Here is a 114,101-nt window from a genome sequence, read left to right on the forward strand (position 1 = left end):
CATCGTCAGGATCGTCGACCTCATGGCCGCCAAGGTGGACGAGCGCCTCAAGGACCGCGACATGGGCCTCGAGCTCCGTCCGGACGCCAAGAAGCTGCTCGCCAAGCGCGGCTACGACCCGGTGCTGGGCGCCCGCCCGCTGCGCCGGACGATCCAGCGCGAGATCGAGGACCAGCTGTCGGAGAAGATCCTCTTCGGCGAGCTGCGCCCCGGCCACATCGTGGTCGTGGACGTGGAGGGCGACGGAGAGAGCGCGAAGTTCACCTTCGCCGGCGAGGAGAAGGCAGCCCTGCCGGACGTGCCTCCGGTCGAGGCCGCGGACTCCGGGCCGAACCTGAGCAAGGAGTAGCGCCCCGAGCGACCAGGGCCCCCGTCACCGCTTCGGCGGCGACGGGGGCCCTGCCGTTGCTCGGCGTCGATGGCCTGCCTCGTTCGGCCGCCCATGTCCAGGCGGCTGGTCAGTGGACGATCACCGAGGCCTGGTGCAGTGGCGCCGAGCGGGGCCCCCGGTCCGCGGCCGCCCCCGGGTCCGGATACAGATGAAGCTCCCGCAGTCCCGGGCAGGCGGTGGCCGTCCGTGAGTGGTCCTCGGCCCCGGTGCCGCCGACGACGGCCAGGTAGTCGATGGTCGGCAGGCACACCCGGTGCAGCAGGTCCAGCATCGACGCATCGAGGAGGAGGATGGTCAGCCGGGGCGGCACGGCCAGAGGCGCCAGTGACTCGATCGCTGGGCAGCCGTCGAGCTGGAGGAGCTTGAGCCGCGAGGCCGCCCCGAGGAAGCCGAGATCGCGCAGCCGGTCGTTGTCCTCGATCCTCAGCATCTCCACGGCGCCGAGGTCGAGTGCGTCCCGCAGCTCCTCCTCGCCGTGGCGGCCGACGACCTGGAGCCGGGCGTCCTTGCCCAGCTCCCGCAGGATCCGCAGCTGCGCGCAGGAGCGCGCGGTGAAGTACAGCGCCCGGTGGTCGAGGTGCGCGATGACCTCGCGGGCGTAGTGGGCGGTGTCGAAGTGGCGCCAGGCGCCGGCGAGCTGCCGCAGGACGCTGAGCGACGGGTGCTGCCGGAATCGGGCGAGCACCGGGACGGCGGCGCCGGTTCCGATCCTGGACGCGGTGACGACGACGGCCAAGGCCTCCTCCTCGGTGAGGCCGTCCGGTGACAGATGTTCCGCGTTGTGCAGCAGCTCCAGCACCACGGGCCCCACGGCGGCCAGGGTCTCCGCCTCGGCGCTGTCGTGCGGCGGGATGAGCCTGGCCGCCCGTTCCTCCACCATCGCGCGGATCCGGGGATCGAGCTCCGTCGCGTGCTCCAGGCAGGCCATGGCCAGCAGATGCAGCCGGTCGCGGCGGGACTTCACCTTGTCGCCCCGGGTCACCAGCTTGCGCAGGATCCTGGCCCGCTCGTCGGGCCGGGCGTGGGCGACGGCCATGCGGATCACGTCCTCCCACTGGTCGTCGTGGGCGTTGCGGACCATGAGGTCGAAGTCCCTCGCCTCCACGGCGGCCTTGGCGCCCAGGAAGTCCTGGAAGGTGCGGTGGACGAAGTCGACCGTGTCGGCCGTGGGGCGGCGCAGGAGGCCGCTGCGCACCAGCAGATGGCGCAGAATCCGCTGGGCGTCGCCCTGCGCGGCGACGGCGGGCATGGTGGGCAGCGCCGCCTCGACCAGTTCCCGGGCCAGGCCGTGCTCCAGCTCCACCTGGCCATTGCGGATCAGCCAGTAGGCCAGGCGCTGGAGGAGCTGGATCTGGGCCTCCTCGCTCAGCCAGATCCCGTCCGGCGCGCCCACGTCCCTCTCCTCGTCGCGCCGGGTCAGGAGCATGGACAGGGCGGCGTCGTAGAGGTCCTTGCGGCCGCGCGGCAGGTTGGCCCGGCGGTCGCGGTGCAGGGCGCAGATCAGCCCGCACATGAGCGGATTGGTGGCCAGGCGGGACAGGTCCTGCTTGGTGTCGAGCACATCCAGCAGCCGGCGCTCGAATTCGTCGAGCCGCCGCCGTTCCTCGTCGTCGTCACCGCACGTGGCGCGAGCCGCGGTGTGCCAGCGGCGGACGAAGGTGCCGACTTCCGGCCGGGTCATGGGACTGAGCGTCAGCTCGGTGAAGTCCTCGTCGTCCAGCCAGCCGTCGGTGATCGCGGAGGGGCGGGAGGTCACCAGCCAGAGGTTGTCCGGGTAGGCGATCAGCAGGTCGCGCAGCCAGCCCCTCGTCCGTTCCCGCTCCCGCTCGGGGATCTCGTCGATGCCGTCCACGAGCAGGAGTGCCCGTCCGGCGCCCAGGACCGCGTCCGCCCAGCCGTCGGGCTGCGCGGCGTGGAGGGGGTTGCCGGCGGCGGCCAGGAACTCCGCGGGCGAGGGCAGCTCTCCCCGCCGCAGGACGGTCCGCAGCGGCAGGACGAACGGGATCCTGCCGATCAGGTGCCGCATACAGCTCTCGGGGTCCTGCTGGGCCGTGGAGACCGCCAGCCACTGCACCAGCGTGGTCTTCCCGGAACCGGCGACGCCCCGCAGGAGCACCCTGCTGCGCCCGGCCAGCACCTCGTCCGCGCGATGCGAGGCGCGGGCGGGTGTGCGGGTCGGCGTGGGGAACGGGCCCGGCGCCTGCGCGCTCCTCCACCAGTCGTCGGCGCAGCTGGCCTCCAGGCTCAGATAGGCCGAGTCCAGGGGCCAGGTCGCACGGCGGCTGAGGTCCAGCCCGAAGATCGTGAGGCTGCCGTACTTGGCGGCGACGTAACTGCCGTAGCGGTGCTCGAACTCGGCGGCGGGGTCCGGGGCGGCGGCCACGTCGGACAGCGACGGCGGAACTCCGGTGTACCTGCGGTACGCGGCGCGGAAGTTCGCGCGCTCGAGGAGCGTGACCGCGGGTACGGCCGTCAGGCGCCCGTGCTGCCATCCGGCCGGATCGTGGACGACCACCCCGATCAGACGGCCCTCGGCGAACAGCGCAGCCCCGGACATCCCCGCCCACGGCGAGCCGTCGCCCCGCGCGGCGCCGGGCGGGGTGTGGGCGCTGTCCACGGCATAGCGGCCCCGGACCATCCCCGAGCCGGGTTTCAAGGTGCCCAGGAAGTGCTCGCTGTCGAGGTGCTGGGCGTCGTCGCGCTGGACGTCGGGGAAGCCGATGGCCTGGCAGCCGTGCAGTGGCGAGACCCCGGTGACCACCGCCAGGCCGACCGGCTGCAGCGCCCTGGCGGTGTCGGCGGTCACCAGGTCGTCCTCGGCGAGCAGGAGCGCCGCGTCGCACTCCTGGTCCACCCACACCACCCGGCAGGGAACCAGGCCGCGCCCTCCCGGCACGATGGCCCGCGCCTCGGGCCGCGGGGGCCTGTGCGGCGGGTGCGGGGGCCTGGGCGGCGTCTGCGCGGGCCCGTGCGGCGACGAGAACGGGTGGGCGGCGGTCAGGACGAGCCTGGGGCTCAGGAGGTAGCCACTGCCCTGACGGTGGCCGAAGACGGCGGCGACGCGCTCCTTCTCCGGTCCCGAGGCCCCCGCGCCCCGGCTTGCCTCCGCTCCCACGGCTCCCACTGCCCTACTCGCCCGCCGTGCCGAAGGCGGAGACATCGCCGAGGTCGTCGTTCCCGACCTCCCACCCGCGTCCGGTGCGGGCGTCCTTGGGCTTGAGGGTGAAGGCGACCTTGTGGGTGTGCGCGGAGCCGCTTCCGCGGTCGGCGTCGGCGGTGAACACCCAGGCCTTCACCCCGCCCTTGACGCGCTTGTCGCGGCGCAGTTCCACGGCGAACTCCATCTGGATCTCCCCGACCTCGAACCGCAGCCGCTTGCCGGCCCCGTCGGCGGCAGCCTCCATGAGCTCGTCCCGTACCGCCTGGACGGCCTTGGCGAGCTCGATCCCACCGAGGCCGTTGCCGTTGCCGTTGCCGTTGCCGTTGCCGCTGTTGCTGTTGCTGTTGCCGTTGTTGTCGTTGCCGTTGTTCATGGGGTCCCCCGGAGTGGTTGGCGGTGGAATGGTGCGCTAGGAGATGTGAACCGTTCCCGGGGGGAACAGTTCCTGTCCGATGACCTGGACGTCCTCGGTGGTCCCCGGTAGGTAGATGTGGATGCTCTTCGGCTGTGTGGCACCTCGCAGCGGGGAAAGGTCCACTGGAACACCCGTGTCGACGTTCGCGTCCAGGCCCAGCTGCTCAAGGGCGGGAAATCGCTGGACGATCCCCGCCAGATCCGGGTACTCGGCGGAGACCTCGACGTTGAGCTTCCTGACGTTCCGCAGGGGGATTCCGCCCGGTGACCAGTCCATGTCCTCAATGCGAAGCGTGAGAATTCTCAGCATGGGCAGCATCGCCAACCTGTTCAACAGCTCCGGCGGGCACCTCATGTCCTCGACAGTCAGGTGTTCCAGGCAGACCCATTCATGGATGTCGTCGAGTACCGCCGGGTCGCGGGAGACCAGCCTCAGCTTCGAGACCGCGCGGTTCGGCCGGGGGCGAGTGGAGGGGTCGGCCAGGGTGAGCTCTTTGAGCCCGGGAATCTCGGCGATCACCGAGAGGTCGAGCGCGGGGGCCGCTGCGCGGATATCGAGTTCGTGCAGCGCCGTGTCCTTCAGCGGGGTGAGATCTTCCAATGCCTGGCATTGGTAGAGGTAGAGGTCCTCGATCTCCCGGAGCGAGCGCAGGAATCCAATGTCGTCCAGGGCACGGTTCGCGATGATCCACAGGCTCTTGGCAGCGAGACCGGACAGTGCCTCGGACAGCGTCGCAGAAGGGAAGTCCCCGTAGAGCACGATGCGGCCGGAGGGCTGTAGGTCCTGAAGCTCGGCCAGTTGGTCGGCGTCGGTCACGCTCAATGACACCTGCGTGAGATCCAGCCGGGTGAGGATCGCTCTGGCGAAGGCCGCTGCCGGGAACTCGCGCCAGGTCTCAACGACCACGGACGCGACTTCGGGACGGGCTCCCATGGCCAGACGCTTGATGACTTCCATCGCCTCCGCGCCTCCGACCGCGGCGGCAGCGAAAGCGACGGCCCGGGCGGATGCGGAGTCCAGACTGCCCGGCTCCGGTAGAAGTTTCAGCATCTCCTCGCCGATCAGCGCGAACTGGGACACCTCATAGGCGCCGGGAGGCATCAGCTCGGCTATGCGGGCTTTCGTCCGTGCCCGCAGATCGGAATCCAGGAAGTCGCTGAGGGCGAGGCAGGACCCGGCCAGCAGGTGGAGGCTCCGGCGCGCGGGCCCACCCGCCCTGTCTCCCCGCTCCAGCAGGCCTCGTAGCAGGTCGGCTCCGTACCGTCGGCTGTCGTGCGCGACAGCCATGCGGATCACCTCCGCCCACTGCTCGGACTCGGAGTGCTCGAGCATCAACGAGATGGCATCGCCACCGGCTTCGATGAACTCCTTGGCGGCCAGGTAGTCCTGAAACGTCCTGTGGAGAAAGTCGATACTGTCCGTGGTCAGCTCGCGCAGGACGCCGCTGCGGTTGACCAGGACCGGCAGTACCTCCTCTCCGGACGTCCGCTCGGACAGGCGGGACATGTTCGGCAGCACCGAGTCGATCTGCTCGATGACCTCGGCGTGCCTCGCCTCGGCTCGCCCCTCGCGCACCAGGCAGGCCGCGATGTGCTGGAGAAGGCGCATCTGCTCCCGGTAGTCGAGCACCACCGGCTCGGCCAGGTCGGTGCCCCGGAGCCGGTCGCGCTTGCCCAACAGCATCTTCAGGGCGTCGTCGTAGAGGGCCATGCGCCCGGTCGGCAGGTACCCCTCGTCATGGCGGTGCAGAGCGCAGATCATGCCGCACAGCAGGGGGCTGGTGGCCAGTTGGGCGAGGTAGCCGTGGCGGTCGAGGGCCCTCATCAGCGCGTCGCGCAGTTCGCCGAGCCGTCGTAACTCCCCTGACCGGTCGCGCACACCCGCGCGCTCGCCGATGTCCTGGCCCGCCGCGTTGTGCCAGCACTCCACGAACTGGCGGACACCCTCACCGTGCATGGACTCGAGGGTGAGCTCCAGGAAGCCCTCGCGCTCCAGCCAGCCGGACTCCACAGCGGACGGCCGGACGGTGACCAGGCAGCGCGTTTCCGGGTACCGGCCCAGGAACTCCCGGAGCCACTGGCGGCTGTCGAGGCGCTGCTGCTCGGGGACCTCGTCCATCCCGTCGATCAGCAGAAGGCCCCGGCCGACCGAGAGGACGCGGTGCGCCCAGCCGCGGGGCTGGGCGTCATGGACGAGCGCCTCGCCGGCTTCGAGGAGCCGGCTCGCGGTGGGGCGCAGCATCCCGTTCTTGTGCTGCTTGCGCAGCTTGAGGACGAACGGCACCCGCCCATGGAGGTGGGCCAGGTCGGGGCCGAGCCGCCCCTCGGCCACATGGACGGCCAGCCACTGGATCAGGGTCGACTTCCCGCTTCCGGCGTCGCCTCGCACCAGGATCCGCTTGTGCTCGCCCACGAGCCGGTGGACCGGCTGGGAACCGGTCTCGTTCTTGCGCTCCTGGTCACGTTCCTGTTCGCCGGCGTCGGCGTCGGCGGGATGGGTGACCGCCGTCGCCTCCAGCTCCAGGTAGACCGTCTCCAGAGGCCACCCCTCCCTGGTGCCCAGGTGCCTCGGGAGACCGAAGATCTCGACCGTGCCGTGCTGCCGGGCGAGCGCCCGCAGGTACTCGGTCTCGAAGGGGAAGTCGCCCGCGTTCTCCTCGGTGATCTCCTCGACGCGGACCGGGTTGCCGAGGTGGGTGTGCACGGTCCGCGAGAAGTCCTCGTCGTCGAAGAGCCGGTGCACGGGAAACGATTCGATGCGCCCGTGCCGCCAGCCCTCGGGATCCACGGTGACCACACCGATGAGCAGGCCGCCGGCGAACATGGCGGCTCCGGACATGCCCGCCCAGGGGGACGGCTGGTGCCTGCCCGGGACGGGCGGGGTGTCCTCGATGTCGACGCTCTGGCGGCCATGGACCGCTCCGGATCCGGGCTTGAGCGTCCCGACCAGGTGCCCGGTGTCCAGCCGGCCCTGCCCATAGCGCTCGACCTCGGGAAAGCCGATGGCTTCGCAGCCGTGCCAGGGGCGGGAGCTGACGACCTTCCCCCAGCGGGTGGCGGTGAACCGCGCGGCGGTGGACAGGGGCACCACATCGCGATGCGCCCGCAACAGGGCCACATCGCGGGGATCGTCGGGGCCGCGGCGCGACCAGACGACGTCGCAGGGCGCTTTCCCCGTGCCGCCGTGGGCGACCACGCGGACCTCGTCCGCCCCCTCCACCACATGGGCGGCGGTCAGCACCAACCGCGGGGTGAGGAGGTATCCGCTGCCCTGGCCGGCTCCCAGCACGGCCACCGTCCGAGCCGTTTCGGGTCCCATGGTGTGCTCCCCCCGCAGTGCCGTCCCGGCCGGTGAAGCGGCCGTCATGCAGTGACGATGGTATTACGGAGCGTTGAGGCAGGTGGGTGATCCGCGATCACCGGCCGGGCCCCGGTGGGCCCGCCCGCGTGCGGTGTCGCCGAGCGACGGCCGCGCCTCGCCGGGAAGTGCTCCGGGATGGGCGATCATGGTCACCGAACACGGCGAATGTCGGGAAGGCCCATGAAACTCCTACTTCTCGGCGCCACCGGCGCCACGGGGCAGCAGGTGGTCGGCCAGGCCCTGGAACGGGGCCACCATGTCACCGCGCTGGTCCGTACCCCGGAGAAGATCAGCCAGGGGAACGAACGGCTGACCGTGATGGTCGGCGATGTCGCCGACGAGCAGGAGGTCGCCGGCGCCGCCCTCGGCCATGACGCGGTGCTGAGCACCCTGGGGTCGGGGAAGAGCCTCACTTCCGACATCGTCGGCCGCGCCGTGGACGCGCTCATCCCGGCGATGCACGAAGCGGGGGTCCGCCGCCTGATCTTCCTGTCGGCGTTCGGGGTGGGCGGCACCGAGCGGCAGGCGTCGCCGGTGCAGCGGTTCTTCTACCGGACGATGCTCAGGAAGCTCTACGCCGACAAGGAGCAGGCGGACCGCAAGCTCCTGGCGAGCGACCTCGACGTGACCCTGGTGTACCCGGTCGCCCTGACGAACAGGCCCCTCACGGGCACCTACCGCGTGGGCGACCGCTTCGACTTCCAGGGCATGCCCCGCATCAGCCGCGCCGACGTGGCCCACTTCATGCTCTCCGAGCTGGAGCATCCCGCCTGGTCCGGAAGAACCGCCATCCTCACGACCTGACCCCTCCGTCGAACTCGATCCACACGACCTTTCCCAGCGGCTCCCGTCTCGCGCGGATACCGCGGGGGCGGCGGCTGACGGATTCCTGTTCTTCGGGAATGCCGGATTTGGGACCTTGGGCCCTTTGTCGGGCGGCAAAAGTACCGCGGGCAGAGCGGCAAAAGTACCGGGGAAAGGCGGCGGAAGTACCGCCCGATCGGGACCGGAACTTATGTGCCAGTGAGCTGCGTCACTGCCTCCAGGTGAGCACTATCCGGAATAGTTGGCCGGTATTCGGTAGGTCAATTCGCCGGGGGCGGGAATTGTGGCCCTGTCGGATTCGGGACCTTCGACTGTTAGGTAAACCCGCAGGTCGGCTGGGAAGCGCCCTGGCGATCGCAGGGCGTACGGGGGGTGCGCCCCCCGATCGTGGGGGTCCGTTTCGGGACCATTGGGCCGGGGTTCCGTGGGGTTTCCGGGACGGCCCTCTTTAGTATCAGCACCTCTTTTCATGCCTCGAACCGGCGGCTACAAAGGTTGAGGCGCTCCGGAGATGCACGGCATCCGCCGAACAGCATCACTTCGGATTGCCACTTCCAATTCCCCCATCTGTTTCGAGGTAGCACCCCCATGCGCAAGACCATCGACACGGCACGTACTGCTCTGGCATCCAGCAAGCGTCTGCGGATCGCGCTGGCGACCACCGGCGCTGCCGCGGTGCTGACGGCAGTGCCGTTCGCGGCCGCCGCGACTGAGGGCGATGCCCCGCAGCACAAGGCCCCCACCGCCGCCGCTCAGCCGCAGGTCAAGAAGGAGGCGGCCAAGCCGGCTGCGAAGCCCAAGGCCAAGCCCGCCGCCAAGCCGGCCGCGAAGCCCAAGGCCAAGCCCGCGAAGCCGGCCGCGAAGCCCAAGGCCAAGCCCGCCGCCAAGCCCGTCCAGCCGAAGAAGAAGGACGCCGTCAAGGACCGCGCCGTCCAGGCCTCCGTCCAAAAGCGCGCCGAGGTCGTCAACAAGGCCGCACCCAAGAAGGCCTCGCGCGCTGAGCACCGTGCGCCCATGGGCTGGGACAAGCCGGTGGACAGGTTCACCCTCAGCGCCGGGTTCAACCAGGGCGGCGCCCACTGGGCCCACAAGCACTCCGGCCAGGACTTCGCCGTGCCGATCGGCACCCCCGTCCACTCCGTCCACGAGGGCACTGTCGTCCAGGCCGGATGGGGCGGTGCCTACGGCAACAACATCGTGATCAAGCACGCCGACGGCCGCTACAGCCAGTACGGCCACCTCTCGAAGCTCCAGGTCCACGCGGGCCAGCACGTCTCGCTGGGCCAGCAGATCGGTCTGTCCGGCAACACCGGCAACTCGACCGGCCCCCACCTGCACTTCGAGATCCGCAACACCCCGGTCTACGGCTCCGCCATCGAGCCGCTGTCCTTCCTGCGTGACCATGGTGTGAACGTCTGACCGTCCCGTCGTCGTTCGGCCTACGCTGTCCGGCACATGGGGACTGCGTAGGCAGCCGGGACGGGGGAACATGAGGTGAGCGGGAGACGGCGCGGACGCTCGGCCACCCATGGCAGCCCGGAAGGAGTGCCGGGGATGAATGTGACCGATCCACGGGGAGCCGGGCTCGGCCACGAGTCCGGCGACGGTCATGCCCGCGCTCTCGACCTGGGCCCCACCTCGTCCGCCGTCTCCTCCGCTCCCGGCGGCCTGCTCGACGCCCTCGGTGTCGCGGCCGCCGTGGTGGACTCCAGGGGCCGTATCACCTTCTGGAGCCCATCGGCCGAACGGCTGTTCGGCTACACCGCGGAGGATGCGCTGGGCCAGTCCAGCGCCGCCCTGCTGGTCGACCCCGAGCATCTGCCGGTGGTCAACGAGCTCTTCGGCCGGGTCATCGAAGGCGACACCTGGGCCGGGGGATTCCCCGTCCGCTGCAAAGACGGAACGGTTCGCCAGATCGAGTTCCGCAATATGCGGCTCCTCGACCGCGACCACCGCGCCTACGCCCTCGGCATAGCAACCGACCAGGCGAGCCTGCGCACGCTGGAGACCGACCTCGCGCTGTCCATGCGGCTGATCAACCAGTCCCCGATCGGGCTCGCCGTCGTCGACACCGATCTGCGGTACGTCCTGGTCAACCCCGCCCTCGAGCGCATCAACGGACTGCCCGCCGCCGAGCACCTCGGCCGGGGCGTGGGCGAGGCCGTGCCGTTCCTGGACGTCGAGGCCATCGAGGCGGCGACCCGCCATGTCCTGGAGACCGGGCAGCCCCTCCTCGACCAGTACGCCGTCGGGCGCACGCCCGCCGATCCGCAGATCGAGCACGCCTGGTCGGTCTCCTACTTCCGCCTGGAGGACACCTCCGGCCGGGTGCTGGGCGTCGCCACCTCCGTCATCGATGTCACCGAGCGGCACAAGGCGACCGCCGAGATGACCAGGGCCCGCCAGCGCCTGGCCCTCATCGCCGACGCCGGTGTCCGCATCGGGACCACGCTGGACCTCGCCAAGACCGCCGAGGAACTGGCCGACGTGGCCGTGCCCGACGTGGCCGACCTGGCCGCCGTCGACATCCTCGACGCCGTCCTGCGCGACCCGGGCCGCAACTCCGTCGAGCCCGTCGGCGCCCCCACCGTCTTCCGCGCCCTCGCGGTGAAGTCGGCCTACCCCACCGAGGCCACCAGCGCCGCGGACCCCACGGGCCACGTCGCCCGCTACGACCCCGACCGGATCATCACCCAGTGCGTGAACTCGGGCCGCCCCATCCTCGTCGCCCACGTCGACGACCAGTCGCTGCGCAGCATCGCCCGCGACGCGCACTCGGCGTCGGTACTGGCCCGCGCCGGGGCGCACTCGTATCTGGCGGTCCCCCTGATAGCGCGGGGCAATGTCATCGGAGCCCTCAGCCTGCTCAGGGCCCGCAACCCCCTGCCGTTCGACCAGGACGACGTCCTGCTGGCCAGCGAGCTCGCCGCGCGGGCGGCCATCAGCATCGACAACGCGCGCTGGTACCGCAACGAGCGCCGCACCACCCTCGCCCTCCAGCGCAGCCTCCTGCCGCAGCAGCCCCCGCGCCAGCGCGGCCTGGAGATCGCCTACCGGTACCAGCCGGCGGGGGCGACCAGCGAGGTGGGCGGCGACTGGTTCGACGTGATCCCCCTGCCCGACGACAAGACCGCCCTCGTCGTCGGCGATGTGATGGGCAGCGGGATCAACGCGGCGGCCACCATGGGCCAGCTCCGCACCGCCACCCGGACGCTGACCCGGGTGGATCTCGAGCCGGACGCCGTGCTGCGCCACCTCGACGACATCGCCGCCGGGCTCGACCAGGCCTTCGCGACCTGCCTCTACGCCTGCTACGACCCGAGCACCGGCCAGTGCCGGATCTCGACCGCGGGCCATCTGCCGCCCGCCGTGGTGCACCCGGACGGGACGGCGGAGTTCATCGATGTGCCCACGGGGGCGCCGCTGGGGGTCGGGGGAGTGCCCTTCGGCACGGCGGAGGTGGATCTCGTCCCCGGTGACCTGCTGGTCTTCTACACCGACGGGCTGGTCGAGACCCGCCACGACCCCATCGACGAGCGCCTGGACGACCTTCTGCGGATCCTGTCCGAGCCGGGACGGAGCCTGGAGGAGACCTGCGATGTGCTCCTGCGGTCGCTGAGGCACCCCGACGGGCACGACGACGTCGCACTCCTGGTCGCCCGGACCTGCCCGGACGCGCAGGGCGAGGAGGCCGGTGCGGACGAGCCGGGCGAGCGGGACGAAGGCGGCGAGGCCGCCTAGGTTCGCCCACGGCCGACTCAGGCCTCGGGAGCGCCCGACACCGTCGCCTCGATCAGCTGGAAGGCGACCTCGCGGGCCGCCATGCGCTTGTCCTCGACCGGGGCGTCGCTGCTCTGGAGGATGAACGGCAGGCCGTGCATGGCGAACATCGCCAGATGGCAGCGGATCCGGTCCGACAGCGGAGCCCCTTCCTCGACGAGCACGTCGATCAGGCGCAGCAGCCGCTCCTTGACCGTGTTGCCGATGTCGAGGTCGCGGACGGTGGCCTGGTTCTCGTGGAGGAAGCGGAACAGCGGCCCCGCGTCCTGCATCACCTCGCCGTAGCGGCGCACCACCTCGCGCTTGGTCTCCGGGGTGCGCGGCTGGCCCTCGGCCCACTCGATGAGCGCCTCGACCGGCGCTCCGAGGTCGTCGAAGATGCTGACCAGGATGTCTTCCTTGGTCTTGAAGTGGTAATAGAGCGCCGCCTTGGTCACATCCAGGCGGTCGGCGATCTCGCGCAGCGAGGTCTTCTCGTATCCCTGCTCGGCGAAGAGCTCGACCGCCACGTCCTGGATGCGCTGGCGGGTGTCCCCCCGGCGCGCGCGGCCTTGAGTCGTCTCCATGGTCACCGTGGTCCCCTGCCTCCGAGCGGAACTTACTTGACGCCCGGCTAGTTGGCGCCCTACTGTTCCATCGTATTCCACTAGCCGGTCGACAAGTAAGTTGCTCGCTCCGGCTGGAAGAAGACTAGAGCCGACGAACGAGTCGAACGGGGAGCCCACATGGCCAACAGCCCGGCGACGGCACCGGAAACGGCTGCCGAGTCCAAGCAGAGAAGCGTCCGCGTCGTCCTGGTGGGCCTGATGATCACGATGCTTCTGGCCATGCTCGACAATATGATCGTCGGCACCGCGATGCCGACCATCGTGGGCGAGCTCGGCGGGCTGAACCACCTCTCCTGGGTGGTCACCGCCTACACCCTGGCCGCGGCCGCCTCCACCCCGATCTGGGGCAAGCTCGGCGACCTCTACGGCCGCAAGGGCATCTTCCTCACCTCCATCGTGATCTTCCTGATCGGCTCCGCCCTGTCCGGCCTGTCCGGCAGCATGGACCAGCTCATCGCCTTCCGCGCGGTGCAGGGTCTGGGCGCGGGCGGCCTGATGGTCGGTGTCCTCGCGATCATCGGCGACCTCATACCGCCGCGTGAGCGCGGCAAGTACCAGGGCATGATGGCCGGGATCATGGCGATAGCGATGATCGGCGGACCGCTGGTCGGCGGCACCATCACCGACCACCTCGGCTGGCGCTGGAGCTTCTACATCAACCTGCCGCTCGGCGCGTTCGCCCTTTTCATGGTGTGGGCCACCCTCCACCTGCCGCGCAAGCGCACCCAGGCACGGATCGACTACCTCGGGGCGGGGCTGCTGACGGTCGGGATCACCTCCCTCGTCCTGGTCACCACCTGGGGCGGGAACGAGTACGACTGGGCCTCGGCGCAGATCCTCGGCCTGATCGCGCTCGCCGTCGTCTCCCTCGCGGTGTTCCTCGTGGTCGAGCGTGCCGCGGCCGAGCCGGTGCTGCCGCTGGGCATCTTCGCCAACCGCAACTTCACCCTGGTCACCGTCATCGGCTTCCTGACCGGCTTCGTGATGTACGGCGCGGTCACCTTCCTGCCGCTGTACCAGCAGACCATCCAGGACGCCTCCGCCACCAACAGCGGACTGCTGCTCCTGCCGATGCTGCTGAGCATGCTGGTCGTCTCCCTGGTCGCGGGCCGGGTGACCACGCAGACCGGCAAGTACAAGGCGTTCCCGATCGTCGGCACCGCGCTGCTGTCCCTGGGCGCCCTGCTGCTGTCGCAGATGGACACCGGCACCACCCGCGTCACGTCGGGGCTGTTCATGGCGGTGCTCGGCGCCGGGATGGGCTTCCTGATGCAGATCACCATGCTCGTCGCGCAGAACAGCGTGGAGATGAAGGACATGGGCGTCGCCAGCTCCACCTCGACGCTGTTCCGCACCATCGGCGGCTCGTTCGGTGTCGCCCTCTCCGGTGCGATCTTCGCCAACCGGGTCGGCGACATCATGACCTCACGGCTCGGTGGCAAGGGCGGCGAGATCGCCTCGGGCGGCGGCCAGATCGACCCCAGCCGCCTGGGCAAGCTCCCGGCGGCGGTGCGGGACGCCTATCTGCACGGGGTGGCGGGAGGAACGCACAGCGTCTTCCTGTGGACCGCCCTGGTCGGGCTCCTGGGCTTCGCGGCCTCCTGGTTCGTCACGGAGGTGCCGCTGCGCGGCGCCGGGCCCCAGGCGAAGGAGGCGGGCCCCGAGGGAGTCGAGGACGCCGTCGGCGACACACCGTTCAAGGACGCCGCCGCCGTCGAGGTCTGACGGCGGGCGGGGTCCGGGGCCCCTTCTGGTCCGTTGGCCCGAAGAGCCGACGAAGCCCGCGAGGTCGGAGGCGGACGAGGTCCGACGACGACGCACGGGACAGAGGCGGGGGGCCGGGGCCGCCGGGGAGCCCGGACCGCCGCTTCAGGCGCCGCCCGCGCGGGGCGGCGCCTCTCGCGGCAGCCACAGCACGGCGATCCCGCCGCCCCCGCTCTCCTCGTCATTGCGGAACGTCAGCTTCGCGCCGAGCACCCGGGCCTGGCCCGCGGCGATCGTCAGCCCCAGCCCATGGCCGCTCGCCCGGTCGCTCGCCCCCGTGCGGAAGCGGCTCGGCCCCTCCGCCAGCAGGGTCTGCGGAAAGCCGGGCCCATGGTCGCGCACCCGCAGCACCGGCCCCTGCACGGTCAGCTCTATCGGCGGTGCGCCGTGCCGCCGGGCGTTGGCCAGCAGATTGCCCAGGATCCGCTCCAGGCGCCGGGGGTCGGTCCGCACCAGAGCCTCCTCGACGACCACGATGGACACATCCGGGGCGACGCCCACCCGGCGCCGCACGAACTGCGCCAGCGCCACGTCCTGGAGTTCGGCCCGCTCGGCGGCCCCGTCCAGCCGGGACACCTCCAGCACGTCCTCGATCAGGGTGCGCAGCACCTGGACCCGGTCCCGCACCAACTCCGACGGGCGCCCCGAGGGCAGGAGCTCGGCCGCCGTGACCAAGCCGGTCACGGGGGTGCGCAGCTCATGCGCGATGTCCGCCGTCACCCGCCGCTCCGCCTCCAGACGGCGCTGCAACGCGTCCGCCATGGCGTCCACCGCCGTCGCCAGCTCATCGGTCTCGTCCCTGGCGTTGCGCCCGATCGCGTCGCGTACCCGTACCCGGGTCTGCCCGCCCGCCACCTCGCGTGCCGCCACCGCCGCCTTGCGCAGGCGCTGCGACAGCTGCGCGCCGATGAGGATGCCCAGCAGGGTGCCGCTGGCCACCACCACGACGGAGCCGATGCGCAGCGAGCGGTCGAGGTTGCTCAGCACCCGGTAGCGGTCGGTGTAGTGCGTGCGCAGCGAGACCACGTGCCCGCCCTCGACGGGGCTCGCCGCCCACACCCAGGGGGCGCCGCTGCCGTCCTCCTGCAGATAGGTCGCGCGCCTGGCGTGTCCGATCGCCTTCTTCAGCGCCCTCGGCAGCGTGGGGTCGTCGAGTTTGGTGCCGAAGGGAAGCTGCCCGCTGGAGGTGTAGATGCGCAGCGCGAACTTCAGCCGCTCGTCCTGGACGTCGCGGGAGTTGTCGAGCATGCTCGCGCGGGCCGCGTTGTGCACCAGCAGGCTCAGCGCGAGCGCCACCAACGCCGAAACGACGGCGATGGCCGCGCTGAGTTTCCAGCGCAGCCCGATGCGGCGAATGACCACCTGGTGGGACCTCAGACCTTGAGCTTGTAACCGAAGCCGCGCACCGTCTCGATCCGGTCCTGGCCGACCTTCCCGCGCAGCCGCTGAACATGGACGTCCACGACGCGGGTGTCGCCGCCCCAGCCGTAGTCCCACACCTTCTCCAGCAGCTGGTCGCGGCTGAGCACGCTGCCGGGGGCGGAGGCGAACTGCAGCAGCAGCCGCATCTCGGTCGGGGTCAGCGCGACCGGCTCGCCGCCGCGGCGCACCTCCATGCCGTCGCGGTCCACCTCCAGGTCGCCGAAGCGCAGCACTCCGGCCTCGCCCTCGCCCAGGCCGGTGTCCGTCCCGGCGTGGCCGAAGCGGCGCAGCACCGCCCGGATACGGGCCACGAGAACGGCGCCGTCGAAGGGCTTGGTGACGTAGTCGTCCGCCCCCGCCTCGAGGCCGAGGACGACGTCGATGGAGTCGGCCCGCGCGGAGAGCATGATCACCGGAACGGTGCTCTCGTCCCTGATCCGGCGGCACAGGCTCACGCCGTCGAGCCCCGGCACCATCACGTCGAGCAGGGCGATGTCCGGACGGCGGTCGCGGAACGCCTGGAGGCCGGCCAGGCCCTCGGCCACCGCGGTGACCTTGAATCCGTCGCGCTCGAGGGCGAGTTGCGTCGCCTCGCGGATCACATCGTCGTCCTCGACGAAGAGCACGTGGGTCTCGGCCATGGTCGCGGTGTCTACTTCCCGTAGTCGGTACTGGTGGATCCGATCTTCTCGAACATGCCGTCGTTCCACTCATAGGTGGTCACCGTCTCACCGGACGGCTGGTCCACCGGGTCGCTCGCCCCGTAATCCTGACGGGTGACCTCGAGCTGCCGACCCGACGCCTGGGCCCACACGGGCGGCTGCTCGTCCGCGAAGACATTCACATATCTACTGCCGACGGCACGGTAGACGTAGCTGCCGACGCCCACACCGTCGGTGCAGGTGGAGACGTTCACCACCAGGTCGGTGCTCTCCTTGCCGGTCAGCGCCGCGTAGCTCGCCTCGACCGGATATGTGCCGCCGTCCTCCGGGGAGCAGGCGCGCAGCTCCTTCTTCTCCCGGACGTGGGGGTCGGCCCTCAGCAGGGAGACCACATTGACCTCGGGGGCGCCCGTCCCGGAGTCCTCGGCCGCGGGCGTCCCGGCGACCTTGGCCGCGGACGGCGCCGAGCCCTCGATGCGGATCGTATCGCTCCTCGCGCAGCCGATCATCGCCACGCATGCCCCGATCGCGAGGATCGTGAGGGCGGTGAGCATGGACTGTGCGCGAGGTTTCACGCAGCTTTCCTGTCCTCGTAGGAGCGGCGCTGGGCCGGGACGCGGTGCGTCTTCTCCAGCTGGTTCCCCAGTGTGTCGAACAGTGGCACGGGCTCGGCGGCGGGCTTCGGGGCGGCCGGCAGGGCCGGCTCGCGCACACCCTGGCGCTCCAGCTCGGTCCGCAGCCGCAGCAGGGCCCGGTGCAGGGTGCTCTTGACGGTGCCGATGGAGATCCCGAGGCTCTGGGCGGTCTCGGCGGTGCTCATGCCCTCGTAGTAGCGCAGGACGACGACGTTGCGCTGCTGCTGCGTCAGGATGCCCATGGCCCGCATCAGCATGGAGCGGTCGGCGTGCTGCTCGGTGCCGTCGTCCACGGCGGGCTCGGGGAGCTGGTCCGTGGCGTACTCGTCGATCTTCCGGGCACGCCACCAGCTGGTGCGGGTGTTGATGAGCACCCGGCGCACATAGGCGTCGGCGTGACGCTTGTCGGCTATGCCGTCCCAGACGGGGAACGTGCGGGCCAGCGCGGTCTGCAGGAGATCCTGGGCGTCCGCCGGATTGGGGGTGAGCCTGCGGGCGCTCCGCAGCAGGGCGTCCTGCCGGGTGCGCACGTACTCCTCGAACCCGAGCACTGCGACCGTGTCCATGCGAATCCCCTTTGTGCTGTACGCCCTATCCGGTGCGTTTCGCGACTGACTGGAGAAGACGCTACGGAGCTGCTGTCCCATGGCTGTCACTGCCAGCGCGCGGACGGCCTGCGGAAGACGCACGGTTGTGTAACAGCGTGGGGACCAACGTATTGAACCGGGCGAAGCGGGGCGTTTTCGCAGGTGGTGCGGTGTGGCGGTCACGGTGAGTATTGATCTCGGGGGGCGTGAGCGCGTCAGGTCCGAGGGCGCCCGCACCGTCACCGAGGAGCACGGCGGGCGTCGGCGCGCGGAGCGTGTGGGCGTCGGCGCGCGACCCACGGCACCGTCAGGAGGCGTCAGGTCAGCGGAAGCCGGTACACCCCGGGAGACACGGGTTCGACGAGGCCGTCGGCGACGAGTCCGTCGAGCGCCCTGGCCCTTTGCGCCGGCTCGTTCCACACCGCGTCGAGCTCCGCCTGCGAGACCGTTCCCTCGGCCTCCCGCAGGACCGCGAGGAGCTTGCCGCGCACCTGCCGGTCGGTGCCCGCGTAGGTCTGCCCGCGCCGTGGCGGCCCGTCGTGGGCCGGGCTGCCCGCGAGCCGCCAGGCGCACCGGTCGGTGATCGGGCAGCGGCCGCAACCAGGGGTGCGGGCGGTGCACACCAGCGCGCCCAGTTCCATCACCGCCACCGCCCAGCGCGCGGCGGTGGGGGCGTCATCGGGCAGCAGCGCCTGGGCGACACGGCGCTCGGCGGCGGTGGTCGCCGAGGGCGGGTACCGCACCCCGGTGACGGCACGGGCGAAGACCCGGCGCACATTGGTGTCGAGAACGGCGTGCCGCTGCCCGTAGGCGAACGACGCCACGGCCGCCGCCGTGTACTCGCCCACGCCCGGCAGCGCCAGCAGAGCGGCATGGCTGCTGGGTACCCGGCCGTCGTGGCGCTCGGCTATGGCGGTGGCGGCGGCGTGCAGCCGCAGTGCCCGCCGTGGGTAGCCGAGGCGGCCCCAGGCGCGGACGGCCTCACCCGGGGGCTCGGCGGCCAGCGCGCCGGGGGTGGGCCAGCGGGTCAGCCATGCCTGGTGGACCGGCAGCACCCGGACGACCGGGGTCTGCTGGAGCATGAACTCGCTGACCATCACCGACCAGGGTGAGGCGTCGGGTCCGCGCCACGGGAGTTCGCGGGCGTTGTCGTCGTACCAGTCGAGGACCGGACCGTGGAGCTCGGTGGCCGGACGGCCGTCGGCGAGGGCCGCGGCGGGGGAGGAGGATGCGGTGGCAGACATGGCGCCATCGATCCTGGCACGGCCGCCCGCGGCGGGGAAATCGGAACGCGCAACGGTGTCGGCGGGCTGATCATCCGTAAAGACGTGCGGTTGGTCGGCGAGTGGTGGGTAGCTGTGCCCAAGATCTCTCGTAGAGTACGCGCGTGGACTCCATGCGCCACCCGGTCGGACCTCTGCCCTCGTCGATTTACTGGCGGCGAAGGGCAGTTGTTCTCTGCCTGCTCGCCCTGGTCATCGCACTGATCGTATGGGCCGTCAACTCCGGCACCTCGGGTAACAAGAAGAACGGTGCGGGGGGCGACGACGGCCGCCATCCCGCGCACTCCATCACCCCCAGCCCCGGCCCCTCCACGGGCACGCCCATCGACCGTCCCCCGGGCGGTACGGGCGGCAACTCGGGCACGGGCGGGTCGCCGGGCTCGGGCGGCTCCGCCGGCACGGCCGGTGACACCGGAGCGGGCGGCCAGGACGGCGGCGCGGGCGGTACGGGCAGCGCCGGCGGCGCGGCCGGTGGCTCGGGCGGCTCCGGCGGCTCCACGGGCTCGGTCGGCGGCTCCTCCGGGGCGGGCGGGGTGGACGGCGGCACCAGCACCGGTGGCACCGTCCCCGCGGGCTCCACCCTGCCCAACTGCGCCCCGAGCAAGGTAAAGCTGACCCTGCGCCCGGAGAAGAACGCCTACGAGTCGGACGAACGCCCCCAATTCGTGCTCACCATCACCAACTCCGGCAGCGGCACCTGCAAGGTGGACCTCGGCCGCGCCTCCGCGGTGCTGAAGATCACTAATGACTCGGACGACGAGGTGTGGACCTCCGACCACTGCGCCAAGTCCCCGTCCCCGGCACTGGTGCAGGTGCCCGGCAACGGCAGGACGGTCCGCTCCTACACCTGGGACCGCAAGCACAACGCATCCAAGTGCGACTCGGACGCGCGCGGCGCGGAGGCGGAGAACGGCACCTACGTGGTGGAGGTCGACATCCCCGGACTCGGCTCCGCCCCGGCGACGTTCACGCTCAAGAGCTGAGGACGCACCGGTCGGGCTGAAGCCGAAGCTCCTGTGGAGGTCAGGCGATCCCCGGCCGGCCTCGAAGGCGCGTCCACACGTCGACGGCCCGGCTCCCCTGCGGCCGCAGGGGAGCCGGGCCATCACGCTGCGAAGAGCGGAACCGGCTGGGCGGGACCAGTGGTGAGGGCGGGCTCAGACGTAGCGCTCGAGGATCGAGGACTCGGCGAGGCGGGACAGGCCCTCTCGCACGGAACGGGCGCGGGCCTCGCCCACACCGTCGACGGTCTGCAGATCGTCCACACTGGCGGCCAGCAGCTTCTGCAGGCCGCCGAAGTGCTCCACGAGCCGCTCGATGACCGTGTTGGGCAGACGCGGCACCTTGGCCAGGAGCCGGTACCCGCGCGGGCTCACCGCGGAGTCCAGCGTCTCCGGCGAGCCGGTGTATCCCAGTGCCCTGGCCACCGCGGGCAGTTCCAGCAGCTCGGACTGGGCGAGGCTGTCGAGGTCGCCGAGCACCTCGGTGACCCCCCGCCCCTTCTTGATCGACCGCTCCGGCACATAGTCGCGGGCCACGAGCTCGCGCTCCGGCTCGACCCCCGCGATCAGCTCGTCGAGCTGGAGGGAGAGCAACCGTCCGTCCGTGCCCAGTTCGACCACGTACTCGGCGATCTCGGTGGCGATCCGGCGCACCATCTCCAGCCGCTGGGCCACCGCCGTGACATCCCTGACCGTGACCAGGTCCTCGATCTCCAGCGCGGAGAGCGTGCCCGCCACCTCGTCCAGCCGCATCTTGTACCGCTCGAGGGTGGCCAGCGCCTGATTGGCGCGGGAGAGGATCGCCGCGGAGTCCTCCAGCACCCGGCGGTGCCCGCCGACGTAGAGGGCGATCAGCCTCATGGACTGGCTGACCGAGACCACCGGGAGGCCGGTCTGCTTGCTGACCCGCTCCGCGGTGCGGTGCCGGGTGCCGGTCTCCTCGGTCTCGATGGTGTGGTCCGGCACGAGCTGGACGCCCGCCCGGACGATCTTGCTGATGTCCTTGTCGAGGACGACCGCGCCGTCCAGCTTGCACAGCTCGCGCAGACGGGTCGCGGCGAACTCGACATCGAGGACGAAACCACCCGAACAGATCGACTCGACGGTCTTGTCCATGCCGAGCACGATCAACCCGCCGGTGTTCCCCCGAAGCACGCGTTCCAGGCCGTCGCGTAGCGCGGTGCCCGGTGCGACGGCGCTGAGCGAGGCGCGCATCAGGCCATCAGCACCGGGGCTCTTGTCGGCCCGGTCGTTGGCTGCCACTGCACTCCTCCGGTCGCACGTCTACTTGGCGGCCAGCCCGCCGGGTCCGCGCCCTTCCGGGGCTGAAAACGCACCGGGCGCGCGAGACCAGGGCAAAGTTTACCGTTGCGAACCCTCTGCACGCCGGGGCCTCTTCGGCAAGGCATGCAATGCCTCCCCTATGTCCGCCACCTCCGTGACCGTCATGCCTGATGGGACGGGCCCCGGGTCCGGTGGAACAAGGGCCCGGGTGAAGCCCAGGCGGGCCGCTTCCGCCAGTCTGCGCTGCACTCCCGTGACCCGGCGCACCTCCCCGGCCAGGCCCACCTCGCCGATCGCCACCAGATTCTCCGGCAGCGGGGTGTCCACGGCGGCGCTGGCCACGGCCAGCGCCATGGCCAGGTCGGCTGAGGGCTCGGTGAGCTTGACCCCGCCGACGGTGGCCGTGTAGATGTCGCGCTTCCCGATATTGATCTTGCCCCGCTCCTCCAGGACCGCCAGCACCATGGAGACCCGGGGCGACTCCAGGCCCGAGGTCGTGCGCCGGGGCGAGGGGATCTGCGAATCGACGGTGAGCGCCTGCATCTCCACCACGAGGGGACGCCGGCCCTCCAGCGTCACGGTCAGGCAGGTGCCCGGCACGGCCTGCGAGCGCCGGGTCAGGAAGAGCCCGCTGGGGTCGGAGATCCCGGTGATCCCCTCGTCGTGCAGCTCGAAGCAGCCCACCTCGTCGGTGGCGCCGTACCGGTTCTTCACCCCGCGGATGAGCCGGAGGCGGGCATGCCGGTCGCCCTCGAAGTGCAGGACCACATCCACCAGGTGCTCCAGCAGCCGCGGCCCTGCGATCGATCCATCCTTGGTGACATGGCCCACGAGCAGGGTGGACATGCCGCGCTCCTTAGAGGCCCGGATGAGCGCGCCCGCGACCTCGCGCACCTGGGCCATGCCGCCCGGCGCCCCGTCGATCTCCGGCGAGGCGACGGTCTGCACGGAGTCGAGCACGAGCAGGGCGGGCTTGATGTCGTCGAGGTGGCCGAGGACCGCGGACAGATCGGTCTCGGCCGCCAGATAGAGATGGTCGTCGAGCGCCCCGATCCGGTCCGCCCGCATACGGACCTGGCCGGCCGACTCCTCACCGGTGATGTAGAGCGTGGGTCCCTGGGCACTGGCCGCCTTGGCCGCCACGTCCAGCAGGAGCGTGGACTTGCCGACGCCCGGCTCCCCGGCCAGCAGCACGACGGCACCCGGCACCAGGCCACCGCCGAGAACGCGGTCCAGCTCGTCCACCCCCGTGGGACGAGCTGCCACCGCCTTCCCGTCCACCTGGCCGATGGGCCGGGCGGGCGTGGTGACCCTGCCGGGTGCCGTCGTGCGAACCGCCGCCGCCACGTACTCCTCGACGGTGCCCCAGGCCTGGCACTCCGAGCACCGGCCGAGCCACTTGGCGGTGGTCCAGCCGCACTCCGTGCAGCGGTAGGAGGGGCGGTCCTTCGAGGACGGGCGGGAGCTTCGGGCGGCCATGCGGCAAACCGTAGCGGTAGGCACCGACATCGAGACCCGATGGGGAGGGCGGGGCACGTAGGGCGGGGCAAGGAGGGCGGGGCGCCGTATCGCCCCGCGCGGAGGGAGGTTACGCGAGTTGGCCCGAACGGGTGCCGGTGTTCGGCGGTTTCGACCAGCGCGGACACCCGAAAGGGTTAATGCGGTCCCTTGGGGATGTGACGGGTCGTGTCATGGCCCTAGCGTCGCCGGGGTGATGAGGTCCGAGACGAACCCGACCGAGGGCCCCCAGCGGCCGGACCACCGCAGGCACCGCGCCCCGTCCCGGGCGCGCGCCAAGGGCCGGACCACCCAGGCCACGGCCGTGCAGGACAAGGCGGTTCAGGGCTCCGCGGTTCAGGCTGCCGCTGTTCAGGGTGCTGCTGTTCAGGGCTCCGCGGTTCAGGGTGCTGCTGTTCAGGGCTCCGCGGTTCAGGGCTCCGCTGTTCAAGGCAAGGCGGTTCCCACCCGCACCGCCCCGATGAACACGGCGGCGCAAACGGCGGCCAGGACGGCCGCGGCGGCGGCCACGCCCTCGGAGCCCTTGGACGGGTACGCCGTGGCCCCCACGGTCCCGGCAGCCGGATCCCGGCGCCGGGCCGCCCCCCGCCCCGTGCAGCGGTTCCGCGAGCCGCAGCCGCCGCCGGAGCTCTACGAGCCCTATTTCGACGGGCTGTTCACCTACTGCCTGTCGGTGCTCTGCGATCACGACGAGGCCGCGGGCGCGCTCATGGACGTGCTCGCGGACGCCGGACGCCATCACGCCCGCCTGCGCGACCACCGCCTGCTGCGCGCCTGGCTCTACGCGCTGGCCCGTCACGCCTGCCTCCAGCGGCTGTCCTCGCGCGGTGTCAGGAAGGGCGGGAGCGGCACCGGGGGGCATACCGGCGGCGGCACGGACGGGGACCGCACGATGCCGTCCCCCGTCTCCCCCGAGGTCAGGGGGCGCCGCCGCGAGGAGCTGGCCGCGCTCGCGTGGCCGGAGGCCGCCGGCACCGCCCCGGCGCAGCGTGAGGCCCTGGAGCTCGCCGTCCGCCACGGCCTCGCCCCGCACGAGGTGGCCGCCGTCGTGGGCCTGGAGACGGCCCAGGCCCGTGCGCTCCTCTCCCGCGCCGCCTGCGAGGTCGAGCGCACCAGGACCGCCCTGGCCGTCGCCGAGTCGGGCAGCTGCCCGGTCGTGGCGCGTCTCGCGGGGGACACCCAGGTGCTGCTGGGATCGGCACTGCGCCGTGAGCTGGTCCGGCACGTCGACGATTGCCCCGGCTGCCGGGCCACCGCCGCGCGCGAGCTCGCCGCGGGCCCCTGGCCGGGCACCGGTACCCCCGATGTCCTCGCCGTCGTCCAGGCACCCAGGGCCGTCGCGGCGGCGGGCGGGGCGAGCGGGGCGCCGCCGGGCGGCACCTGCGCCAGGATCCAGCCGTCGAGGATGCCCTCGACGCGTTTCGACCGGCGCGGCTTCCCGCTGGACGGGAAGGACCGGGCCGCCCGCCGGGCGCAGCTGCGGCACCGCGCGGTGACCACGACGGTGGTCGCCGCGGTCGTGGCGGCCCCGGTGCTCGCCCTCTGGGCGGCGTACCGCGCGGGCACCCATGAGGGCCCCGAGCACGACACGGGGGTCTCGGCGAGCGAGAACGACTACGACAACGGCGTGGTCTACGACGGCTCGGGGCGCTCGCGCTCCACAGCCGCCCGGCACGCGGCGAGCGGCCCCGCGCAGACGACCTCGCCGGACGGCTCTTCCCGGCCCCGGCCGCAGGTGTCGCCGAGCGCGAGTGGCTCCAGGGATCCCCGGGACTCCGGTGACCCGTCGCCCAGCCCTTCCCACCCCGGTGGCGATGTCCCGGCCCCCAGCGGCTCGGGGTCGCCGGGCACGCCCGCACCCGGCAGGCTCACCGTGTCCGCGCAGCCGCAGGGCGAGGACACGGTGGTCACCCTCACCAACACCGGCGGCTCCGACCTCCCGTGGAGCGCCCGGCCCCAGGCCGAGTGGCTGACGCTCAGCCGCACCTCCGGCGTGCTCGGGCCAGGCGAGAGCATCACGGTGACGATCTCCGTCGACCACGAGCGGGAGCCCAGCGGCGAGTGGACCGGCACGGTCGTCTTCGAGCCCTCCGCAGCGGTGGTGACGGTCAAGGGCACCGGTCCCCGCCCCTCGCCCTCCGAGCCTGCGCCGAGCGAGACCCCCGCGCAGTGATACCGGGGACACCGGGTCCGGCGGGCCCACCGGGCATGCCCGGCTCAGGGGCAGCGCCTCCATGCCCGGAACGGCTACTTCGCCCTGGCCGGCTTCCTCTTCTTGGCCGGGACCGCCGGGTTCTTGGCCGGGACCGCCGGGACCGCCGCCCCCGCCGGGACCGCCGTGCGGGCCGCGTCGTCCGGGTCCGCCGGGTGCGGGGCCACCAGCGGGAGCTCCGAGGCCAGCCGCTGCTCGCACAGCTCCGAGAGCCGTGCGTACCCGGCCTCGCCCATGAGCTCGGTCAGCTCCGGCCGGTAGGAGACGTAGACGGGCTCGCCGGAGCCGTGCGCCGACGTCGCCGAGGTGCACCACCAGTGCAGGTCGTGGCCGCCCGGCCCCCAGCCCCGCCGGTCGTACTCGGCGATCGACACCACCAGCACCCGGGTGTCGTCCGGCCGGTCCACCCATTCGTAGGTGCGGCGGATCGGCAGCTGCCAGCACACGTCGGGCTTGGTCTCCAGGGGCTCGCGCCCCTCGCTGAGGGCCAGGGTGTGCAGCGAGCAGCCGGTGCCCCCGGGAAACCCGGGGCGGTTGAGGAAGACGCAGGCACCGTCCACGAGGCGGGTGGTCCGCTCCCCGTCCTCGTTGGTCTCCACCACACCGCCGTCCTCGGCGACGTCGTGGTACTGCCATGTCTTCGAGGTCAGGCGCGCCGCGTGCTTGAGCACCCGCTCCTCGTCCTCCTCGTCGGAGAAGTGCGCACCGAGCGTGCAGCATCCGTCGGAGGAGCGGCCCTCTGCGATTCCTTGGCAGCCGCGGCCGAAAATGCACGCCCACCGAGACGTGAGCCAGGTCAGATCGCAGCGGAACACCTGTTCATCGTCGGCGGGATCGGGGAACTCAACCCATGCGCGGGCGAAGTCCAGGCCGGTCTCGTCGGCGGGCGGTGTCGTCGCTTTTCGCTGCTTTGCCTGTGCCACATGGCCAGGGTAAGGGGAAGAAGTTGGTCACGGCCCTGTTGCCACGTCCGCGCGTTCGGGTGCAGCACGCTAGCGTGCACGGCATGCGACTCGGCGTTCTGGATGTTGGATCCAACACGGTGCACCTGCTGGTGGTCGACGCGCACGTCGGTGCGCGCCCGCTTCCGGCCTATTCGCACAAGTCGGAACTGCGGCTCGCTGAGCTGCTCGAAGAGGACGGCGCGATCCACGAGGACGGGATAGAGCGTCTCGTGCAGACGGTGGCCGAGGCCAAGCAGATCGCCGAGGACAAGGGCGTGGAGGAGATCCTCCCCTTCGCCACGTCGGCGGTGCGCGAGGCGGTCAACGGCGAGGCGGTCCTCGCCCGCGTCGAGCGCGAGACCGACATCGCCCTGCGGGTGCTGACGGGTGAGGACGAGGCGCGGCTGACCTTCCTGGCGGCCCGGCGCTGGTTCGGCTGGTCGGCCGGGCGCCTGCTGGTGCTGGACATCGGCGGGGGCTCGCTGGAAGTGGCCTGCGGTGTGGACGAGGACCCGGACGCCGCGGTGTCCCTGCCGCTGGGCGCCGGGCGGCTCACCCAGGCGCGTCTGCTCGGGGACCCGCCGCCCCCCGACGACATCCGGGCGCTGCGCAAGGAGGTCCGGGCGCAGATCGCCCGCACGGTCGCGGAGTTCTCCCGCCTCGGCGCCCCGGACAAGGCGGTCGCCACCTCGAAGACGTTCAAGCAGCTCGCCAGGATCGCCGGCGCCGCCCGTTCGGCGGATGGGCCGTATGTGCCGCGTTCGCTCACGGCCAAATCGCTCCAGGAGTGGCTGCCCCGGCTGGCGGAGATGACCGTGGACGAGCGCTCCAGGCTCCCCGGGGTCTCCGAGGGACGGGCCCGGCAACTGCTGGCGGGAGCGCTGGTCGCGGACGCCGCCGCCGACCTGTTCGGCTGCCTGGAGCTGGAGATCTGCCCCTGGGCACTGCGTGAGGGAATCATCCTCAGGCGCATCGACATGCTGGTCGGAAGCGGCGGGTGAGCGCCCGCGGAGGACGAGCAGGGGCCGGGGACGGCCCGCCCCGAGGGGTGAGGCGTGCCGGGCGCCCCCGTACGCTGTCCTCCGTGGCTGATCCAGCGGGGCCGGCCCAGCAGACGGCCTTCGACGGTGTCCGGCGCGCGGTGCGTGTCCCGGACGCCAGGGTCGCCCTGTCCACGGCCTCGGTGTATCCGGAGTCCACGGCGACGGCCTTCGAGATCGCCGCCCGCCTCGGCTACGACGGTGTCGAGGTCATGGTGTGGACCGATCCGGTCAGCCAGGACATCGAGGCACTGCGACGCCTTTCGGACTACCACGGCATCCCCGTGCTGGCGGTGCACGCGCCGTGCCTGCTGATCACCCAGCGGGTGTGGTCGACGGACCCGTGGACCAAGCTCGTCCGCGCGAAATCCGCGGCCGAGCGGCTGGGCGCCAACACCGTCGTGGTCCATCCGCCGTTCCGGTGGCAGCGCCAGTACTCCCGTGACTTCGTGCGCGGCATCTGGCGGATGTCCAACGAGACGGATGTGCGGTTCGCCGTCGAGAACATGTACCCGTGGCGCTACCGGGACCGCGAGATGCTGGCCTACGCCCCGGACTGGGACCCGACCAACGACGACTACCGCCACTTCACCGTGGACCTGTCGCACACGGCGACGGCCCGCACGGAGGCGCTGAAGATGGTCGAGCGCATGGGGGACCGGCTGGCGCATGTGCACCTGGCCGACGGAAACGGTTCGGCGAAGGACGAGCACCTGATCCCCGGCCGCGGGACGCAGCCGTGCGCCGAGCTGCTGGAGCGGCTGGCGACGACCGGCTTCTGCGGGCACGTGGTGGTGGAGGTCAACACCCGGCGGGCGATGTCGGCCGCCGAACGCGAGGCCGACCTGGCCGAGGCGCTCGCCTACACCCGCCTGCATCTGGCCTCCGCGGCGGCACCCGCGCCCTGACACCCGCGCCCTGACACCCGCGCCCTGACACCCGCGCCCTGACACCCGCGCCCTGACACCCGCGCCCTGACACCCGCGCCCTGACACCCGCGCCCTGACACCCGCGCCCTGACACCCGCGCCCTGACNGGGCCGGGCCCCGGGGCCGGGAACGGGTACCGACGTCTGCTGAGACATCGGTCCCAGCACATGGACATGCTGTCCGAATGCCGGTAGCGCGGCGTAGGCTCGACAGAACTCCAAGAGCTGAGCCAGGTAGGGAGTGGAGCGACAGTGCCCAGCATGAGGTCTCGTACCGTCACTCATGGTCGGAACATGGCGGGCGCCCGCGCCCTCCTGCGTGCGGCAGGCGTCGAGCGCGAGGACTTCGGCAAGCCGATCATCGCCGTCGCCAACAGCTTCACCGAGTTCGTACCCGGCCACACCCACCTCCAGCCGGTCGGCCGGATCGTCTCCGACGCCATCAAGGCCGCGGGCGGCATCCCGCGCGAGTTCAACACCATCGCGGTCGACGACGGCATCGCCATGGGCCACGGCGGCATGCTCTACTCGCTGCCGTCCCGGGACCTGATCGCCGACTCGGTCGAGTACATGGTGGAGGCGCACTGCGCCGACGCGCTGGTCTGCATCTCCAACTGCGACAAGATCACGCCGGGCATGCTCATGGCCGCGCTGCGGCTGAACATCCCCGCGGTCTTCGTCTCCGGCGGGCCCATGGAGGCCGGCAAGACGGTCCTGGTCGACGGCACGGTGCGCACCAACCTCGACCTGATCAGCGCCATGTCCGACGCGGTGTCCGACAGCGTCTCCGACGAGGACCTCGCCCGCGTCGAGGAGGCCGCCTGTCCGACCTGCGGCTCCTGTTCGGGCATGTTCACCGCGAACTCCATGAACTGCCTGGTCGAGGCGCTGGGACTGGGCCTGCCGGGCAATGGTTCGGTGCTCGCCACCCACACCGCCCGCAAGGCACTGTACGAGCAGGCCGGCCACACGGTCGTGGACATCACCCAGCGGTACTACGACCAGGACGACCAGACCGTGCTCCCGCGCACGGTCGCCTCGCGTTCCGCGTTCGAGAACGCCATGGCGCTCGACGTCGCCATGGGCGGCTCCACGAACACCGTGCTGCACCTGCTGGCCGCCGCCCGCGAGGCCGAGCTCGAATTCACCATGACGGACATCGACGCCGTCTCCCGCCGCGTCCCGTGCGTGTGCAAGGTGGCCCCCAACGGCAGCTACCACATGGAGGACGTGCACCGGGCGGGCGGCATCCCGGCCATCCTCGGCGAGCTCCACCGCGCCGGACTGCTCCACGAGGACGTGCACAGCGTCCACTCGCCGTCCCTGGCGGACTGGCTGAAGAACTGGGACGTGCGCGGCGGCTCGCCGTCGGCCGAGGCGGTGGAGCTCTTCCACGCGGCCCCCGGCTGTGTGCGCTCGGCCACCGCGTTCTCCCAGTCCGAGCGGTGGGAGACGCTGGACGTCGACGCGGCGGGAGGCTGCATCCGCGACGTGGCCCACGCCTACTCCGCCGACGGCGGCCTGGCCGTCCTGTACGGCAACCTGGCCGAGGACGGCTGCGTGGTGAAGACCGCGGGCGTGGACGAGTCGATCTGGACCTTCGAGGGCCCGGCCGTGGTCGTGGAGTCGCAGGAGGACGCCGTCGACGCCATCCTCACCAAGCGGGTCAAGGAGGGCGACGTGGTCGTCGTCCGCTACGAGGGCCCCAAGGGCGGTCCCGGAATGCAGGAGATGCTCTACCCGACGGCGTTCCTCAAGGGCCGCGGGCTGGGCGCCAAGTGCGCGCTGGTCACCGACGGGCGCTTCTCCGGCGGCACCTCGGGCCTGTCCATCGGCCATGCCTCCCCGGAGGCGGCGGCCGGCGGCACCATCGCCCTGGTCCAGGACGGCGACCTGATCGCCATCGACATCCCCAACCGCAGCATCGAGCTCAAGGTGTCGTTCGAGGAGCTGCACGACCGCCGGACCAAGCTGCTGGAGACCCTGGGCGGCTTCCGCCCGGTGGCCCGTGAGCGCAAGGTCTCCGCGGCCCTGCGGGCCTACGCGGCGCTGGCGACCTCGGCGGACAACGGCGCGGTGCGCGACCTCGGCCAGGTGGAGAAGTAGACCACGTGGAGAGGTAGACCACGTGCAGACCGCGTGCAGAGGTGGGCCACGTGGAGAGGTGGGCCAGGTGGAGAAGTAGCCACCGGCCCGTTCGGTCCCGTCCTCGCCGGGCTCACCCGGACCGCGACCGGTTCACCCCCGACCGGCTCACGTCGATCCGCTCACCGGCGGCCTCGGCCTCACCGGCCGAGCCTGCCTGCGTCCACGGAGAAGATCGTGCCCCTCGGGGTGTAGCCGTAGACGCGGTCGCCGACCGCCATGGGCGCGGGCTGGTCGGCGAGCATGCCCCGCCCGGCCGGGTCGTTGCGCGGCTCGGTCTGCGCGGTGAGCTCCCCCTTGCGCAGATCGACCTTCAGCAGGCGGCCGTCCGGGGCGGACAGGTACAGCCAGTGACCGGAGACGGTCGCGGGGGAGGGGTTGCTGACCGAGGTCTGCACCTCCCAGGGCGAGGTGGTGTGCTGGTCGGTCTCGCGGGTGTCGACGGCCATGAGGCTGCCGTTCGCGCTCAGCAGGTAGACCATGCGGCCGCGCACCGTGACCGAGCCGCCGCCGACGGAGTAGGGCAGCGGGGAGCGGGTGGTCCGGCGGCGGCCGGGCTCGTACCGCACGACCGCCACGGTGTCGGTGGCCAGCTGCCGGTCGGATTCGGTCAGATACAGCGCGTCCCCGTCGGCGCCCACCGGTAGCACCGAGCCCCGGAAGCGCTGCGACCACAGGGCGTCTCCCTTGTCGGCGCGCACGGCGGTCACCCGTGTGGTGGTGCCGTCGTCGGAGGTGGTCGTGACGTAGAGGGTGCCGCCGAAGTAGCCGAGGACGGGGAGCGGGTGGCCGTCGAACAGGTGCGTCCAGCGCTGCCTGCCCGTCCTTCCGTCGAGGGCGGTGACCGTGCCGTCCTCCGTCGTCATCAGGACCGTGTCGCCGGCGAAGGTGCAGCACCCGTCGAACATCGAGACGTCCTTGCTCCACACCGGCCGCCCCGAGCGGGGGTCGAGCGCCCGCAGGGTGCCGTCGCGGACCACCTGGACCAGGCCGCCGGACAGCCGCGGTGCGTCGACCCAGTCCTCCTCCATCTTCCGCACGGCGGGGCCCTTGCGGATCCATTGGACCTTGCCGGTCGCGGCGTCGATACGGGCCGCCGCCACCCCGTAGTCCGCGCAGTACAGGGCGGTGGCGGTGGCGGCGCACTTCGCCGCGCGGACCATCTTGGACTCGCTGGCGGCGGCGACCGCGATCCCGTTCTCCCAGTCCTTGGCGGCCCGGCCCCGAGCATCATGGGCCTCGGTGGCGCGGGAGCCGAGCTCCTGGGAGGTGACGAAGGCACCCGCGGCGAGCAGGACGGCGGCGGCGGAGCCCACCAGCGCCCAGCGGGCCCGGTGACGGCGCCACCTCGGGCCGTGCGGTTCGGTGTCCTGCTGCTTCGGGGCGGGATCGGGTTCGGTGTAGGGAGCGGAGTCGCCGTGCCCACCGCGCAGCGCCGCCATCAGCTCGTCCGGCTGGGGCCGCTGCGCCGGGTCCTTGGCCAGGCAGCGCGCCACCAGCGGCCGCAGCTCGGCGGGCACCTCGCTGAGGTCGGGCTCGTCGTGGACGACCTGGTAGGCGACCAGGTACGGGCTGTCGGCGTCGAACGGGCCGCGCCCTATGGCCGCGTGCACCAGCAGGCAGCCGAGCGCGAAGACGTCGGCGGCCGGTCCCACGTCCCGGGGGCTGCGGAACTGCTCGGGGGCCATGAACGGCGGCGTCCCGATCACCTTGCCGGTCTCGGTCCGCAGATCGCTGTCGGCGGCCCGGGAGATCCCGAAGTCGATGACCTTGGGGCCGTCCTCGGCGAGCAGCACATTGCTGGGCTTGAGGTCGCGGTGGACGACACCCGCCCGGTGGATGTCCCGCAGCGCCTCGGCGAGGCCCGCCGCGAGCTGTCGCAGCTCCGCCGTCGAGAACGGTCCGTCCCGCTTGACCTTCTCCGCCAGCGTGGGGCCGGGCACGTAGAGGGTGGCCATCCACGGCCGTTCGGCGTCCGCGTCGGCGTCGACGACCGGTGCGGTGAACGCTCCGCTGACCCTGCGGGCGGCCGCCACCTCCTGCTGGAAGCGGGCGCGGAACTCCGGGTCCGCGGCCAATTGCTCGTGGACGACCTTGACGGCCACCCGGCGTCCCGAGGCGGAGTGGGCCAGGTGCACGACGCCCATTCCGCCGGAGCCGAGACGGGATTCCAGGATGTAGTGGCCTACGGAAACGGAGTCCGCTCCACCCGCGTCGCGTGGGATCCCATCCGCCGCTTCTCCCACTGACATGACCGCAACCCCCGTGTGCCCCCGCGCGTCCTTAAGGACCACAGCCTAGGAAACCTGATTTCCGCGCGGCACACGGGCCGGGCCCAGCAGTCGCGCAGATCGGGTGTACAAGGCGCGAAGGTGTTGAAAAGACGCCGGTCGGCGGGGGGTTGCCGCCGGTCCGCGCCGGGGGGCTGGAGAGTCGGGTCAGAGACGGGGGAGTCAGATGTCCATCGACGATGCGCCAGATGTCGTACAGGAAGCCGAACAGGATCTCGTGTCCGAGGCGGCGGAGACCGCCGAGACCGCGGAGACCGCCGAGGCGGGCGGGATCTCGGCGTCGCGGGTGTACTACACGACGAGCGAGAAGACGACGAAGGTCCGCTCCGGGCCGTCCACGAGCCACCGGCTGGTGCGCACGCTGCCGAAGCACTCGGCGGTGAACATCGGTTGCCAGTGCGACGGGGAGAAGGTCAGCGGGCCGTACGGGACATCGAAGATCTGGGACCGGATCGCACCGGGCCAGTACATTCCGGATGCCTATGTCCACACCGGAAGCGACGGCTACGTGGCGCCGAGGTGCTGAGGCACCGAGGCTGAGGCATTGAGGCACTGAGCGACGGGGCCCCAGGGCCACTCCATAGGGGGACACAGGCCACAGCCACAGGGCCGCACGGCCGCACGGCCGCACGGCCACACGGCCACACGGCCAGAGGGACACACGGCCAAGGGACAGAGGGACACAGGGCCACACGGCCAAGGGACACACGGCCAAGGGACACACGGCCACACGGCCAATGGGCCTGACGGGTGCCGACAGTGCGGGGTCCGGGCCGCCTCCGGCTGGGGGCGACCACCTCGCGCTGCCCGGATGTCACAGCCGGGGGCGCCGCGTCGTCCTTCCAGGGGGCGTCCACGATGGAACGCCCGACCCGGGAGGAGATCGCAGTGGCCGACATGGAGGACTTCGAGGCGAACCGCGGGCATCTATGGGGAATCGCCTACCGCATCTTGGGGACGGCGAGCGACGCCGACGACGCGGTCCAGGAGGCATGGCTGCGCTGGCGGCGCGCCGACCGGGCCGAGGTCGTGGACGCCCGCGCCTTCCTCACGACCGTGGTGAGCCGTATCTGCTACGACCTGCTGGGCTCCGCGCGTGCCAGGCGCGAGGCCTACGTCGGCGAGTGGCTGCCCGAGCCGCTCGTCTCGCATCCGTCGGCCGAGCTGTCGCCGGAGGACCGGGTCACGCTCGACGAGTCGGTCGGGATGGCGCTCCTGACCGTGCTGGAGCGCCTGACCCCCGCCGAGCGAACGGCGTTTGTGCTGCACGACGTATTCGCGGTGCCGTTCCCGGAGATCGCCGAGGTCGTGGGCCGCACCCCCGACGCGGTACGGCAACTGGCCTCGCGCGCCCGCCGCCGTGTCCAGGAGCACGCCCCCAAGCGGTCGGTGAACCGCGATGAGCACCAAAAGGCGCTGGACGCCTTTGTGTCGGCGGCGCTGCGGGGCGACTTCCAGGACCTGATGGCCGTGCTGGACCCCGATGTGGTGTGGCGGGCGGACGGCGGCGGACTGGTCTCGACGGCCCGCCGCCCGGTCCTCGGCGGGGACAAGGTGGCACGGCTGGTGCTCGGCATCCTGCGCGGCTTCGACCCCGAGACCATGTCCGTCCAGGCCCGCGAGGTGAACGGGGCACCGGGCCTTGTCTTCCTTGACCCGTCCGGGCGCAGCGCCGGGGTCCTCGCCTTCACGGTCGCCGACGGCCGGATCACGGAGGTCGACGCCGTCCTCAACCCAGAAAAGCTCAGCCACCTCGCGCCATGACCACGGCGCCCGCCCTTCCCGGGGGCGGGCGCCACCGGCAACGCCGTTCGCCCGGCAGGCCGATCCTCCCGGCCCGCGTGATCCCGTGACTACTCGTCGTCGACGCGCGCGCAGACATGAGCCGGTGCCCGCGCCGCCCGCAACGGCGATTGCCCCCTGGGTCTTGGCTGCTCTGGGTGATTCGCTCGGTGGCCCGGGTGGGTTGGCGGATGGGTTGGCGGGTGGGTTGGCTCCGGGGGTCGCGTCGTGCGTGGGGGCAAGCTGCTCAGTGGTGATGTTGGGTTGTCCGTCGAGGACGGCCGGGGTTGTTTTCCGGGGCCGTCCTCCGCGTCAGGTCAAAGAACGTTCGGCGATGTGAGAAAGACGCTCCTCGAAGACCTTCTGTGCATCCGGGGTCAACGTCGCCAACGCGACCATGGCTGTCAGGATGACGTCGCACAACTCCTCCTGCACGTCCTCCCACGTGTGGCTCGCGCCCTTACGGGGATTTGACCCCATCACGCCGTGGACAGCTTCGGCGACTTCTCCGGCTTCCCCGTTGATCTTCAGGACGCGCAGGAGACGCGCGACTTCCGGGGCCACCGGGCTTTCGGAGTCAAGCCACCCCACGAGTCGGTCAATGGTGCCCCAGTTGCTCTGGTCGATGCTCGCGCTGCTCCGTGTGTCGGTCCTGCGTGTCAGGAACGCCGTACGGAGCGGCAATGCCTAGAACAACGTGTCCGGCTCCGGCGCGGCGGTCGGATTGGAGACTAGCAACGGTTGTGCGCCCGGCAGCGAGAGTTGCAGAGACAGCCCGGAGTGGTCGGTGAGCCGCGTCTGCGTGCGTGGTTCGTGGACGTACGCGCACCCTCCGGTCTCCCTCTCCAGAGCACCGGAGACGAACGCGTGATCGTAGCGGTAGCCATCCCCGGTGCGGCCCACCCAGGAGTATTCGGCGGCCGCGGGGTGCAGTAGCCGAAAGGCGTCGCGGTATCCGGCCTCCCCCAGCCACCGGTGAAAGTCGTACTCGAACGGCCGGAAGAACGGATACCGGGGCTGGGTCCAGTTCATCGGTTGGCTGCATGCCGAGGCCAGGAACGACGCCGAGGCGGTCCGATGGCTGACTGCGGCGGAAGTTCTCGCCGATGATTTGGACGATGGCGTACTTGCGGCACCACGGACGGCCCCGGCGGCTACCACGTCGGGGCCGTCGCACCGCCCGCCCGTTGCCCCGTCCCGTTCCCCCGCCGTCAGGGTCTTCTTGAGCGGGAGAACGAGCCGGTCACGCCGACGACGGCGGCCACGAGAGCGCCGCGCCACAGGCCGTCCCAGAGGCTGGCGAAGAAGGTCTCGCCGGTGAGTATCCGGCGCATCACCACATCGCCGGCGAACAGCAGCGCCGCCGGGACCGATGCCACCTGCCAGGGGTGCTCGGCCGCCCAGTCGCGGATGCGCCGGTTCGAGCGGTCGCCCCCCTTCCCCAGGACGGAGCCCACTCCGCCGACGAGGAAGAAGAGCATGAGGGCGAACGACAGCGACCCGGCGAGCACGCCGAGGCCGAAATCGCCGCCGAGGGTGTCCAGGGCCAGCGCCACAGCGCCGCCCACCGCACCGACCGCCGTGGCCGTCCGCCACGGGCCAAGAGTCGCCGAGGCCACGGCGAGCTGCCGCTTCTCGGTCCGCGATACATCGGAAGAACGCCTCATGGCCCAAGAGTGCTCCCACCGCACCGGCCGCACCATGGGGACAGGTCCCGGATCCAAGGTGGGGACAGCCCCCCTTTCCCACCTCTGTCCACCTCTGCGCTCCCCGCCAGCCCCGCCTCCCTCAGGCGGCTGAGCTGGGCCTTACGCTGTGGGGGAAAGGCCCGAGGAAAGGACCGCGCGTGCTCCGCCAGATGCTCCTCGCCGCATCCCACCACGACGCGGTCAAGAGGGTCGTCGAGAACGCCCCCGTCTCACGCGGTGTCGTCGACCGCTTCATCGCGGGCGAGGACGCCGGGCCGGCGCTGGCGGCCACCGCCCGGCTGCTGTCCCAGGGGCTCTCGGTCACCCTCGACCACCTCGGCGAGGACACCCGCGACCGGGAGCGGGCCGCGGCCACCCGCGACGCCTACACGACGCTGCTGAGCCGCCTGGCCGACGAGGGGCTCAGCCATGGTGCCGAGGTTTCGCTCAAGCTCTCAGCGGTCGGGCAGTTCCTGCCCCGGGACGGGGAGAAGATCGCCCAGGACAACGCCCTGGCGATCTGCGAGGCGGCCGCGGTGGTCGGCACGACGGTGACCCTCGACATGGAGGAGCACACCACCACCCCCTCCACCCTCGCCATCGCCCGTGAGCTGCGCCGGGACTTCCCCTCGCTGGGCGTGGTCCTCCAGGCCGCCCTGCACCGTACCGAGGCCGACTGCCGGGAGCTGGCCACGGCGGGTTCGCGGGTGCGGCTGTGCAAGGGCGCCTACAACGTCCCCGAGTACGCCGGATTCCAGGCCCGGCACGAGGTGGACCTGGCCTACGTGCGCTGCCTCAGGACGCTGATGTCCGGCGACGGGTATCCCATGGTCGCCACCCACGACCCCCGGATGATCGAGATCGCGGGCGCTCTCGCCGTCCGCCACGGCAGGTCGCGGGACTGCTACGAATACCAGATGCTGTACGGCATCCGCCCGGACGAGCAGCGCCGCCTCGCCTCCGCCGGGGAGAGAGTGCGCGTCTACGTCCCGTATGGCGACCAGTGGTACGGATATTTCATGCGGCGCCTGGCGGAGCGCCCTGCCAATGTGGCGTTCTTCGTGCGTTCTGTGCTCAGCAAGGGGTGACTCTTCCATGACTCAGCGAGTCGCGGTTCTCGGTACCGGCAAGATCGGCGAGGCTCTGCTCTCCGGCATGATCAGGGCGGGCTTCAGCCCGTCCGACCTGGTCGTGACCGCGCGCCGGTCCGAGCGGGCGGCCGAGCTGCGCACCCGTTACGGCGTGGAGGCGGTCTCCAACGCGGAGGCGGCCAAGACCGCCGACACGCTCATCCTCACCGTCAAGCCCCAGGACATGGGGGCCCTGCTCGACGAGCTGGCGCCGCATGTGCCCGCCGAGCGCCTGGTGATCTCGGGCGCGGCGGGCATCCCCACCGCCTACATCGAGCAGCGCCTGGCCGACGGCATCCCGGTGGTGCGGGTGATGACCAACACTCCCGCGCTGGTCGACGAGGCCATGAGCGTGATCTCCGGCGGCACCCACGCCACCGAGGCGCACCTGGCGCACGCGGAGGAGATCTTCAACGCGGTCGGGAAGTCCATCCGCGTCCCCGAGACCCAGCAGGACGCGGCGACGGCCCTGTCCGGCTCCGGGCCGGCGTACTTCTACTACCTGGTCGAGGCCATGACGGACGCGGGCATCCTGCTCGGCCTGCCCCGCGCCCAGGCGCACGATCTGATCGTGCAGGCCGCCATCGGCGCCGCCGTGATGCTCCGCGACTCCGGCGAGCACCCGGTCAAGCTCCGTGAGGCGGTCACCTCCCCGGCCGGAACCACGATCAACGCCATCCGCGAGCTGGAGAACCACGGTGTCCGCGCCGCCCTGCTGGCCGCGCTGGAGGCCGCCCGCGACCGCAGCCGGGAGCTGGCCTCCGGCAACAGCAACTGACGCCACGAGGCCACCACGAGGCCGCCACGAGGTCCCGGTCGGGGCCTGTTCCCTGCCGCCTCGTGCCTCCCGATGTCCGGTGGGCGATCAAGATCTAACCTGGAAGTAAGCCGTAAATCCGGCAGTTTTTCCGATCCCGCGCTGCCGGAGGACGATTCCGGGAGGCGTGTGATGACATTCGTGCAGATCATCGACTGCAAGACCGACAGGGCCGACGAGCTCGACAAGATCATGGACACCTGGGTGGAGACGACGCAGGGCAGAAGGACCGCCACCCACTCCATGGTCGGACGGGACCGGGCCGCCGACGACCACTTCGTGGAGATCGTCGAGTTCCCGTCCTACGAGGACGCGATGCGGAACTCGCGGATGCCCGAGACCAACCGCGTCTTCGAGGAGATGGTGGCGCTGTGCGTCGAGCCGCCCACCTTCACCAACCTCGACGTCGTCAGGGACGAACAGCTCAACAAGGCCACCGCCCGGCGTTTCTTCGAGGCCGCGAGCGCGGGAGACCTCGACGCGCTGCCCGAGATCCTGACCGACGACTGCCGCGACCACGACCCCACCAGCGAGGAGGACCTCGTCGGAGTGCGGGCCGTCAGCGACCGGGTCGCCATGTACCGTGCGGCGTTCGACTTCCGGGCCACGGTCGAGGACCAGACCGCCGAGGGGAACCGGGTGTCCACGCGGTGGACCTGGCGGGCGACCCACCGGGGTGAGTTCATGGGCACGGCGCCCACCGGCAAGGAGGTCATGATGACCGGTCAGACGGTCCACAGCTTCCGCGACGGGAGGATCGCGGAAGCCTGGTGGAACTTCGACACGCTCGGCCTGCTGCGCCAGCTCGGCGCGGTCGACCTGTAATGCCGCGGTGACGGTCGGCCTGGCCGGGGCTCGGCCCGGTCAAGGCCGGACTCCCAACCCGCCCGGCGCCCTTCACGCCGGCGGCAGCAGCCCGATCGCCCGGTCGGCGCGGTGCTGTTCCTCCTCGGCCCACCGCCGCACCGCGCCCAGGTGGTTGCCCAGGGCCGGATGACCGGTCGGCTTGATCCCACTGAAGACGCGTGCCATGTTCCCGTTCTCCTGCGCCGGGACCGCCGCCTGCGCAGGACCGGGCTCCGGATACGGGAACGGCCCCCGAGGCGGGGGCCGAAAAACGGGTGCGTCGATGGGCGCCGCCGTCAGGCGGCCCACCACTTACCGGTGTTCATGCGCACGCTCGTCGGCGTACCAAGCGCGCGAGGGCTCGCAGGCGAGCGTCGCCAGCAGTTTCAGCGCCGTCTCGGAGGGGGAGCCCGGCTCCGCCGTGTACGTGCACAGCGCCTGGTCGGGGTCGTCGGCGAGGCGGAAGGTCTCGAACTGGAGCGTGAGCTCACCGACCACGGGGTGGTTCATGCGCTTGGACCCGTGCGTCTTCTCGCGGACCTCCTGGCCCGCCCACAGCCTGCTGAAGTGCTCGCTCTTGACCGACAGCTCCCCCACCAGGGCGGCGAGCTGGGGATCGTCCGGGTAGCGCCCGGCCTCCATACGCAGGCACGCGACCGTGTCGCGTGCCGCCTTCTCCCAGTCCACGTAGAAGTCCGCGGCGGCGCCGTCGAGGAAGGCATGGCGCACCATGTTGCGCTGCTCGCGCGGCAGTTCGGCGAAGTCGACGCCGAGCACGGCGACCGCCATGCGGTTCCAGGCGAGGACGTCCATCCTGCGGCCCAGGACGAACGCCGGGACGCCCTCCATGGCGGCCAGCAGATGCTCCAACGTGGGCCGCACCCGCTGCGGGCGCGGCGCCGGACGCCGCTTGCCCCTGGCCGGGCGGGCGAGATGGCGAAGGTGCTCGTGCTCGTCCGCGTCCAGGGCCAGCGCCCGGCCGACGGCGTCGAGCACCTCTTCGGAGACGTTCTGGCCCCGGCCCTGCTCCAGGCGGATGTAGTAGTCCACGCTCACACCCGCGAGCTGCGCCAGTTCCTCCCGCCGCAGCCCCGGCACCCGCCGGCGGTTGCCGTACGCCGTGAGCCCGACGTCCTCGGGCTTCAGGCGCGCTCTGCGCGACCGAAGGAAGTCGCCCAGTTCCGCACGTCTGTCCATGGCCCCAGTATCGGCCGCCCCCGGAGCCGGTGCCTGGTCCTGGCTGTACCAGGCACGGTGGTCCCAGGCACGGTGGTCCCGGGCACGGCGGTCCCGGGTTCGACGGCACCCTGGGTAGGCGGCGGACGCGGCACCAGGCTCGTTGACGACCGGCGGACACACCCGTCGGCAACGACACCAGCAGGGAGCCGACCGAAAATGATCGACACCAACCTCACCGGCCGCACCGCACTGGTCACCGGCGCCTCCAGCGGCATCGGCGCGGCCACCGCGCGGCTGCTCGCCGAGCACGGCGCCCGGGTCGCCCTGTGGGCCCGCAGGGCCGACCGGCTCGACGAGCTCGCCGGGAAGATCAACGCCGCCGGAGGTCAGGCCGCCTCCTTCGCCGTGGACGTCGCCGACCCGGCGGCCGTGGACGAGGGCGCCCGCCGGGTCGGCGAGGCGTTCGGAGCTGTGGACCTCGTCGTCGCCAACGCAGGTGTGATGCTTCCCCACCCCATCGAGGAGGGGCACGCCGACGAGTGGAAGAGCATGATCGACGTCAATGTCACCGGACTGCTCGCCACCGTGCGCGCCTTCCTTCCGCAGCTCGTGGAGGCTGCGGCGGACGGTGACCGCGCGGCCGACCTGTTCACCGTCTCCTCCATCGCGGCGCACATGACGTTCCCCAACTACGCCGTCTACTGCGCCACCAAGGCCGCCGTGACCTCGCTCGCGGCCAACCTGCGCACCGAACTCGGCCCCAAGGACGTACGGGTGACCAATGTCGAACCCGGCCTGGTGACCACCGAGCTGCGTGAGCACGTCACCGCCGACGGAGGGCTGCGCGACGAGCTCTACACCTGGTTCGAGACCATGAACGCCCTGGTCCCGGACGACATCGCGGAGCTCATCGCCTTCACCGCGAGCCGCCCCAAGCACGTCAACTACCGCCAGCTGGTGGCCCTGCCGACCCGGCAGGCCTGATCCCGCACGGTTCCCGCACGGCTTCCCGCAGAGCGCCCCAGCAGGCCTGCCGCTACAGCAGCGCGGGACGCACCCACTCCTTGTCCAGGACGTGGTGGTCCACGAAGTTCAGGACCGTCTCGTACCAGACCTTGGCATTGTTCGGGGACAGGATCCAGTGGTTCTCGTCGGGGAAGTACAGGTACTTCGCCGGTACCTCGAAGCGCAGCAGGTCGTGCCACAGCGCCATCGCCTCGCCGACCGGGACCCGGTAGTCCCGGGCGCCGTGGATCACCAGCATCGGGGTGGAGATCTTCTTGGCGTGCAGGTGCGGGGAGTTCTCCTCGTACCGCTCGGTGCGCTCCAGGGGGTCGCCGAAGATCCGGGTGAAGTGTGCGGGGCTGTCGGTGTCACCGGCGAACCCGGGGAGGTTCCACAGGCTGGCGTGCGAGACGATCGCGCGGAAGCGGTCGGTCTGGCCCGCGACCCAGTTGGCCATGTACCCGCCGTAGGAGCCGCCGAGCAGTCCCGTCCTGGCCTCGTCGATGTCGTCGCGGGCCACGGTCGCGTCGGTCAGCGCCATCACATCGCGGTACGGCTGCTGGCCCCAGCCGCTCCAGCCGCGCTGGTGGTGGTGCTGGCCGTACCCGGTGGACAGCGCCGGGTCGGGCATGAGGACGGCGTAGCCGCGGGCGGCGGCGTTCCACGGGTTCCACCGCCAGTGCCAGGAGTTCCAGCTGGTCTGCGGGCCGCCGTGGACGAACACGAGCAGCGGGGCGGGCCGGTCCGCCGCCGCTGCGTCGGGAAGGACGAGCCAGCCGCGCAGCGCGGCGCCGTCGTCGGCCGTCGTGTGGACCTCGGTGAGCGTGCCCGGCAGTTCGACGTCCGCGCCGGGGGCCTTCAGCCGCACCGGCTCCTGGTCGCCGGCGTCGGCCCGCAGGCGCACGGGGACGGGCGGGGAGTCGACGGTGTTGCGCAGCGCGTACACCGACCCGCCGTCGGCCGAGACCACGACGTCGCCGTACGCCCCGGACGCGGTCAGCCGGGTCACCTCCCCGTCGGGGGAGAGCCGGAACACCGGGCTGTGGCCGAATTCGTCGGCGGTGAAGAACACCTCCCCGGTGCGGGCGACGACCGGGCGGGTGGGCCACTGGTCGAAGTCCGGTGTCAGATCCCGCCCGGAGCCCTCGCAATCGCCGAGGCCGAACCGCCACAGGGTGCAGTTGCCCGAGGCCTCCCAGGTGGGCCGGGTGAAGCGCAGGCACACCACCGCCCGCCCGTCGGGGGTGAACGCCGGCTCGGAGAACTCGTGGTCCGGCGACTCCAGGACGTGCAGCCGCTTGCCGCTGGAGGCGTCGGCGATCACCACCGCCATGCCCTTGTCCTGCGGCAACTGGCCGACGTAGGCGGTGTAGGCGATCAGCGAGCCGTCCGGGGAGGCCGCGATGCCCTCGGCGATCTGGCCGCGCGCCCCGGCGTCCACGGGGGCGCCGGCGCTGTCCGCGCCGGGCCGGGCGACGAACACGTGCGGGACGCCGGGGCCGAGGTCGACATCCCAGTACCGGACCGGTCCGGAGTCGTGCAGGATCGCGGAGACCTTGGCCTTCTCGCGCGCCTCGCGCCGCCTGGCGTCGTCCTCGGAGTCCTGGGCCGCCGTCAGAAGCGAGGCCGCGAAGGCGATGTGGCCCGAGGACTCGGCCACGGCGAAACCGCCGATGCCGCCCGCCCGCGTCAGCACCCGCTCGGCCTCACCGCGCACCGGGAGCCGCCAGATGGCCGGCTCCTCGCGGTCCTTGTCGTCCTCGGCGGAGTCCGGCACCGCGCGCTCGGACAGGAACAGCAGCGAGCCGTCGGGTGCGAACGCGGGAGCACTCTCGCCGCTTTCGGAGCGGGTCAGGCGGACGGCCTCGCGTTCCCCGGCCGGATCCACCTCCCACAGGGCGGGGACGTAGCGGGTCCCGTCCCGGGACAGCTCAGCCGCGCTGGTGATCAGTCGGGTCCCGTCCGGGGACAGCGCCAGGCCCGCGATGCGGGGAAGGGCGACGAACGCGGAAAGGTCGTGGAACGCGGTCGCATCAGCCATGGTCATCATCCTGCCGGTAGGTTCTCGCAACAGGTAGACCATTTACCGGCCCGAGAGCGGCACAACAAGACCGCCTAGAGTTGCCCCATGCGGTACGACCTGGTCATTTTTGACAACGATGGTGTCCTTGTTGATAGCGAACCGATCGCGAACCGGATCCTCTCGGACTACCTCACCGAGCTGGGCCACCCGACCACCTACCAGGACTCCCTACGCGACTACATGGGCTCGGCCGTTCACCGCGTCCACGACCTCATAAGGGAGCGCTCGGGGCGCACTCTCCCGGCGCACTTCGATGAAACCCTGCACATCCGCACCTTCGAGGCCTTCAACCGCGAACTCCTGCCCGTCGAGGGCATCGTGGACGTCCTGGACAAGCTGGCCGCCGACGACGTGCCCTACTGCCTGGCCTCCTCCGGCACCCATGAGCGCATCCGCGTCGCCCTGCGCAGGACCGGCCTGTACGAGCGGTTCGGCGAGGACCGCATCTTCAGCTCCCAGGACGTCGGCCGGGGCAAGCCCGCACCCGATCTGTTCCTCCACGCGGCAGCGGCGATGAGCACCGCGCCGCGGCGCTGCGCCGTCGTCGAGGACAGCCCACTGGGCGTGCGCGCCGCCGTGGCGGCGGGAATGGACGTCTACGCCTACACCGCGATGACCCCCGTCGAGCGGCTGGACGGGGCGACCGCGCTCTACGCGCACCCCGCGGAGCTGCCCGCCCTCCTGGCCTGAGCGGCGCATTCCTCTACCCATTGGTAGCCCGCAGGCCGTACGTTCTGCGCCATGGTCGACACAACGCCGCGGCTGCGGCTGCGGCAGGCGCGCGGCGCCCTGCTGGCGTGCTTTCTCGTGCAGGGCGCCTCGTTCGCGGTGCTGGTCACCCGGATTCCCGCGCTCCAACGGCAGTACGGGCTCAGCGACGGGGCGCTGACCGTGCTGCTCGCCGTGGTGCCGATCGTGGCCGGAGCCGGCAGCGTCAGCGCCGAGACCCTGGCGAGGCGGTTCGGGCTCCGGCACGTCCTGCGCTGGGTGCAGCCGGTCGTCTGCCTGTCCTTGATCGCCGTGGGCGCGGGCTCCACGCTGGCCGAACTCGCGGTCTCCCTGCTCGTGTTCGGCCTCTGCCTGGGGGCCGTGGACGCCACCGCCAATATGCAGGGCGTCGCACTCCAGCAGGCCTACGGCCGCAGCATCATGCTGGGCTTCCATGCCGCCTTCAGCCTCGGCGGCATCGCCGGCGCCTCCCTGGCGTGGGCCGGGGCGCACTGGAACCACTCCCTGATGGCGCTGTTCGCGGCGACGGCCTGCGTGACCGTGCCCACCGCGCTCACCGCCAGCCGCTGGTACGCCGACAAGCCGCCCGTCGAGGGCAGCGCCGAGGAGGAGCCGGGGGCCCGTTTCCCCTGGAAGCCCCTGCTCCCGCTCTGCGCGGTGATGGCCATCGCGTTCATCGCCGACTCCACCGTCGCCAACTGGAGCGCCAAGTACCTCGAGGACGTCCTGCACAGCTCCGAGCAGGTCGCCACCGTGCCCTACAACGCCTACCTCGTAGCCACCCTGGCCGGCCGCTCCGTCGGCGACCTCGCCGTACGCCGCTGGGGACCCGCCGCCGTGGTGCGCTCCGGCGCGGTCCTGTCCGCTCTCGGCCTGGCGGTCACCGCGACCGCGAACGGGGCGTGGCTGGGGGTCGCGGGCTTCACCGTCCTCGGCCTGGGCCTGTGCGCGATCGTCCCGCAGACCTTCGCCGCCGCGGGCCGCATCCGGCCGGAGAAGTCCGACGCCGCGGTGGCCCGCCTCAACATCTTCAACTACGTCGGCGTGCTCCTCGGCTCCCCCCTCGTCGGCGCGATAGGCGACGCCTGGTCGTACCGTGCCGCCCTGGTCGTCCCGATGCTGCTCGTGCTCGCCATCCTCTGCCTCGGCAGGCCCTTCGGCGTGGTGCAGTCCACGCGGCTACCGTTGCGTGCATGACTTGCGCGGCGAAGCTGATGTGGGACGAGGCCGTGACCGGGTACGACTTCGGCCCCGGCCACCCGATGGACCCGGTGCGCCTATCGCTGACCATGCGCCTGGTCGAGTCCTTCGGCCTGGACAAACAGACCACGGTCGCCGCGGCGCCCGCCGCCGGAGAGTCGACCCTGCGGCTCGTCCACACCCGTGACTACATCGGTGCCGTCCGTGCCGCCTCCGCCGACCCGGACAGCGCCGACCCGCGGCGCGGCCTCGGAACGGAGGACGACCCGGCCTTCCACGGCATGCACGAGGTGTCCGCGCTGATCGCCGGGCAGTCCGTGGCCGCCGCCGACACCGTCTGGCGCGGCACCCACGCCCACGCCGTGAACTTCGCCGGCGGGCTGCACCACGCCATGCCCGACCGCGCCTCCGGCTTCTGCGTCTACAACGACGCGGCCCTCGCCGTCGCCCGGCTGCTGGAGTCCGGGGCGGAGCGCGTCGCCTACGTGGACGTGGACGTGCACCACGGCGACGGGGTGCAGACCGCGTTCTGGAACGACCCCAGGGTGCTCACCATCTCGCTGCACGAGCACCCGCACACCCTCTTCCCGCAGACGGGGTATCCGCACGAGACCGGTGGTCCGGACGCCGAGGGCGCGGCCGTCAACGTCGCCCTGCCCGCCGGGACCGGCGACGACGGCTGGCTGCGCGCCTTCCACGCGGTCGTGCCGGAGCTCATCGGGGCGTTCCGCCCGCGGGTGCTGGTCACCCAGCACGGCGCCGACACCCATGTCGAGGACCCGCTGGCGCATCTCGCGGTGAGCCTGGACGCCCAGCGGGCGGTGGCCGAGTCCTGCCACGAGCTGGCGCACCGGTACAGCGACGGCCGGTGGGTGGCGCTGGGGGGCGGCGGCTACGCGGTCGTGGACGTCGTACCCCGCTCCTGGACCCATCTGGTGGCCGTCGCGGCGGGTGAGCCGATCGACCCGGCCACCGAGATCCCCGACGAGTGGCGGCACGAGGTCTACCGCCGTACCCGCCAGGACGCCCCGCGACGGATGACGGACGGCCGCACCCCGCATGTGCGCTCGTTCGAGGACGGCGGCTACGACCCGGCGGACCGGCTGGACCAGGCGGTGCTGGCCACCCGCCGGGCCGTCTTCCCGCACCACGGGCTGATGCCGTGACGGGCTGATGCTGTGACGGGCTGATGCCGTGACGAGTGCCGCCGTTGCCGGCAGAGCCGCCGTTTGCCGCGAGCGCGGTGGCAGGCGGCGCCGCGAGCGTCACCCCGGCCCCCGTCCCAACCCCCTCCCAATGGGCGCCTCTTCGGCGATTCCACCCCCAACCATCCCTTTTGGCCGCACAATCGGCGTGTGCCCAGCAGGGAGCAGTTGCGCGAGCATCTCGTCGCCACCCGTATCGCGGGCCCGGTGGCGACCACGCGCGAGCGGAACCTGCTCAGCTACCGCCTGTTCGCCGCGGGCGATCCCCGCGTCCTGCTCGGCCTCGACCCGGAACGCCTCTGGGACGTGCCCGGCCTGCTGCGGCTGATGGCGGACCGCTGCGGCGTCTCGCCCGACCCGGCCCACCGCCACGGGCCGGACACGATCGACCCCGAGCGGACCCTCTCCGCGCTCGACGCCTTCGCCGACCGGCTCGCCCGCGCCGCCGCCGACCGCGTCCCGGTCCTGTTCGGCACCGGACACCCCGAGCGGCTGCTCGGCTTCTACGCCGCCGTGGCCGCCGGTCTTGCCCGGGCCGGCTGCCCGGTGCTGACCCCCGCCCGCGGGCTGCCCCTGGAGCTTCCGACAGGCCGTGGAGCGCGGCCCTATGTACTCGAGTACGTACGGTCCGTGGCACTTGTGCGACCGGATGGGGCGCACGGGTCAGGCACGAGCGCCCCCGCGCACAACCACTCGCCCCTGCCGGTCCGCGCGGCCCTCGGCGCCGCCGCGCAGGCCGGCGATCCACTGCCCCGACTGGTCGTCGGAGACCACGGATGGGTGTGCGGCGCAGGTCAGTTGGGCCTTGCCGCGCTTGGCCTCGCGGACACCAACGACCCCGCGCTGTTCGTCGGCGAGGCCGAGGGGAGAGTGCTCCTCACGGTCCCGCTCGATGACGCAGTGCGGTCTTCGTACTACCGACCGCTTACTCGTTATGTACTCAATCGGGCGTGTCTGTCACAGTAGGCAACCGATCGTGGCTCCTCTTCCCCACTAGTACCACCCGCATCTACTCTGGGAAGAAGCGCACGTGCGTGTAGGTGTCACCGGAGGGGAAGCCGGTGCCTGTCACGTGCGGAAGGTTCAGGTGTGTCATGGCTTCTGGCGAGAGGCCTCTCAACGAGGTCGTATTCCTGACCGTGGCCGAAGTAGCCGCGGTAATGCGAGTGTCCAAGATGACCGTGTACCGCCTGGTACACAGCGGTCATCTGCCGGCGATCCGGGTGGGCAGGTCCTTCCGGGTCCCAGAACAAGCGGTCCATGCGTACCTGCGCGACTCCTATGTGGGAGCCGACACGGCCTAGTCGACGGCCGGCAGGGACCTCGATTACAACCGCGGCATTCGGGCGGGTAGGCTGAGCCGACGTAGGTCGTGTGGGCTCGGACGCCCCGCGCCGAGTGATCTGGGGCCGCGATGAGCGCGGCCTCAGGACGTATCCAGTGAGCGAGGGTAGTCGTGGGCTCTGTCATCAAGAAGCGCCGCAAGCGCATGGCCAAGAAGAAGCACCGCAAGCTGCTCAAGCGCACGCGCGTTCAGCGTCGTAACAAGAAGTAGGCGCGACGCTTCCAGCCTCTGCCCGCCACCCTGCCCCGCCGATCATCGGCTGAGCGGGGCGGCGGGCAGCGGTGCTTTTGGTGCCGCAGCCGTGCCGCTGACTCCAGTGCGCCGAGTCGGTGCCACTGGGCTTCGTGGACCTGGTTTGCGCTCGCGGGCGGCGTGGTATTCGTGGCTACCACCCCGACAACCCACTCGAAAGCCCAGCCGGAGCTCACCGAATCACCACCTCAGCGGCACCCGTCCAGCACGGTCCGATCGTAAAGGTGCTGCCAAAGGTGCCCTCAACGCGCAGCACGCAGTCACCCCGCAGCAACAACCACCAGATACGGTGAGCCGCCGGGAGTCCAACGCAGAGACCACCGCAGACAAGGGGCAGCGCTTTGGGCAAGGTCGTCCTCGTCACCGGAGTCGCACGCCACCTCGGTGGCCGGTTCGTACGCCGTATCAAGCGCGAGCCCGAAGTGGACCGGGTCATCGGCGTGGACGCCGTCCCACCCGAGCACGACCTCGGCGGCGCCGTCTTCGTGCGCGCCGACATCCGCCACCCCATGATCGCCAAGGTGCTCGCCGAGCACTCCGTCGACACCGTCGTCCACATGGACGTCACCGGCACCCCGCTGGGCTCCGGAGGCCGGGCCTCGGTCAAGGAGACCAACGTCATCGGCACCATGCAGCTGCTCGGCGCCTGCCAGAAGTCCCCGACCGTGCGCCGCCTCGTGGTCAAGTCCACGACCAGCGTCTACGGCTCCGCGCCCCGCGACCCGGCGGTCTTCACCGAGACGATGCTGCCCAAGGCCCTGCCGACCGGAGGCTTCGCCAAGGACGCCGTCGAGGTCGAGGGCTATGTGCGCGGCTTCGCCCGCCGCCGCCCCGACGTCGCCGTCGCCGTGCTGCGCTTCGCCAACATCCTCGGCCCCAAGGGCGGAACACCGCTGGCCGACTACCTCTCCCTGCCCGTCCTGCCGACCGTCCTCGGATACGACCCGCGGCTGCAGTTCGTGCACGAGGACGACGTCATCGACGTGCTGCGCCTGGCCTCCGTGGAGCCCCGCCGCGGGACGCTCAACAGCGGCACGTTCAACGTCGCGGGCGACGGCGTCCTGCTGCTGTCGCAGTGCTCCCGGCGCCTCGGCCGCCCCACCGTCCCCGTCCTGCTGCCCGCCATCACCTGGCTGGGGCAGTTCGTACGCACCGCGGGAATCCTCGACTTCTCGCCCGAGCAGATCCGCCTGCTCACCCACGGCCGGATCGTGGACACCACGCAGATGCGAGAGACACTGGGATACACACCCCGGTACACCACCCCCGAGGCGTTCCGCGACTTCGCGCGCAGCCACGGTCCGGGACTGCTCCCGCCCGACCAGGTCGCCCGCGCCGTCGACCGGCTCGCCGCCGTACTTCCCCCCGCCAGCGAACCCAAGGAGCACAGTGCCCATGGCTGACGCGAAGGTCATCCCGTTCGACGAAGACGGTCGCGGACGGCGGGGGGCCAAGGCGTCCAGGGTCAGGAACGGGCGCAAACGCTCCGACGCCGGCGGCGGACTGGCCCCTCTGCCACTGCCGGAGCAGCCTCTGCCCGCCCAGGCTGGAGCGGGCGACGCCCAGCAGCCGCAGGAGTCCCCGCGGCCGCCCACGGCCGCCGAGATCGCCGCGGACGCGGAGAAGCGCACCGAGGGCCTCGCCGAGGCGTTCAACCACGCCCTCGGTGCCGCCGCGGACCGGCTGCTCGGCGGCACCTGGGAACGCAAGGTCGCGCACGGCCTGGCCTTCCTGCGCCGCCGGGTCACCGGGGACTACGAGGTCGACGAGTTCGGGTACGACCGCGAACTGACCGACCAGGTCCTGATGTCGCTCATGCGGCCGCTGTTCCGGGACTACTTCCGGGTCGAGGTGCGAGGCGTCGAGAACATCCCCGACACCGGCGGAGCGCTCGTCGTCGCCAACCACTCGGGAACGCTCCCGCTCGACGCCCTCATGACGCAGATCGCCGTCCACGACCACCACCCCAAGGGCCGCCATCTGCGCCTGCTCGCCGCCGACCTGGTCTTCGTCCTGCCCGTGGTCAATGAGCTGGCACGCAAGGCCGGGCACACCCTCGCCTGCGCCGAGGACGCCCAACTCCTGCTGGAGCGCGGAGAAGTGGTCGGCGTCATGCCGGAGGGGTTCAAGGGACTCGGCAAGCCGTTCTCCGAGCGGTACAAGCTCCAGCGCTTCGGGCGCGGAGGCTTCGTCTCCACGGCGCTGCGCACCGGGGTGCCGATCGTCCCGTGCTCCATCGTGGGCGCGGAGGAGATCTACCCGATGGTGGGCAACGCCCGTACGCTCGCCCGCCTCCTCGGCTTCCCGTACTTCCCGGTGACGCCGACGTTCCCCTGGCTGGGGCCGCTGGGGGCCGTGCCGCTCCCCACGAAGTGGACCATCCAGTTCGGCGAGCCCATCCCCACGGACGGCTACCCGGCCGAGGCCGCCGAGGACCCGATGCTGGTGTTCAACCTCACCGACCAGGTGCGCGAGACCATCCAGCACACCCTGTACAAGCTGCTCGTCCAGCGCCGGTCGGTCTTCTTCTGAGCGGTCGGCGCTGCGAGCGGCCGGTGACAACACGAAGGGCCGCATTCCCGACGGAGTGCGGCCCTTCGCCGTGTGCCCGGTCGCGGCCCGGTCAGTCGTCGGGGTTGTCCTCCGGGGCGAGTCCGAGGCCCGGGAGCAGGTCCGGGAGGAGCGGAGGCAGAGTGACCTCCTTGTCCGGCAGCCCCGGGACACCGGTGACGGCGCCGCCCTTGCCGCCCGTCGAGCCCGTGCTTCCGCTGGGGGAGGGAGTCTCCAGCACTCCACCGCCGATGAGGCCGCCGCCGTCCCCCTGCGAGGGCCTGGGGCTGGCGGAGTCGGTGCCCGGCCGGTCCGCCGTGCCCGGTGCGGGAGCCGCCGAGGACGAACCCGGGGCATGGGAACCGTCGTGCCGCGAGCCGCCCTTGCCGCCCGGCAGAACACCATGGCGCCCACCGCTGCGCTTGCCGCCGTCCTGCGGCTTGGGCAGGAGCGACCGCAGCGGGCCGACCTCATCCTCTATGGCGTCAAGGACCGACGAGACCCCCTGCTTGGTCCGGGACAGCTCGGCGGGCAGCTGCGGACTGAGCTGCGACCAGTGCTCCCGCTGCTTGTCCGAGAACGCCGCCAGTGCCTCGATGGGCTGCAGCGAGCCATTCCTGCGGTACGCCTCCCGCAGCAGGGTGTGCCCCTGCGCGGCCTCCTCCTGCATAACGGACAGCGCCCGGCGGACATCCTTGACCTGGTCCGCGTCCAAGGGGCCCGCCTTGCGGCGCTCCATCAGGCGGCGGGCCTCCTTCAGCCGCGTCGACGCCAGATCCAGATAGACCTGGCCCCGCTCGGTGTCGTCGTCGGCCATGCTCAGGCGGAGGTCCTCCATGCTGCGTTTGAGGCCGTAGAGCGTGTCGCCCGGCAGCGCGTCGGAGCTGGCCACGGCCGCCCCGGTGAAGCCGCCTGCCGCCACGCCCACCGCGAGCCCGCTCACGGCCAGCCTTCGGCCCCAGCGGGTCCTCGGGCGGAACCGGCTGAGCCGGGCCTGGGCGGGACTCGCGCGATGACTGCCGTGCGCCTTGGCCCCGCGCTGCTCGGGGACCCTGACCTGCTCGGGATCGAGCGTGCCGCCCGCGAAAGCCGCCTCCATGGCGGCCACGAGCTGCGCCCGCTGGACGGTCTTCACCTCCGGATCGAGCCCGGGGGAGGGCAGGCCGCCGAGCGCGTTGGCCAGGGCGAGCATGTGCTCCTGGGCCGCGTCGGCGTTGCGGTCCGCGGCATGCGCGCCGCGGGACTGCGCCGGTCCATGGGCCGACGCGTGCGCCGGTCCCTTGGCACGCGGCGTCGGATCGGCTCGGCCGGCCCGGTCCTTCTCGGGCGAGCCAGCGCCTGCCGCCTCGCCCTCGATGGCGTCGGGCACCTCGGCCTGCGCGTCAAGGGCCTGGGCGAAGGCGTTCGCCCGCCGGTGTGCCGTCGCATTGGCGATCACGGGCGGCACCTCCTCTCGTCGTCACCTTCGACTCCCAGCAATGGCCGAAGGGTTGCACAGCCTCTGCGTCTGCACCCGGTCGAGTGAATCCCCGAATGTGCGTCGGCACAGCTTTTCGGCCCCCCGACGGGGCCCGCACTGCATGCAACGAGCACCGTGCCACTCGGGTTACGCAGGCATGATGATGTGACCGGAATGCGGAGTTCGCGATGCTTCGCGGTGAAGTGCCTCACAGGGATCGGGGACCTCGGATCACCGTGCGTCGTCGGGCAGGAGCCGGGCGAGCGTGCGCACGGCCCGGTACTGGAGGGTCTTGATCGCGCCCTCGTTCTTGCCCATGATCCGGGCGGTCTCGGCGACCGAGAGCCCCTGGAGGAACCGGAGCGTCACGCACTCCTGTTGCTGGGGGTTGAGCTTGCGCACCGCCTGGAGCAGCGCCGCGTTCGACAGCGACTCCAGCACCGACTCCTCGGGGCTGCGCTCCACCTCGTTGGCGTCCAGCATCTCGCCCGTGGTGACCTCGAGGCGGAAACGGCTCGACTTGAAGTGATCCGCCACGAGGTTGCGCGCGATGGTGACCAGCCAGGCGCCGAAGTCGCGGCCCTGCCAGGTGAAGGTGCCGATGCGGCGCAGGGCGCGCAGAAAGGTCTCGCTTGTGAGGTCCTCGGCGGTCGCCCTGCCGCCCACCCGGTAGTAGATGTACCGGTAGACCGTGTCGGAGTACTGGTCGTAGAGCTGCCCGAACGCCTCGGCCTCGCCTGCCTGGGCGCGCTCGACCAGATCCATCATCCGGTTGCTGTCGCTGTCCGCCCCGGGCCGCCGGGCCGACTGGCCGCTGCCGCGCTGCTCCCTCGATGACGAGGAGGTGGTGCGGGTGCGGTGCGCTACGCCCGCGGGCGGGTTCGCCAAGGTGAGGACGGGGCCTGCGGAGATTGGTGCGGGGACATGTGCGGAGGCGAAGGCCGGCTCGGCGAACGCGGGGACGAGACCGCGCAGGTGGTGGTGCACCAGTGCGCGCAGCGTTGCCAGGCCTGAGGCGTCAACCCCGACGTGTGGGTACACGGGACTCCCAGAGGCAGAACTTCCATCACGTGCAGTACGGAACCGTTCACCCGTCGTAGGGACTGGTGGGTACCGGCGTGCGTCAGAGGAGAATAACGCTTCGTACAGGCGAGACTACACCGAGTTGTCGAAATCGCCGGTTGGGTCCGTACGCTTACGCATTGATGGCGGATCAAGTAGTGCGCAGTAGATGCGATTTGACCACTTCTTGATCGATCTTGGGCGGAATCGGCATGAATTGTGACCGGTCGGCAGTAACAAGCCAGCAGCCAGCGGGATGGTGGCGAGAAACCCGCCACGCCTACTTGCGCGGTTCAACCGATCAAAAGTTCACGTTTCACAGGCAGCGTCTGCGCCGCTGTATGGCCACGGCCGCCACCGCGCCGCCCGCCACCGCGCCCACTCCGGCCGCCGCCGGAATGCCGATCTTGGCCGCCTTGCGGCCCGTTCGGTAGTCCCGCAGCCGCCAGCCCTGCGTGTGCGCGTGCTTGCGCAGCGCCGAGTCGGGGTTGATGGCATAGGGATGGCCGACGAGGGAGAGCATCGGGATGTCGTTCGCCGAGTCGCTGTACGCGGCGCAGCGCGACAGGTCCAGATGCTCGGCGGCGGCCAGCGCCTTGACGGCCTCCGCCTTCGCCGGGCCGTGCAGGGGCTCGCCGACGAGGCGGCCGGTGTACACGCCGTTGACGGACTCCGAGACGGTGCCGAGGGCGCCGGTGAGGCCCATACGGCGGGCGATGATCGACGCCGTCTCGACCGGGGCCGCCGTCACCAGCCACACCCGCTGGCCGGCGTCGAGATGGGCCTGGGCCAGAGCACGGGTGCCGGGCCAGATCCGGTCGGCCATGTACTCGTCGAAGATGTCCTCGCCGATCTCCATCAGCTCTTCGACGCGGTGGCCCTTGATGATGGACAGCGCGCTCTCGCGCGCGTCGTGCATATGGCCGGCGTTCTCCGAGCCGGCGAGCCGGAACCACGCCTGCTGCCAGGCGAAGCGGGCGAGCTCGCGCTTGTGGAAGAACCTCCGCTTGTACAGCCCTCGGCCGAGGTGGAAGATCGCTGCGCCCTGCATCACCGTGTTGTCGAGATCGAAGAACGCGGCGGCGTAGGGGTCACCGGCGACCGGGAACTCGTCCTTGTCGCCCTCATGGGCGGCGGCCACCGCCGCCTCGGCGGCAGCCTCGCCTGCCAGCACGGTCCGCTCGGTGACGGACCGCTTTCCCGGGGTGAGCCTTCGCAGCACGGCCATGCGGCGAGCATAGCCAGTCCGCGGGGCGCAACTGAGGCAGGCAGGATTCCGCTTCGTGAACGCCGGGCGTCCGGACGTTGCACAATCGTTCCTGTGAGCCCACTGCTGCGCCGGGGCAAGGCCCCCTCCGACCACACCGTGACGTTGATCGGCAAGCCGGACTGCCATCTGTGCGACACCGCACGGGCGGTGGTGGAGAAGGTGACGTCGGAGTTGGGGGTGGAGTGGGAGGAACTCGACATCACCAAGGACGAGGAACTCCACCGGAAGTACTGGGAACAGATCCCGGTGACACTGATCGACGGCAAGCAGCACGACTTCTGGCGAGTGGACGAAGCCCGCCTCCGCAAGGCCCTGGGCGCGTAAGCACCGCAGGGCGCGCCGACGCGCGGAAATGTGGTCACCGCTGTGATGACGGTCGCACCGCCGGGCGGTGGTGGGGTATGCGCGCTGCCGCGCGAAGGATCAGTGGCGCCAGCGGCAGCGGTGAGTGTGCGGGCGGCCTGGCCCGCGCTGCCGGGCGGCGGTCTGGGGCGCGGCCCCGAGCCGGGGTACGGGGGCCGCTTTTGAACTTGGTAGTGAGCTTGGGGCTGAGCGCCCCCGCGTGCACCTCCCCGCACGAATGTGACATTGCACCACCTTTTCCGAAAACGGCACCCACATACCCCCGCCGGGGGCGGATGCGGCGAGGAGACGAAAACGCCCGCACCCGCAGCCCCACCGCCCACCGCGCGAAGCGCGCGGACCAGACCGCCGCTCGGCGGCGTAACCCAGCCCGCTCGGGGCTGTCGCCGCTGCTGTTGGCGCTTTTTGTCTTTCGCGCGGTAGCGCGCAGGTGGAACCGGTGCTCGGCGGTGTGACCGTCAGTTCGGTGGTAGTCGGCCGCTGCGCCTCCGGTCACCGCGCGAAGCGCGCAGATCAGACCGGCGCCCGGCGGTGTAACCCAGCCCGCTCGGGGGCTCCCTCCGCTGCTGTTGGCGCCTTTGTCTTTCGCGCGGTAGCGCGCAGGCGGCCCGGTACCCGGCGGCGTGACCGTCAGTTCAGCGGTGGTCTGCCGTAGCGAAGCCGCTGGCCCCAGGCCGTCGCGCGGAGCGCGCGGACCAGACCGGCGCCCGGCGGCGTAACCCAGCCCGCTCGGGGCTGTCGCCGCTGCTGTTGGCGCACGCCGAACCGGTGCCCGGCGGTGTGACCGTTGGTTCGGTGGCAGTCGGCCGCTGCGCCTCCGGTCACCGCGCGGAGCGCGCAGACCAGACCGGCGCCCGGCGGCGTAACCCAGCCCGCTCGGGGGCTCCCTCCGCTGCTGTTGGCGCCTTTGTCTTTCGCGCGGTAGCGCGCACGCGGCCCGGTGCCCGGCGGCGTGACCGTCAGTTCAGCGGTGGTCTGCCGTAGCGAAGCCGCTGGCCCCGGGCCGTCGCGCGGAGCGCGCGGACCAGACCGGCGCCCGGCGGTGTAACTCAGCCCGCTCGGGGCTGTCGCCGCTGCTGTTGGCGCACGCCGAACCGGTGCCCGGCGGTGTGACCGTTGGTTCGGTGGCAGTCGGCCGCTGCGCCTCCGGTCACTGCGCGGAGCGCGCGGACCAGACTGCCGCTCGGCGGTGTAACCCAGCCCGCTCGGGGCTGTCGCCGCTGCTGTTGGCGCACGCCGAACCGGTGCCCGGCGGTGTGACCGTTGGTTCGGTGGCAGTCGGCCGCTGCGCCTCCGGTCACTGCGCGGAGCGCGCAGATCAGACCGCCGCTCGGCGGCGTAACCCAGCCCGCTCGGGGACTCTCACCGCTGCCGTTGGCGCCCTTGTTCTTCGCGCGGCAGCGCGCAGACCGCACCGGCGCGCGGCAGCGTGACCGTCAGTTCAGTGGTGGTCTACCCCTGGGCCGCCGCGCGGAGCGTGGCTTTGAGCGGAAGCGCGGCCCCTACCCCTGCGGTGGGGTAGGGGGAGGGGGAGGTTCCGCGATGCCCGCAGTGGCGGTGCGGCGGAAGCCGACTCTTTCGTAGACGCGGGCCACCGCCTCGCTGTCGGCGGACAAGAAGATCAACGACGCCCCGCCCGCCAGGGCGTCCTGCGCCAGAGCCGAGGTCACGGCCGCTCCCAAACCGCCCCGCCGGTAGGCGGGGAGGGTGCCCACGCCCACTATCTCCGTCGTGTCGCCCACCGGCTGGTGGCTGCCCGCCGCGATCGGCCCCTGGGGCCCGTACGCCACGTACATCACCGTTCGACCGGCCCGCAGCCGCCCGCGAAGGGCCTCGATCGCCTCGGGCTGCTCTCCCACCGCCGCCAGGTCCCGCTCCGCGGTCCCCGCCGACCCCCGCTCCGTCCCCGATGTGCTGAACGCCACGACCGGCACACTGTGGATCACCGCCAGGTCCTCGGCGTCGGCCTCCACCCTCCGGATCTCCACCGGCCCCTCCGGCGCCGACACCGGGGTGAACGCCTCGGGGTCCAGCGCCAGCAGGGGGTGCATATGGACATGCAGCCCCGCCTCCCGCGCGGCCCACCGCATCGACGGCGTCGTCTCGTCGACCCACTCGAACGCCTCGGGTATGGCCAGTTCCCGCTGGCGCTCCCGCACCGCCCGCACGTCCTGACCCGTCACGGTCGTCGGCCCGCCCTGCTCCCCGGCCAGCCGCGGACGGGCGTAGTACGGCCACCCCGCCCCGTTGCGCACGAACAGGACCAGTGGGCCCATGTGTTCGGTGCGCGCGGCGGAGCGCGGCACCGCGTCGTAGTACCGCTCGAGGCGGCGCAGAATCTCGGTCCGGGCAGGCGGGGCTTCGGTCACGACGGTCATCCAAGCGGCTGCCCGCGCCGCGCGGCGAGCGATTTCCGATTCAGGCACGTTTCCCCACTCTTTGTTCGACATGTGGCACAGGCGTTCTATGGGGCGCCATTGTTCGTTTACCATCGAGGGGTTTTGTGCCACCCGGGGGGCGTTGGTTAGGAGTGTGAACACGTGCTCTCCGGGCGATTCCAGGGATCGCCACGAGCCGGGCGCGCCGTCAGCGGCACGGGCGGCACCGGGTACGCCGTCGTGGACCTCGAGGCGACCGGTCCCAACCCCAAGCGTCATCGTGTCGTGGAGGTGGCCGTCGTGCTGCTCGACCGCGATTGCCGCGTGGAGGGCGAGTTCAGCACACTCCTCGACCCCGCGGGCCCCGTCGGCCCCACGCACATCCACGGCATCGCCGGGCACGACACCGAGGGCGCCCCAGCTTTCGCCGACATCGCCCCCTACCTGCTCAGGTTGCTGCACGGCCGCGTCCTCGTCGGCCACCACGTCAACTGCGACCGCGGCTTCCTCGTCGGCGAGTACTCCCGCCTCGGCGTCGTCTTCCCCGACGTGCCCACCCTGTGCACCATGCGCCTGGCCGCGGACCACCTCCCCGCGCTCGCCACACCCTCCCTGCGCGCCTGCTGTGCCGCCGCCGGGCTGCCCGCCTACGCCGAGCACACCGCGCTGGGCGACGCCCACGCCGCCGCGGCCCTTCTCGGGCACTACGCCGCGAGGGACCGCCTCGAGGAGCGAGCATGGAATCAGGTGCTGCTCGAGGCGGTTGGGCTGCAATGGCCCGTGATGGCCTCTGGCGGAGTGCCGCGGACGTGGCACAGGAGTGACGCACGGGGCCTGAAGGGGAACGTGTGGCGCAGTCACATGGTGCCGGTTGCCCGAAAAGGGAGTGCGTGATGCCCGTCACTTCCCTAGGACAATTTGGACACCATCTTTGTGCACGCGTTCACAAAGGCATAGCCTTCAGTGCACAGGACGGCCCCGGGGACAGTGGCCGCCCGCAGCCCAGCTCTACCCGCAGGAGCATCGTGGCAACTGGCCGAACACACCGACCGGCGAGCCGGAGCCGAGGAATCCCGGAGGCAACGGTTGCCCGTCTTCCGCTGTACCTCCGCGCCCTGACCGCGCTGTCAGAGCGTTCCGTGCCGACGGTCTCCTCCGAGGAACTCGCCGCCGCGGCGGGAGTCAATTCCGCCAAGCTGCGCAAGGACTTCTCCTACCTCGGCTCGTACGGCACCAGGGGTGTCGGCTACGACGTCGAGTACCTCGTCTACCAGATCTCCAGGGAACTGGGCTTGACCCAGGACTGGCCGGTCGTCATCGTCGGCATCGGAAACCTGGGCCACGCGCTCGCGAACTACGGGGGATTCGCCTCCCGTGGTTTCCGAGTCGCGGCCCTGATCGACGCCGACCCGTCCGCGACCGGAAAGATCACCGCCGGTCTGCCGGTTCGGCACACGGACGAGCTCGAGACCATCATCCGGGAGAACCAGGTGTCCATCGGCGTCATCGCGACACCCGCGGGCGCGGCGCAGGAGGTGTGCGAACGCCTGGTCGCGGCCGGGGTCACCAGCATCCTGAACTTCGCCCCGACGGTCCTCTCCGTGCCGGACGGTGTGGACGTGCGCAAGGTGGACCTGTCCATAGAGCTGCAGATCCTCGCCTTCCACGAGCAGCGCAAGTCCGGTGAGGAGGCGCTCGCCGCCGCCGCGGAGGCTGCCGACGCCGATGGCCCCGGCACTCGGGGAAAGCCCGAAAAATCCCAGAAGGCCACGCCGCTCGCCGCTCCCGCCAAGGCCGCCAAGGCCGCGGTGAAGGCCGCCGTGGCACGCAAGACCGGGCGCTCGGGCCCTGACGGGGAAGTCCCCGCCGTGATGCCGGCATGAGTGTCCTCGTCGTCGGCCTGAGCCACCGCTCCGCCCCGGTCAGCGTCCTCGAACGAGCCGCGCTCACCGGGGACGAGCAGGGCAAGCTGCTCCAGGACGCCCTCGCGGCGGAACCGGTTGCTGAAGCGGTTCTGCTGTCGACGTGCAACCGCATGGAGGTCTACGCCGACGTGGAGAAGTTCCACGCCGGTGTCGCCGAGCTGTCCACGCTCCTGGCGCTGCACAGCGGTGTCTGCCTCGAGGAGCTGACCCCGCACCTGTACGTGCACTACGAGGACCGGGCCGTCCACCACCTGTTCTCGGTGGCCTGCGGTCTGGACTCCATGGTCGTCGGCGAGGGCCAGATCCTCGGGCAGCTCAAGGACGCCCTGGGCCTCGGCCAGGAGCTGCACAGCGCCGGACGGGCCCTGAACGACCTGTTCCAGCAGGCCCTGCGCGTCGGCAAGCGCGCCCACAGCGAGACGGGCATCGACAAGGCCGGGCAGTCCCTGGTCACCTTCGGCCTCGAACAGCTCTCCGGTGTCGTCGGTGAACTCACGGGCAAGCGCGCCCTCGTCGTCGGCGCGGGCTCCATGAGCTCGCTCGCCGCCGCGACGCTGGCCCGGGCGGGCGTCGGCGACCTGGTCATCGCCAACCGCACCCTGGAGCGCGCCGAGCGCCTCGCCGCCTCGGTGAACGGGCGCGCCGTACCGTTCACCCAGGTCCCCCGCGAGCTCGTCAAGGCCGACATCGTCGTCTCCTGTACCGGCGCGGCCGGCCTCGTGCTCACCCACGAAGCCGTCGCCGAGGCCGTGGCCGAGCGTGAGACCTGCGGACTGCACGGCTCGCTCGCCGTCCTCGACCTCGCCATGCCGCGCGACGTGGACGCCGAGGTCCACCGCATCGAGGGCGCCCACCTCGTCGACCTGGAACTGCTCGCCGAGGCCGAGTCGCACGCCGCCGGCGCCGGTGACGTCGACCAGGTCCGCAGGATCGTCTCGGCGGAGGTCGCCTCCTTCGGCGCCGCCCAGCGCGCCGAGCGCATCACCCCGACCGTGGTCGCCCTGCGCGCCATGGCGGCCGACGTCGTCGCCGGTGAGATCGCCCGGCTCGACGGCCGCCTGCCCGACCTCGACGACAAGCAGCGCGCCGAGATCTCCCAGACCGTGCGCCGTGTCGTGGACAAGCTCCTGCACGCGCCCACCGTGCGGGTCAAGCAGCTCGCGGGTGAACCCGGCGGCGCCGGGTACGCGGATGCCCTGCGCGAACTGTTCGACCTCGACCCGCAGGCGGTCACCGCCATCAGCCGGGCCGACATCGGCGACCCGAATCGAGGGCGGCCATGAGCACCACCCCTGACACCCCCCTGCGGCTGGGAACGCGCCGCAGCCCCCTGGCGACGGCCCAGTCCGGCATGATCGCCGAGGCGGTGCGCTCCGCCACCGGCCGCCGCGTCGAACTGGTGGAGATCACCACCCACGGCGACACCTCCCGCGAGAACCTCGCCCAGATCGGCGGCACCGGCGTCTTCGTCTCCGCCCTGCGCGACGCCCTGCTCGCCGGGACCATCGACTTCGCCGTGCACTCGCTCAAGGACCTGCCGACCGCGCCCGCCGAAGGGCTGGTGCTCGCCGCCGTGCCCGAGCGTGAGGACCCGCGCGACGTGATCGTCGCCCGCGACGGCCTCACCCTCGCGGGGCTCGCGGCGGATTCCTCCCGAGGGGGTTCCTCCCGGGGCACCGCCCGCGTCGGCACCGGCTCCCCGCGCCGCATGGCCCAGCTCAACCACTGGGCCCGCGCGCACGGCGTGGAGCTGACCGCCGTGCCGATCCGCGGCAATGTCGACACCCGGATCGGCTTCGTGCGCTCCGGTGAACTCGACGCCGTCGTCCTCGCCCGCGCCGGGCTGTCCCGGCTCGGACGCCTGAGCGACGCCACCGAGACGCTCGACACCGATGTGGTTCTGCCCGCCCCCGGCCAGGGGGCACTGGCGATCGAGTGCGCTGCGGCCAACGCAGAGCTCGCCGCCCAGCTCGCCGTGCTCGACGACCCGCACACCCGGGTCGCCGTCACCGCCGAGCGATCCCTGCTCGCCGCCCTCGAAGCCGGCTGCTCCGCCCCTGTGGGCGCGCTCGCCGACATCGTGGAAGGCGACACTGTTACCGAGCTGCGCCTGCGCGGTGTCGTCGGCATGGTCGACGGCAGCTCGCTGGTGCAGATGTCCACCACCGGAACTGTCCCCCCATCCGGCGACGCAGCCGCGGCCCTGGGCCGTGAGCTCGCCGTCGAGATGCTCGCCAAGGGCGCAGCCGGTCTGATGGGGGAGCGAGCACTTTGAGCCCCACCACCGCCCAGCCCCAGTCCACCGGCCGACCCGGTCGGCGAGCTCTGGGCCATGTCACCTTCCTCGGTGCCGGGCCGGGAGATCCCGGCCTGCTCACCCTGCGTGCCGTCGAGGCGTTGGCCGAGGCCGACGTGCTCGTCGCCGACGCGGTCGTCCTCGACGCCGTGCGCAAGCACTCCGGCGCAGGCGTGGACATCGCGGACCCGAGCGCGGCCGGCGGCTCCGGCGAGTCCGTGGCCAAGCTTGTCATGTCGTCCTCGCGGGGCGGCAAGCGGGTCGTGCGTGCCGTCGCGGGCGATCCCGGCCTCGACGGCCGGGCCGCCGAGGAGATGCTGGCCTGCGCCAAGGCGGGCATCCCGTTCGAGGTGGTGCCCGGCGTCGCCAACGCCGTCGGTGTCCCCGCCTACGCGGGTATCCCGCTGCGCTCCGCCAGGGGCGCGGACGTCCGCTTCGTCGAGGCCGAGACCGCCTCGGAGCGGTGCTGGAACGAGGTCGGCGCCAGTGACGCCACTCTCGTCGTCAACACCACCCTCGAGGCCGTCGCCGCCGCCGCGGCCGAGCTGATCGCCTCCGGGCGGAAGCCGGACACCCCGCTCACGGTCACGGTCGCCGGCACCACGACGCGCCAGCGCACCTGGACCGCGACGCTGTCGACGATCGCGGCCGAGCTCAAGGCCACGAAGGCCCTCCCGGCCGCCGAGCCGGGGCAGCCCGCCATAGCCGTGGTCGGTGAGCAGACCGGCCAGCGCGATCAGCTCTCCTGGTTCGAGACCAAGCCGCTTTTCGGCTGGAAGGTGCTCGTCCCCAGGACCAAGGAGCAGGCCGCTTCGCTCTCCGACCAGTTGCGCTCGTACGGCGCGGTGCCCCACGAGGTCCCGACCATCGCCGTCGAGCCCCCGCGCACCCCCCAGCAGATGGAACGGGCGGTCAAGGGCCTGGTCACCGGCCGCTACGAATGGATCGCCTTCACCTCGGTCAACGCCGTCAAGGCGGTCCGGGAGAAGTTCGAGGAGTACGGGCTCGACGCCCGCGCCTTCGCCGGGATCAAGGTCGCCGCCGTCGGCGAGCAGACCGCCAGGTCCTTGGTCGAGTTCGGCGTCAAGCCGGACCTGGTGCCCAGCGGCGAGCAGTCGGCCGCGGGCCTGCTGGAGGACTGGCCGCCCTACGACCCGGTCTTCGACCCGATCGACCGCGTCTTCCTCCCCCGCGCCGACATCGCGACCGAGACACTGGTCGCGGGACTGATCGACCTCGGCTGGGAGGTGGACGACGTGACGGCCTACCGGACCGTGCGCGCCTCGCCGCCGCCCGCCGACACCCGTGAGGCGATCAAGGGCGGCGGCTTCGACGCGGTGCTCTTCACCTCGTCCTCGACCGTCCGCAATCTGGTCGGGATCGCGGGCAAGCCCCACAACGTCACCGTGATCGCGTGCATCGGCCCGGCCACCGCCAAGACCGCCGAGGAGCACGGCCTGCGCGTGGACGTGCTCTCCCCCGAGCCGTCCGTCCACGCCCTCGCCGAGGCCCTCGCCGAGTTCGGTGCCGCCCGGCGGGCCGCCGCCGTCGACGCCGGCGAGCAGGTCACCCGACCCAGCGAACGACGCCCCGGATCCCGCAGGAGGGCCCGCGGATGAGCACCATGTACGGCCAGTTCCCGGGAGCCCGCCCCCGCAGGCTCCGCACCACCCCGGCCATGCGCCGCCTGGCCGCCGAGACCCGGCTGCACCCGGCCGAGCTGATCCTCCCCGCTTTCGTCCGCGAGGGCATCAGCGAGCCGGTACCGATCTCCACCATGCCCGGTGTGGTCCAGCACACCCGGGACACCCTCCGCAAGGCCGCGCACGACGCGGTGGCGGCGGGCGTCGGCGGCATCATGCTCTTCGGTGTCCCGGAGACCAAGGACGCGATCGGCTCCTCGGGCACCGACCCGGACGGCATCCTCCAGGTCGCCATCCGGGACGTGATCTCCGAGATCGGCGACGCCGCCGTCGTCATGTCCGACCTGTGCCTGGACGAGCACACCGACCACGGCCACTGCGGTGTCCTGGACGAGCGGGGCGGGGTGGACAACGACGCCACGCTCGAGCGCTACGCGGAGATGGCCCGGGTCCAGGCCGACGCGGGTGTCCACGTCGTCGGCCCCAGCGGCATGATGGACGGCCAGGTCGGTGTGATCCGCCGTGCCCTCGACGAGGCGGGCCACCAGGACGTGGCGATCCTCGCCTACACGGCGAAGTACGCCTCCGGCCTCTACGGCCCGTTCCGCGAGGCCGTCGCCTCTTCGCTCAAGGGCGACCGCAAGACCTATCAGCAGGACCCGGCCAACGCCCGCGAGTCGCTGCGCGAACTGGCCCTCGACCTCGCCGAGGGTGCGGACATGGTCATGGTCAAGCCGGCGCTTCCCTGCCTGGATGTGCTGCGCCAGTTCGCGGACATCGCGGACGTCCCGGTCGCCGCCTACCAGATCTCGGGCGAGTACTCGATGGTCGAGGCGGCCGCCGCCAACGGCTGGATCGACCGCGACCGCGTGATCATGGAGACACTGACCTCGATCCGCCGGGCCGGGGCGAGCAGCATCCTGACCTACTGGGCGACGGAGGTCGCCGGGCACCTGCGCGACCAGTGACCGGATGACCCAGGACCCGGAAGGGGCCCTTCGAGGACGGCGTCGCACCGCCCTCGAAGGGCCCCTTCGTTCACGCGTCAACGGGACGCCGGCCGGCGCTACCGCACCTTGGCCAGCGCCTCCCTGGCGGCCTTGAGGGCTCCGGCCTCGATCTCCTTGGCGGCGGGGTCCTTGCCGTCCTCGAAGCCCGCGCCGTCGTACGAGACGGTCAGGGTGACATTGCTCCGGCGCACGACCACCGTCACATCCCGGTAGGTCTCCTTGTCCTTCTCCACCTCGGCGCTGACGAGCTGGGACTCGTCGCCCAGCCCCGCCTCGCGCACGGACGGGTCCTGACCCTTCTTCAGGCCGTCCGGCCTGGCCGTGGAGGACCTCAGCTTCGCGAACGCGGTCTTCGCCTGCTCCTCGGCGCTGCCGATTCCCTGCACGCTGTCCGAGCGCCGGAACGCCACGTCCAGCCAGTGGTACTGGAACCCGTCCAGCCCGTTCCAGCTGCAACTCGCCCGGGCGCTGGTGTCGGAGGACTGCGCGGCGTCGCCCGCCGCGTCCTTCGTCGCGGGCACCAGGGACGTCACCGTGCCCTTGGACAGCACCTTGCAGGGGTTGGGCAGCGCGGTGTACTTGGCGGGCGCCAGGCTCGGGGCGGCCGACTTCTTCACCTTCGGTGTGGACTTGTCGGACGAGCCGGAGCTGTTGGAGTCCGACGAGCCCGAACAGCCGGCGATGAGCACCGGCACGGCGGCCACGGCCAGCGCGCGGGCGATCCTGGAGGCTATTGGTCGCATGGTTCCTTCTGCTTGCGGTGGTTCGACGTAAACGGCCACAATACGCGGCCCTACTGCTCGCTCAGCCGCTCGGCGAGGTCCTTGGCCGCCATCCGCGCGGCTGTCTGGAGTTCGTCGCTGGAGGGCAGCGTCGAGTCCCGCTGCGGCCATTCCTGGTACTCGACGGTGACCACGACGTTGGCCTTGCGGAAGACGAGCGTCGCGTCGCGGTGCGGCAGGGCGTCGTCGGGGGCGGCCTTCTCCGTGATGAACGCCTCATCCCCTATCCCGTCCACGGCGTGGGGCACCACGGCCGCGTCACCGGAGTCCGCGGACGTGGAAGAGGAGGAGGCCGACGCGGCGCCACTGGGCACGTCCGCGCTGGTGGCGGTGTCCAAGTAGTCGTCCTGCGCCTGCTCTTCGTCGCTGGTGGCGTCGTCGTACGAGACGACCCGCTCGAAGTCCACATGCAGGTAGCGGGTCCACTCGTCGTTCTTGAGCGTCCACTCGCAGCCTGCGCGCCGGTCGTTGTCGAACGTGAGTGTGGCCTTGCCCACACCGTCCCCGTCGCCCACCGCGCTGTCGGAGCCGCCCTGCCGGGCGCTCGCGGCGGCGCTCTCCTTCGCTCCGGGAAGGAGCTTGCCGAGAGTGTCCTCGGAGACCGCCGCGCAGGGCTCCGGCAGCAGTTGGAACTTCCCCGGGGAAGCGGCCGGCTCCGCCTTGGTGGTCTCTCCGGGCTTGGGGGTGCTCTTGGCGGTGTCCTGGCCCGGGGAACCGGTGCAGGAGACACCCGCGAGCAGTAGTAGCCCGACGGCCGCCGGCACGGCGGCAGCATGGCGAAGTCGCCTTGCCAGCAGGGCCATTCGGCGTTCCTCTCCCCGAAAATCCATTGCCCACACCGTATCCACCATGGCTACATGGACCCCGCCACCTGTTCGAGACGACGAGGAAGGAGGGGGACGTTGACCTTCATTGTCTACCGCAGAGGCCGACGTATGCGCCTCTCCAGGGCCTGTTCCGCGCGCTGAATCCACTTTTGCCGCGCTCGCCCGTATTCCTATGCTTTTTACGTATCGACCAGGAGGTCATGCAATGAGTTACACCGAGGTGCCCGGCGTCAAGGTGCCGATCCGCATGTGGACGGACCCGGCCACGGTCGAGGGCCAGGCCATGCAGCAGCTGCGCAATGTCTCCTCGCTGCCGTGGATCAGCGGCCTCGCCGTGATGCCGGACGTGCACTACGGCAAGGGCGCGACCGTCGGCTCGGTCATCGCGATGCGCGGTGCCGTGTGCCCGGCGGCGGTGGGCGTGGACATCGGCTGCGGCATGAGCGCGGTGAAGACCTCGCTGACCGCCCGCGACCTGCCCGACGACCTGTCCCGGCTGCGCTCGAAGATCGAGCAGGCCATCCCGGTCGGCCGCGGAATGCACCAGGAGCCCGTGGATCCGCGTGATCTGCACGGCTTCCCGACGGCCGGGTGGGGCGGCTTCTGGGAGCGGTTCGAGGGCCTGGCCGACGCGGTGAGGTTCCGCCGGGAGCGGGCGCTCTCCCAGATGGGGACGCTCGGATCCGGCAACCACTTCATCGAGTTCTGCCTCGACGAGTCGGGATCGGTCTGGCTGATGCTCCACTCCGGATCGCGCAACATCGGCAAGGAGCTCGCCGAGCACCACATGGGCGTCGCGCAGGGCCTGCCGCACAACCAGGGCCTGGTCGACCGCGATCTCGCCGTCTTCATCGCGGACACCCCGCAGATGGCGGCATACCGCGAGGACCTGTTCTGGGCGCAGGAGTACGCGAAGCTCAACCGCGCGGTGATGATGGCGCTCTTCCAGGACGTGGTCCGCGGGGAGTTCCGCAAGGCGAGGGTCACCTTCGACGAGGTGATCTCGTGCCACCACAACTACGTGGCCGAGGAGTCCTACGGCGGTGTGGAACTGCTGGTGACCCGCAAGGGCGCCATCCGGGCGGGCTCGGGCGACATGGGCATCATCCCGGGCTCCATGGGCACCGGCTCGTACATCGTGCGCGGCCTGGGCAACCCGGCGGCGTTCAACTCCGCCTCCCACGGCGCGGGCCGCAAGATGAGCCGCAACGCGGCGAAGAAGCGGTTCTCGACGCGGGACCTGGAGGAGCAGACCAAGGGCGTCGAGTGCCGCAAGGACTCCGGCGTCGTGGACGAGATCCCGGGGGCCTACAAGAAGATCGAGAAGGTCATCGAGCAGCAGAGCGACCTCGTCGAGGTCGTGGCGAAGCTCAAGCAGGTGATCTGCGTCAAGGGGTGACAGCCCCTGCGCCGCGCCGAGGGCGTCCTGCGGCATGCCGGGGGCGTCCTCGGTCAGGTGCGGCGGCGCAGGCGGTACCAGTGCTCGTCGGCCTTGAGGCGCCGCATGAGCGGCGGCGGTTCGAGCATCGAGGCCACGGTGTCGGTGATCCGCCAGCGGGGGAAGGCGGTCGCGACCTCCAGGCGGGTCGCGCCGCGGGGCAGCGGGCCGCGGTTCATCGGGGCCCACACCGCCATGAGGAGGGTGGCGTCGGGGGATGCCACGGCCGTGATCTCGCGGCCCATCGCGGTGCGCTGGGCGTCGGTCAGCGCGTGGAATGTCCCGGTGTCCAGCAGGAGCCGGAAGCCGGAGCCGACGTCCGCCGCGCCGAGGTCGGTCACATCGCCGTGGACGAACCCGGCGTCCACGCCCGCCTCGCGTGCCCGCCCCCGGGCCCGGCGCACGGCCTTCTCCACGATGTCCACGCCGGTGACCGCCCAGCCGCGCCTGGCCAGTTCCACACCCCAGACGCCGCTGCCGCAGCCGATGTCGAGCGCCCGCCCGAACGGCGGCTCGAGCCCGTCCTCCTCCCGGTCGAGGAGTTGCGCGAACTTCTCCGCGTACTCCTGGTTCTTGGCGGCGCCCTCCCAGGGGTGCAGGCCGATGCGGTAGGCCACGGTGAAGAACGTTCTGCCTGCGCCCACGGCGAGTGACCTCCTGGCTGCGCGACGCGTTGTGCGTACGCAAACGCTATCCGTTACCCCGCCGAGTGCAAGGAGAACGTCGTGGACCTACGCCAACTCGCCCTGGTCGGTGCCGCCGGAGCCGCGCTCGTCCTGGGGGCGGCCTGCCCGGCGGAGGCCTGCCGCTGTGTGGACAGGACCGCGAAGGAGTACTTCGCCTCGGCGGACGGCGTGTTCACCGGTGAGGTCACCGCCCAGCGCACGGCCGACGGCCGCAGGCTCGCCGTGGTCAAGGTGCTGCGGGAGTACAAGGACCGCAAGAAGGTGATCGACGGGGTCACCGGTGTGGACACGGCCGACAGTCCGGGCTCCTGCGGTGTGCGGTTCAAGGACCACGCCACGTATGTCTTCTACGTGAAGGAGGACGCCAACGGCATGACCCGCACCAGTACGTGCAGCGGCACCCGCCCCATCCCGAAGGCGAAGGCCGAGGCGGAGGCGGACAAGACCCAGCCGCCCCTGGTCCTCGCGTCCACGGGCGGCCTCATCAACACCAGGCTCTGAGGGGGCGGCCAGGCAGCCGGGCGGCCAGGCACCCGGGCGGGCCGGCGCCCGGCGCCCGGCCCTGCTCCCTACGCTCCGAAGCTCTTCCCGCCGCCGCTCCTGGCCTTCGCCTTGGCCCCCGGCAGCAGGTGCGGCGGCACCAGGTCGCGGGCGGGCTCGCTGTAGCCGACGGAGACGATCTTGTCGCCCTGGTAGGTGAAGGTCGTCAGGCTCGCGAGCGAGCACTGCCGCTTGCGCGGGTCGTGCCACAGGCGCCGCCGCTCGACGAAGCACCGGGTGACCCAGATCGGCAGCTGATGGCTGACGCACACCGCCTCGTGCCCGCGGGCCGCGTCCCGGGCGGAGTTCAGCGCCGCCATCATCCGCACGACCTGCTCGATGTACGGCTCGCCCCAGGAGGGGCGGAAGGGGTTGACCAGGTGCTTCCAGTACCCGGGGTTGCGCAGCGAGCCGTCGCCGACGCCGAAGGTCCTGCCCTGGAAGATGTTCTCCGCCTCCAGGAGCCGCTCGTCGGAGGCGATCTCGAGCCCGTGCTCCTTGGCGATCGGCCCCGCGGTCTCCTGGGCGCGCTCCAGCGGCGATGCCACGACGTGTGTGATGTCGCGGTCGGCGAGGTGCTCGCCGACGCGCTCGGCCATCCGTACGCCCAGCTCCGACAGGTGGTAGCCCGGGAGCCGCCCGTACAGCACGCCGGAGGGGTTGTGGACCTCTCCGTGGCGCATCAGGTGGACGACCGTGATGTCCTTGTCACTCACCCGGACTTCTCCTCCTCTGCCTCGGCCGCGGCCCGTGCCGCCGCCGGTAGTGCCGCCTCGATCCGCTCGATCGCGGCCCCGTCATGCGCCGCCGACACGAACCACGACTCGAACGCCGACGGGGGCAGGTACACGCCCTGCGAGAGCATCGAGTGGAAGAACGCGGTGAAACGGTACGCCTGCTGCTTTTTCGCTTCGTCGTATGTGGTGACCGGTGACTCGGTGAAGAACACCGAGAACATGTTCCCCGCCGTCTGGATCCGGTGGGCGACGCCTTCCTTCGCCAGCGCCCGCGCCACCAGCCCGGAGACCTCCGCGGCGACGCGGTCGACGGTGGCGTACACCTCATCGGTGCACAGCCGCAGCTGGGCAAGTCCGGCCGCGGTCGCCACCGGGTTCCCCGAGAGCGTTCCGGCCTGGTACACCGGGCCGGCCGGGGCGAGGCGGCCCATGACGTCCGCACGTCCGCCGAAGGCCGCGGCCGGGAAGCCGCCGCCCATGACCTTGCCGAACGTCATCAGGTCGGGCCGCACACCGTCGATGCCGTACCAGCCGGCCCTGGAGACGCGGAAGCCGGTCATCACCTCGTCGGAGATGTAGAGCGCGCCATTGGCACGGCACAAATCGGCCAAACCCTGGTTGAAGCCGGGCAGCGGCGGGACGACGCCCATGTTGCCCGGCGACGCCTCGGTGATCACACAGGCGATCTCGCCGGGGTGCGCGGCGAAGGCCGACCGGACCGCGTCAAGATCGTTGTACGGAAGCACGATCGTGTCACCTGCCTGCGCGCCCGTCACCCCAGGAGTGTCGGGTAGCCCGAAGGTGGCAACTCCGGAACCCGCCGCGGCCAGCAGCGCGTCCACATGTCCGTGGTAGCAGCCGGCGAACTTCACGACCTTGGCCCGGCCGGTGAAACCGCGCGCGAGGCGGATCGCGGACATGGTGGCCTCGGTGCCGGAGGAGACCAGGCGCACCTGCTCCACGGGCTCGACCCGCCCGACGATCTCCTCGGCCAGTGCCACCTCGCCCTCACCGGGCGTGCCGAACGATGTACCGCGGGCCACCGCCTCCTGCGCCGCCGCCGTCACTTCGGGGTGCCGGTGGCCGAGCAGCATCGGCCCCCAGGAGCACACCAGGTCGACATAACTGCGGCCATCGGCGTCGGTGAGGTACGGGCCGGTGCCGGACACCATGAACCGGGGCGTACCGCCCACGGCGCGGAAGGCGCGCACCGGAGAGTTCACCCCGCCCGGTGTCACCGCGGCAGCGCGGTCGAACAGGGTCTGCGAGACTGGGGCTTCGTAGGGATAGCTCACGAAGCCAATGTTCTCAGAGCTTGATGGTGAGTGTGCAGCGGGCGTTTCGCGTACATGTCTCAGAGGGTCATCTGAGACGATGATCGGGTTGCGCGGTTGGGTCTGCGAATGGTCGGGTAGTGAGATGCAGCGCGGTGGTGAACTGGGCGAAGGGGCGGACGACCCCGGACCAGACCGCGCGCTACCCGCTGGGCGGTCGAGGCGGCGCCGGGGACACGGCCCAACCGACCACGACGGAGCGGTGGAAGGTGGAAGCAGGGGTGGCCGTGTGGGGGTGACCTACAAGTACTTCGGCGCGCCCGACGGCGCCGCTGCCGCCCGCGTCCCGACGTCGTACAGCCGCGAGGAGCTGGGCGGGGACGAACTGGGCAACGGCCTGTTCACGAAGGTGAAGCCGGAGACCATGGCGGCGATGGTGCTCACGGGTATCGAAGGCATACCCCTGGCCAAGGTCCCGCCGCTGGAGCTGATCGTCCTCCACCCCGACTACGCGGTGGTCAAGCTCCCGGTGAACGTCGTCGAGCCGCTGCGCAAGGCCGATGAGGAGGCCCTGGGCGCCGCGGCCTTCATCTGGTCCACGGTGCCCGACCGGCGCGGCCCGAGGGATGCCTTCGTGATCTACAAGATGCTCCACGAGTGGCAGGACTTCGCCCACCGCCTCGACGAGGCGGGGCACCAGCTCTACTGCCTGGTCTGGCCCTGACCGGCAACCGAGGTGTGACGTCTGTCACATCGTCGGATGCCGGTGGGGCTCACCGGGGCCCGGTCGGAGGGCCGTTGCGGCCGGGAGCCGGCCGGAACATTCCACGGAAGGTACGCAAACAGGCCATGGAACGCACCGCAGTTGTCACCGGCGCCAGCAGCGGGATCGGCGCCGCCACCGCGCGCCGCCTCGCCGAGGCCGGGTACCGCGTCGTGCTGACCGCCCGGCGCGAGGACCGGCTCAAGGCCATGACCGCCGAACTCACCGGGGAGGGCCACGACGCCGCGGCGCGGTTGCTCGACGTCACCGACCGCGCCGCCGTGGACGCGTTCGCCGCCTCCCTGGAGCGCTGCGACGTGCTGGTCAACAACGCGGGCGGTGCCATCGGCGCGGAGCCGGTGGCCTCCTCCGACCCCGCCGACTGGCGGACGATGTACGAGGTCAACGTCCTGGGAACCCTGCACATGACGCAGGCCCTGCTGCCGAAGCTCATCGAGAGCGGCGACGGGACCGTCGTCGTCCTCTCCTCCACCGCCGCGTTCACCGCCTATGAGGGCGGGGGCGGTTATGTCGCGGCCAAGAGCGGTGCCCACGCGCTCGCCGGGACCCTGCGGCTGGAACTGTGCGGGGAACCGGTGCGCGTGATCGAGATCGCGCCGGGAATGGTGCGGACCGACGAGTTCGCGGTGAACCGCTTCCGCGGCGACGAGGCCAAGGCCGCCGCCGTCTACCAGGGCGTCGACCAGCCCCTGCTCGCCGAGGACGTGGCCGACACGGTGGTCTGGGCGGTCACCCGGCCCTCCCATGTCAATGTGGACCTGCTCGTCGTACGCCCCCGCGCCCAGGCCGCGCAGCACAAGGTGCACCGCCGGGGTTGAGCTGTTTCGCCCTCCACTGCCGGGGCACTCGCGAGGAGATCCGGAATCCCCAGCAGTACGAGAGGACGGTGGGAACCGTGAGGGTTGCCTTCCTCGTGGCACCCGAGGGCATCGAGCAGGTCGAGCTGACCGACCCGTGGCAGGCCGTGCTGGAGGCCGGGGGCACTCCCCGGCTGGTGTCCACCAAGCACGGGCACGCGCAGGCGTTCAATCACCTCGACAGGGCGGACACCTTCAAGATCGACGAGACCGTCGACGAGACGAGCGCGGACGACTTCGACGCTCTGTTGCTCCCCGGCGGCGTCGCGAACCCCGACTTCCTGCGGATGCGGGACAACGCCGTGGCGTTCGTCAGGGGTTTCTTCGACGCCGGGAAGCCGGTCGCGGCGATCTGCCACGCCCCGTGGACGCTGATCGAGGCCGAAGTGGTGCGCGGACGCACGGTGACCTCGTGGCCGAGCCTGAAGACCGATCTGCGCAACGCGGGGGCCGAGTGGGTGGACGAGAAGGTCCAGGTCTGCCACTCGGGGCCGAACGTCCTGGTCACCAGCCGCAAGCCGGCCGATCTGAAGTTCTTCGACGAAGCCGCCGTCACCGAGTTCGAGAAGGCGGTCAAGGGCTAGCGCACAGCAGGTCAGCCCCTTCGGGGGCCTGAGTGAGAGGGGCCGGTAAAGGGGCCGAATCGGGCCATGCGAAACTTTTCACATGAGTCTGACCCGCGCTCCGCGCCGCCCCCTCCGGCGCACCGCGGCACTCGCCGGTGCCGCGGTGCTCGCTTCGTTCGCGCTCGCCGCGTGCAGCTCCGGACAGAACGCGGGGGGCCCGAGCGACGGGCAGGGGTTCGTCGGCGGCAAGAAGGACGCCCGGATCAACCAGTACCCGGCCAAGGACCGCAAGAGCGCCCCGGACATCACGGGCAAGTCCCTCGACGGAAAGCCGATCAAGCTCTCCGACTACAGGGGCGAGATCCTCGTCCTCAATGTGTGGGGCTCGTGGTGCAGCCCGTGCCGGGCCGAGGCCAAGTACCTTCGGGACGTGGCTGGGCAGACGCAGGACAAGGGTGTGCGGTTCCTCGGGGTCAACGTCCGTGACCCCGACCCGGCCAACGCCCGCGCGTTCGAGCGCAACCACCGGATGCCGTACCCGAGCATCTACGACCCCAGCAGCCGCCAGCTGGTGAGGTTCGGCTCCGCCGTACCCGTCACCATCCCCACGACGCTGGTGATCGACCGCGACGGGAAGATCGCCGCCCGCGCGATCATGCCGGTCAGTGACGAGAACCTGCACACCATGATCGACCCGCTCGTCGCGGAGAAGCGGTGACGGGGGCACCGTGAACGAGACCGTCTACAGCGGTGCGCTCCTGCTCGCCGTTCCCGTGGCCCTGCTCGGTGGTCTGGTCTCCTTCTTCTCGCCGTGCGTGCTGCCGCTGGTGCCCGGCTACCTCTCCTATGTGACCGGCGTCTCGGGCACCGATCTGGCACAGGCCAGGCGCGGCCGCATGGTGGTGGGCGCGTCGCTGTTCGTGCTCGGCTTCTCCGCCGTGTTCGTCTCCGGTGGGGCGCTATTCGGCGGCTTCGGCACCCTGCTCCAGGAGCACCGGGAGACGATCACCAGGGCCCTGGGGGGCCTGACCATCGTGCTCGGTCTGTCCTTCATGGGCGTCGTCCCCGGACTGGGCTTCATGCAGCGGGAGATGCGCCTGCACAAGCGGCCCGCGGTGGGGCTGGCCGGGGCACCGATGCTGGGGGTGCTGTTCGGACTGGGCTGGACTCCGTGCCTGGGCCCGACCCTGTCCGCCGTCAACACCCTCGCCTACAACGAGGCGAGCGCGGCCCGGGGCGCCTTCCTCACGGCGGTCTACTGCGCCGGGCTGGGCCTGCCGTTCATCGTCGTCGCGGTCGCCTTCCGGCGTACCCTCGGCGCGTTCGCCTTCGTCAAGAGGCACTACGCCTGGGTCATGCGGATCGGCGGTGGCATGCTGGTCGCGGTCGGCGTCCTCCTCGTGACCGGGGCGTGGGACAGGATCATCGTCGAGATGCAGGTGTGGTCGGCCGACTTCACCGTGGGGATCTGAGGAATGGCCGAGAACACCGACACCGTCCGGGGCCGCGACACCGCCGAGGACCGCGACACCGCCGAGGACCGCGAGTTCGACGACGCCTCCCGGCTGAGCAGCGCACCCGAGGAGGAGGCCGCCGAGCCGGCCGCCGGTGAGCCCGTCGGCATAGGTGTGCTCGGCTGGCTGCGATGGATCTGGCGGCAGCTGACCTCGATGCGGGTCGCCCTGATCCTGCTGTTCATGCTCTCCATCGCCGCGATCCCGGGCTCCCTGGTGCCGCAGGAGAGCGGCGAGTCCGCGCTGAAGGTCGACGACTTCAAGGCGCGCCACGAGACGCTGACCCCGATCTACGAGAAGATCGGGATGTTCCACGTCTACAGCTCGCCGTGGTTCTCCGCGATCTACATTCTGCTGTTCGTCTCGCTGGCGGGCTGCATCCTGCCGCGCAGTTGGCAGTTCGTGGGGGTCCTGCGCTCCAAGCCCCCGGCCGCCCCGCGCAACCTCACCAGACTGCCCGTCTACACCACCTGGAGGACCGGCGCCGACCAGGAAGCCGTGCTCGCCGCGGCAGAGCGCGTCCTCAAGCGCCGCCGCTTCCGCGCGCACACCGCGCACGGCGCGGTCTCCTCGGAGAAGGGGTATCTGCGGGAGGCGGGCAACCTCCTCTTCCACATCTCGCTCTTCGGCCTGCTCATCGCGGTGGCCATCGGGCATCTGTGGAACGCTTCCGGAACGAAGATCGTCGTCGAGGGGGAGGGCTTCTCCAACATCCTCACCGACTACGACGACTTCAGCTCCGGCCCCTTCTTCAACGACGACAAGCTCAAGGGCTTCGGTTTCACCCTGGACAGCTTCGACGCCGCGTACGCGCGCTCGGGCAGCCAGCGCGGCACCGCGCGCAAGTTCCAGGCCAACGTGACCTACTGGGACGGCTCCGAGGGCGCGGACCGCAAGGGCACGATCAAGGTCAACGAGCCGCTGGAGATCGGCGGCTCGAAGGTCTACCTGACCGCCCACGGCTACGCCCCCGAGATCACCGTCCGCGACGGCCGCGGCGATGTGGCCTTCCGCGGCGCGGTCCCGTGCCTGCCGCAGGACGCCAACGCCACGTCCCAGTGCGTCTTCAAGGTCCCGGACTACCGGACCAAGGACAACGGACGGGAGCAACTGGGCTTCCAGGGCTTCTTCGCCCCCACCTTCGGCGGCGCCACCCCGAAGGGCATGGTCTCGCAGTTCCCGGCGCTGGACTTCCCCGCGCTCCTGCTGACCGCCTACCACGGCGACCTGGGTGTGGACGCGGGCACACCGCAGAACGTGTACCGGCTGGAGACCACCCACCTCAAGCAGTTCAAGGACGCCAAGGGCGACCCGTTCCGCAAGGCGCTTCGGCCCGGGGAGAAGTTCTCCCTGCCGAACGGGGCGGGCACCTTCGAGTTCCGGGGCGTGCGCGAGTTCGCCAACTTCCAGGTCTCCGAGCAGCCGGGCAACGGGCTGGCGCTCGGCAGCGCGGTCCTGGCGATCGCGGGCCTGGCCGCGTCGCTGTTCATCCAGCGCCGCAGGGTCTGGGTGCGGGCGGCCGAGGACGAGGACGGCACAACGGTGGTGGAGATGGCCGGGCTCGGCCGCAGCGAGTCGGCGCGCATCGCGGACGAACTCGCCGACATCGCCGCCGACGTTCAGGCCGGGGCACCGGCCGCCGAGGACCGCCAGACCCGAGAGTCCGAAGAGGAGTGAGCGTGTTCATCGCTGCCGAGGCCAACGAGAACCTGGCCCATATCAGCAACGTCCTGATGTACTCGGCGATGGCCGTGTACACGCTGTCCTTCCTGGCGCACTGCGCCGAGTGGGTGTTCGGCGGCCGCAGCCGGATCGCCGTGCAGTCCGCGGCGATCGCCGCCCGGCGGGAGGAGCCGGCCGGGGAACGGGCCGTCACCGTGCAGGTGCGCCGGAGCGGCGCGGGGACGGCCACCCTCTCCCGCCCCAAGGTCGTCACCAAGCAGCCGGACCGTCCCTGCGAGGACGGTCCCGGCGCGGCCGGTGAGGACGAGCAGGCCGACCTGCTCGGCCGGATGGCCGTCTCGCTCATGGTGCTGGGTTTCCTGCTGCACTTCGGCTCGGTGCTGTGCCGGGGCATCTCGGTGCAGCGTCCGCCGTGGGGCAACATGTACGAGTTCTCCACGACGTTCGCCCTGGTGGCCGTCGGCACGTACCTGGTCCTGCTGGCGTCGAAGCTGCGGGTGCGCTGGCTCGGCCTGCCCGTGGTCACCGCGGTCCTGCTGGACCTGGGCATCGCGATCACCAAGCTGTACACGGAGTCGGACCAACTCGTCCCGGCGCTGCACTCGTACTGGCTGTGGATCCACGTCACCACGGCGATCCTGTCCGGAGCCGCCCTGTACCTGGGCGCGGTGACCGCGGTGCTCTACCTGTTCAAGGACGGCTACGAGACCCGGATCGCGCAGGGCGAGCCGGGCGGCAGGCTGACGACCGTGTGGCGGCGGCTGCCCGCGGCGGCGTCCCTGGACAAGTTCTCCTACCGGATCAACGCGATCATCTTCCCGCTCTACACCTTCGCGATCATCGCGGGCGCGATCTGGGCCGAGGGCGCCTGGGGCCGCTACTGGGGCTGGGACCCCAAGGAGACCTGGTCGTTCATCACCTGGGTGGGCTACGCCGCGTACCTCCACGCGCGTGCCACGGCCGGGTGGAAGGGCCGCAAGGCGGCTTACCTCGCGCTGATCGCCTTCGCGTGCTTCCTGTTCAACTACTACGGGGTGAACCTGTTCATCACCGGCAAGCACTCCTACGCGGGAGTCTGAGCCGGCCTGCGGGCAGGCCGCTTGAGCAAGCCGGGTGTTCGAGGACGCGGGTGCCACGGCCCGCGTCCGGGACAGGACCCGTTCAGTCGCGCTTGCCGTCCTCGTCGTCCCCGCGCTGCTCGAGCGACTTGAGGAACTCGGGGTTGTCGTCGGGGGCGACGAAGCGCGGGCCCGCCGTGGCCGGCCGAGTGCCGCCCCAGCCGCCCGCGGTCCGGGCGCGTCCGGTGATCAGCCAGGCGACCGGGCCGACGATCGTGAACAGCAGGATGATCAGCACCCAGGCCACCTTGGGCAGGTGACGGACCTTGTCCTCCTCGGTGTTGAGGCAGTCGATGAAGGCATAGATCGTCAGCCCCAGTACCAGCAGGATCGGCAGAAGCCTGGTCATCGGCGGCGGGCTCTCCCTCGACGCGGTCTCGGGCCCGACCGTCCCGGCGGACGCGGCGATCAAGGGCCCTGCTTACAGGGCCAGGGTAGTGGGTGGCGGATACTGGCACGTATGGCTTACGACGATCTTCGCGGGTTCCTGCGGGCGCTGGAGAAGGATGGCGACCTCAAGCGCGTCAAGGTACAGGTCGATCCCCACCTGGAGGTGGGAGAGATCGTCGACCGGGTGAACAAGGCCGGGGGGCCCGCCCTGCTCTTCGAGGACGTCAAGGGCTCGGACCTCCCGCTGGCGATGAATGTCTTCGGCACCGACCGGCGCCTCCTCAAGGCCCTGGGCCTGACCGGCTACTCGGACATCAGCGACAAGATCGCGGGTCTGCTCAAGCCGGAGCTGCCGCACGGCTTCACCGGGATGCGCGAGGCGTTCGGCAAACTCGCGGGCATGGCGCACGTTCCGCCGAGGAAGGTCAAGGACGCGCCGGTCCAGGAGGTCGTCCTGACCGGGGACCAGGTGGACCTCGAGCGGCTTCCCGCCCTGTTCACCTGGCCGGAGGACGGCGGCTCCTTCTTCAACCTGGGGCTGACGCACACCAAGGACCCCGAGACGGGCGTGCGCAACCTCGGCCTGTACCGGCTCCAGCGCCACGACTCGCGCACCATCGGTATGCACTGGCAGATCCACAAGGACTCGCGCAACCACTACCAGGTGGCCGCGCGGCGCGGTGAGAGGCTGCCGGTCGCCATTGCCTTCGGCTGCCCGCCCGCCGTGACCTACGCCTCCACCGCCCCGCTGCCCGGTGACATCGACGAGTACCTGTTCGCCGGGTTCGTCCAGGGCAAGCGGGTGGAGATGGTCGACTGCAAGACCGTCCCGCTCCAGGTGCCCGCCCACGCCGAGGTGGTGCTGGAGGGCCGGCTCGAGCCCGGGGAGATGCTGCCCGAGGGCCCGTTCGGCGACCACACCGGCTTCTACACCCCCCAGGAGCCGTTCCCCGCGCTGCGGATCGACTGCGTGACGATGCGGCGCAGGCCGCTGCTCCAGTCGATCGTGGTCGGCCGCCCGCCGACGGAGGACGGCCCGCTGGGCAAGGCGACCGAGCGGTTCTTCCTGCCGCTGCTGAAGATCATCGTTCCGGACATCGTGGACTACGACCTGCCGGAGGCGGGCGGCTTCCACAACTGCGCCATCGTCTCGATCGACAAGAAGTACCCCAAGCACGCGCAGAAGGTCATGCACGCCATCTGGGGCGCGCACATGATGTCGCTGACCAAGCTGATCGTGGTCGTCGACTCCGACTGCGACGTGCACGACTACCACGAGGTCGCCTGGCGGGCGTTCGGCAACGTCGACTACAGCCGCGACCTGGTGGTCGCCGAGGGGCCCGTCGACCACCTCGACCATGCCTCCTACCAGCAGTTCTGGGGCGGCAAGGCCGGGATCGACGCGACGAGGAAGCTGCCCGAGGAGGGCTACACCCGAGACGGCGGATGGCCGGAGATGGTCGCCTCCGACCCGGAGACGGCCGACAAGGTGTCGCGCCGCTGGAAGGAGTACGGGCTCGCATGACCGCTGGTTCGGCAACGCCCGATGTCTTCGGAACGGATCCCAAGTCGGGGCGGATCAAGGCGTTCCTCCGGGTGGTGATGATCGAGCACTCGGTCTTCGCCCTGCCCTTCGCCTACATCGCCTCGCTGACGGCGATGCACCTGGACAACGGCTCCGTGCACTGGTGGGAACTTGTGCTGGTGACCCTCGCCATGGTGGGGCTGCGGACGTTCGCCATGGCCGCGAACCGCATCATCGACCGGGAGATCGACGCCAGGAACCCGCGCACGGCCACCCGTGAACTGGTCACGGGGGCGCTGTCGGTGCGCAGCGCCTGGGCGGGCGCCCTGGTGGCGGTGGTGGTCTTCCTCTGCGCCGCCGCCGCGCTCAACCCGCTCTGCCTGGCGCTGGCGCCGCTGGCCGTGATCCCGATGGTGGTCTATCCGTACGGCAAGCGGTTCACCACCTATCCGCACGCCATCCTGGGACTGGCCCAGGCGATGGGACCGATCGGCGCGTGGATCGCGGTGACCGGCAGCTGGTCCTGGGACGCCGTGCTGCTGGGCCTGGCGGTCGGCATCTGGATCGGCGGCTTCGACCTGATCTTCGCCTGCCAGGACGTGGCGGCGGACCGGGCGCACGGCGTGCGCAGTGTGCCCGCGCGGTTCGGTGTCGCCGCCGCGCTCTACGGGGCCCGGGTCTGCCATGTGATCACGCTCGGGCTGTTCGTGTGGTTCGGGCTCGGCAGCGGCGCCGGAGTGTGGTGGTGGATGGGCCTGGTGATCGTGGCGAGCGCGTTCGTCTACGAGCACTCGCTCGTCAAGCCGCGTGACCTCTCCCGTCTCAACCGGGCGTTCTTCACGGTCAACGGGGCCATCGGGATAGCGCTGTTCGTCTTCGCCCTCACCGACCTCGTCACCCGCGGGCTGCACGGCTAGCGGGCCCCTGACCCTGGCGCGCAGCGGCGGTCATCGGGGCGGCGCAGGGGCGCTCACGTCGTCCGGCGGAAGAGGAAGGGCGCGGCCAGGCCGCCGACGAGGCCGAAGAGGTGGCCCTGCCAGGAGACCCCGTTGCCGCTGGGCAGCACACCCCACAGGATCGACCAGTACAGCCCGGCCACGCCCAGGCCCACGGCTATGTCGAGCGGTTTGCGGTCGACGAAGCCGCGCGTGACCAGATAGCCGAACAGGCCGAATATCAGCCCGCTGGCGCCCGCGGTGTTGGTGTGGGACGGGGCGACCAGCCACACCCCCATCCCGCTCACCACGATGATCGTCGTGGCCACGCCGAAGAACCGGCCCAGGCCGCCGCGTGCCGCCGCGAGGAAGCCGAGCACGAACAGCGGCAGGGTGTTGGCCGCCAGATGGCCGTACCCGAAGTGGATGAACGCCGACGGGATCACATCCCTGAGCTCACCGGGGTGGCGGGGGACGACGCCGTAGGTGTCCAGCGCGTGGCCGCCGGCCGTGTCCACCGCCTCCAGAAGCCACAGCAGCCCCACCCAGGCGGCCATCACCAGCGCGGCCGCGCGCGCGTCCGCCAGGGCGCCGCGGCGCCCGGTCCTTGGTCCGGCGGGCGGCACCGGGCGGTCGAAGAGAGGGTCGTGGGCCACGGCTTCCCCCCGGATGCGGTGTCGGTGCTGTCACGATGGAGAACGGCCGGAGCACCGGTCCTGGTTCCTGGAACCGTTCCCGGCCCGGCCGCCGGATAGGCTCCGGGTGTGGAGCCGAGCAACGAATCCAGCCACCGCCGACCCTGGGTCGTCGGAGTCTCCGGCGCCTCCGGCACTCCGTACGCCGCCGCCGTGGTGCGCGCCCTGCTGCACGCGGGGGAGGCGGTCGACCTGGTGGTCAGCCGTTCCGCCCGGCTGACCATCCTGGACGAGACCGGCGGGCCGTTCCGGGACGGGCACTGGCGCGAGGACCTGGCCCGCTGGCTGTCGCGGGACGCGGACGGCAACGAGGTGGCGGAACCCGATCTGAGCGCGGTGGCGTACTGGCCCGCGGGCGATTTCGCGGCGGGGCCGTCCAGCGGCTCCTATCCGGCGAAGGGGATGCTCGTCGTTCCCGCGAGCACGGCCGCGGTGGCGGGCATCGCGCTGGGGCTGTCCAAGGACCTGCTCCAGCGGACGGCCGCGGTGACGCTGAAGGAGCGCAGGCCGCTGGTGGTGGCGGTGCGCGAGACCCCGCTGGCCGGGCAGACGCTGCGTCACCTGGTGTCGCTGGACGAGGCGGGGGCGGTGGTGCTTCCGGCCTCGCCGGCTTTCTACGCCGGGACCAGGGGTATCCAGGATCTCGTGGACTTCGTGGCGGGCCGGGTGCTGGACGTGGTCCGGGTGCCGCACAAGCTCTACCGCAGGTGGGAGGGGGAGCTTGGGGGCGGGAGGAAGTAGGGGCCCCGGTGGGCGTCTCGAGGGCCGTCCCGGCGGGTGCTCCCGCGGTCGCGCGGGCGGCTCGGGACACGACGAAGGGCCCCCGTCGGTGCGGGAGCCCTCGAAGTGCGTCGTCCGCGGGCCGGTCCCCGGGGACCGGCCTTCGGCTGCCGATGGGTCAGCGGCCGCCGCGGCGCTTGATGGAAGCGGGCGCCTTGGTGTGACGTGCCGTCTTGTAGGACCGCGAGCGGTTGGCCAGCTCCTGCAGCTCGCGCATGTGGGCCATAGCCATCTCGAGGGTGTACATGGTGAGGTTCTCTCCCCGTGATCGTCTTTGATCGTCGCCAGAAGCTGATGTGCTTCGAAAACTAGGGCTTGTGGCCCTTGTATGCCTTAGATTCTACACTGAACAGCGATACTTTGCGAATGAATGAAAGGTGCATGGTCGATGGACACGACGGACAGGCAGCTCATCCAGGCGCTGCGGGAGAACGGCCGCGCCTCCTACGCCGAGCTCGGGCGGCTCGTCGGCCTGTCGGGCCCCAGCGTCACCGACCGGATCAACCGCCTGGAGCAGGCCGGAGTGATCACCGGCTACCGCGCCACCGTGGAGCCGGCCGCCCTCGGCCTCGGTGCCACCGCGCTGATCGGGGTTCAGCTCAGCGACGCCGCCGACCACGAGGACGTGGCCCGGCGCCTTCGGGACCTCGACGAGATCGAGGACTGCTGGTTCATCGCCGGCGACGACTCGTTCATGCTCAAGGTCCGTGTCGCCGACGTCGACGGACTGGAGCGGACCATCCGCCGCCTGTCCTCCACCAAGGGCGTCTCGCGCACCCGCACCACGGTCGTGCTCTCCACCAAGTGGGAGAACCGTGTCGGTGAACTCCCCGAGGGCTCGTAAGGCCGCGCCGAGCCGCCGGCAGCGGGGGAGTAAGGTCGATCGGGACGAGGACGAGGAGGCCATATGGACGCCGGGCTCAAGCGGGAGCTGGAAGAGAAGGTCTACGCGGGGGACAGGCTCACCCGCGAGGACGGCATCGCGCTCTACGAGTCCGACGACCTGGCCTGGCTCGGCGGGCTCGCCCACCACGTCCGGACGCAGAAGAACGGCGACGTCGTCCACTTCAACGTCAACCGCCACCTCAACATGACGAATGTGTGCGCCGCCTCGTGCGCCTACTGCTCGTTCCAGCGCAAGCCGGGCGAGAAGGACGCCTACACGATGCGCATCGAGGAGGCCGTCCGCCTCGCCAAGCAGATGGAGGGCGAGAACCTCACCGAGCTCCACATCGTCAACGGGCTGCACCCCACCCTCCCGTGGCGGTACTACCCGCGCTCGCTCAAGGCGCTCAAGGAAGCCCTTCCGAATGTGTCGCTCAAGTGCTTCACGGCGACCGAGATCCAGTGGTTCGAGAAGATCTCCGGCCTTTCCGCCTCCGAGATCCTCGACGAACTCATCGACGCCGGTCTGGAGTCGCTGACCGGCGGCGGCGCGGAGATCTTCGACTGGGAGGTCCGCCGGCACATCGTCGACCACGAGTGCCACTGGGAGGACTGGTCGCGCATCCACCGCCTGGCCCACTCCAAGGGCCTCAAGACCCCCTCGACGATGCTGTACGGGCACATCGAGGAGCCCCGCCACCGGGTGGACCACGTGCTGAGGCTGCGTGAGCTCCAGGACGAGACCGGCGGCTTCCAGGTCTTCATCCCGCTGCGCTACCAGCACGACTTCCACGACTCGCGCGACGGCAAGGTCCGCAACCGCCTCCAGGCCCGCACCACCATGGCCACCGGGGCCGAGGCGCTGAAGACCTTCGCGGTCTCCCGGCTGCTGTTCGACAACGTGCCGCACGTGAAGGTGTTCTGGGTCATGCACGGCCTCGCCACCGCGCAGCTCGCGCTCAACCACGGCGCGGACGACATGGACGGCTCGGTCGTCGAGTACAAGATCACCCACGACGCGGACAACTTCGGCACGCCGGACAAGCTCACCCGCGACGACATCCTGGACCTGATCCGCGACGCGGGCTTCCGGCCGGTCGAGCGCAACACCCGCTACGAGGTCATCCGCGAGTACCCGGGACCGGACGCCGACCGCCGCGAGGCCCCGCAGCCGATGCGTCTTTGACCGCCGAGCCCCCGCCGGATCCACCGCGCCGGGGCACCGATCCCGGGCGGAGGCGCTTGTCGGGGGCCGAGCCGCCGCCGGTATCGTCGCGGCCATGCCTGTCAGCTTCACGCTCGACCCCGAGCTCACCCCGGCGCTCCGGAGCGAGATCGTCTCCCTGTGGGCGCGGGTGTCCAACGCGGGCGGGGCGGTCGGCTTCGTCCCTCCGGTGGCCGAGGACGACGTACGGCCCGAGATGGACAAGTACGTGGCCGCCATCGCGCAGGGGCGCACCCGCCTGCTCGTGGCGACCGAGGACGGCCGGGTCGTCGGCACGGCGTTCCTCAGCTTCAACACCCACCGGCTGATGCGGCACTGGTGCTGGCTCTACACGGTCATGGTCGACCCCTCGTGCCAGGGCCGCGGCTTCGGCGCCGAGCTGATGCTCGAGGTCGAGCGCACGGGCCGCGGGATGGGGCTCGAGGGTCTCAGGCTCGGGTGCCGCGGCGGCGCGGGACTGGAGCGCTTCTACGCCTCGGTCGGCTACAAGGAGGTCGGCCGCGTCCCATCGGCGATCCGGGTGGCACCCGGCGACGACCGCGATGACATAACCATGTGGCTGGCCCTGAACTGAGGCATGGTTCACTGGATGGCGTGCCCGAGAGGGGAGCCGTCATGGATCAGATGGATCAGATGGATCAGATGGATCAGAAGGACCTGAAGGAAGAGGACGCCACCGTGTCCACCGCGCCCAGCGCCACCAAACACGCCGCCCTGCGCTACACCTCGCTGCGCGTGACGATCTTCGCCGCGTGCTTCCTCGCCGTCTATCTGCTGGCCGTGGCCGGCGTGATCGAGGTCAACGGCGCCAAGGGCATGATCCTTCTCCTCGCCGTCGCGGCACTGCTGTCCGCCCCGATCAGCTACGTCGTGCTGAGCAAGCAGCGGGACGCGATGTCCGCGCAGCTCGTCACCAAGGTCGCCGAGACCAAGCAGCGCCTGGCGGACAACCGCTCCCAGGAGGACGAGGCCGACGACTCGGCCCGCCTCAGCGCCGGCGAGGCCTGAGCGCCCGCTTCCCGGGCACCCCGCCGCCCCGCGTCAGCGCGGGACCGGACGAGCGCGCACCGCAGAAACAAGAGCCGCAACAAGAGCGGCAGAACAAGAGCGGCAGAACAAGAGCGGCCCCCTCCGCGTACGGAGGGGGCCGTTCGTCACTGCGTGCGGGTCCGTCACGGTCGTCCCGCGGGTCAGGCGCTGTCCCGGGACCTCCGGCGCAGCGCCACGGTACCGCCGGCCGCCGCCGCCGCGAGGACGGTGGCGCCGAAGGCGACCTCGGTGGAGTTCATCCGGCCGAGGCCCCCGCCGAGACCGCCCCGAGTACCGTGGCTGGGGTGCTGGGCGATCGTGAGCCTGGCGGTGGTGCTGTGGTCACCGCACCTGACCTTGACGGTGTGCTCGGCTCCGCCCTGGACGTCGTCGGACACCGTCGTACTCCCCGTCAGGAGGCCGTCCTGGCGGTTGAGGGTGACCTCGCCGAAGGCGCCGTCCGAGTCCGCGGTGGCCGTGCCGCGGTCGCAGTCCCGCAGGACCAGCGACACGCGACCGCCCGGCTTGACCACGTTCGGAGTGACCACGCCCACCATCTCGTCGGGCTGCCCTGACCGCGCTGCCGCGTCCTCGCGCTGCTGGGACGGTTCCTCGGGGCGGCCCTGGGACTGCTCCTGGGCAAGCTCCTCGGATTCGGTCCTCGTGCCGACCGCCGGGGCGGAGTCCGCTGTGCGGGGATCCCTGGTCTCGGTCGCTGACGACTGACCCTGCGCGGCCTTGGTCTCCACCTGCGGCTCGGGCTCGACCACGGCCATCGCGGCCGGTGCCGACAGGCCGAGAGCGGTAGCGCTGAGCAGAACAGCCGTGGCTATGCGTCGCATGGGTGAACCTCCCGTGTTCCGAGCGCAGTCGTGGCCCGTCACCACGTCATCGGATTGCTGCGCTCTGTCACCTGCGACGCTAGGAGCGAGCTCCGGAGTGCCGCGATCGGAGGAGGGCCAATGGGGTGCGACTGTCCATCAGATGATGTACGGGGATATCGGATCGATAACGGCCGCAAAGGGCGCGAGAAGCCGTCCGGGAAGTGCTCGGGAAGTGCTCGGGAAGTGCTCGGGAAGTGCTCGGGAAGCCGTCCGGGAAGTGCTCGGGAAGCGCCCGGTAACCGCTCGGGAAAGGGCAGGAGCCCCGCACCGTGGCCGGTGCGGGGCTCCTTGGGTACTGCGCGAGGCGCGGTCGGTCAGACCGGCGTCACGTTCTCGGCCTGCGGACCCTTCGGGCCCTGCGTGACGTCGAACTCGACGGTCTGGTTCTCCTCGAGCGAGCGGAAGCCCGAGGCGTTGATCGCGGAGTAGTGGACGAAGACATCGGGACCGCCGCCGTCCTGGGCGATGAAGCCGAAGCCCTTTTCAGCGTTGAACCACTTCACGGTTCCGGTAGCCATAAAATTCTCCTAGGCACAGACGCCGGGTTCCGCCTCTTGCGGACCCCAGATCGCTGCCGTTCTCGCCCCGCTTCAGAACCTTCTTAAAAAAGTCTGAAAAACTACAAAAGCCTGCGGGTCACATGCTCCGCAGGCTTTAGTACTGCAAGGGAAACCAAACTGCAACTTGGCGATGAGCCTAGCACGGAGATCCGCTCCGGGCCAGAGTTGCCAGAGGCGGAATACTCCGTCCGGGTCGCAGCCGTATCCGCGGTGCGGTTGGGGCGGGACGAGGCCGTCGAACAGCCATCGTCCGGTCACCCCCCGGGTCCCCCGGCACCACCGTTCGACAACCGTCCGGGGTGGGCGGGGCGGGCGGGGCGCGGGCCGGCCCTTCGGCGACGCGCGGCACCAACCCCCCACCCGCTGGGGGCAAGCCGCCGCCCCGGGTCTAGCCTGCCGTATGTGGACATTTCTGCAGCGACTGAAGTGACTGAAGCGGCTGATGCGTCCGGCGACGGCCACCTCCGCCGTCGGCCGAGGGTCGGCCACATCCAGTTCCTGAACTGCCTGCCCCTGTACTGGGGCCTCGCCCGCACCGGGAACCTCCTGGACTTCGAGCTGACCAAGGACACTCCCGAGAAGCTGAGTGAACAGCTTGTGCGTGGGGAGCTGGACATCGCCCCCATCACCCTGGTGGAGTTCCTGCGCAACACCGACGACCTGGTGGTCCTGCCCGACATCGCCGTCGGCAGCGACGGCCCGGTCATGTCGTGCGTGATCGTCAGCCAGGTCCCGCTGCACCAGCTCGACGGGGCGCGGGTGGCGCTCGGATCGACCAGCCGCACCTCGGTGCGCCTGGCGCAGCTCCTGCTGGAGGAGCGGGACGGCGTACGCCCCTCGTACTTCACCTGCCCGCCGGACCTGGGCGTGATGATGCAGGAGGCCGAGGCGGCGGTCCTCATCGGAGACGCCGCCCTGCGGGCCTCCCTGCACGACGCCCCGCGCCTCGGCCTCCACGTCCACGATCTGGGGCAGATGTGGAAGGAGTGGACCGGGCTGCCGTTCGTCTTCGCCGTATGGGCGGCCCGCCGCGACTTCCTCGTGCGCGAGCCGGGGATCGTACGGGAGGTGCACCGCGCGTTCCTGGCCTCACGGGACCTGTCGCTGGAGGAGGTCACGAAGGTGGCGGAGCAGGCGTCCCGCTGGGAGGCGTTCGACGCCGACCTGCTGGAACGCTACTTCACCACCCTCGACTTCTCCCTGGGAGCGGGGCAGCTCGCCGGGATCAAGGAGTTCGCCCGCCGTGTGGGCGCCACGACGGGCTTCGCTCCCGACGTGAGCTTCGACCTCCTGGCCTGAACGCCCCTGCGCGAGGCGTTCAGGCCGCCGGTAGTCGTTCGGGCTGCCCGGCAACGGACAGGCCGCCCGGCAGTGGACCGGCAGTAGAGGGGAGCCCGTAGACGGGAGCGGTGCCTCTACGGGGCGGTTGGCGTTCTCGGGCTGCCGCCCGGGCGGCGCCGACCCACGACTACGGCAGGCGGCGGATGGTGAAGGTGTCCGCCGTTCCGTGGCCGCCGAGCAGGATGTCCAGCGCTCCGCTCAGGACGCGCACCTGGCCGCCCACGACCGCCGCCGCCGTCGGGGCCGTGTCCGGCCAGGGCACTTCGCGGGTCACGCGTGCCCGTGTCCAGTCGCAGTCCGCGCGGAGCACGGTCACCTTGTCGGCGCCGTCGGGGGCGCCAAGGGCGTTGTGCACGACGACCAGCGAGCCGTCCGGCCGCAGGGCGAAGCCGTCCTTACCCGCCAGGCGCTTGTCGAGGGCCACCTCGCTGACCGAGCCGTCCTTGGTGTCCACGCGGAAGATCCGGCCGTCGTCGTACTTGCCGACGATCAGGAAGCCGCGAGGGCTCAGCACAATGCCGTTCGCGCCGAAGCCCGCGCTCGCGCGCAGCCGCTCGTCGTGCGCGAGCACCGTCGCGCGGCCCCCGCGGTCCACCCGGTAGACGGTGGGGCTGAAGGAGTCGGTGACGTAGGCCGTGCCGTCGCCGGCGATCGCGATGTCGTTCGCGAAGTGGTTCTCGCCCGGCAGCAGGGCCGCCAGATCGGTGCGGAAGAGCTCGTGGCCGTCGTCCAGGGAATAGGCGGCGACCACGGCGGTGTGCCCCTGCGTCGCCGGGGAGGTCCGCTCCCCGACCCCGGGATCCGCCGCCGCCACCAGCACCCGGCGCCGGGCCGCGTCCACGCGGACGCCGATCGTGGAGATGTTACGCGGGTCGTCCACCAGCGTGCGGACCGAGCCGTCACGGTCGACCACCGAGACCGTGCCATGGCGCAGCGAGGTCACCACGAAGCGGTGCCGCAGCGGGTCGTAGTCGATGCCCTCCGGATGGAGCGAGGGCGCGTGGCCATCGATGACGGCCGCGGCATGAGTCGCCACGGACGTGCCGCGCTGCGCCGGAGCCGCGACGGCGGGCACGGCGGCCGGCAGCACGACGGCGGCAACCAGCGCCGCCGCGGCCGCGGAACGGGAAAGAAACACTGAGTAGTTGGCCATACCGCCGATCTTGGCTCCGCCCGGCGGCCCCTGACAGAGCGTGGCGATACCGGTGCCCCGACTACCAGCCACCGCCCGGGGCTCAGCCCAGACGAGCCCCTGCCGGAGGTGCTCGCGGGCCTTGTCCGGGCGCAGGTCCCCGATCCGGCGTTCATCGTGGACGCCGCGTGGAATCTGCGGGCGGGGAACGCCGCTGCCGGCGCACGCCCGGCCGGGAGGCTCAGTTCTTGATCTCGCACAGGACCGCGCCGCGGGCCACGCTCGCCCCGACCCGCGCCGCCAGGCCCTTGATCGTGCCCGAGCAGTGCGCGCTGAGCGGTTGCTCCGACTTCATCGCCTCCAGGACGAACAGCAGGTCGCCCTCGTTGACCAGCTGACCCTCCGCGACGGCGACCTTGACGATCGTGCCGTGCATCGGCGAGATCAGCGCGTCGCTGGAGACGGCCGCGCCCGTCCTCACCGCGGGCATGGGCCGGGGAGGCTGTGCTCCCCGCAGGGAGCTCGCCGCGGTGGCGACGAGGGCCTCGAAGCCGGAGGGCAGGACGACCTCCAGCCGCCTCCCGCCGATCTCGACCACCAGGCTCTCGGGGGCGGCGGTCGCCGCCTGGTCCGCGCCGGGAGCGGGGAAGGGCTCGATCGCATTCGCGAACTCCGTCTCGATCCACCGGGTGTGGACGGTGAACGGGCCCGTGAAGCCCGACAGTTCGGGGGCGAAGGCCGGGTCCTCGACCACCGCGCGGTGGAAGGGCAGGACCGTGGCCATACCCTCCACCTGGAACTCGGCCAGCGCCCGCGCCGCCCGTTGCAGGGCCTCCCGGCGCGTGGCCCCCGTGATGACCAGCTTGGCCAGCATGGAGTCCCAGGCGGGGCCGATCACCGAGCCCGGCTCCACCCCCGCGTCGAGTCGGACACCGGGACCCGAGGGCGTGCGGAAGGCGGTGACGGTGCCGGGCACGGGGAGGAAGTCCTGGCCGGGGTCCTCGCCGTTGATGCGGAACTCGATGGAGTGGCCGCGTACCGGCGGGTCGTCGTAGCCCAGTGCCTCACCGTCGGCGATGCGGAACATCTCGCGCACCAGGTCGATGCCGGTGACCTCCTCGGTCACCGGGTGCTCCACCTGCAGACGGGTGTTGACCTCCAGGAAGGAGACCGATCCGTCCTGGCCCACCAGGAACTCGCACGTCCCGGCGCCGACGTACCCGGCCGCCGTGAGGATCGCCTTGGAGACGGCACGCAGCTGCCGGTCCTGGGCCTCCGTCAGGAACGGGGCCGGGGCCTCCTCCACCAGCTTCTGATGGCGGCGCTGGAGCGAGCAGTCGCGGGTGGAGACCACGACCACCTTGCCGTGCCGGTCGGCGAGGCACTGGGTCTCCACATGCCGGGGCCGGTCCAGATAGCGCTCGGCAAAGCACTCGCCCCGGCCGAAGGCCGCCACCGCCTCGCGGACCGCCGAGTCGTAAAGCCGCGGGATCTCCTCCAGGGTGCGGGCCACCTTCAACCCTCGTCCGCCGCCGCCGAAAGCGGCCTTGATCGCGACGGGCAGACCGTGCTGCTCGGCGAAGGCCACGATCTCCTCCGCCCCGCCCACCGGGTCGGGGGTGCCCGCCACCAGGGGCGCTCCGGCGCGCTCGGCGATCCGACGGGCGGCGACCTTGTCCCCGAGGTCGCGGATGGCCTGCGGCGGCGGCCCGATCCAGGTCAGCCCGGCGTCGATGACGGCCTGGGCGAACTCGGCGTTCTCCGACAGGAAGCCGTATCCGGGGTGGACGGCGTCCGCGCCGGAGTCCGCGGCGGCCCGCAGCACCTTGTCCATGTCCAGATAGCTGGCGGCCGGGGTGTCGCCGCCCAGCGCGAAGGCCTCGTCCGCCGCGCGGACGTGCACCGCGTCCCGGTCCGGATCCGCGTGGACGGCCACGCTGGCGATCCCGGCGTCCCGGCAGGCGCGGGCCACGCGGACCGCGATCTCTCCCCGGTTGGCGATGAGCACCTTGCGCACGATGAGTCGCTCCCTCTCTCGCTACTTCCCGTTCCGGCCGGACGTTCTGGGCCGGACGTTCTGGGGCGGACGTTCTGGGGCGGACGTATGGGGCCGACCGTCCGGAGCCGACCCTCCGGGGCCGGACGTTCTGGGCCGGGACGTCCGGGGCCGGCCGTCCCGCCCCGCTACCGCCATACGCTCATGAGCCACGCCCCCGGCCCCGAGCCCGTCGGCTGCTGGGTCATCTGATGCCTGCGCGCGTTCCACCTACGCGCCCCCGGCTTCGGCCGGGCGCCGGCCCGCGCCGCGACCGCCGCGCAGGCCAGCGCCGTGACCGCGACGACGAGCGCGGCCAGTTCCTCGTCCGTCGGACTGCCGCGGACCACACGCAGGCCGCTGTCCCCGCGCTGTGCTCCGCCGCCTTTCACAGCGGGATGTTCCCGTGCTTGCGCGGCAGCCTGGTCACGCGCTTCGTGCGCAGCATGCGCAGGGCGCTCGCCACCTGGAAGCGGGTCTCCCGAGGCATGATCACCGCGTCGATGTAGCCGTGTTCGGCGGCGACGTACGGATTGCACAGGGCGCATTCGTACGCCTCGCGCAGCCGTTCCCGCTCCGCCTCCGGGTCCGCGGACCGGCGCAGGGTCCCCCGGTGCAGGACGCTGACCGCGCTCTCGCCGCCCATGACGGCGATCTCGGCCGTCGGCCAGGCGAGGTTGATGTCCGTGCCGAGGTGCTTGGAGCCCATCACGCCGTAGCCACCGCCGTACGCCTTGCGGGTGACCACGGTGACCATGGGCACCGTGGCCTCCGCGTACGCGTAGATCAGCTTGGCTCCGCGCCGGATGATGCCCGCCCGTTCCTGGTCGATGCCGGGCAGGAACCCGGGCACGTCCACGAAGGTCAGCACGGGGATGTGGAAGGCGTCGCAGGTGCGGATGAAGCGGGCGGCCTTCTCGCTGGCGTCGATGTCCAGCGCGCCCGCCGCGCACATCGGCTGGTTGGCGACGACCCCGACGCTCTCGCCCTCGACCCGGCCGAAGCCGCAGATGATGTTCCGGGCGAACAGCGGCTGCACTTCCACGAGTTCGCCCCCGTCCAGGACACCGCACACGGCGTGGCGCATGTCGTAGGGCGTGCCGGGGTCGTCCGGGACGAGGCTGTCCAGCGCCAGGTCCGCCTCGTCGGTGCCGCGCCCGCGCGTGGGGGCGTACGAGGGCGGGTCCTCCATGTTGTTCGACGGCAGATGGCCCAGCAGGGCCCGGGTGTACTCGAACGCCTCCTTCTCGTCCTGCGCCATGTAGTGGGCGCCGCCGGAGACCGTGTTGTGGCCGGACGCCCCGCCCAGCTCCTCACGGTCCACGGTCTGCCCGGTGATGGTCCGCAGCACATCGGGGCCGGTGACGAACATGTGGGACATCCCGTTCACCATCACGACGAACTCCGTGATCGCGGGCGCGTAGACCGCCCCTCCGGCGCACGGGCCCATCATCAGCGAGATCTGCGGGATGACCCCCGATGCCTCGACATGCCGCTTGACCATCTCCGCGTACATGGCCAGCGAGGCCACGCCCTCCTGGATGCGGGCGCCGCCGGAGTCATTGATGCCGATGACCGGGCAGCCGGTGCGCAGGGCCAGGTCCATCACCTTGACGACCTTGTGGCCGTACATCTCGCCCAGGCTCCCACCGAAGACGGTGAAGTCCTGGGCGAAGACGAACACCTGACGGCCGTCCACCATGCCGTACCCGGTCACCACGCCGTCGCCCGGTGGCCTGCGCTCCTCCATCCCGAAGTCGTGGCAGCGGTGGCGGACCAGGGCGTCCAGCTCCACGAACGTGCCCGGGTCCATCAGGGCCGTGACACGTTCGCGGGCGGTCATCTTGCCCTTGGCGTGCTGCCGGTCGACGGCCTCGGTCGAGGACGGGGAGAGCAGTTCCTCGTTCCTGCGCTCGAGCTCGTCGATCCGCTGCGCCGTGGTCCTCCGGGAGGAGGTGGCCCCGGGCCGCCTCCTCCCGTCCGCAGTGGTCACGCCGTCACCTGGAGGGCGGACAGCACGGAGGGCCAGGCCAGGTGCAGCTGCCGCTGCCAGTACGGCCAGGCGTGGCTGCCGGAGGGGTTGAGGTCGGCCGTCACGTCGATGCCCGCGGCGCGGAGCCGCTGGTAGAAGTCACGCGTGGGCACGTAGACGGGGGACTCCAGGAAGCCCGCGAAGATGTCCTGCCCGGCGTCGAAGGGACCCGGCAGCCCCGCGGCGGCGGACAGGTACACCTTGACCCCGCGCAGACGCTCGACGTGGGCGGCGGGGTTGTGGTCGTCCCACAGGTCCCGCTGCCTGAACGGGTCGCCCCACAGCTTCATCGCGTCCACCTTCTCGCGCATGCAGGTGAGGTTGATGCCCGACCGCAGGGCTCCGTCCAGGATGTCGACGACGCCGCTGAAGGAGCCCGCGAAGACGTACTCGCCGGGGTGGCGCCCGGCGTAGTTGAGCGCGCCGAGGCCGCCCTCGGAGAGCCCGGCGAGCGCGCGCCGGTTGCCGGCCCGGTAGCCGCGCTCGAGGATCTGCGGCAGCTCGACGGTGTGGAACGTCTCCCAGTTGGGCCCGCCCGCGCGGCCGTAGTTCCACCAGTTGGTGTAGAAGCCCGCGCGGCCGCCCTCGGGGGTCACGATCAGCATGTCGGCGTCCTGCGCGAGTTCCTCGACATCGGTCTCCCGGGTCCAGGAGGTGTAGTCGTCGCTCGCGCCCTGCAGGAGGTACAGGGTCGGGAAGGTGCGGGTGGAGTCGGCGGACCAGCCGCGCGGCAGGATCACCCGGACCGGGACCTCCCCGCCCATCGCCGGGGAGGCGACCGTCAGGTCGGCCATGCGGGTGTCCAGCCGCTTGACGGCGGTGATGTGCGCGCCGTCGTCGGCCTGGGCGTCGGGGAAGACGTACTGGTCGGAGGACTCCGCGTCGGTCCCCGTCGCGGAGGCGGTGGGAGCCGTGACGAACGCCGAGACGGCGGCGAGGCAGCCGACGAGAACCGTCAGCGCGCGCACACCGAGCGGCCTCGTGCTGTTGCGACGCCGGGGGGAGCGGGAGAGGGTGGTAGGAGGGGTCGCTTCGAGGGTCAAGGATCCGTTCCTCTGTCGTCGGCGGGGTGGTGCCCGCGTGCGGTGGTGGCCGGCTGCACGCCGGTGGCGACGCGCTCCGGAGGCTGTGAACGCTCCGGAAAAAAGGGGGTCGGTGCCGTTCCGATCGGCCCTCCCCGGTGGGAAGCGGGCGGCCGGAGCGGCGGTGGCGGTACGTCAGGGCTGGCGGTACGTCAGGGGCGGCGGTACGTGAGGGCGCGGTACGTCAGGGGCGGCCGTGGCGCCGTGTCAGGGGTGCTCGTCCACGGCGGCGGCCAGATGCCGGGCCATGACCTCCACGTTCGGCGGATCGATCATCGACAGATGGTCACCGGGCACGGGGACCACCTCCAGGGCCGGACACAGAGGCGCCCACCCCAGGTCCGCCTCCGCCCGCAGATAGCGCGGATCGATGGCCGTGGTGAGTACCTGCGCCTCCTGCGCCCGGTAGAGCACGACCGGTTCGGCGTACGGCCGCGGCTGGTAGCGCTCCCCGATCCGGGCGTCGGTGTAGGAGGTGCGCTGGTGCTCCATCACGCCGGGGCTCATGTCCAGCCCGGCCTCGGCGACATGGCGCATCAGTGTCTCGATCTGGTCGTGCTCGTTCATGCGGGCCATCTCCTCGTACGGCAGCCCCAGCTGGCGCCCGTACGCGGTCTCCACGTATTCGGCGAACCGCGCGAACCGCTCCAGGAGGATCTCCTCGGGCGGCGGTCCCGGCAGAGCGGCGGGCAGGATGGTGTCGATCAGGCCGAGGTACGCGACGCGCTCGCCCAGGTCGCGCAGCTGCGAGGCGGCCTCGTACGCCAGGCAGCCGCCGAAGGACCAGCCGAGCAGGCGGTAGGGGCCCTCGGGCTGGACGCGGCGCATCAGATCCAGGTAGTGCGCCGTCTTCTCCTCGACCGACTCCAGGGCGTCCACGCGCTCGAGCCCGTAGACCGGTCGGCCCTCGGGCAGCAGGTCGACCAGCGGCCGGTAGACGCTCGTCGGCCCACCGGCGGGGTGGAAGATGAACAGCGGCCCGCGCTCTGCCCGGTCCCCGGGGTCCCGCAGGACCCGCAGGGGCGAGCCTGCCACCCCGCCCTCCAGCACCGGGCGCACCAGGTCGGCGACGGCGGCCACCGTGGGGTCCCCCTGGATCTGCGCCACGGTCGGCGCGGAATCGGTTCCGCCGAGCCGGGCACGGATGCCCTCGGCCAGAGCGGACGCCTTCTCCCGGTCGTCCCGAACTCCGGGCAGGTCCCGGTGGACGCCCTCCGGGTGCTCTCCCGACATCTGGGCCCACACCCCGGCCACCAGCCGCTCCGCCGCGTCCCGCGGTAGAACGTTTCTGGGGATGGCCGGACCGGCCGCCCGGGGTTTGGGGTGCATGTCGAGCGCGGTCAGGAGGGCCTGCGCCAGATCGCCCAGGGTGCCTCCTCTCAGGAGCAGGGTCTCCGGCACCACGGTCCCGAAGTCCTGCTTGACGACATTGCGGATGCGCACCGCCATGAGGGAGTCGAGCCCCAGCTCGGTCAGCCGCGCGGAGGCGTCGATCTCCTGGTCGCCGTGCCCCATGACCATCGCCGTGCGGCGGCCCAGCCGTCGGCGCACCGCCGTCAGCGCGGCCTCGGGGTCGAGCGTGCGCAATGCCTCGGGGCCTCCCCAGTCGTCGTCGCTGTCCTCGGCCGCGCCCCGCACCAGATCGGCGAAGAAGGGAACGGACTCGATGCCGGGGAAGGCCTCGACGGCCCGCCGCACATCCAGGCGTACGACGCCCGTGTGCGGCCTGCCGCCCGCGATGATCAGCTGAAGGGCGTCCAGGCCCTCGTCCGGAGCGATGGGGTGCAGGGCCAGTGCGGTCATGTCCGGCGCGGCGCCGAGCCCCGCCCAGGGGCCCCAGGCGATCGACTCGCCGGGCAGCCCGCGGGCACGGCGCTGCTGGACCAGGGCGTCGAGCCAGGCGTTGGCCGCGGCGTACGAGGCCTGACCGGGTGAGCCGAACAGGGCGGCGGCGGAGCTGAACACCAGCCACCAGTCGAGGTCGTGGCCGCAGGTCGCCTCGTCCAGACGGCGGGCGCCGTCCACCTTCGGCCGGAACACCGTGTCCAGGCCCTCCGGTTCGAGACCGGTGACGACCCGGTCGTGCAGCACACCCGCGGCATGGGCCACACCGCGCAGGGCGTGCCCTTCCCGCACGGCCGCCTCCACGAGCGCCGTGGCGACGCCGGGTTCGGCCACGTCGCCCCGGACGATCTCCACCGAGGTACCGAGGTCCCGCAGTTCAGCCAGGATGGTCTCGGCCCCGGGAGTCGGCGGGCGGCGGCCGTTCAGCACGAGGCGGCTCGCGCCGTGCTCGGCGAGGCGCCGGGCCGTGGCCAGGCCGAGGCCGCTGAGGCCGCCGGTCACGATGTAGGCGCCTCCCGGGCGGGCGAATACGACCTGGGCGGCGTCCTTGCCGAGGTCGGCACGGGCCAGCCGGGCGGTGAACCGGGTGCCGCCCCGCCAGGCAACCTGGTCCGCGTCGGAGTCCCCGAGCAGTTCCCGGGCGAGGTCGTCCACGGCGCCGGGCGACCGGTCGATGTCGACCAGGCGGGAGCGCAGATGGGGATGTTCGAGGGCGAGGACGCGGACCAGGCCGCGCAGGCAGGCACGGTCCGGGTCGCCCCGCTCGCCCACGCTCACCGCCATGGCGCGCTCGGTGACCAGGCACAGCCGCGGGGGCTCGTCCCTGTCGGAATCGTCCGACAGACGGCGGGCCGTGTCCGCCGTGGCGAGCACCGCCTCGCGGGCGCCGGTGGTGCCGGTGGACTCGGTGAACAGCAGGACCACGGCGGCGTGGGCGCCGTCTGCCGCGCGCTCCTGCCAGGTGGTCAGGGCGTCGGCGGACGCCGGGTCGTGAGGTGCGACGGTGACCCGGGCTCCGGCCTGTTCCAGGGCGGCCCTCAGCGTGTCGGTGAAGCGGTCCTTGCCGGGGCCACCGCCGCCGCGGGGGCCACCGCCGGTGCCGGATCCGGTGCCGCCGTCGTCGCCGTCGCCGACCGTGAGGAGCAGCCAGTCCGACGGTGCCCCTTCCGGCGGGGTGGGCGCGGCGCTCTTGTCCCAGACGATCTCATAGGCCATCTCGTGCAGCGGAAGCGGCACCTCGCGGGCCTCGGGAACGCGCAGGACGACGTCGTCCGCCTCGATCACCGTCGCTCCGTCGCCGTCCTCCAGGCGTACGGACCAGTGGGTGGGCCCCCGGCGGTCCGCCTCGTCCCCGGTCCCCTCGGGGGAGGTCCGCCGGACATGGCACGGCCCCGGCGCCGCGGCCGGTCGCCGTACGCGCAGGGTGCCGACCGAGACGGGGATCGCCGCCTTGGGAACGGCCGCCGCCACCTCACCGGTGGCCCCGCCCGGTGCCGTTGTGCCCGGGTCGGGCTCGGTGACCGCGTTCGGCGCCCTCAGACACGCGTCGAGCAGCGCGGGGTCGACATGCCAGGGCACCGAGAAGTCCGCCGCCCCCTCCTCGCGCGGGGACAGCGCGACGGTGACCCCCTCGTTGTCCGCTCCGGCGTCGTCCGGCCCGTCGACAGCCTCCGGACCGTACGGCGCACCCGTCTCCACCGTCGCCGAGGCATGGCGCACCCACGTCCCGGCCGCCGTCCTGGTGTGGATGCTCACGCTCGCCCGCTCCGGCGGGATGGGGTCGAGGAGCGTGGTCACCGCGGTGCAGCCGGACAGCGGTAGATGGTGCTCCAGCGTCAGGCCGTGGATGGTGATGCCGTCCACGGCGCGGGCGAAGACCTCGGCCGCCGCGGCGAACACCATCTCCGCGCACGCCGCCACCGTCAGCACCGTGGTGCCGTGCACCTGCTGGCCGGGCCGGTACCACCCCTCGGTGCCCACGTCGCCACGCCACAGCGAGCGACGTGTGCCGGGAACGTCCACGCGGCCGCCCAGCAGCGGGTGGCCGTCCACACGCGCGCTCCGGCGGGTGCCGGGACCGCTGTCCACCCAGTGCCGCCGGTGCCGCCACGGTGTGGTGGGCAGCGCCGTCCGCCGCCCGCCCGGCCACAGCAGATCGGGCCGCCGCTGGACCCCGGCCAAGTGCAGCGCGGCCAACGAGGTGCGCAGCACGACCTGTTCGTCGCTCTTGCGCCGCAGGCTCGGCAGTACCAGGGTCTCGCGGTCCACCGCCTCCTCGAGGGTCTCGCGCACGGGCAGGGCGGCCACGGGGTGCGGGGAGATCTCCAGGAAGACGTGGTGCCCGTCCTCGGCCGCCGCGGCCACCGCCTGGCGCAGCCGCACTGGGCGGCGGGCGTTGTCGCACCAGTAGTCGGCGTCGCAGCGGGGGGTGTCCCGAGGGTCGTCGTGCACTGTCCCGTACCAGCGGATCGCCGGATCCCGCCCATGGATCCCGGTGAACGCCTCCCGCAGTCCGGGCAGGAGCGGATCCACTTCCGGTGAGTGCCCGGCCCCGCCCACGTCGAGCATCCGGGCCGGGATCTCGGCCTCCTCGAGCTCGGCGACCAGGCGGCCGACCGGCTCGGCGGGACCGGTGACGGTGCACCGCAGCGGCGAGGAGTCCACCGCGATCTCGACTCCGGGAAACCGGGCCTGCACCTGCGCCCTGGCCTCCAGGTCCAGTTCGACCGACGCCATGGAACCGCTGTTCTCCGCGTCGACCGCGCCGAGCAGGGCGGAGCGGCGCAGCATGATCCGCAGCCCGTCGCGGGGATCGAGGGCGTCGGCCACCACGGCCGCCGCCACCTCGCCCATGGAGTGCCCGACGACCGCCGCCGGTTCGACCCCGTACGCCCGCCAGGTCCGGGCGAGCGCCAGTTGCAGCCCGTAGAGCAGTGGCTGGACGCGGTCGACGGCGGTGGGCTCGACCCCGGCGGTGATCTGCTCGCTCAGCGGGGTGCCCGACTCGGCGGCGAAGACCGGGTCGAGCCCGCGGACCGCGGCGGCGAACACCTCGTCGTCCTCGAGCAGGCGGCGCCCCATGCCGGCCCACTGGGAGCCGTAGCCGGAGAAGACGAACACCGGTCCCTTGACCGCTCGGTCGGGGTCGGCGCCGCGCCGTGCGCCCACGACGCCGTGCGCCGACTGTCTCTGCCCGAGGGCGCGCAGCGCGGTGGCCAGGGCCTCGCGGTCGCGACCGACCACGGCGGCGTTGGCCGGGCCGTGCCGGTTGCGCCCGAGTGTGGAGGCCACGTCCTCCAGCGGGGTGCGGCGCCCGGCCGGACCGGTCAGCCAGTCGGCGAGACCGGTGGCGGCGTCGCGGATCCGGTCGGGCGAGCGGGCCGAGAGGACCAGGGTGTGCGGATCCTTGGCGGTCCCGTCCTCCGCGGCCCGCTGAGCGCCGTCTTCCGCGGGGGCAGGTGGCGCAGCGCCTTCGGGCTTCCACTGTTCGAGGACGGCGTGCGCGTTGGTCCCGCCGAAGCCGAAGGCGGACACCCCCGCGCGTGCCGGCCGTTCGCCGTCGCCCGGCCATGGGGCGGCCTCGCCGACGACGGCCAGATGCGCCTCGGTGAAGTCGATGTGCGGGTTCGGGTGGTGGAAGTGCAGGCTCGCCGGGAGCCTGCCGTGGTGCAGGGACAGGACGGTCTTGATCACACCCGTGATGCCCGCCGCTCCCTCCAGATGCCCGAGGTTGCTCTTGACCGACCCGATCAGCAGCGGCCGGTCGGGAGGGCGGTGGGGACCCAGGACGGCACTGAGCGCCCCGGCCTCGATCGGGTCGCCGAGCAGTGTGCCGGTGCCGTGCGTCTCCACGTAGTCGATGCCCGCGCCGTCGACCCGGGCGTCCCGCAGGGCGGAGCGCAGCAGGGCCTGCTGTGCCGCCGGGTTGGGCGCGACCATTCCCGCCGAGCGCCCGTCGGAGTTGACGGCGGTTCCCCGGATCAGAGCCAGGATCCGGTCCCCGTCGCGCAGCGCGTCGTCGAGGCGTTTGAGCACCAGGACACCGCAGCCCTCGCCCCGGACGATGCCGTCGGCGGCGGCGTCGAACGGTTTGCACCGGCCGTCCGGCGCCAGCACTCCCGCCTGGTCGAAGCTGGCGGTGATCATGGGGGAGAGCAGGACATTGACCCCCGCGGCCAATGCCGTGTCGCACTCCCCGGAGCGCAGGGCCCGGCAGGCCTGGTGCAGTGCGACGAGCGACGACGAGCAGGCGGTGTCGACCGTCAGGCTCGGGCCGCGCAGGTCCAGGACATAGGACAGCCGATTCGCCGCGATGCTGCCCGCCGATCCGGTGGCGGTCCACTCGGTGACGCGGGAGGGATCGGCAGTGGTCAAAAAGCCGTACTCGAGCGAGCTGAGGCCGACGAAGACCCCCGTGGCGCTGCCCCGCAGCGTGCGGACCGGTGCCCCGGCGTTGTCCAGCGCCTCGCACGCCACTTCCAACAGCAGGCGCTGCTGGGGGTCCATCAGCTGAGCCTCGCGCGGGGTGATGCCGAAGAACTCGGCGTCGAACGCGGCCACGTCGTCGAGGAAGGCCCCCCAGCGCGGGGTCTTCGCGAGCGCCGCCGCCGTGGCCGCCGAGCCGTCGTCGAAGTCCTCCCACCGCTCGGGAGGCACCTCGCCCACGGCGTCCCCGCCGCACAGGAGGAAGTCCCAGAAGGCGTCCGGCCCTTCGATGCCACCGGGCAGACGGCAGCCCACACCGACGACCGCGAGCGGACCGGGCCCGTCCTCCCCCGCGGAGCCGCCACCGCCCCCGCTCGTCAGGGGCTGATCGGCGTCCTCGGTGAGGCGGTGCACCAGCGCGCCGATACTGGGGTTCTCCCACAGCAGCGTGGCCGGCAGGGTCCGGCCGAGCGCTTCCTCGAGCTCGCCGGAGATGCCGACCGCGTCCCGGGAGGACAGGCCGTACTCGGCCAGCGGCCGGTCGGGGTCGATGTCGTCGGCGGCCACCGAGCACCTCTCTGCGACAAGACGCCGCAGCAGGGCATGGACCCCCGCCCCTTCCGTCGGTGAGTCAGCGTTGTCCCCGAACCCCTCGGGGCCGGTCATTCCGATCTCCCCAGTCCGGCCGTCATGCCCACGCGCTCCGTCCAGGTACCGGCCAGGTAGTGGCGACGGCAGGCGCTGCGGGCGACCTTGCCACTGCTGGTGCGCGGCACCGTGCCGGGCGGCGCGAGCACGAAGTCGTGCACGGGCGCGCCATGCCCGGCACCCACGGCCTCGCGCACCGCGCGGGCGACGGCGTCGCGCTCGGTGCCGGGGTCGTTGATGCGGCGGGAGTGCTCGGCGACGATGACGAGGCGCTCCTCGCCGTCGACCGTCAGTGCGAAGGCTGCCACGTGGTCGTACCGGATGAGCGCGTGCGCCTCCTGGACGGTCGCCTCGATGTCCTGCGGGTAGTGGTTGGTGCCGTCGACGATGATCAGGTCCTTGATCCTGCCGGTGACGTAGAGGCCGCCGTCGTGCATGACGCCGAGGTCGCCGGTGCGCAGCCACTTCCCCCGCCCCCGGGCGGACGACTGGGCCGACGACTGGGCCTTCGACTGGGCCGACGACTGGACCTTCGACGGAGCCGCGGACCGCGCCCGCGCCGGATCCCCTGCCGGGCCCTCGGCGACCGATTCCGCGAGCGCTTCGGTAAACGTTTCCGCAGTGCGCTGGGGACTGCGCCAGTACCCGCGCGCGACATTGGGGCCCCGCACCCAGATCTCCCCCACCGAACCATCGGGAAGCCGCCGGCAGGTCTCGGGGTCGACGACGACGACCTCCTGGCCCACGGGCCGCCCGCAGGCCACGAGCCGGGTGAACGTCCCGGTGGCGGCCCCCTCGGTGACGGGACCGGCGACGCCCTGCCCCAGCAGCTCCCGGTCGAAGGACGTCACGCGAGGCGCCCGACCGGTGGGCGAGGTGGAGACGAAGACGGTGGCCTCGGCCAGACCGTACGAGGGGCGGATCATCTCCTCGCGCACCCCGCAGGGGCCGAACGCCTCCTGGAAGCGGGAGAGGGTCTCCGGGCGGATCGGCTCGCTGCCGTTGATCATCACGGCCACGTGATGGAGCGCCAGGTCCGCCCGGTGCTCCTCCCGCACCCGCCGTGCGCAGTAGTCGTAGGCGAAGTTCGGGGCGGCCGTGAAGGCGCCGCGGTAGTCGCTGAGCAGACGCAGCCAGCGCACCGGCTGCTGGACGAACGCCAGCGGGTCCGTGATGACCGAGTGGATGCCGCCGACGACCGGGATGGCCAGGGCCAGCACCAATCCCATGTCGTGGAAGAGCGGTAGCCAGGAGACGACATGGTTGCGGTCGCGGTGGATGTCGAACGCCTCGAGAGCCTGGTGGACATTGGCGACGACATTGGCGTGGGTGATCTCGACGCCCGAGGGCGCCCTCGTCGAGCCGGAGGTGTACTGCAGGTAGGCGCAGTCCTCGGGCCGGGGGCGCACCGAGGCCATGTCGGCCTCCAGGCCCGCCGCGCTCTCGTCGAGGTCCGGGCTGTCGACGGCGATGGTAAGGGGAACTCCGGGAATGCGCCTGGCGGCGAAGAACTCGGCGAGGGCCTCCCGTTCACCGCTCGTGGTGAGAAGGCAGACCGGGCGTGCGTCCGCCAGAGCCGAGGCGAGCCTTTCGTCATGGCCGGGAAGGCTCGGCGGAAAGAGCGGAACGGCGATCGCGCCCGCCCGAAGCGCGGCGAGGAATCCCACCACATATTCCAGTCCCTGGGGCGCCACCACCGCGACCCGCTCACCCGTGGCGCCTTCGCCGACGAGAATTTCGGCCATCGCCGTTGCCCGCTCGTGGAGTTCGGCCCAGGTGACCGTGTTTCGCCGCCCCGAAGGGTCGGCTGCGTAGTCGACAAAAGTGAAGGCGGATTCTCCGGGAGTCAACTCGGCGGCCCTGGCCAAATGGTGGACGATGGTGGCACCTTCGGCTGTCGGGCGCAGCTCCCAATCGGGTTCGCCTTCGTGGCATGCGGACATCGTGGGCACCCTCCGGTGGCTCATCCGGGATGGCCCCGCCACTCGCGGAAACGCGCGTGGATGGCAGGCCCAGTGGGTCGAGAGCTGTTGTTTCGGACAGTAAGTTCGCCACTGGAATATGTCAAACAACTATGGTCCGTTTGACTGCCGTATTTGTTTTGTGTGAGCAGTTTGGGCGAACGTGGGTCGCCCCCCACATGCCGTACAGGAAAGGAAGGCGGTCACCATGAGCCGACCGGGTGACAATGGGCTCTTGGTGGCGCTCGCTTTCGCGGCCTTCATGACGTGCCTGGACAACACCGTCGTAAATGTGGCGCTGCCGCGTATCCAGCAGGACCTCCGCCTGGACCTGTCCGGACTGGAGTGGGTGGCCGCCGCCTATCCGCTCACCTTCGCCGCGCTCCTGCTCACCGGCGGCCGGGCGGCCGATGTGTGGGGGCGCCGGCCGACGCTCCTGACCGGACTGGCGCTGTTCACCGGGGCATCCCTGCTCTGCGGCCTGGCACGCGGGGGAGCGGTCCTGATCGCCTGGCGCGGGGTCCAGGGGATCGGGGCGGCGCTGGTGATCCCGGCCTCACTCGCCGTACTGATGCGCGACCTCGGCCCCAGGGCCAGGGCCGCCGGTATCGCCACCTGGATGTCCGCGCTGGCGGCGGCGCTCGCGCTCGGCCCCGTCTTCGGGGGCCTGATCAGCCAGCACTGGGGCTGGGGCTGGATCTTCGCGATCAATGTGCCCTTCGGGCTGCTGGCGATGGCGGCGGTGGCCCGGTCGGTACCGGGCGGCAGGGCTGGCGCCGTCCCAATGGGAGCCGTGCCCTCCGAGGGCGGGGGCGAGGGCGCGGACCGGGACGGGGGCGCGGACCGGGACGGGGGCGCGGGTGGCGGGCACCGCTCGGTCAGGAGGTCCGCCCAGCAGTTCGACCCGGCGGGCACGGTCCTGTCGTGCCTGGCCGCCGGGGGCTGCGCGTACGGGCTGATCGAGGGGCCGCACCACGGCTTCGTCTCACCCGTGACCCTGTGGGCGTTCATCGGCTCCTCCTGCGCCCTGGGGCTGTTCGTGGCCCGTCAGTTCACGGCCTGCACGCCCATGGTCGATCTCGGGATCTTCCGCGACCGGGTGTTCAGCGGCGGTGTCGCCGCGCAGGTGCTGTGGGGGCTGGGCGTCAACGGTGTCTTCCTCTTCACCGCGCTCTTCCTCCAGCGGGGGCTGGGTTTCACCCCCACCAAGGCCGGTCTGGCGTTCACCCCGGTCGCCCTGTGCCTGATCGCCGCGACCCCAGTGGCCTCCCTGCTGACCCGCAGGTTGGGGGTGCACCGGACCTCGGCGGGAGGCCTGCTGACCGTGGCCGGGGGCCTCCTCCTGCTGGCTCGGGTCGGCGAGGGCGCGACCGTCCTGGACCTCCTGCCGGGCCTGGTCGCGATCGGGGCGGGCTCGGCGGTGACCGTGCCGCTGGCCGCCAGCACCCTGGACTCCTCCTCCGACGGGTCGTCAGGAGTGGTGTCGGGGGTGCTGAGCGCCGCACGGGAGTTCTCCGGTCTGCTGGGGATCGCCCTCGTGGGGGCGGTCGTCGCCCGCCATCAGGGCCAGGCGGTGCGGCGCGGAGCGGACCCCGGCGCCGCCTTCCTCGAGGGCTACCACGCGGGGCTGGTGCTGGCGGCGGTGCTGGTGGGCGTGGGGGCGCTCGTGGCCGGTGTGGCGCTGAGGCCCCGAGCGGCGGGCCCCGGTGCGCTGCGGCCCGAGGGGTGAGGCGAGCGTGGCCCGAGGGGTGAGGCGGGCGTGGCCCGAGGGATGGGACGACCGCGTCCCGAGGCGTGAGGCGACGTCGTACGGCCGTTTGCCGCAACGTTCCCGAATTCGCAACTCAATGCGAACTCGGCCGCGGGGAGATGACCGCCCCAGGGCTGACACTTGGAGTCGGCAGCAGAATTCCGCTGCCGGTGGAAATGCGGGCGCTCGCCAATTCCCCGCATACCGATCCGGGGTTCCTACATCCGAGCCCAGGGCGGGGCAGGCCCGGATGCCCCGCTCCCTATGGCCCGATTAGTAAGACTTATCGGCGGCTCCTTGATTAAATTTGACCAAGCCGCTTTGCTGTGTATGCACACCGGCGGGCCGCCCAACCCTCCCGGAGGAGTTGTGGCAAGGCGGTCCGCAGTTGACCCATTCCGGTCGGCGAAGGCAGTGCTCTCGGCGCGGTCCCGCTGGACGCGCTCCTCCATAGGAGAGAAAAGGATCCACCAGTCGTGCCGCTCCCTGGGCCGACTGGTGCGGCTCTCGATCCACACAGAAGGAGCACACTCCATGCGAGCCACTCGCAAGCTCTCGGCTTTCCTCGGGGCCACCACCCTGGCAGCAGGATTGGCCCTCATCCCGACGAACGCGAACGCCGCCCGCGTCGTGCCGTGCAACGAGGCCGCACTGGTGGCGGCCATCACCACGGCCAACTCCAACGGCGGAGGCAGCCTGCAGTTGGCCCCGCTCTGCACGTACACGCTCACCGCGCCCCACGCGGTGTCCGGCAATGGACCGTCCGGCCTGCCGGTGATCACCACCCCGATCTCGCTGAACGGGTTCGGCACCGACATCGCCCGCGCCCCCGGCGCCCCCGACTTCCGGATCGTGGAGGTCGACGCCCTCACCCCCGGGAACGCCGGTTCGCTCAATCTGACCGCGCTCACCCTCCGCGGCGGCAAGGCCGAGCCCGGTGCGGTGGGCGGCGGCATCGCCAACTTCGGTGGCACCGTGAGGCTCAACTCCAGCACCCTGCGCAACAACGAGGCCACCGCGGGCGGCGGCCTCTACAACGACATCGGCACCTCATCGCTCGTCGGCAGCTTCGTGGTCGGCAACGTGGCCACCTCCTCCCTGGGCGGCGGCATCTACGAGAACTCCGGCGCAGTGACCCTCACCAGCACGTTCGTCGGCAACAACACGCCGAACAACTGCGCTCCCCCCGGCAGCGTTCCCAACTGCACCAACTGACCGCGGCCGACCGCGGCCGACCGCGGCTGAAGGCGGCTGACTGCGGCTGTCCGCGGATGGACCGCGGCTGACCGTGCGTGCGGGCCCCGGCCGGCCGATTCCCAGAGCCGGAACCGGGGCCCGCCCCACCGGAACCCGCTACGAGTGTCAATGTCAGTGGCCGCTGCGACACTCGCGCCATGACCGACATCCCAGCGGAGAACTACTCCCCGCGGTGGGCCGCGGACACCCGACCCGAGCTGCCTCTCGTGGGGGACGAGCGGGAGATCCTGACCGCCTACCTCGAATGGCACCGCCAGACGTTCGAGCTCAAGTGCGCCGGTCTCCCGGCGGACAGGCTCTCCGAGAAGGCCGCCCCTCCGTCCGGACTGAGCCTGCACGGACTCGTCCGCCATCTCGCCGGGGTGGAGCGGTGGTGGTTCCGTGTGCAGTTCGCCGGTGAGGACGTCCCGCTCCTGTACTACTCCGACGACGACCCCGACCAGGACTTCGAAAGCCTCGACGGCGACCTCGCGGAGGCCTTCGCCGTGTGGCGGGCGCAGTGCGAGCGTTCCCGCGAGATCGTCGCCCACGCCTCCTCGCTCGACGAGACCGGCATCGCCAAGTCGAGCGGGAACCCCGTCTCCCTGCGCCGGATCCTCGTTCACATGCTCGCCGAGTACGCCCGGCACAACGGTCACGCCGACCTGCTCCGTGAGCGGATCGACGGCGCCGCGGGGATGTAGCCGATCCCCTCGCGACACGGCGGGAATCCCTGCTGGGACACCCGCCGCCGGGTGGGCCTCGCGGGCGGGCGGCGGCGCTGGCGTACGCTGGTCGGGCCAGTGATCGACCACCCCGGAAGGACGCCCAGGTGACAGCGCAGTTGCCCCAGACACGCTCCGACCTGCAGTCCGTTCTCGACCGGGCCGCCGAGGGCGGTCGCATCACCGCGCAGGAGGCGCTCGACCTCTACCGGTCGGCCCCGCTCCACGCGCTCGGGGCCGCCGCCGACAAGGTGCGCCGCCGCCGCTACGCCGGTACCGAGCACATCGCGACGTACATCATCGAGCGGAACATCAACTACACCAACGTATGCCTCACGGCGTGCAAGTTCTGCGCCTTCTACGCGCCGCCCAAGAGTGACAAGGGCTGGTCCCGCGGCCTCGACGACATCCTGCGCCGCTGCGCCGAGACGGTCGAACTCGGCGGCACCCAGATCATGTTCCAGGGCGGCCACCACCCGGACTACGGCGTGGAGTACTACGAGGAGCACTTCTCGGCGATCAAGAAGGCGTTCCCGCAGCTGGTCATCCACTCCCTCGGCGCCTCCGAGGTCGAGCACATGGCCCGCATCTCCGGGGTCGGCGCCGAGGAGGCGATCCGCCGTATCCACGCCGCCGGGCTCGACTCGTTCGCCGGCGCCGGCGCCGAACTCCTGCCGGAGCGGCCGCGCAAGGCGATCGCCCCGCTGAAGGAGAGCGGCGAGCGCTGGCTGGAGATCATGGAGATCGCCCACAACCTGGGCGTGGAGTCCACCTCCACGATGCTGATGGGCACCGGCGAGACCAACGCCGAGCGGATCGAGCACCTGCGCATGATCCGTGACGTGCAGGACCGCACGGGCGGCTTCCGCGCGTTCATCCCGTACACCTACCAGCCCGAGAACAACCACTTGAAGGGCCAGACGCAGGCCACCGTCTTCGAGTACCTGCGGCTGATCGCGGTGGCCAGGCTCTTCCTGGACAACGTGGCCCACATCCAGGGCTCGTGGCTCACTGTCGGCAAGGAGGCCGGGCAGCTCTCCCTGCACTACGGGGCCGATGACCTCGGCTCGGTGATGCTGGAGGAGAACGTGGTGTCCTCCGCCGGCGCCAAGCACCGCTCCAACCGCATGGAGTTGCTGCAGCTCATCCGGGCGGCGGGCAGGGTGCCCGCGCAGCGCGCGACGACGTACGAGCACCTCGTGGTGCACGACGACCCGGCCAACGACCCGGTGGACGACCACGTCGTCTCCCATCTGTCGTCCACGGCCATCGAGGGCGGCACCGCGCACCCCGAGCTCAAGCTCATCGACGCTTCCTGAGTCCCGACTCCGACAGCCCCGAATCCGACGAATCCCGGTCCCCGTGCTCACCCTCCACACCGCCCCCGTCGTCCGCCCGACCGGCGACGGGGAGCCCGTGCGCGACGGCGCCGTGCTCGTGGACGGCGAGCTGATCGCGGCCGTGGGCGCGTTGGACGAACTGGAGGAGGCGTATCCGCGGGCGCGGGTGCGCCGGTGGCCCGGCGTGCTCGTTCCGGGCCTCGTCCACGCCGGACCCCTGGCCGGGGACGATCCCCGGGGCAGCGTGCACCAGTTGCTGAAGGCCGGGGTGACGGCGGTGGCGGAACCCGGCGGCGACCCGGCCGTCCTCGAAGCGCTCTCGCGCAGCGGGCTGGCGCGCGGCGGCGGCCCGAGGGCACTGGTGCCGGGAGCGCGGGCGGACCTCGCCGTCTTCGACGGCCAGGGCACCTGCGTGGCAACGGTCCTGGCGGGCCGTCTGGTCCACCGCCGGGCCTAGAACCTGTCGCAGCCGGGGCCTTCGGGTCCTGAGAGCGCGCGCCAGGAGCCGGTCGCACCTGACGGCTCGCCGCCCGCGGCTTCACTGGCCGCCGAACCATCCCGGCACATCCAGCCGGAACACCTCCCGCGGTGTCACCTTCCGCAAATCCTCCTCCATGGCGTCCAGCCGCTCCTCGCCCAGCGTCCGCGCCCACCGCTCCCGCAACTCGTCGAAGATGCGCGCCGAGCGGACCAGGCAGTCGACGCCGCGCTCGGTGAGCTGGACGGTCTTCCGGCGGGCGTCGGACGGGTCGGCGGCGCGGCGCACATAGCCGAGGCGCTCCAGCCCGTCGACGGTCTTGGCCGCCGCCTGCTTGGAGACTCCCAGCGTCCTGCCGAGCTCGGCCGCCGTGGTGCCGGTCGGGCCGATGGCCTGGAAGACGAATCCGTGCATCGGCCGCACGTCCGGATGCCCCTGCCGGGCCAGCTCGGCGTGCAGGTCGTCGATGAGGACACGGAAGCCGAGGAAGAGCCGCAGCGGCAGCTCGAAGCCGGGGGTACCGCCGACGTCACTTGACACGATCGACAACCAGGTTCACCATTTTCCTTGAGTAGACAACCGCATTGTCGATTGTAGGAGATGCCCCGATGCCTGTCATACGCCATGCCCACAGCCGCAGGACCGAGACCCCCAACGCCGTGATGACCACCCTCGCCTCACCCACCCAGGGCGACGCCGCCGGGCTCGCCGTCTGGCGCGTCGACATGCGCACCGGGCAGTCCGGTCCCGCGCACTCCTTCGACACCGAGCAGGTGTGGACGGTGCTCGAGGGCGGCGCCACCGTCGAGCTCGACGGCGAGTCCTTCGCCGTGGAGCCCGGGGACACCGTCGTCATTCCGGCCGATGTTGCCCGGCGGGTTCACTGCGACAACCACGCCGGGTTCGCGGCGATCGTCGCGGCCCGGTCGGGCGCCGGCGCCTACGCCCCATCGGTGGCGGCGCCCACCGCGTGCGCCGCCCTGGACGGCGGCAAACTGATCCCCGCCTGGATCGCCTAGCGCGCTCGCGCCCGCGGACCGGTCAGCCGGTCGGCCGGCCGGGCCGGTCGGCCGACGGTGAGGGGCCGGGGGCTGCCGGTCCGTGGTCCCGTGGTCCCGTCAGCCGGTCGCCGCGGGCGGGATCAGCCCCAGGCCCCTGACGGCGGCGGCGAGCGCGGTCGGATCGCCGGTCCGCCCGAAGACCTCGGCGGCGGTGTCGGCGAGCTTGATGGCGTGCTCGTCGCCGTGCTCCGCCGCCCGCTCCAGCACCTCGCCCACGTCCACCGCCTCGGCGACCAGGCGCTCCGCCTCCCGCGCCGGGGCGGCCTCGGCGGGCTCGTACGCGGCCGTGACGGCGGCGCCGGCGGCCCAGGCCGCGTTCAGACTCGGCACCCACAGCCGCTCCGGCAGTGCGGGAAGCGTCCGCAGCACGGCGGTCGGCGCGGTGGCGGAGTGCACCTGCATCACCGCGTCGCCGTGACCATGGGTGAGCAACCGGACCGTCGCCGCGTAGGCCACCTCCGCGAGCCGCACCCGCGCCTGCTCGGGTGTGTGCGCCGGCCGCAGCGCCGAGACGGCCCCCGGCCACCGGTCGACCCGCCCCAACTGCCCCAGCCGGTAATCGATTCCGCGCTCCTGATCCGGCACCGCGGGTACGTTTCCCAGCGCCTCGAGCGGGCCCTGCCGCCCCGAGGGCTCGACCACCCCCGGCACGGGCTGCCACCGCGCGGCCCAGTACCCGAGCGCCTGCCCCAACTCCGCGGTCCTCGGCCCGGTTCGGCCGTCATCGCCGCCGTCCTCGTCCTCGTCGAGGAGGACGCGCACGGCGTGGCCGGTCCTGATGACCCCATGGGTCGCCCCCGCGGCGATCCCGGGCACCAGCCGCGGCCACCAGGTGGCGAGCACGTCCCGCCAGGGCCGCTCGGACATCTCCACCCCGAAGAACTCCAGCCACTCACCGAGCAGCTGGGGATTCCCCAGCGCCTCCCGCCACTGATCGGGCTCGATCCGGGTGGTGGCCCGGGGCAGCTCCTCCAGCCGCCTGACGTAGACGTCCAGCCAGGGGTGCACCCGCCCGGCGAAACCGTTGCGGACCAGGGCCTCCACGGCCATCGGAGCGTGGTTGCTCAGCCAGCCGCGGAACTCGGGACCGGTGGAGTGCACCCGCTCCAGCGCCTCGTCGAGCGTGCCGGTCGTGTCCTTGTCCATGCTCCCCAGGCTAGGAGAGGCGGGCTCGTTCTGTCGGCCGGGCCCGGGCGCCTCTGCGCGGCGCCCGGCAGCCGCCGGTGGCTGGCCGCCTGTGTACCGGCCGCCTGTGTACCGGCCGCCTCGGTACCGGCGGCCTCAGTACGGGTTGAACGCGATCGACGACGAGGCCGCCAGCACTCCCAGGACGAACTCCGCTAGCCCCCCGTCGAACTCCGTCCACCGATCGCCGCGGGCGTCCCCGACGACCACCGTCCACTCGTCGGGCTCGACGCCGGTGCGCCGCCAGTAGCACTCGTCCCCGTTCTCCGCCCGCCCGAACGGCACGAGGTCGGCCGGGTCCTCGACGCGGTAGGGCACCAGCGCCCCGGCGTCCCGCAGAAACCTCAGCGACGAGAGCCCCTGCTCCACCTGGTGCACCAGATCGAGCTCCCGCCAGGCCGCGCAGGGCTGGTAGAGATGCAGATACTCGCCGAAGCACCCGGCCCCGTAGACCCCGACGAGCTCCTTGTAGTCAGCGGGCAGCCGCAGGCCCACCTGCCGCTCCACCGCGGCCCAGTCCACGGCGGCCCACTCCCGCCGCTCGGGAGGAGCCACCAGCCGGAGCACCTTCAGCGTGTTCGCCGAACCGACCGTCCAGACACTCATGCCCCGAAGCTGCCCCCGCGCACTCGCGAGCGACCGGAACACGGCTGCAACGCGCCCCCGCCCCCTCCGGGCGAGCACGCCCCGGGGGGTGGCGCCGCGCGGGCGCGCCGCGGGTGCCCCCGTGCCGCCGGGGGCGCGGCGGCGGTGAACAATGGGGGAGTGACCCGAGCCTCCCTGGACAAGAAGCCGCAGGAAGTCGCCGCGATGTTCGACGACGTCGCGGCCAAGTACGACCTCGCCAACGATGTGCTCTCCCTCGGGCAGACACGGCTGTGGCGGCGGGCCGTCGCCCAGGCCGTAGGAGCGCTGCCGGGCCAGCGGGTGCTGGACCTGGGGGCCGGGACGGGGACCTCCTCGCTGCCGTTCGCCGCCGCCGGGGCGCGGGTCGTGCCGTGCGACTTCTCGCTGGGCATGCTGCGCGAGGGCAAGCGCAAGCACCCCGAGCTGCCGCTGACGGCCGGGGACGCGACCCGGCTGCCCTTCGCGGACGAGAGCTTCGACGCGGTGACGATCTCGTTCGCCCTGCGCAACGTCAACGGGTACGAGGACGCCCTCGCCGAGATGCTGAGGGTGACCAGGCCGGGAGGACGGCTGGTGGTCTGCGAGTTCAGCAGCCCCACGTTCGGGCCGCTGCGCACCGTCTACAACGAGTACCTGATGCGGGCCCTGCCGCCCGTGGCCCGCTCCGTCAGCAGCAACCCGGACGCCTATGTCTACCTCGCCGAATCGATCCGGGCGTGGCCGGACCAGGCCCGGCTCGCGCGGGCGGTCCAGCGGGTGGGCTGGGGCGAGGTGGCCTGGCGCAACCTCACCGGCGGCATCGTCGCCCTGCACCGCGGTACCAAGCCGCAGTACCGCGCCCCGTCCTCATAGACTCAGGCGCGCACCAGACCCGCACCCACCTGGGAGAGCCGTGACCGACACCCTTGCTTCCGAGCGCAGTGCCGACGTGATCGTGGTCGGAGCGGGGCCGGCGGGCGCCGTGACCGCGTACCACTTGGCGAAGGCCGGGCTCGACGTTCTCCTGCTGGAGAAGACCGAGTTCCCGCGCGAGAAGGTGTGCGGCGACGGGCTGACCCCGCGGGCCGTCAAACAGCTTGTCGGGATGGGCGTCGACATCTCCGAGGAGGCCGGCTGGCTGCGCAACAAGGGCCTGCGGATCATCGGCGGCGGCCAGCGGCTCCAGCTGGACTGGCCTGAGCTGGCGACCTTCCCCGACTACGGGCTGGTGCGCAAGCGCGCCGACTTCGACGAGATCCTGGCCCGCCAGGCGCAGAAGGCGGGGGCACGGCTGCACGAGCGGTGCAACGTCACCGGGCCGGTCATCGACGACCGGACCGGCCGCATCACCGGGGTCGAGGCGAAGCTGGGCGAGGAGAAGACCCCCGTCACCTTCCACGCCCCCCTCGTCGTGGCCGCGGACGGCAACTCCACCCGGCTCTCCCTCGCCATGGGCCTGCACCGCCGCGAGGACCGGCCGATGGGCGTCGCGGTGCGCACGTACTACACCAGCCCGCGCCACGACGACGACTACCTGGAGTCCTGGCTGGAGCTGTGGGACCGCCGAGGCTCCCAGGAGCGGCTCCTGCCCGGCTACGGCTGGATCTTCGGCATGGGCGACGGCACGTCCAACGTCGGCCTCGGCGTGCTCAACACCTCCTCGGCGTTCAAGGACCTCGACTGGCGCGAGGTGCTCAAGGCCTGGTGCGCCTCGATGCCCGAGGACTGGGGCTACACCGACGAGAACATGACCGGCCCGATCCGCGGCGCGGCCCTGCCCATGGCGTTCAACCGCCAGCCGCACTACACCAAGGGCCTCCTGCTCGTCGGCGACGCCGGTGGGCTGGTCAATCCGTTCAACGGCGAGGGCATCGCGTACGCGATGGAGTCCGGCGAGATCGCGGCCGGAGTCATCGTGCAGGCACACGCGCGGGCGACGGCGGGCCAGCGGGAACTGGCGCTCCAGGCCTACCCGAAGATCCTCAAGGAGACCTACGGCGGCTACTACTCCCTGGGCCGCGCGTTCGTGAAGCTCATCGGCAACCCGAAGGTGATGAAGCTGGCCACCCAGCGCGGCCTCACCCACCCGACGCTGATGCGCTTCACCCTCAAACTCCTCGCCAACCTCACCGACCCCCAGGGCGGCGACGCGATGGACCGCGTCATCAACGGCCTCTCCAAGGCGGCCCCGAAAGCCTAGCGAAACCCCGGAAGCCGCCCGGGACACCCCGGGCGGCTCCTTCGACGCCGGTCGGCGCGCGGGCCGCCGGGTGGGGGCACGGCGGGCCCGCGCGCTGGTTCAGTGGTGTTCGGCCTCGCGGGTCAGGGGCGGCCGAACAACTGGGGGGCCGAGAAGGAGAAGTCGGCGGTGCGGACGCCCGCGCCGGGGTTGGCGGCGTCGACGTAGCGGTCTCCACCGAGGGAGATGCCGACGTGGTAGACGCCTGAGGCGGCGCCGTTGTTCGTCCAGAACAGCAGGTCGCCCGAGCGCACCTCGGAGCGCGAGATCGACCGGACGGCCGAGGCCTGGGCGTCGGCGGTTCGCGGCAGGGAGATGCCCGCTCGCGCGAACGCGGCCTGGGTCAGGCCCGAGCAGTCCCAGGCGTCGGGGCCGTTGCCGCCCATGACGTAGGAGTCGCCGACCTGGGCCAGGGCGAAGGAGACCGCTGCCTGGACACCGCCGGAGGACTGCGGGGCTGCGGTCGAGGCGGAGGCGGAGGGGTGGGGGGAGAGAGCGGCGCGGGTGGCCGAGCGGGAGGCACGGGCGCGCTCCTCGGCGGCCTCGCGGCGGGCGGCGGCCTCGCGGGCCGCCTTCTTCTTCCTGGCCTCGGCGGCAGCCGCCTTGCGCTTGCGCTCGGCGGCCTCGCGCCTGGCGGCCGCGTCCTTGGCGACTTCGTCGCCGAGGCGGTCCACCGCCCGGTCGACGGCGGCGGCCTGGCCGGTGTGGTCGGACAGCGCGGCGATGGACTGCACCGGCACGCGCTCCGGAAGCTGATCGGCCGCGGGGGCGGACGGTGCGGAGGAGGAGGGTGAGACGGCTCCGCCGAGGGCGACGCCGCACAGGACACCGCCGACGGCGCCCGCGGTGCGGACCCATCGGCGGCCGGTTATATGTCGGCCGGAGCGGGCGCCCTGCGCGGCCCGGCCTTCGGTGGAGTTGCGGAACATGGCCTCATGGCTATCAGGAGCTATCGGTTCCGCACAAAACGCGTTAGATGGGTCACAGATCATCAACCCGTATCCCTAATGTCCTGAATCTGCCTGCCGCCGGGGGTGGTTGTCGAGTCGTTACCTCCGGCGGCATTTACGGTATTCACGGCAATCGGGACAAATCTCAGGCGCCGTCTCAGGCCTCGGGTACCGGGTCCGCGCCCCGCCCGCCGCGCGGGTTGCAGCGCGCGAGCCTGCGCAGGGTCAACAGGCCCCCGCGAAGTGCCCCGTGGCGCCGCAGCGCGGTGGCCGCGTACGCCGAGCAGGTCGGCTTGTAGCGGCAACGCGCCCCGTAACGAGGGCTGATGCGCACTTGGTAGTACCGCACGGCCGTGTGCATCCGCCGGGCGAGGAACCCCTTCGGGGTGCCCGCCTCCTCGTTCAGCGCGCGGACGGTCCTGCCGAGGCCGAGTGCGGCCAGGACCACCGCGCCGAGCATCCGCAGTTGCATGAGGACCATGAGGTCGCAGCAGTCCAGCGCGTCGCAGCCGCACTCCGTGGCCGAGCCGTCACCCCCGCCGTCGCCCTTCTCTTTCTTCTTCTTCCGCTTCCTGCGGCCCAGGCATCCGCTCTGCCCCTGCGCCATCGCGAGTCACCCCCGTAACGTCTCTCTCGAGCGAGAGTCCCGAGCGTAGCCGCCGCGGCGTTTGTGAACGCGTGGGCAACACCCCGCGAAAGCTCGTCCCGCCCTCGAGAGTCGTCGGGCATTATCACGCCGCTTCGCCCATCTCAAATTTGCTTCCCACGCGATGTGCGAGGTAGAAGCACACGCCTTCCACCTGCGACAACGTGCCGAGATATGACCTCCGGTGATCACTTGTGT

Annotated in this window: 99 protein-coding genes and 3 pseudogenes (1 of these 102 cut by a window edge); 56 read left to right on the forward strand and 46 right to left on the reverse strand. The window is 71.6% G+C overall.

All coding sequences use genetic code 11. The features are described 5' to 3' along the window. A protein-coding gene (locus tag IEY86_RS16385; protein WP_189132435.1) for an ATP-dependent Clp protease ATP-binding subunit crosses the window boundary here: on the forward strand, nt 1-349 show its 3' portion. 2,168 nt of this gene lie to the left of the window's left edge; 349 of the gene's 2,517 nt are visible here — the last part of the coding sequence; its start codon lies off the left edge, out of view; the stop codon is at nt 347-349. 109 nt (nt 350-458) lie between these two features. On the opposite strand, the gene IEY86_RS16390 is transcribed toward IEY86_RS16385, so the two are convergent. Genes IEY86_RS16390 through IEY86_RS16400 form a run of 3 tightly spaced genes read right to left on the reverse strand, consistent with a single transcriptional unit; the run spans nt 459 to nt 7,284 of the window. Continuing rightward, nucleotides 459-3,506, reverse strand: coding sequence for an NACHT domain-containing protein (locus IEY86_RS16390; protein WP_229698486.1), 3,048 nt, complete (start codon nt 3,504-3,506; stop codon nt 459-461). Between the two features lie 13 nt (nt 3,507-3,519). After that, nucleotides 3,520-3,924: a trypco2 family protein gene (locus tag IEY86_RS16395; RefSeq protein WP_229698487.1), complete on the reverse strand. Its 405-nt coding sequence runs from the start codon at nt 3,922-3,924 to the stop codon at nt 3,520-3,522. Nucleotides 3,925-3,960: 36 nt separating this feature from the next. Next, entirely contained in the window at nt 3,961-7,284 is a 3,324-nt protein-coding gene (locus IEY86_RS16400) for a serine protease (RefSeq protein WP_189132436.1), read from the reverse strand. Between the two features lie 222 nt (nt 7,285-7,506). Here IEY86_RS16400 and IEY86_RS16405 point away from each other — a divergent pair, with 222 nt between their 5' ends. The 3 genes from IEY86_RS16405 to IEY86_RS16415 all read left to right on the forward strand — a co-directional run bounded on the left by IEY86_RS16405 (nt 7,507) and on the right by IEY86_RS16415 (nt 11,892). Beyond that, nucleotides 7,507-8,130, forward strand: a complete 624-nt coding sequence (locus IEY86_RS16405) for an NAD(P)-dependent oxidoreductase (RefSeq protein ID WP_189132437.1) — start codon at nt 7,507-7,509, stop codon at nt 8,128-8,130. A gap of 609 nt (nt 8,131-8,739) precedes the next feature. Further along, complete coding sequence (locus IEY86_RS16410; protein WP_189132438.1) at nt 8,740-9,570, forward strand: M23 family metallopeptidase; 831 nt, start codon at nt 8,740-8,742, stop codon at nt 9,568-9,570. Nucleotides 9,571-9,705: 135 nt separating this feature from the next. After that, on the forward strand, nt 9,706-11,892 hold the full coding sequence (locus IEY86_RS16415) for a SpoIIE family protein phosphatase (RefSeq protein WP_189132439.1): 2,187 nt from the start codon (nt 9,706-9,708) through the stop codon (nt 11,890-11,892). Between the two features lie 17 nt (nt 11,893-11,909). Here the strand turns inward: IEY86_RS16415 and IEY86_RS16420 are convergent, their stop codons facing one another. After that, entirely contained in the window at nt 11,910-12,497 is a 588-nt protein-coding gene (locus tag IEY86_RS16420) for a TetR/AcrR family transcriptional regulator (RefSeq protein ID WP_189132440.1), read from the reverse strand. Between the two features lie 159 nt (nt 12,498-12,656). On the opposite strand from IEY86_RS16420, the gene IEY86_RS16425 reads away from it, so the two are divergent. Then, nucleotides 12,657-14,264 carry an MDR family MFS transporter gene (locus IEY86_RS16425; RefSeq protein ID WP_189132441.1) on the forward strand — a complete coding sequence of 536 codons (1,608 nt, stop codon included), beginning with the start codon at nt 12,657-12,659 and terminating at the stop codon, nt 14,262-14,264. Nucleotides 14,265-14,408: 144 nt separating this feature from the next. Here the strand turns inward: IEY86_RS16425 and IEY86_RS16430 are convergent, their stop codons facing one another. From IEY86_RS16430 to IEY86_RS16450, 5 genes are all read right to left on the reverse strand, one after another. After that, nucleotides 14,409-15,665, reverse strand: coding sequence for a sensor histidine kinase (locus IEY86_RS16430; RefSeq protein ID WP_189132442.1), 1,257 nt, complete (start codon nt 15,663-15,665; stop codon nt 14,409-14,411). A gap of 11 nt (nt 15,666-15,676) precedes the next feature. After that, a complete protein-coding gene (gene cseB / locus IEY86_RS16435; RefSeq protein ID WP_189132443.1) occupies nt 15,677-16,366 on the reverse strand; it encodes a two-component system response regulator CseB in 690 nt (229 codons plus the stop codon). A gap of 11 nt (nt 16,367-16,377) precedes the next feature. Further along, on the reverse strand, nt 16,378-16,962 hold the full coding sequence (locus tag IEY86_RS16440) for a hypothetical protein (RefSeq protein ID WP_189132444.1): 585 nt from the start codon (nt 16,960-16,962) through the stop codon (nt 16,378-16,380). Further along, nucleotides 16,959-17,588 (reverse strand): SigE family RNA polymerase sigma factor, encoded by a 630-nt coding sequence (locus IEY86_RS16445; RefSeq protein ID WP_189132445.1) that lies wholly within the window; start codon nt 17,586-17,588, stop codon nt 16,959-16,961. The genes IEY86_RS16440 and IEY86_RS16445 overlap by 4 nt, the downstream gene beginning before the upstream one ends. Before the next feature lie 338 nt (nt 17,589-17,926). Then, the gene (locus IEY86_RS16450; protein ID WP_189132446.1) at nt 17,927-18,853 is read right to left on the reverse strand and encodes an iron-sulfur binding domain-containing protein; all 927 of its coding nucleotides are present in this window, start codon (nt 18,851-18,853) and stop codon (nt 17,927-17,929) included. Nucleotides 18,854-19,005: 152 nt separating this feature from the next. On the opposite strand from IEY86_RS16450, the gene IEY86_RS16455 reads away from it, so the two are divergent. Beyond that, the gene (locus IEY86_RS16455; protein WP_229698498.1) at nt 19,006-19,875 is read left to right on the forward strand and encodes a hypothetical protein; all 870 of its coding nucleotides are present in this window, start codon (nt 19,006-19,008) and stop codon (nt 19,873-19,875) included. A gap of 174 nt (nt 19,876-20,049) precedes the next feature. On the opposite strand, the gene disA is transcribed toward IEY86_RS16455, so the two are convergent. After that, entirely contained in the window at nt 20,050-21,108 is a 1,059-nt protein-coding gene (disA, locus tag IEY86_RS16460; protein WP_189132533.1) for a DNA integrity scanning diadenylate cyclase DisA, read from the reverse strand. Nucleotides 21,109-21,255: 147 nt separating this feature from the next. After that, nucleotides 21,256-22,656: a DNA repair protein RadA gene (gene radA, locus IEY86_RS16465; RefSeq protein WP_189132448.1), complete on the reverse strand. Its 1,401-nt coding sequence runs from the start codon at nt 22,654-22,656 to the stop codon at nt 21,256-21,258. A gap of 235 nt (nt 22,657-22,891) precedes the next feature. Here radA and IEY86_RS16470 point away from each other — a divergent pair, with 235 nt between their 5' ends. Further along, nucleotides 22,892-24,868: a BACON domain-containing protein gene (locus IEY86_RS16470; RefSeq protein WP_189132449.1), complete on the forward strand. Its 1,977-nt coding sequence runs from the start codon at nt 22,892-22,894 to the stop codon at nt 24,866-24,868. A 74-nt stretch (nt 24,869-24,942) separates the two neighbouring features. Here IEY86_RS16470 and IEY86_RS16475 read toward each other — a convergent pair whose 3' ends face one another. Further along, nucleotides 24,943-25,830 (reverse strand): DUF3109 family protein, encoded by an 888-nt coding sequence (locus IEY86_RS16475; RefSeq protein WP_229698488.1) that lies wholly within the window; start codon nt 25,828-25,830, stop codon nt 24,943-24,945. An 83-nt stretch (nt 25,831-25,913) separates the two neighbouring features. Between IEY86_RS16475 and IEY86_RS16480 the strand changes: the two genes are divergently transcribed. From IEY86_RS16480 to ilvD, 3 genes are all read left to right on the forward strand, one after another. Further along, nucleotides 25,914-26,852, forward strand: coding sequence for a Ppx/GppA family phosphatase (locus IEY86_RS16480; protein WP_189132450.1), 939 nt, complete (start codon nt 25,914-25,916; stop codon nt 26,850-26,852). Nucleotides 26,853-26,935: 83 nt separating this feature from the next. Continuing rightward, on the forward strand, nt 26,936-27,799 hold the full coding sequence (locus IEY86_RS16485) for a sugar phosphate isomerase/epimerase family protein (protein WP_373287038.1): 864 nt from the start codon (nt 26,936-26,938) through the stop codon (nt 27,797-27,799). Nucleotides 27,800-28,071: 272 nt separating this feature from the next. Continuing rightward, nucleotides 28,072-29,925, forward strand: coding sequence for a dihydroxy-acid dehydratase (ilvD, locus tag IEY86_RS16490; protein ID WP_189132451.1), 1,854 nt, complete (start codon nt 28,072-28,074; stop codon nt 29,923-29,925). Between the two features lie 179 nt (nt 29,926-30,104). Here the strand turns inward: ilvD and IEY86_RS16495 are convergent, their stop codons facing one another. Beyond that, nucleotides 30,105-32,111 carry a serine/threonine-protein kinase gene (locus tag IEY86_RS16495; protein ID WP_229698489.1) on the reverse strand — a complete coding sequence of 669 codons (2,007 nt, stop codon included), beginning with the start codon at nt 32,109-32,111 and terminating at the stop codon, nt 30,105-30,107. A gap of 310 nt (nt 32,112-32,421) precedes the next feature. On the opposite strand from IEY86_RS16495, the gene IEY86_RS16500 reads away from it, so the two are divergent. Both IEY86_RS16500 and sigJ read left to right on the forward strand, forming a co-directional pair. Then, a complete protein-coding gene (locus IEY86_RS16500; RefSeq protein ID WP_189132453.1) occupies nt 32,422-32,781 on the forward strand; it encodes a hypothetical protein in 360 nt (119 codons plus the stop codon). A 332-nt stretch (nt 32,782-33,113) separates the two neighbouring features. Beyond that, nucleotides 33,114-34,019 (forward strand): RNA polymerase sigma factor SigJ, encoded by a 906-nt coding sequence (gene sigJ / locus IEY86_RS16505; RefSeq protein WP_229698490.1) that lies wholly within the window; start codon nt 33,114-33,116, stop codon nt 34,017-34,019. A gap of 330 nt (nt 34,020-34,349) precedes the next feature. On the opposite strand, the gene IEY86_RS16510 is transcribed toward sigJ, so the two are convergent. The 3 genes from IEY86_RS16510 to IEY86_RS16520 form a co-directional block, all read right to left on the reverse strand. Continuing rightward, complete coding sequence (locus IEY86_RS16510) at nt 34,350-34,628, reverse strand: MazG-like family protein (RefSeq protein ID WP_373287041.1); 279 nt, start codon at nt 34,626-34,628, stop codon at nt 34,350-34,352. Nucleotides 34,629-34,724: 96 nt separating this feature from the next. Further along, nucleotides 34,725-35,069, reverse strand: coding sequence for an exonuclease/endonuclease/phosphatase family protein (locus IEY86_RS16515; RefSeq protein ID WP_189132454.1), 345 nt, complete (start codon nt 35,067-35,069; stop codon nt 34,725-34,727). A 179-nt stretch (nt 35,070-35,248) separates the two neighbouring features. Further along, nucleotides 35,249-35,704, reverse strand: a complete 456-nt coding sequence (locus IEY86_RS16520; protein WP_189132455.1) for a hypothetical protein — start codon at nt 35,702-35,704, stop codon at nt 35,249-35,251. Between the two features lie 179 nt (nt 35,705-35,883). Between IEY86_RS16520 and IEY86_RS16525 the strand changes: the two genes are divergently transcribed. The 3 genes from IEY86_RS16525 to IEY86_RS16535 all read left to right on the forward strand — a co-directional run bounded on the left by IEY86_RS16525 (nt 35,884) and on the right by IEY86_RS16535 (nt 38,497). Next, nucleotides 35,884-36,813, forward strand: a complete 930-nt coding sequence (locus tag IEY86_RS16525) for a proline dehydrogenase family protein (protein WP_189132456.1) — start codon at nt 35,884-35,886, stop codon at nt 36,811-36,813. Between the two features lie 7 nt (nt 36,814-36,820). Then, nucleotides 36,821-37,633, forward strand: a complete 813-nt coding sequence (gene proC / locus IEY86_RS16530) for a pyrroline-5-carboxylate reductase (RefSeq protein WP_189132457.1) — start codon at nt 36,821-36,823, stop codon at nt 37,631-37,633. Nucleotides 37,634-37,804: 171 nt separating this feature from the next. Beyond that, complete coding sequence (locus tag IEY86_RS16535; RefSeq protein WP_189132458.1) at nt 37,805-38,497, forward strand: ester cyclase; 693 nt, start codon at nt 37,805-37,807, stop codon at nt 38,495-38,497. A gap of 102 nt (nt 38,498-38,599) precedes the next feature. On the opposite strand, the pseudogene IEY86_RS16540 reads toward IEY86_RS16535, so the two are convergent. Both IEY86_RS16540 and IEY86_RS16545 read right to left on the reverse strand, forming a co-directional pair. Next, nucleotides 38,600-38,704: pseudogene (locus tag IEY86_RS16540) on the reverse strand (tryptophan--tRNA ligase); the annotation flags it as partial. 126 nt (nt 38,705-38,830) lie between these two features. Beyond that, nucleotides 38,831-39,715 carry a helix-turn-helix transcriptional regulator gene (locus IEY86_RS16545; protein WP_189132459.1) on the reverse strand — a complete coding sequence of 295 codons (885 nt, stop codon included), beginning with the start codon at nt 39,713-39,715 and terminating at the stop codon, nt 38,831-38,833. A gap of 198 nt (nt 39,716-39,913) precedes the next feature. Here IEY86_RS16545 and IEY86_RS16550 point away from each other — a divergent pair, with 198 nt between their 5' ends. Further along, a complete protein-coding gene (locus IEY86_RS16550) occupies nt 39,914-40,681 on the forward strand; it encodes an SDR family oxidoreductase (protein ID WP_189132460.1) in 768 nt (255 codons plus the stop codon). Between the two features lie 52 nt (nt 40,682-40,733). Here the strand turns inward: IEY86_RS16550 and IEY86_RS16555 are convergent, their stop codons facing one another. Further along, nucleotides 40,734-42,743: a S9 family peptidase gene (locus IEY86_RS16555; RefSeq protein ID WP_308425147.1), complete on the reverse strand. Its 2,010-nt coding sequence runs from the start codon at nt 42,741-42,743 to the stop codon at nt 40,734-40,736. A gap of 87 nt (nt 42,744-42,830) precedes the next feature. Here IEY86_RS16555 and IEY86_RS16560 point away from each other — a divergent pair, with 87 nt between their 5' ends. The 8 genes from IEY86_RS16560 (at nt 42,831) to IEY86_RS16595 (ending at nt 50,048) form a co-directional block, all read left to right on the forward strand. Continuing rightward, nucleotides 42,831-43,475 (forward strand): HAD family hydrolase, encoded by a 645-nt coding sequence (locus IEY86_RS16560; RefSeq protein ID WP_189132461.1) that lies wholly within the window; start codon nt 42,831-42,833, stop codon nt 43,473-43,475. A 51-nt stretch (nt 43,476-43,526) separates the two neighbouring features. Next, nucleotides 43,527-44,711 carry an MFS transporter gene (locus IEY86_RS16565; RefSeq protein ID WP_189132462.1) on the forward strand — a complete coding sequence of 395 codons (1,185 nt, stop codon included), beginning with the start codon at nt 43,527-43,529 and terminating at the stop codon, nt 44,709-44,711. After that, nucleotides 44,708-45,880: an acetoin utilization protein AcuC gene (locus IEY86_RS16570; RefSeq protein WP_189132463.1), complete on the forward strand. Its 1,173-nt coding sequence runs from the start codon at nt 44,708-44,710 to the stop codon at nt 45,878-45,880. The genes IEY86_RS16565 and IEY86_RS16570 overlap by 4 nt, the downstream gene beginning before the upstream one ends. Before the next feature lie 189 nt (nt 45,881-46,069). Continuing rightward, entirely contained in the window at nt 46,070-46,885 is an 816-nt protein-coding gene (locus tag IEY86_RS16575; protein ID WP_189132464.1) for a phosphatase, read from the forward strand. Nucleotides 46,886-47,013: 128 nt separating this feature from the next. Continuing rightward, nucleotides 47,014-47,223, forward strand: a complete 210-nt coding sequence (locus tag IEY86_RS16580) for a helix-turn-helix domain-containing protein (protein ID WP_189132465.1) — start codon at nt 47,014-47,016, stop codon at nt 47,221-47,223. A 152-nt stretch (nt 47,224-47,375) separates the two neighbouring features. Then, nucleotides 47,376-47,474, forward strand: coding sequence for a 30S ribosomal protein bS22 (locus tag IEY86_RS16585; protein ID WP_003948845.1), 99 nt, complete (start codon nt 47,376-47,378; stop codon nt 47,472-47,474). Between the two features lie 383 nt (nt 47,475-47,857). Continuing rightward, nucleotides 47,858-48,919, forward strand: coding sequence for an NAD-dependent epimerase/dehydratase family protein (locus tag IEY86_RS16590; RefSeq protein ID WP_189132466.1), 1,062 nt, complete (start codon nt 47,858-47,860; stop codon nt 48,917-48,919). After that, nucleotides 48,912-50,048, forward strand: coding sequence for a lysophospholipid acyltransferase family protein (locus IEY86_RS16595; RefSeq protein WP_189132467.1), 1,137 nt, complete (start codon nt 48,912-48,914; stop codon nt 50,046-50,048). The genes IEY86_RS16590 and IEY86_RS16595 overlap by 8 nt, the downstream gene beginning before the upstream one ends. Nucleotides 50,049-50,139: 91 nt before the next feature. Here the strand turns inward: IEY86_RS16595 and IEY86_RS16600 are convergent, their stop codons facing one another. The 3 genes from IEY86_RS16600 to IEY86_RS16610 form a co-directional block, all read right to left on the reverse strand. Next, nucleotides 50,140-51,504 (reverse strand): DUF5667 domain-containing protein, encoded by a 1,365-nt coding sequence (locus IEY86_RS16600; RefSeq protein ID WP_189132468.1) that lies wholly within the window; start codon nt 51,502-51,504, stop codon nt 50,140-50,142. Between the two features lie 252 nt (nt 51,505-51,756). Beyond that, a complete protein-coding gene (locus tag IEY86_RS16605; protein ID WP_189132469.1) occupies nt 51,757-52,566 on the reverse strand; it encodes an ECF subfamily RNA polymerase sigma factor, BldN family in 810 nt (269 codons plus the stop codon). Nucleotides 52,567-52,903: 337 nt separating this feature from the next. After that, nucleotides 52,904-53,815, reverse strand: coding sequence for an HAD family hydrolase (locus IEY86_RS16610; protein ID WP_189132470.1), 912 nt, complete (start codon nt 53,813-53,815; stop codon nt 52,904-52,906). 93 nt (nt 53,816-53,908) lie between these two features. Between IEY86_RS16610 and IEY86_RS16615 the strand changes: the two genes are divergently transcribed. Then, nucleotides 53,909-54,181, forward strand: a complete 273-nt coding sequence (locus IEY86_RS16615) for a glutaredoxin family protein (RefSeq protein ID WP_189132471.1) — start codon at nt 53,909-53,911, stop codon at nt 54,179-54,181. A 1,541-nt stretch (nt 54,182-55,722) separates the two neighbouring features. Here IEY86_RS16615 and IEY86_RS16620 read toward each other — a convergent pair. Then, nucleotides 55,723-56,598 (reverse strand): GNAT family N-acetyltransferase, encoded by an 876-nt coding sequence (locus IEY86_RS16620; protein ID WP_189132472.1) that lies wholly within the window; start codon nt 56,596-56,598, stop codon nt 55,723-55,725. A gap of 162 nt (nt 56,599-56,760) precedes the next feature. Between IEY86_RS16620 and IEY86_RS16625 the strand changes: the two genes are divergently transcribed. The 6 genes from IEY86_RS16625 (at nt 56,761) to hemB (ending at nt 63,430) form a co-directional block, all read left to right on the forward strand. Further along, on the forward strand, nt 56,761-57,492 hold the full coding sequence (locus tag IEY86_RS16625) for a 3'-5' exonuclease (RefSeq protein ID WP_189132473.1): 732 nt from the start codon (nt 56,761-56,763) through the stop codon (nt 57,490-57,492). Nucleotides 57,493-57,623: 131 nt separating this feature from the next. After that, on the forward strand, nt 57,624-58,481 hold the full coding sequence (locus tag IEY86_RS16630) for a redox-sensing transcriptional repressor Rex (RefSeq protein ID WP_189132474.1): 858 nt from the start codon (nt 57,624-57,626) through the stop codon (nt 58,479-58,481). Then, nucleotides 58,478-59,806 (forward strand): glutamyl-tRNA reductase, encoded by a 1,329-nt coding sequence (locus IEY86_RS16635; RefSeq protein WP_189132475.1) that lies wholly within the window; start codon nt 58,478-58,480, stop codon nt 59,804-59,806. The genes IEY86_RS16630 and IEY86_RS16635 overlap by 4 nt, the downstream gene beginning before the upstream one ends. After that, a complete protein-coding gene (gene hemC / locus IEY86_RS16640; RefSeq protein WP_189132476.1) occupies nt 59,803-60,798 on the forward strand; it encodes a hydroxymethylbilane synthase in 996 nt (331 codons plus the stop codon). Before IEY86_RS16635 ends, hemC begins: the two co-directional genes overlap by 4 nt. Next, nucleotides 60,795-62,438 carry a bifunctional uroporphyrinogen-III C-methyltransferase/uroporphyrinogen-III synthase gene (locus IEY86_RS16645; protein ID WP_189132477.1) on the forward strand — a complete coding sequence of 548 codons (1,644 nt, stop codon included), beginning with the start codon at nt 60,795-60,797 and terminating at the stop codon, nt 62,436-62,438. Before hemC ends, IEY86_RS16645 begins: the two co-directional genes overlap by 4 nt. Further along, nucleotides 62,435-63,430, forward strand: coding sequence for a porphobilinogen synthase (gene hemB / locus IEY86_RS16650; protein WP_189132478.1), 996 nt, complete (start codon nt 62,435-62,437; stop codon nt 63,428-63,430). Before IEY86_RS16645 ends, hemB begins: the two co-directional genes overlap by 4 nt. 98 nt (nt 63,431-63,528) lie before the next feature. Here the strand turns inward: hemB and IEY86_RS16655 are convergent, their stop codons facing one another. Together IEY86_RS16655 and IEY86_RS16660 are read right to left on the reverse strand one after the other, a co-directional pair. Continuing rightward, nucleotides 63,529-64,215, reverse strand: a complete 687-nt coding sequence (locus IEY86_RS16655) for a DUF3558 domain-containing protein (protein WP_189132479.1) — start codon at nt 64,213-64,215, stop codon at nt 63,529-63,531. Nucleotides 64,216-64,265: 50 nt separating this feature from the next. Next, on the reverse strand, nt 64,266-65,057 hold the full coding sequence (locus IEY86_RS16660; RefSeq protein ID WP_189132480.1) for a hypothetical protein: 792 nt from the start codon (nt 65,055-65,057) through the stop codon (nt 64,266-64,268). Nucleotides 65,058-65,286: 229 nt separating this feature from the next. Between IEY86_RS16660 and IEY86_RS16665 the strand changes: the two genes are divergently transcribed. After that, on the forward strand, nt 65,287-66,480 hold the full coding sequence (locus IEY86_RS16665) for an RtcB family protein (RefSeq protein ID WP_189132481.1): 1,194 nt from the start codon (nt 65,287-65,289) through the stop codon (nt 66,478-66,480). 53 nt (nt 66,481-66,533) lie between these two features. Here IEY86_RS16665 and IEY86_RS16670 read toward each other — a convergent pair whose 3' ends face one another. Next, the gene (locus tag IEY86_RS16670) at nt 66,534-67,163 is read right to left on the reverse strand and encodes a class I SAM-dependent methyltransferase (protein ID WP_189132482.1); all 630 of its coding nucleotides are present in this window, start codon (nt 67,161-67,163) and stop codon (nt 66,534-66,536) included. 81 nt (nt 67,164-67,244) lie between these two features. Between IEY86_RS16670 and IEY86_RS16675 the strand changes: the two genes are divergently transcribed. Then, on the forward strand, nt 67,245-67,706 hold the full coding sequence (locus IEY86_RS16675; protein ID WP_189132483.1) for a hypothetical protein: 462 nt from the start codon (nt 67,245-67,247) through the stop codon (nt 67,704-67,706). A gap of 68 nt (nt 67,707-67,774) precedes the next feature. On the opposite strand, the gene IEY86_RS16680 is transcribed toward IEY86_RS16675, so the two are convergent. Then, nucleotides 67,775-68,428 (reverse strand): histidine phosphatase family protein, encoded by a 654-nt coding sequence (locus IEY86_RS16680; protein WP_189132539.1) that lies wholly within the window; start codon nt 68,426-68,428, stop codon nt 67,775-67,777. A gap of 29 nt (nt 68,429-68,457) precedes the next feature. Further along, nucleotides 68,458-69,777 (reverse strand): glutamate-1-semialdehyde 2,1-aminomutase, encoded by a 1,320-nt coding sequence (gene hemL, locus IEY86_RS16685; RefSeq protein ID WP_373287042.1) that lies wholly within the window; start codon nt 69,775-69,777, stop codon nt 68,458-68,460. 124 nt (nt 69,778-69,901) lie between these two features. Here hemL and IEY86_RS16690 point away from each other — a divergent pair, with 124 nt between their 5' ends. The 7 genes from IEY86_RS16690 (at nt 69,902) to ccsB (ending at nt 76,239) form a co-directional block, all read left to right on the forward strand. After that, complete coding sequence (locus IEY86_RS16690) at nt 69,902-70,480, forward strand: hypothetical protein (RefSeq protein ID WP_229698491.1); 579 nt, start codon at nt 69,902-69,904, stop codon at nt 70,478-70,480. Nucleotides 70,481-70,605: 125 nt separating this feature from the next. Then, complete coding sequence (locus tag IEY86_RS16695; protein WP_189132484.1) at nt 70,606-71,358, forward strand: SDR family NAD(P)-dependent oxidoreductase; 753 nt, start codon at nt 70,606-70,608, stop codon at nt 71,356-71,358. A gap of 77 nt (nt 71,359-71,435) precedes the next feature. Next, nucleotides 71,436-71,981: a type 1 glutamine amidotransferase domain-containing protein gene (locus tag IEY86_RS16700; protein ID WP_189132541.1), complete on the forward strand. Its 546-nt coding sequence runs from the start codon at nt 71,436-71,438 to the stop codon at nt 71,979-71,981. An 82-nt stretch (nt 71,982-72,063) separates the two neighbouring features. Then, nucleotides 72,064-72,681: a TlpA family protein disulfide reductase gene (locus tag IEY86_RS16705; RefSeq protein WP_189132485.1), complete on the forward strand. Its 618-nt coding sequence runs from the start codon at nt 72,064-72,066 to the stop codon at nt 72,679-72,681. Nucleotides 72,682-72,691: 10 nt separating this feature from the next. Next, a complete protein-coding gene (locus tag IEY86_RS16710; protein WP_189132486.1) occupies nt 72,692-73,435 on the forward strand; it encodes a cytochrome c biogenesis CcdA family protein in 744 nt (247 codons plus the stop codon). 3 nt (nt 73,436-73,438) lie between these two features. Further along, nucleotides 73,439-75,154: a cytochrome c biogenesis protein ResB gene (gene resB, locus IEY86_RS16715; protein WP_189132487.1), complete on the forward strand. Its 1,716-nt coding sequence runs from the start codon at nt 73,439-73,441 to the stop codon at nt 75,152-75,154. Between the two features lie 2 nt (nt 75,155-75,156). Continuing rightward, nucleotides 75,157-76,239, forward strand: a complete 1,083-nt coding sequence (ccsB, locus tag IEY86_RS16720; protein WP_189132488.1) for a c-type cytochrome biogenesis protein CcsB — start codon at nt 75,157-75,159, stop codon at nt 76,237-76,239. An 82-nt stretch (nt 76,240-76,321) separates the two neighbouring features. On the opposite strand, the gene IEY86_RS16725 is transcribed toward ccsB, so the two are convergent. Continuing rightward, nucleotides 76,322-76,627, reverse strand: coding sequence for a PLD nuclease N-terminal domain-containing protein (locus tag IEY86_RS16725; protein WP_189132489.1), 306 nt, complete (start codon nt 76,625-76,627; stop codon nt 76,322-76,324). Nucleotides 76,628-76,738: 111 nt separating this feature from the next. On the opposite strand from IEY86_RS16725, the gene IEY86_RS16730 reads away from it, so the two are divergent. Further along, on the forward strand, nt 76,739-78,193 hold the full coding sequence (locus tag IEY86_RS16730; protein ID WP_189132490.1) for a menaquinone biosynthesis decarboxylase: 1,455 nt from the start codon (nt 76,739-76,741) through the stop codon (nt 78,191-78,193). Continuing rightward, nucleotides 78,190-79,110, forward strand: a complete 921-nt coding sequence (mqnP, locus tag IEY86_RS16735; RefSeq protein WP_189132491.1) for a menaquinone biosynthesis prenyltransferase MqnP — start codon at nt 78,190-78,192, stop codon at nt 79,108-79,110. The genes IEY86_RS16730 and mqnP overlap by 4 nt, the downstream gene beginning before the upstream one ends. Nucleotides 79,111-79,163: 53 nt before the next feature. Here mqnP and IEY86_RS16740 read toward each other — a convergent pair whose 3' ends face one another. Further along, the gene (locus IEY86_RS16740) at nt 79,164-79,685 is read right to left on the reverse strand and encodes a rhomboid family intramembrane serine protease (protein WP_189132542.1); all 522 of its coding nucleotides are present in this window, start codon (nt 79,683-79,685) and stop codon (nt 79,164-79,166) included. A gap of 207 nt (nt 79,686-79,892) precedes the next feature. Between IEY86_RS16740 and IEY86_RS16745 the strand changes: the two genes are divergently transcribed. After that, nucleotides 79,893-80,564, forward strand: a complete 672-nt coding sequence (locus IEY86_RS16745) for a UbiX family flavin prenyltransferase (RefSeq protein WP_189132492.1) — start codon at nt 79,893-79,895, stop codon at nt 80,562-80,564. 157 nt (nt 80,565-80,721) lie between these two features. Here IEY86_RS16745 and IEY86_RS37560 read toward each other — a convergent pair whose 3' ends face one another. Next, entirely contained in the window at nt 80,722-80,850 is a 129-nt protein-coding gene (locus tag IEY86_RS37560) for a hypothetical protein (RefSeq protein WP_265804839.1), read from the reverse strand. A gap of 141 nt (nt 80,851-80,991) precedes the next feature. Here IEY86_RS37560 and IEY86_RS16750 point away from each other — a divergent pair, with 141 nt between their 5' ends. The 4 genes from IEY86_RS16750 (at nt 80,992) to IEY86_RS16765 (ending at nt 83,721) form a co-directional block, all read left to right on the forward strand. Then, nucleotides 80,992-81,447: an Lrp/AsnC family transcriptional regulator gene (locus IEY86_RS16750; protein WP_189132493.1), complete on the forward strand. Its 456-nt coding sequence runs from the start codon at nt 80,992-80,994 to the stop codon at nt 81,445-81,447. A 63-nt stretch (nt 81,448-81,510) separates the two neighbouring features. Beyond that, nucleotides 81,511-82,674, forward strand: a complete 1,164-nt coding sequence (gene mqnE / locus IEY86_RS16755; RefSeq protein WP_189132494.1) for an aminofutalosine synthase MqnE — start codon at nt 81,511-81,513, stop codon at nt 82,672-82,674. Between the two features lie 94 nt (nt 82,675-82,768). Then, nucleotides 82,769-83,287 (forward strand): GNAT family N-acetyltransferase, encoded by a 519-nt coding sequence (locus IEY86_RS16760; RefSeq protein WP_189132495.1) that lies wholly within the window; start codon nt 82,769-82,771, stop codon nt 83,285-83,287. A gap of 41 nt (nt 83,288-83,328) precedes the next feature. Next, nucleotides 83,329-83,721 carry a DUF4229 domain-containing protein gene (locus IEY86_RS16765; protein WP_229698492.1) on the forward strand — a complete coding sequence of 131 codons (393 nt, stop codon included), beginning with the start codon at nt 83,329-83,331 and terminating at the stop codon, nt 83,719-83,721. Nucleotides 83,722-83,903: 182 nt separating this feature from the next. Here IEY86_RS16765 and IEY86_RS16770 read toward each other — a convergent pair whose 3' ends face one another. Together IEY86_RS16770 and IEY86_RS16775 are read right to left on the reverse strand one after the other, a co-directional pair. Beyond that, nucleotides 83,904-84,584, reverse strand: coding sequence for a hypothetical protein (locus IEY86_RS16770; RefSeq protein ID WP_189132496.1), 681 nt, complete (start codon nt 84,582-84,584; stop codon nt 83,904-83,906). A 356-nt stretch (nt 84,585-84,940) separates the two neighbouring features. Beyond that, nucleotides 84,941-85,144, reverse strand: a complete 204-nt coding sequence (locus IEY86_RS16775; RefSeq protein ID WP_189132497.1) for a cold-shock protein — start codon at nt 85,142-85,144, stop codon at nt 84,941-84,943. Nucleotides 85,145-85,612: 468 nt separating this feature from the next. Between IEY86_RS16775 and IEY86_RS16780 the strand changes: the two genes are divergently transcribed. Next, nucleotides 85,613-86,485 (forward strand): menaquinone biosynthetic enzyme MqnA/MqnD family protein, encoded by an 873-nt coding sequence (locus IEY86_RS16780; RefSeq protein WP_189132498.1) that lies wholly within the window; start codon nt 85,613-85,615, stop codon nt 86,483-86,485. Between the two features lie 169 nt (nt 86,486-86,654). Here the strand turns inward: IEY86_RS16780 and IEY86_RS16785 are convergent, their stop codons facing one another. From IEY86_RS16785 to IEY86_RS16815, 8 genes and pseudogenes are all read right to left on the reverse strand, one after another. Beyond that, nucleotides 86,655-87,680: a hypothetical protein gene (locus IEY86_RS16785; protein WP_189132499.1), complete on the reverse strand. Its 1,026-nt coding sequence runs from the start codon at nt 87,678-87,680 to the stop codon at nt 86,655-86,657. A 220-nt stretch (nt 87,681-87,900) separates the two neighbouring features. After that, a pseudogene (locus IEY86_RS38080) lies at nt 87,901-88,131 on the reverse strand (acyl-CoA carboxylase biotin carboxyl carrier protein subunit); the annotation flags it as partial. A gap of 77 nt (nt 88,132-88,208) precedes the next feature. Beyond that, nucleotides 88,209-89,676: pseudogene (locus IEY86_RS16790) on the reverse strand (acetyl-CoA carboxylase biotin carboxylase subunit); the annotation flags it as partial. Nucleotides 89,677-89,843: 167 nt separating this feature from the next. Beyond that, complete coding sequence (locus IEY86_RS38085; RefSeq protein WP_189132501.1) at nt 89,844-90,086, reverse strand: acyl-CoA carboxylase subunit epsilon; 243 nt, start codon at nt 90,084-90,086, stop codon at nt 89,844-89,846. Further along, nucleotides 90,083-91,687, reverse strand: a complete 1,605-nt coding sequence (locus IEY86_RS16800; RefSeq protein WP_189132502.1) for an acyl-CoA carboxylase subunit beta — start codon at nt 91,685-91,687, stop codon at nt 90,083-90,085. Before IEY86_RS16800 ends, IEY86_RS38085 begins: the two co-directional genes overlap by 4 nt. Beyond that, on the reverse strand, nt 91,684-92,769 hold the full coding sequence (locus IEY86_RS16805) for an alpha/beta hydrolase (protein ID WP_189132503.1): 1,086 nt from the start codon (nt 92,767-92,769) through the stop codon (nt 91,684-91,686). Before IEY86_RS16805 ends, IEY86_RS16800 begins: the two co-directional genes overlap by 4 nt. 246 nt (nt 92,770-93,015) lie before the next feature. Beyond that, entirely contained in the window at nt 93,016-99,744 is a 6,729-nt protein-coding gene (locus tag IEY86_RS16810) for a type I polyketide synthase (protein ID WP_189132504.1), read from the reverse strand. Beyond that, on the reverse strand, nt 99,741-101,669 hold the full coding sequence (locus IEY86_RS16815) for a fatty acyl-AMP ligase (protein WP_189132505.1): 1,929 nt from the start codon (nt 101,667-101,669) through the stop codon (nt 99,741-99,743). Before IEY86_RS16815 ends, IEY86_RS16810 begins: the two co-directional genes overlap by 4 nt. 226 nt (nt 101,670-101,895) lie before the next feature. Here IEY86_RS16815 and IEY86_RS16820 point away from each other — a divergent pair, with 226 nt between their 5' ends. The 5 genes from IEY86_RS16820 to IEY86_RS16840 all read left to right on the forward strand — a co-directional run bounded on the left by IEY86_RS16820 (nt 101,896) and on the right by IEY86_RS16840 (nt 107,195). Then, complete coding sequence (locus tag IEY86_RS16820; protein WP_189132506.1) at nt 101,896-103,416, forward strand: MFS transporter; 1,521 nt, start codon at nt 101,896-101,898, stop codon at nt 103,414-103,416. 555 nt (nt 103,417-103,971) lie between these two features. Then, nucleotides 103,972-104,652, forward strand: coding sequence for a hypothetical protein (locus tag IEY86_RS16825; protein ID WP_229698493.1), 681 nt, complete (start codon nt 103,972-103,974; stop codon nt 104,650-104,652). Between the two features lie 179 nt (nt 104,653-104,831). Beyond that, nucleotides 104,832-105,377: a DinB family protein gene (locus tag IEY86_RS16830; protein ID WP_189132507.1), complete on the forward strand. Its 546-nt coding sequence runs from the start codon at nt 104,832-104,834 to the stop codon at nt 105,375-105,377. A gap of 128 nt (nt 105,378-105,505) precedes the next feature. After that, nucleotides 105,506-106,717: a cyclic dehypoxanthinyl futalosine synthase gene (gene mqnC / locus IEY86_RS16835; protein ID WP_229698494.1), complete on the forward strand. Its 1,212-nt coding sequence runs from the start codon at nt 105,506-105,508 to the stop codon at nt 106,715-106,717. Between the two features lie 43 nt (nt 106,718-106,760). Further along, complete coding sequence (locus IEY86_RS16840) at nt 106,761-107,195, forward strand: imidazolonepropionase-like domain-containing protein (protein WP_189132508.1); 435 nt, start codon at nt 106,761-106,763, stop codon at nt 107,193-107,195. An 81-nt stretch (nt 107,196-107,276) separates the two neighbouring features. Here the strand turns inward: IEY86_RS16840 and IEY86_RS16845 are convergent, their stop codons facing one another. After that, complete coding sequence (locus IEY86_RS16845) at nt 107,277-107,765, reverse strand: MarR family winged helix-turn-helix transcriptional regulator (RefSeq protein ID WP_444545849.1); 489 nt, start codon at nt 107,763-107,765, stop codon at nt 107,277-107,279. A 59-nt stretch (nt 107,766-107,824) separates the two neighbouring features. Between IEY86_RS16845 and IEY86_RS16850 the strand changes: the two genes are divergently transcribed. Beyond that, nucleotides 107,825-108,235 (forward strand): cupin domain-containing protein, encoded by a 411-nt coding sequence (locus IEY86_RS16850; RefSeq protein WP_189132509.1) that lies wholly within the window; start codon nt 107,825-107,827, stop codon nt 108,233-108,235. Between the two features lie 99 nt (nt 108,236-108,334). On the opposite strand, the gene IEY86_RS16855 is transcribed toward IEY86_RS16850, so the two are convergent. Continuing rightward, entirely contained in the window at nt 108,335-109,423 is a 1,089-nt protein-coding gene (locus IEY86_RS16855; RefSeq protein WP_189132510.1) for a questin oxidase family protein, read from the reverse strand. A 135-nt stretch (nt 109,424-109,558) separates the two neighbouring features. After that, nucleotides 109,559-110,068: an SMI1/KNR4 family protein gene (locus IEY86_RS16860; RefSeq protein ID WP_189132511.1), complete on the reverse strand. Its 510-nt coding sequence runs from the start codon at nt 110,066-110,068 to the stop codon at nt 109,559-109,561. 159 nt (nt 110,069-110,227) lie between these two features. On the opposite strand from IEY86_RS16860, the gene IEY86_RS16865 reads away from it, so the two are divergent. Beyond that, nucleotides 110,228-110,941 (forward strand): demethylmenaquinone methyltransferase, encoded by a 714-nt coding sequence (locus IEY86_RS16865; RefSeq protein ID WP_189132512.1) that lies wholly within the window; start codon nt 110,228-110,230, stop codon nt 110,939-110,941. A 40-nt stretch (nt 110,942-110,981) separates the two neighbouring features. Then, entirely contained in the window at nt 110,982-112,268 is a 1,287-nt protein-coding gene (locus IEY86_RS16870) for a geranylgeranyl reductase family protein (protein ID WP_189132513.1), read from the forward strand. Nucleotides 112,269-112,390: 122 nt separating this feature from the next. On the opposite strand, the gene IEY86_RS37565 is transcribed toward IEY86_RS16870, so the two are convergent. After that, nucleotides 112,391-113,236 carry a C40 family peptidase gene (locus IEY86_RS37565; RefSeq protein WP_189132514.1) on the reverse strand — a complete coding sequence of 282 codons (846 nt, stop codon included), beginning with the start codon at nt 113,234-113,236 and terminating at the stop codon, nt 112,391-112,393. Between the two features lie 178 nt (nt 113,237-113,414). Further along, nucleotides 113,415-113,864: a membrane protein insertion efficiency factor YidD gene (gene yidD, locus IEY86_RS16880; protein ID WP_229698495.1), complete on the reverse strand. Its 450-nt coding sequence runs from the start codon at nt 113,862-113,864 to the stop codon at nt 113,415-113,417. Nucleotides 113,865-114,101 lie beyond the last annotated feature (237 nt).

Origin of the sequence: Wenjunlia tyrosinilytica (assembly GCF_014646055.1) — a bacterium.
Taxonomy (GTDB): Bacteria; Actinomycetota; Actinomycetes; order Streptomycetales; family Streptomycetaceae; genus Wenjunlia; species Wenjunlia tyrosinilytica.

Bases quoted from the DNA above. Each gene is read 5' to 3' on its own strand.
- IEY86_RS16395 (WP_229698487.1), bottom strand. From the start codon at position 3,924: ATGAACAACGGCAACGACAACAACGGCAACAGCAACAGCAACAGCGGC.
- IEY86_RS16400 (WP_189132436.1), bottom strand. From the start codon at position 7,284: ATGGGACCCGAAACGGCTCGGACGGTGGCCGTGCTGGGAGCCGGCCAG.
- IEY86_RS16405 (WP_189132437.1), top strand. From the start codon at position 7,507: ATGAAACTCCTACTTCTCGGCGCCACCGGCGCCACGGGGCAGCAGGTG.
- IEY86_RS16410 (WP_189132438.1), top strand. From the start codon at position 8,740: ATGCGCAAGACCATCGACACGGCACGTACTGCTCTGGCATCCAGCAAG.
- IEY86_RS16415 (WP_189132439.1), top strand. From the start codon at position 9,706: ATGAATGTGACCGATCCACGGGGAGCCGGGCTCGGCCACGAGTCCGGC.
- IEY86_RS16420 (WP_189132440.1), bottom strand. From the start codon at position 12,497: ATGGAGACGACTCAAGGCCGCGCGCGCCGGGGGGACACCCGCCAGCGC.
- IEY86_RS16425 (WP_189132441.1), top strand. From the start codon at position 12,657: ATGGCCAACAGCCCGGCGACGGCACCGGAAACGGCTGCCGAGTCCAAG.
- cseB (WP_189132443.1), bottom strand. From the start codon at position 16,366: ATGGCCGAGACCCACGTGCTCTTCGTCGAGGACGACGATGTGATCCGC.
- IEY86_RS16445 (WP_189132445.1), bottom strand. From the start codon at position 17,588: ATGGACACGGTCGCAGTGCTCGGGTTCGAGGAGTACGTGCGCACCCGG.
- IEY86_RS16450 (WP_189132446.1), bottom strand. From the start codon at position 18,853: ATGTCTGCCACCGCATCCTCCTCCCCCGCCGCGGCCCTCGCCGACGGC.
- IEY86_RS16455 (WP_229698498.1), top strand. From the start codon at position 19,006: ATGCGCCACCCGGTCGGACCTCTGCCCTCGTCGATTTACTGGCGGCGA.
- disA (WP_189132533.1), bottom strand. From the start codon at position 21,108: ATGCGCGCCTCGCTCAGCGCCGTCGCACCGGGCACCGCGCTACGCGAC.
- radA (WP_189132448.1), bottom strand. From the start codon at position 22,656: ATGGCCGCCCGAAGCTCCCGCCCGTCCTCGAAGGACCGCCCCTCCTAC.
- IEY86_RS16470 (WP_189132449.1), top strand. From the start codon at position 22,892: ATGAGGTCCGAGACGAACCCGACCGAGGGCCCCCAGCGGCCGGACCAC.
- IEY86_RS16480 (WP_189132450.1), top strand. From the start codon at position 25,914: ATGCGACTCGGCGTTCTGGATGTTGGATCCAACACGGTGCACCTGCTG.
- IEY86_RS16495 (WP_229698489.1), bottom strand. From the start codon at position 32,111: ATGGGCGTCGTGCACCTGGCCCACTCCGCCTCGGGACGCCGGGTGGCC.
- IEY86_RS16500 (WP_189132453.1), top strand. From the start codon at position 32,422: ATGTCCATCGACGATGCGCCAGATGTCGTACAGGAAGCCGAACAGGAT.
- sigJ (WP_229698490.1), top strand. From the start codon at position 33,114: ATGGAACGCCCGACCCGGGAGGAGATCGCAGTGGCCGACATGGAGGAC.
- IEY86_RS16515 (WP_189132454.1), bottom strand. From the start codon at position 35,069: ATGAACTGGACCCAGCCCCGGTATCCGTTCTTCCGGCCGTTCGAGTAC.
- IEY86_RS16520 (WP_189132455.1), bottom strand. From the start codon at position 35,704: ATGAGGCGTTCTTCCGATGTATCGCGGACCGAGAAGCGGCAGCTCGCC.
- proC (WP_189132457.1), top strand. From the start codon at position 36,821: ATGACTCAGCGAGTCGCGGTTCTCGGTACCGGCAAGATCGGCGAGGCT.
- IEY86_RS16535 (WP_189132458.1), top strand. From the start codon at position 37,805: ATGACATTCGTGCAGATCATCGACTGCAAGACCGACAGGGCCGACGAG.
- IEY86_RS16545 (WP_189132459.1), bottom strand. From the start codon at position 39,715: ATGGACAGACGTGCGGAACTGGGCGACTTCCTTCGGTCGCGCAGAGCG.
- IEY86_RS16550 (WP_189132460.1), top strand. From the start codon at position 39,914: ATGATCGACACCAACCTCACCGGCCGCACCGCACTGGTCACCGGCGCC.
- IEY86_RS16555 (WP_308425147.1), bottom strand. From the start codon at position 42,743: ATGGCTGATGCGACCGCGTTCCACGACCTTTCCGCGTTCGTCGCCCTT.
- IEY86_RS16560 (WP_189132461.1), top strand. From the start codon at position 42,831: ATGCGGTACGACCTGGTCATTTTTGACAACGATGGTGTCCTTGTTGAT.
- IEY86_RS16565 (WP_189132462.1), top strand. From the start codon at position 43,527: ATGGTCGACACAACGCCGCGGCTGCGGCTGCGGCAGGCGCGCGGCGCC.
- IEY86_RS16570 (WP_189132463.1), top strand. From the start codon at position 44,708: ATGACTTGCGCGGCGAAGCTGATGTGGGACGAGGCCGTGACCGGGTAC.
- IEY86_RS16580 (WP_189132465.1), top strand. From the start codon at position 47,014: ATGGCTTCTGGCGAGAGGCCTCTCAACGAGGTCGTATTCCTGACCGTG.
- IEY86_RS16595 (WP_189132467.1), top strand. From the start codon at position 48,912: ATGGCTGACGCGAAGGTCATCCCGTTCGACGAAGACGGTCGCGGACGG.
- IEY86_RS16610 (WP_189132470.1), bottom strand. From the start codon at position 53,815: ATGGCCGTGCTGCGAAGGCTCACCCCGGGAAAGCGGTCCGTCACCGAG.
- IEY86_RS16620 (WP_189132472.1), bottom strand. From the start codon at position 56,598: ATGACCGTCGTGACCGAAGCCCCGCCTGCCCGGACCGAGATTCTGCGC.
- IEY86_RS16635 (WP_189132475.1), top strand. From the start codon at position 58,478: ATGAGTGTCCTCGTCGTCGGCCTGAGCCACCGCTCCGCCCCGGTCAGC.
- hemC (WP_189132476.1), top strand. From the start codon at position 59,803: ATGAGCACCACCCCTGACACCCCCCTGCGGCTGGGAACGCGCCGCAGC.
- hemB (WP_189132478.1), top strand. From the start codon at position 62,435: ATGAGCACCATGTACGGCCAGTTCCCGGGAGCCCGCCCCCGCAGGCTC.
- IEY86_RS16655 (WP_189132479.1), bottom strand. From the start codon at position 64,215: ATGCGACCAATAGCCTCCAGGATCGCCCGCGCGCTGGCCGTGGCCGCC.
- IEY86_RS16660 (WP_189132480.1), bottom strand. From the start codon at position 65,057: ATGGCCCTGCTGGCAAGGCGACTTCGCCATGCTGCCGCCGTGCCGGCG.
- IEY86_RS16665 (WP_189132481.1), top strand. From the start codon at position 65,287: ATGAGTTACACCGAGGTGCCCGGCGTCAAGGTGCCGATCCGCATGTGG.
- IEY86_RS16680 (WP_189132539.1), bottom strand. From the start codon at position 68,428: ATGCGCCACGGAGAGGTCCACAACCCCTCCGGCGTGCTGTACGGGCGG.
- IEY86_RS16690 (WP_229698491.1), top strand. From the start codon at position 69,902: ATGCAGCGCGGTGGTGAACTGGGCGAAGGGGCGGACGACCCCGGACCA.
- IEY86_RS16695 (WP_189132484.1), top strand. From the start codon at position 70,606: ATGGAACGCACCGCAGTTGTCACCGGCGCCAGCAGCGGGATCGGCGCC.
- IEY86_RS16705 (WP_189132485.1), top strand. From the start codon at position 72,064: ATGAGTCTGACCCGCGCTCCGCGCCGCCCCCTCCGGCGCACCGCGGCA.
- resB (WP_189132487.1), top strand. From the start codon at position 73,439: ATGGCCGAGAACACCGACACCGTCCGGGGCCGCGACACCGCCGAGGAC.
- IEY86_RS16725 (WP_189132489.1), bottom strand. From the start codon at position 76,627: ATGACCAGGCTTCTGCCGATCCTGCTGGTACTGGGGCTGACGATCTAT.
- IEY86_RS16730 (WP_189132490.1), top strand. From the start codon at position 76,739: ATGGCTTACGACGATCTTCGCGGGTTCCTGCGGGCGCTGGAGAAGGAT.
- mqnP (WP_189132491.1), top strand. From the start codon at position 78,190: ATGACCGCTGGTTCGGCAACGCCCGATGTCTTCGGAACGGATCCCAAG.
- IEY86_RS16740 (WP_189132542.1), bottom strand. From the start codon at position 79,685: ATGGCCGCCTGGGTGGGGCTGCTGTGGCTTCTGGAGGCGGTGGACACG.
- IEY86_RS37560 (WP_265804839.1), bottom strand. From the start codon at position 80,850: ATGTACACCCTCGAGATGGCTATGGCCCACATGCGCGAGCTGCAGGAG.
- IEY86_RS16750 (WP_189132493.1), top strand. From the start codon at position 80,992: ATGGACACGACGGACAGGCAGCTCATCCAGGCGCTGCGGGAGAACGGC.
- mqnE (WP_189132494.1), top strand. From the start codon at position 81,511: ATGGACGCCGGGCTCAAGCGGGAGCTGGAAGAGAAGGTCTACGCGGGG.
- IEY86_RS16760 (WP_189132495.1), top strand. From the start codon at position 82,769: ATGCCTGTCAGCTTCACGCTCGACCCCGAGCTCACCCCGGCGCTCCGG.
- IEY86_RS16765 (WP_229698492.1), top strand. From the start codon at position 83,329: ATGGATCAGATGGATCAGATGGATCAGATGGATCAGAAGGACCTGAAG.
- IEY86_RS16770 (WP_189132496.1), bottom strand. From the start codon at position 84,584: ATGCGACGCATAGCCACGGCTGTTCTGCTCAGCGCTACCGCTCTCGGC.
- IEY86_RS16775 (WP_189132497.1), bottom strand. From the start codon at position 85,144: ATGGCTACCGGAACCGTGAAGTGGTTCAACGCTGAAAAGGGCTTCGGC.
- IEY86_RS16785 (WP_189132499.1), bottom strand. From the start codon at position 87,680: ATGGCCAACTACTCAGTGTTTCTTTCCCGTTCCGCGGCCGCGGCGGCG.
- IEY86_RS16810 (WP_189132504.1), bottom strand. From the start codon at position 99,744: ATGACCGGCCCCGAGGGGTTCGGGGACAACGCTGACTCACCGACGGAA.
- IEY86_RS16815 (WP_189132505.1), bottom strand. From the start codon at position 101,669: ATGTCCGCATGCCACGAAGGCGAACCCGATTGGGAGCTGCGCCCGACA.
- IEY86_RS16820 (WP_189132506.1), top strand. From the start codon at position 101,896: ATGAGCCGACCGGGTGACAATGGGCTCTTGGTGGCGCTCGCTTTCGCG.
- IEY86_RS16825 (WP_229698493.1), top strand. From the start codon at position 103,972: ATGCGAGCCACTCGCAAGCTCTCGGCTTTCCTCGGGGCCACCACCCTG.
- IEY86_RS16830 (WP_189132507.1), top strand. From the start codon at position 104,832: ATGACCGACATCCCAGCGGAGAACTACTCCCCGCGGTGGGCCGCGGAC.
- IEY86_RS16850 (WP_189132509.1), top strand. From the start codon at position 107,825: ATGCCTGTCATACGCCATGCCCACAGCCGCAGGACCGAGACCCCCAAC.
- IEY86_RS16855 (WP_189132510.1), bottom strand. From the start codon at position 109,423: ATGGACAAGGACACGACCGGCACGCTCGACGAGGCGCTGGAGCGGGTG.
- IEY86_RS16860 (WP_189132511.1), bottom strand. From the start codon at position 110,068: ATGAGTGTCTGGACGGTCGGTTCGGCGAACACGCTGAAGGTGCTCCGG.
- IEY86_RS37565 (WP_189132514.1), bottom strand. From the start codon at position 113,236: ATGTTCCGCAACTCCACCGAAGGCCGGGCCGCGCAGGGCGCCCGCTCC.
- yidD (WP_229698495.1), bottom strand. From the start codon at position 113,864: ATGGCGCAGGGGCAGAGCGGATGCCTGGGCCGCAGGAAGCGGAAGAAG.